Below are 87,586 nucleotides of genomic sequence, written 5' to 3'. Positions count from 1 at the left end.
TGACGATGAACGCCGCGTTCTGCGGGGTGAGCAGGTGGTCGTTCGCGGGATCGCGAATCGGTTCGCTTGCCATGGTTGCCTCCAGAGACAGGACAGGAAGTGAGAGAAATCCCGAGGGTCCAGGATGGGCGGCCGCGGCGTCGGGATCGTCGTCGCGGCGGGGCGCCCGTGCTGTCGCACACGTCCGATGCGGTGCGCGCGGCGGGCGAATGCTCCAAGCTTAGTCAATCGATTCGGCACGCGAGGCACCCGTCAGGGAAAATCTACGCTCGCGTTCGCGCAATCGATCCACAACGAAGAAAGATGCTATTCGCGCAACAACCGAGCTTCCAGTCCCTTAGACTGCCGTCAGTGTTCTATGGGTGGAACAATCATGGATGACCTGAACGACCTCTACTATTTCGTGAAGGTGGTCGAGCACGGCGGCTTCACGCAGGCGGGGCGGGCGCTGGATGTCCCGAAGTCGACGCTGAGCCGGCGCATCGCCGCGCTGGAAGCGCACTACGACGTGCGGCTGCTGCAGCGGACGACGCGTCATTTCACGGTCACGGAAACCGGCCGCGAATTCTACGAACGCTGCCTCGCGGTGCTGGTCGAGGCCGACGCGGCGCGCGAGGTGATCGAGCGCCGGCACGCGGAGCCGCGCGGGATCGTCCGCGTGAGCTGCCCGACCGCGCTGCTCGAATATCGCGTGAGCGAGCTCGTCGCGCGCTTCATGGCGATCCATCCGGCGGTACACGTGCATCTCGAGGCGACGAACCGCCGGGTCGACCTGCTGAGCGAAGGCTTCGACCTGGCGCTGCGCGTGCGTTTCCCACCGCTGGAGGACAGCGACCTCGTGATGCGGATTCTCGGCGACAGCCCGCAGCGGCTGGTGGCCGCGCCGCAGTGGCTGGCCGGACGCACGGTGCCGGTCGACCCGGCCGAGCTGGCCGGCGAGCCGAGCCTAGACTGGGGGCCGCCGCGGCAGCACGTGTGGCAGCTGGTCGGGCCGAACGGCGAGCAGGCGCAGCTGCGCCATCATCCGCGCTACATCTCCGACGACATGCACGCGTTGCGCGACGCGGCGATTCATGGCGTCGGCATCGTCCAGTTGCCGTGCATGGTCATCGAGGACGACCTGCGCGACGGCACGCTGATCGACGTGCTGCCGGGGTGGGCGCCGAAGGGCGGCGTGATTCACGCGGTGTTCCCGTCCCGGCGCGGGCTCCTGCCGCGCGTGCGGCTGCTGATCGACTTCCTCGCCGAACACATCCGCAAGGACTGACGGCGGTGGGGCGCCGTCATCGGACGGCGCCTTTCGATCACGCCTTCCGCGCCGTCAGTGATGCTTGCGGATCTGCACCTGCACCTTTCCGTCGCGGATCGGCATCACATCGGGGCTGTCGTCGCCGACTTCGCTCGCGATCAGGTCGTTCAGCCGGCCGTTCATCGCGAGCAGCAGCTCGCCTTGCTGCTTGCGGTCCCGCGCGAGATTGTGCATTTCGGCCGGATCGTTCGCGACGTCGAACAGCTCGACGTCGTTGCGCGCGAACAGGTCCTCCAGCGTCGTCGGCCGGTTGAACTCGAGCGGTGAGAAATAGCGCGTGAACCGATAACGGCCGTCGTACACGCTGCGGATCGTGCCGCGCAGCCGGAAGTCGGGCTGCTGCGCGAGCGCGCGACGCAGCAGCGCGTCCTCGGGCACGCCTTTTTGCCGCAGCGCGGTCAGCTCCTTGAGCATCCATTCGCTGTCGTAGTAGAGCAGCATCGCGTAGTTGAACAGCGTGGCGTCGCGTGCCGCGTGCAGCTTCGCGTCGGCCGGCTTCGCGAGCCAGCGCGTGAGGTCGTGGCCCTTGAGCGCGTCGCCGCGGATCGACGCGGCGCGCGCGGTGTCGATGCCGGTCAGCCCGAGCAGCGTCGGCGCGATATCGATGTGCGACGTCAGCGCATCGCACTGCGTGCCGCCCGGATACGCGGGATGGCGGATCACGAGCGGCACGTGGTTCTGCGGCTGATACGCGGTCGCGCCCTTGCCGACGAGCTGGTGGGCGCCGACGTGATCGCCGTGGTCGGCCGTCATCACGACGATCGTGCGCTCTTCGAGGCCGAGCGACTGCAACGACTGCAGCAGGCGCACGACGTGCGTGTCGCAGTCGCGGATGCAATTGAAGTAGTTATCCTGGTAAATGCGCAGGCGTTCGTCGGTGAACGGATAGCGGCCGACGAGGTTCGCATGCGCGGCATTGAACATCCCGTGCGCGGCCGGTCGTCCGGGCGCGTCGTACGGCTGCCGGCGCGACGCCGCGAGCGGCACGTCGCGCCACGACGTGCGATACAGCGCGTCGTCGGGCGGTGGCGCGTTGCCGAGCATCGGATGGTTCGCGTCCTGCACGGCCGAGCCGTTCGTGTCGGTGTTCACGAACATCACGTCGTGCGGATTGACGAGGTTCACCGCGAGGAACCACGGCTTGCCTTCCTTCTCGAGCCGCGGCGCATGGTTGCGCATCCAGCTCACCGCGGCCTCGGTCGTGATGCCATCGTATTGATAGCCGCCGCGCACCATCCCGATCAGATCGCCGACGCCGAAGTAGTCGTCGAAGCCGTACGCGCGGATCGTGCGGTTGTAGTCGGCCACCGGCGCGGTGTACGGGCTCGTGGTTTCGTGCATCGTCGCGCTCAGGTGCCACTTGCCGAGATACGCGGCGTAGTAGCCGGCGTCGCGCAGCATGTGGCCGACGGTGCGCACGTCCGGCGACATGTCCTTCTGCCAGGGCATGCCCGCGTTGTCGAGCACGCCGGTGTGCTGGATGTGCTGTCCGGTGTAGACGGTGGAGCGCGACGGCGAGCACACGCACGCGGCGATCTGGTGGCGCGTGAACGTGATGCCGTCGCGGCGCAGCGCTTCGCGGCCCGGCGCGGGAAACGGCCAGCGGTCGAAGTGGCGCTCCTGGTCGGTCAGGATGAACAGGATGTTGTAGCCGGCGGGCGGCGCGGCGGGTGCCGTCGCCGCGCCGTGAAACGCCGGCGCGGGCCCGGCGTCGCCGCTTGCCGCGGCTGCCGGGGCGGCCGGCACCGCGTTGGCCGTGCGAGCGTCCGCGCCGAAACCGGCCGCCGCGACCGCCGCGCCGGCGAGCTTGAGGAACTGGCGCCGGGCCGCGGGTGCGCCGGCGGTGGGGTCCTGATCGTCTTTCACGTCGTCGTCTCCTGTTCGTGCCGGCGCGCGCCGGGGGTTTTCATGCCGACGACTATGCGGCACGATCGCGTATCGATCGATGAAAGATCGCGATCGATCGATAACCCCCGGAACATGAATGACGGAGATGTCAGTGACTTTCGCGACCCGCGGCCCGGGCGGCCGCCTTGCGCCGGACCCGCTCGCGCCGCCCGGCGCGCCGGCCCACGACCCGCGCATCGCGCAGGCGCTGCGCCGGCTGCGGCTGCGCGACCTCGAGACGCTCGACGCGCTCGCCCGCACGCGCAGCTTCGCGCGCACGGCCGAGGCCGCGTCGATCACGCAGCCGGCGCTGTCGAAGTGGCTGCGCGAACTCGAGGCGTCGCTCGGCCTGCTGCTGTTCGAGCGCACGTCGCGCCGCGTCGCGCCGACCGCGTACGGCGATGCGCTGCTCGAATGCATCGGCCGCGTGCTGACCGACTTGCGCGGCGTCGCGCCCGCGTTCGACGCGTTGCGCACCGGCGCCGGCCGCCCGGTGTCGATCGGCCTGCTGCCGAACATGGCGCCGCAACTGATTCCGGGCGTGCTCGCCTGGCTGCGCGACGCGGGGCGCGCGGTGCAGCTCAACGTTCGCGAGGACACGCTCGACCGGATGCTCGCGCAGGCGCAGCGCCACGAACTCGACCTGCTGGTGTGCCGGCTCGACGTGTCGGCGCTGCGCGCAGGGCTCGAGATCGCGCCGCTCTATCGCGACGACATGATCGTCGTGTGCGGGCCGCGCCATCCGCTGCTGCGGCGCCCGCGAGTCGGCTGGCGCGACGCGGCGGCGTTTCCGTGGATCGCGCCGCCGCTCGGCTCGCCGGCGCGCACGGCGCTCGATGCCGAGTTCGCGAAGGCGGGCCTCGCGCCGCCGGTCGTGATGATGGAATCGGTGTCATGGCAGACCAACCGCGCGGTCGCCGAACAGACGCCGTGCCTGTTCGTGCAGTCGGCCCGCGCGTTCGGCATGGCGGCGGCCGCCGGCGAGCGTGTCGGCCGCTTGCCGCTGAAGCTGTCGACGATGCCCGACACGGTCGGCGCGCTGTTCGCGGCGCCGGCGGGCGCGTCGGTGGCGGCCGCGATCGACGCGCTGAAGGCGGTCACGCGCGAGCCGCCGGGCGGGCACGCGTGAGGCGCCGCGCGCGCCAACCGTCTGATGAATCGGGCGCCGCCACGCGCGTCGCCGCGCATGCGGGGCGCGACCGCGCGTAAGCCCTGATGCACGCGGATGCGCGGGGCCGCGCGGATTGGTGTTAAATGTATTTTGGTACGCGTCGCGACGCGCGCTCTTGGGGACGCACCGGGCTCTCGTAAACCCGGAGCGATGAAAAAACGGCACGAAGAATCGCTACGAATCGGGCGCACCAGACCCGGTCGAACTGACGGCAGGATTCATCTTGAATACCGAACCGCAAAGTTCTCGCTACAGTCTCGGCCTCGCAGCGGAAGTGCTCGCATCCGAGCAAAGCGTGCTGAGGCTGATCACACGCAATACACCACTGCCGGAACTGCTCGTCGAGGTCTGCCGGCGCGCCGAGGCGCTGCTCGGCGACGGCGCGTCGTGCACGATCCTGCTGCTCGACGCGGACGGCGTGCACGTGCACGTCGGTGCCGCGCCGTCGCTGCCCGTGCAGTACAGCGCGGCGATCGACGGCGCATCGATCGGGCCCGCCGCGGGCTCGTGCGGCACGGCGATGTACGAGCGCCGGATGATCGCCGTCGAAGACATCGAAACCGATCCGCTGTGGGCCGCCTACCGTTCGTTCGCGTTGCCGCACGGCCTGCGCGCGTGCTGGTCGGTGCCGTTCCTGGACGATACGGGCACCGTGCTCGGCGCATTCGCCGTCTATCACCGTACGCCGCGGCGGCCCACCGACACCGAAACCGACCTGCTGCGCGATATCGGCAACAGCGTCGGCCTCGCGGTGCACCAGGACTGGATCGCGCGGCAGCTCGCGCGCAGCGAGGAACATCACCGCCTGGTCGTCAACAGCCTGAACGAAGGGATTCTCGTGGTGTCGCGCGACGGCATGGTGATCGCGAGCAATCCGAGCGCGAACCGGATGATGCGTGCGAAGGGCGACCTCGTCGGCCGCCGGCTGTCGACGGTGATCCTGTACAAGCTGCGCGAGGACGGCACACCGCTCGCGCCCGACGACTGGCCGAGCCGGCTCGCGTTCACCACGGCCATGCCGCAGCTCGACTACTCGGTCGGCTTCGGGCTCGCCGACGGCGACGTCATCTGGGTGCGCGGCAACGCGGTGCCGATCGTGAAACCGGGCGAGACGCAGCCCGAATCGGTGCTCGTGTCGTTTCACGACATCGGCCCCGTGCGCGAAGCGCAGCAGCAACTGCGCTACCTGGCGACGCGCGACGCGCTGACGGGCCTCTACAACCGGCGCTGGCTCTCCGAACGGATGCGCGAGCTGTTCGGCGCGCGCGAGGCGGCGGCCGGGCCTGCGCATGTCGCGATCCTGTTCCTCGATCTCGTCGGCTTCAAGAAGGTCAACGACACGGCCGGCCACGAGGCCGGCGACGCGCTCTTGCGCAGCGTCGCGGCGCGCCTCGCGGCCTGCGCGGGCGGGCGCCACGCGCTCACGCGCGTCGGCGGCGACGAGTTCGTGATCCTCGTCGACCACTGCGACGATCCCGACGAGCTGGCCGTGCTCGCGCGCGAGGTGATCGACACGATCGCGCAGCCGTTCGAGATCGCGAACAACGAATACTGGCTCGGCGTGTCGATCGGCATCAGCGTCGCGCCGCGCGACGGCGACGATTCGGTCACGCTGATGCGCAACGCCGACTCCGCGATGTACGACGCGAAGCAGCGCGGCCGCAACCACTTCACGTTCTTCACCGCGCAGCTGAACCAGCGCCTGCAGCGCCGCTTCGCGATCGAGCAGTCGCTGCGGCGCGCGTTCTCGTCGGACATGCTGCGGCTCGCGTACCAGCCGGTCGTCGACGCGCGCAGCGGCCGCACGGTCGGCGCCGAAGCGTTGCTGCGCTGGACGAGCCCCGAACTCGGGCCGATGTCGCCGGCGGAATTCATTCCGGTCGCGGAAGATACCGGGCTGATCGTCGCGATCGGCCAGTGGGTGCTCGAAACGGCCTGCCGGCAGGCCGCCGAATGGCGCCGCACGATCGCGCCCGACCTGACGCTCGCGGTCAACCTGTCGCCGCGGCAGTTCCACGAGGGGCTCGTCGAGTCGGTCTACCACTGCCTCGCGCAGACGCAGCTCGATCCGGGGGCGCTCGAACTGGAGATTACCGAAGGACTGCTGATGAACGACACGGACACCGTGCTGCCGATGCTCGAAGCGCTCACGGACATGAACGTGCGGATCTCGGTCGACGATTTCGGCACCGGCTACTCGTCGCTCGCCTACCTGAAGCGTTTCCCGCTGCACAACCTGAAGGTCGACCGTTCGTTCGTATCGGGCGTGCCCGATCATCGCGACTCGGTCGCGATCACGCAGGCCGTCGTCGCGATGGCGCATTCCCTCGGGATGAAGGTCACCGCGGAAGGCGTCGAGACCCAGGCGCAGTCGTGGTTCCTGCAGCAGATCGGCTGCGACATGCAGCAGGGCTACCTGTTCGGCCGGCCGCTCGATCCGACCGATTACGCGCGCCGGCTCGTCACCGTGTAGGCATTCAGGCGAAACCGCCGCCGGCCGGCGGAACCGGGGGCGCCGGCGGCGCGTCGATCTCGACGCGATTCTTGCCGTCGTGCTTCGCGCGATACAGCGCGCGATCGGCCGCCTCGATCAGAGCGGTGGTCGGCAGGCCGGGGGCCGGCACGATGCTCGCGCCGCCGATGCTGATCGTCACGTAGCGGCCCGTCGACGCGTGCACATGCTCGAGCCGCAGCGACTCGACCGCGAGGCGGATCTTCTCGCCGAGCAGCCGCGCGGCGCCCGGCGACGTGGCCGGCATCACGACCGCGAACTCCTCGCCACCGAAACGCGCGGCGAGATCGCCGGACTGCCCGAGACAGCGTTCGATGGTCGTCGCGACCTGCTTGAGCACGCTGTCGCCCGACACGTGGCCGTACGTGTCGTTGTACAGCTTGAAGTTGTCGACGTCGATCATCAGCAGCGACAGCTCGCTGCGCTCGCGCGTGCCGCGCCGCCATTCGGCGGCCAGGTATTCGTCGAGATAGCGGCGGTTCGACAGCCCGGTCAAGCCGTCCGAGTGCGTGAGGCGCCGCAGTTCGAGATTGGCCTCGAGCAGTTGCTGCTGCGATTGCCGCAGCGCGCGGTAGGCCTCGTCGCGCTGCAGCAGGTTCATGTACGAGCGCGAGTGATAGCGGATCCGCGCGACCAGTTCGATGCGGTCGGGCAGTTTCACGAGATAGTCGTTCGCGCCGGCCGCGAACGCGGCGCTCTTGATCACCGGCTCTTCCTGCGTCGACAGCACGATGATCGGCACGTCACGCGTCGCCGGATTCGCGCGGTATGCCTTCACGAGGCTCAGCCCGTCGATGCCGGGCATCACGAGATCCTGCAGGATCACGGTCGGCCGCGTCTCGATCGCGGTCGCCAGCGCGTCGTCCGAGCGCGGGCAGTAGTGGAAGTCGATGCCGTCCTCGTCGACGAGCGCGCGCCGGATGGCTTCCGCGACGATCGTCTGGTCGTCGACGAGCAGGACCATCGCGGGGGTGTCGGCGTGCGGCGTGGGCGGCACGTGCAAGGCGTCGAACGCCGCCTGCAGGCTGCCGGGCGGGCGGGTGAGGTCGCTGGTCATGATTGATGCAGGGTCGCGCCATGGCTGCGACGGGTGGGACAGGGTTTCATTGGGTTCAGATTCGCGCGAGTGCCGCCAGCTCGCCCGCGATGCGCTCGAGCGGCAGGATCGCGCGGGCCGCGCCGAGCGTCGCGGCCGCCTTCGGCATGCCGTAGACGGCGCTGGTCGCCTCGTCCTGCGCGATCGTGTGATAGCCCTTCATCCGCAGGGCCTTCAGGCCGATCGCGCCGTCGCGTCCCATGCCGGTCAGCAGCACGCCGATCACGCGGCCCGGCCAGTGCTCGGTCAGGCTGTTGAAGAACACGTCGACCGACGGCCGGTACGGCGTGGCGGCCGGTTCGCGCGTGTATTCGAGCGTGCCGGTGCGCGTGATGCGCAGGTGATCGTCGGTCGCCGCGAGCAGCGCGACGCCCGGCTGCGGGCGGTCACCTTCGTGCGCGACGCGCACGGTCAGCGGCGTCTGGCCGTCGAGCCATTGCGCCATGCCTTCGGCGAACGCGCGATCGACGTGCTGGACGATCACGATCGGCGCGCTGAAGTCGGCCGGCAGGCTGCCGAGGATCGACGCGAGCGCGCCGGGGCCGCCGGCGGACGCGCCGATCGCGATCAGCGGGCCGCCGCCCGTGCGCGAGGCCGTGCCGGCCGCGCGGACACCGCCGGGCGCGTCGAGCAGGCGGCCGATCTGGTCTATCTTGGCGAGCAGCAGCCGCGCGGTGTCGCCGGCCGCGTCCTCGCCGAGGCGAGGCGTATCGACCGCGTCGAGCGCGCCGGCACCCATCGCTTCGAACACGCGCCATGCGTTCGCGCCGATGCAGCTCGTCACGATCAGGATCGCGCACGGGCGGGCGGAACGCATGATGCGCCGCGTCGCCTCGATCCCGTCGCACTTCGGCATGACCAGGTCCATCAGCACGACGTCGGGCGGTTGCGCGGCGCACAGTTCGACGGCTTGCGCGCCGTCGGTCGCGACCCACAGCACGCGATGCTCGGGCCGGCGCGCGAGCGCGCGGCGCATCGCCTCGACGGCAAGCGGGAGGTCGTTGACGATGCCGATATTCACAAGCGGGATGCTCCGGTCGGTTCGTAGTGTTGGGTATGGGCCGGGTTCATGAAAGGCAGTGCCGGTTCGGCGCCGCCGAACGGCATCGGCGGGCGCGCGGCACGGGATTCTTTTCGATTGGCGACGTCCGCATGCTGTCATGCGGCGCGAGCGGCGGCAATCGAAAAAATTGCGCATTGCGTCGTTTCAGACCCTTTTCTCTATTCCGGGGCGACATTTTTTGCCGCCCGCGAAGGCGGACGGCGATCTGCGGGACGATGCGGCAGTGCGGAAACCCGTTGCCGGCGCGTTCGTTTCGGCGGGAAACGGGCGGGCGCATGCGCGGGCATCGGCGAGCCGGCCGCGCAGGCCGGCGCACCGCGCCCGGGGCGCGTTCAGTCGATCAATGGCTGCGCGCGTACCCCTGGATCAGCGCGCGCATCATCCCTTCGACGGTTGCGTCGAGCAGGTCGGCCTCCTGCTCCGATTCCTCGACGAGCGCGGCATAGGCGGTCGCGAGCGTCACGCGGTCGACTTCGTGGCGTTGTTCCATCAGCGTCACCATCCCGTCCTTCGCCAGATGAGCGGAGAACGCGCGGCTGCCGATGGTCTGGAATACGTCAATCATGGCGGCTCTCCCGAACGTTGCCGATGCCTTCCAGTTTAGTCGGCGCACCGGCGCTCCGCCATGCGCGGCGGGCGCGCGGGCCGCCCGCGGTTCGCGCGGCGCAAGCGTGCATGCCGCGCGCGCCGCCGTTGCCGCCCGCTGCCGACCGCTCGGGCCGCACACGGTCGAAACGCCGCTGACACACTTCTGGCACACGGCTGACATACGGCAGGCACAAGGCCGGCGCACGGTAGTACCGGTTTCAACGTTTGGCCGAAGCCTTAAATTGTCGACTTTTTATCGATAAAATCTGGTGTTGGATTTTGCGGCCTGAACCCGGTCGAAACCGGGCGGACAGCACGTCGTCACGGCGCCGCGCATCCAACACAAGGAGGAGCAATGCTGGTGCTGATTGGCGTGCCGATCGTCGTGATCGGTTTCGCGCTGCGCTTCAACGCGCTGCTGGTGGCGACGATCGCGGGCCTGGCGATGGGGCTGGCGGGCGGGATGCGATTCTCGGCGCGATCGGGATGCTGAGCGGCTTCTGCGGTACGCTGATGACGCCGATGGCCGCGAACTTCAACATCGTGCCGGCCGCGCGGCTCGAACTGAAGGACAAGAACGGCGTGATCGAGGCGCAGTGGCCGACCGCCGTGCTGCTGCTGGCCGTCAACACGCTGCTGATGTACGCGTTCGTATTCCGCTTCTGACGAGATGCCCATGACCGACCGACTGACCCCCGAACTCGCCTCGAAATTCGCGTCGCTCGCGCTCGCGCACCTGACCCGCGAATATCCGAACAGGCTCACCCATTCGCTCGAAGGCCCGCACGACGTGCAGGGGCCGCGCGCATTGCACCCGATCTTCTACGGCAGCTACGACTGGCATTCGTGCGTGCACGGCTACTGGCTCGTGCTGCGCGTGCTCGAACGCTATCCGGCGTTGGCGGAAGCCGAGCGGATCATCGCCGTCGTCGACGCGCATTTCACCGACGCGAACGTCGCCGGCGAACGCGCGTATCTCGCGCTGCCGCACAACAGCGGCTTCGAGCGGCCGTACGGATGGGCGTGGCTGCTGGCGCTGTCCGCGCAGCTGGAGCGGCTCGCGCTGAAGGGCGTGGTGCCGCAGGCCGCCCGCTGGGCGAAGACGATCGCGCCGCTCGCCGACCTGTTCGTCGCGCGCTTCGAGACCTTCCTGCCGAAGGCGACCTATCCGCTACGGGTCGGCACGCACTTCAACACCGCGTTCGCACTGGCGCTCGCACTCGACTTCGCGCGCGCGACGCAGCGCGACGGGCTCGCGGCGCTGATCGTCGATACCGCGAGACGCTGGCACCTGAACGATGTCGCGTGCCAGGCGTGGGAGCCGTCGGGCGACGAGTTCCTGTCGCCCGCGCTGATGGAGGCGGAGCTGATGCGGCGCGTGCTGCCGGCGGCCGAATTCGACGGCTGGTTCGCGCGTTTCCTGCCGGATCTCGCGCGCGGCGAGCCCGCGACGCTGTTCGTGCCGGCGACGGTCAGCGACCGCAGCGACGGCAAGATCGCGCATCTGGACGGCTTGAACCTGAGCCGCGCGTGGTGCCAGCGCGCGCTGGCCGGCGCGCTTCCGGAAGGCGATGCGCGACGCGCGAGGCTGCTCGATGCGGCCGACCGGCATCTCGCGAGCGCGCTCGCGCACGTGGCCGGCGATTACATGGGCGAGCACTGGCTCGCGACGTTCGCGCTGCTGGCGATCGAAGGCTCCGTGTACTGAATCTGTCAGGTTTTCGTGGGGGCCGATGGCTTTGCATCCGGCGCAATACCACTTTCCACCGGCCGACCGGCTCGACCCGGCGGCAGACTCGATACACTGCCGTACCGGTTGCACGGGCCCCGGCATTCAGGCCCCGACGAAGGAGACAAGACAGATGGACACCCAACGCGCAGCGGTCGTGACGTACCGCGGCAAGGCGATCGAGAACAAACACGTCGCCGACGTGGCGGTGGTGGATGCCGGCGGCAAGCTGCTGTTCCGGCTCGGCGATCCGTACCGGATGACGCTCGCGCGCTCGGCGGCGAAGCCGGCCCAGGCGCTGTCCGTGATCGAGACGGGCGCGCCCGAGCGGTTCGGTTTCGACGACGCGGACATCGCGTTGATGTGCGCGTCGCACAGCAGCGAGGAGCGGCACATCGCGCGCACGCGGGCGATGCTGGAGAAGGTCGACGCGCAGGAGTCGGATCTGCGGTGCGGCGGGCATGCGCCGCTGTCGGACGCGGTGTACCGGTCGTGGATCAAGCGCGACTACACGCCGACCGGCGTCTGCAGCAACTGTTCGGGCAAGCATGTCGGGATGCTGGCCGGCGCGCGGGCGATCGGCGCCGCGATCGCCGACTACCATCTGCCGGAGCATCCGATGCAGGTGCGCGTGAAGCAGGTGGTCGCCAACGCGTGCGGCCTGCGCGACGACGAGGTCGACTGGGCGATCGACGGCTGCAACCTGCCGACGCCGGCGTTCCCGCTCGATCGCCTCGCGCGTCTTTACGCATCGCTGGCCGACGGCGCGGATACGGTGGCAGCCGGCGGCGCCGCGGCGACCGGTCGCGTGCGCGCGCTGGCGCGCATTCATCATGCGATGACGGCCCATCCGGAGCTGGTCGCCGGGGAAGGGCGCTACTGCACGGTGCTGATGGATGCGTTCGACGGGCAGGTCGTCGGCAAGCTCGGTGCGGATGCGTGCTACGGGATCGGCGTACGCGCATCGGCGCGCACGCGGGCGCTCGGCGCCGACGGCGCGCTCGGCCTCTCGGTGAAGATCGAGGACGGCAACATCGACGTGCTGTACATGATGGTCAGCGAACTGCTCGAGCGACTGCAGATCGGCACGGACGCGCAGCGCGCGCGGCTCGCCGCGTTCCACCGGCCGCGGATGCTGAACACGCAGGGTGTCGAGATCGGGCACGCGACGTTCCCGTTCGAATTGCAGCCGGCCTGACGGGCGTCGGCGCACCGATGCCGAGGGCCGCGGTGCGCAGCGGCGCCGCGTTGCCGGCCGGCGCGACGGCAGCCGCTACGCGCCCGCGTCGCGAATCTTCGCCAGCTCGACTTCCGACAGCTCGCCGATGTGCGCGAGATGCTCCATGAGGAAGTCCTTCAGCACGCGCAGCTTCGCCGAGCTGCGCCGGTTCGACAGATACGCGATGTAGATGTAGTCGCCCGTCAGCTTGTTCTGCAGCCGGTAGCGCGGCAGCACGGCTTCGAGCCGACCGCTCGCGAGCAGGTCGCGCACCAGCCAGATCTCGAATTCGGCGATGCCGAGCCCCGCGCAGGTCGCATCCAGCAGCAGTTCCGAATGATCGGTGACGAGGTTGCCGGCCGGCAGCACGCTGTGCCGCGCGTCGCCGCGCACGAGCTCCCAGCGCGGATCGCCTTCCGGGTGCACGTAGCGCAGGCAGTTGTGATGCCGCAGGTCGTCCGGCGTCGCGGGGCGCCCGCAGCGGTCGAGATAGCCGGGCGTCGCGCACAGGATGCTGTCGTTGCGCGACAGCCGGTGGACGACCAGGTTGTCCAGGTAGTTCTCGCCCTCGTGAATGTCGAGGTCGAAGCCGCCGGCGACGAGGTCGTTGTGGTTGTCGGTGAGCCGCACGTCGAGCTGGATCGTCGGGTAGCGTGCGAGAAACGGCGCGATCAGCGGCGCGAGGTGGCGGCGGCCGAACCCGACCGGCGCGGTGAGCTTCAGCGGGCCGCTCGGCTGCGAATTGAGCTCGGCGACGACGCGCAGCGTGTCGTCGAGATCGGCGATCAGCGTGACCGCGCGTTCCAGGTAGATGTGGCCGGCCTCGGTCAGCGTCACGCTGTGCGTCGAGCGATGCAGCAGCGCGACGCCGAGCGCGTCCTCGATCGCCGTGATCTTGCGCGCGACGGTGGACGTCGACACGTGCATCTCCTTCGCGACCGCGGAAAAACTCCCCATTTCGACGACCCGCACGAACGCGCGCATCGCGCCGAGGTGATCGATGCCGGTGTCTCTTGCCATTGTTTTCATTCGTCTCTCGCTGTTGCGTCCCACGCAAAACCGCTTTCGATAATACAGAGGCGAGCTTCTTTATGCAAAGGCATAGAATGCGATCCCGTCGCACGGGGAAGCGGTGAACGCAGCCGCCTGGCCGCGGCGGCACGAGACATTTCAGGAGGGGCACCCATGACGGAAAACGGCTTCCGCGTCGAAGCGGATCTCTTAGGGAAACGAAGCATTCCGGATTCGGCGTACTACGGCGTCCATACGCTGCGCGCGAAGGAGAACTTCGACATTTCGGGGCGCACGATCGCGTCGCTGCCGTACCTCGTCATGGCGCTCGCGGCGGTGAAGGAAGCCGCGGCCGACGCGAACTGCGAGCTCGGGCTGCTGCCGCACGCGTATCGCGACGCGATCGCCGCCGCCTGTGTCGAGATCCGCGAAGGTCGCCTGCACGACCAGTTCGTGGTCGACATCATCCAGGGCGGGGCCGGCACGTCGACCAACATGAACGCCAACGAGGTGATCTGCAACCGCGCGCTCGAGATCATGGGGCACGCACGCGGGCAGTACGAATACCTGCATCCCAACGAGCACGTCAACCTCGCGCAGAGCACGAACGACGTCTACCCGACCGCGATCCGGATCGCGACCTGCTTCGCGGTCGAGCATCTGCTCGACGCGATGGCGCGCCTGCGCGATGCGTTCGCGGAGAAGGCCGACGCGTTCTCGGATCTGTTGAAGCTCGGCCGCACGCAGTTGCAGGACGCCGTGCCGATGACGCTCGGCCAGGAGTTCTCGACCTACGCGGTGATGGTGACGGAAGACATCGCGCGCCTGCAGGAAGCCGGCTTGCTGATGCGCGAGATCAATCTCGGCGCGACCGCGATCGGCACCGGCATCACCGCGCATCCGCAGTACGCGGAGAAGGCGCTGGCCGCGCTGCGCCGCATCACCGGCCTGGACCTGAGCACCGCGCCGAACCTGATCGAGGCGACGCAGGACTGCGGCGCGTTCGTGCAGGTCTCCGGCGTGCTGAAGCGGATCGCGGTCAAGCTGTCGAAGATCTGCAACGACCTGCGGCTGCTGTCGAGCGGCCCGCGTGCCGGCTTCGGCGAAATCAACCTGCCGCCGGTGCAGGCCGGCTCGTCGATCATGCCGGGCAAGGTGAACCCGGTGATTCCGGAAGTCGTGAACCAGGTTGCGTTCGAAGTGTTCGGCAACGACCTGACGGTGACCTTCGCCGCCGAGGCCGGCCAGCTTCAGCTCAACGCGTTCGAGCCGGTGATCGCGAGCGCGCTGTTCCGCAGCTTCGGCCATCTGACGGCCGCCTGCACGACGCTCGCGGACCGCTGCGTGAGCGGAATCACCGCGAACCCCGAGCGGTTGCGCGAAACGATGGAGCGGTCGGTCGCGCTCGCGACCGCGCTGAACCCGTACATCGGCTACAAGCGCGCGACCGCCGTGGCCGCCGAGGCGCACGCGAGCGGCAAGTCGATCCGCGAAGTCGTGCTCGATCGCCAGCTGATGACCGCCGCGCAACTGGACGAGGCGCTGCAGCCCGAAGCGCTGATCCGTCCGCGCGCGTACTGACTCCGGCCGCGCGGCGCCGGCGCCTGCCGCCGGCGGCCCGCGCGCGGCCGTTCCCGAGCGCCCGTCGACGGGCGCAACACATCAAGAAACGGAGACACACCATGAAGCACGCCAGCGAGCGCGCGGCCGACCCGGCCGGCGGCGCGGACCCCCGTCACGCCGATCGCGATGCGATGTTCGCGTCGCACGAAGCCGGCTATGCGCAGCACCTGAAGCCCCGACACGTGCAGATGATCGCGATGGGCGGTGCGATCGGCACCGGCCTCTTTCTCGGCGCGGGCGGCCGCCTGCAGAGCGCGGGGCCCGCGCTGGCCGTCGTGTATCTCGTGTGCGGCGCATTCGCCTTCCTGATCATGCGCGCACTCGGCGAGCTCGTGATGCACCGGCCGACCAGCGGCTCGTTCGTGTCGTACGCACGGGAGTTCATGGGCGAGCGCGCGTCGTTCGTCGCGGGCTGGATGTACTACCTGAACTGGGCGACCACCGGCATCGTCGACATCACCGCGGTGGCGATCTACATGAAGTACTGGGCCGTGTTCACCGACGTGCCGCAGTGGGTGTTCGCGCTCGGCGCGCTGGGGATCGTGTCGGTGATGAACATGATCGGCGTGAAGGTGTTCGGCGAGATGGAGTTCTGGTTCTCGATCGTCAAGGTGGGGACGCTCGCGCTGTTCCTCGCGGTCGGCGCCGTGTTTCTCGCGAGCGGCCATCCGGTTGCCGGGCAGATGCCGGGGCTGCACCTGATCGCGGATCACGGCGGGATCTTCCCGCACGGGATCCTGCCGGCGGTGCTGATCGTGCAGGGCGTCGTGTTCGCGTATGCGAGCATCGAGCTCGTCGGCGTCGCGGCGGGCGAGACCGCCGATGCGCGCAAGGTGCTGCCGAAGGCGATCAACAGCGTGATGTGGCGCATCGCGCTGTTCTACGTCGGCTCCGTCGTGCTGCTGACGATGCTGCTGCCGTGGACCGCATACAGCGCGCACGAAAGCCCGTTCGTCACGTTCTTCAGCAGGCTCGGCGTGCCGTACGTCGGCACGGTGATGAACGTCGTGGTGCTGACCGCCGCGCTGTCGAGCCTGAACTCCGGCCTCTATTCGACCGGGCGCGTGCTGCGTTCGCTCGCGATGGGCGGCTCGGCGCCGCGCTTCGTGTCGCGGATGAACGCGCGCGGCGTGCCGTACGGCGGGATCCTGGTCACGGTCGCGGTCAACGCGATCGGCGTGCCGCTGAATTACATCGTGCCGGCGCAGGCGTTCGAGATCGTGCTGAACATGGCGTCGCTCGGGATCATCACGACCTGGGGCTTCATCGTGATGTGCCAGATCCTGTTCCGCCGCGCGGTCAATCGCGGCGAGCTGAGCCCCGTGTCGTTCCGGATGCCCGGCGCGCCGTTCACGTCGTGGCTCACGCTCGGGTTCCTGGTCAGCGTGCTGGTGCTGATGGCGTTCGATTACCCGGGCGGCACGTGGACCGTCGCGATGATTCCCGTGGTCGTGCTCGCGCTGGTGGTCGGCTGGAAGCTGGCCAAGCGCGGTGCCGCGCGAGAGGCTGCTGCCGAGGCTGGCGTGCCGATCGTTGCCGATCCGGCGAGCAACGTCTGACGGCAGGCCCGGGCGGGCGACCGCCCGGTGCGATCAATTCAACCCGGCGCGTGCGCCGACCCAGCGGCTGAAGTCGCCGGCCATCTGCGCGGTCAGCTCGTGGCCGGCGTCATAGAGCTGCGTGTCGTGCGCGACGCCGAGCGCCGTCAGCTTCGCGTCGGCCGTGTTCGCCCACGCGACCGGCAGCTTGTCGTCGAAGCGGCCGTGCATCACCAGCGCGTGCAGCGGGCTCAATGCATCGCGCGACGCGATCAGCGGATCGATCTCCGGCAGGATGCGCCCGCACAGCACCGCGAACGCGGCGACGTCGGCCGGCGAGGTGAGACCGACGCTCGCGCTCATGATGCCGCCCTGGCTGAAGCCGGCGATCACGGTCGGCAAGGCGGCGGGTTCGTTCCCGGTGTCCCGCGCGCGCAACGCGCGCAGCAGCGCGATCAACTGCACACGGCTCTCCTCCGCGCGGGCCGCATCGATTTCCGGGCCGTTCGGGCCGAAGCGCACCGGAAACCACGCGTGCTGGCCGGGGCCGAACGTCAGCGGCCCGCGCACGAACGCGATTTCGACGCGCGGATCGATCGTGGCGGCCAGGTTCAGCAGGTTGGTTTCGTTGCCGCCGACGCCGTGCAGCAGCAACAGGCGGCCCGCGGGGCGGCCGGCGGCCGGGCGCAGCCGGTAGTGGAGGCCGGATTCGGGGTCGGTGGTCAGCGGCAGGACATCGGTCATTGCGTGGGTCCGGTGGGGGAGTGATCCGATAGTCTAGAACGCGCGGACGGGGAGATGAATCGCCGGATGGTGATTGATTGTTTCCTGTTGGGAATGAATGTGGAGCCAGAACGTCCGATATTGGGTACGGCTACGTGTGTCCCGTCGCGAGCAAATTTCCCGAGAGGCGACCGTTCATCACCAATATGTCGACCGCACGACTCGCCGCCGCGACCCACAGTCGGCAAAATATCCACGTTTTGTCGATGCATGGAGTGTCGAGATGGAGACCGCCAAGATTTTCGAGCATGATGGATCGCAGGCTGTTTGCTTGCCGAAGGATTTCCGCTTCGATACCACGGAGGTCCGGATTCGGCGGCACGGCGCGTCTGTCATCCTCGAGCCCGTGCCGCAAGGCTGGGCGTGGTTGACGCCACTGATCGGCCCGGTTGATGCCGATTTCGAGGAAGCTGCGACAACCGAGCCCGCCGCTCATGAATGCTCCGGGCCGGACGTGTTCGAATGAAGTTTCTGCTGGATATCACCGCAACCGGATCACCGTCGACTTCAACTCCGTGTACTTCTCCAGCGCGTGCAATGAGTTGTCGCGCCCGTTGCCCGATTCCTTGAAGCCGCCGAACGGGAAGTTCATGTCGTCGGTTTCCTCGTAGCCGTTCACCCACACCGTGCCGGCCCGCAGCCGCCGCGCGGTTTCGTGCGCGGTCGTCAGGTTCGCGGTCCACACCGACGCCGCGAGCCCATAACGCGTGTCGTTCGCGAGCGCGACAGCCGTATCGAGATCGTCGAACGCCGTCACCGCCAGCACCGGCCCGAAAATCTCCTCGCGCACGATCCGCGCATCGGCCCGCGGACAGTCGAACACGGTCGGCTCGACGTACTGGCCGCCGCTCGCGGCGCGCGCGCGCCGGCCGCCCGCGAGCAGCGTCGCCTCGTCACGGCCGGCATCGACGTAGCCGAGCACGCGCTCGACCTGGGCGGCGTCGATCAGGCTGCCCATCCGCGTGTCGGGCGACAGCGGATCGCCGGGCGCATACTCGGGCGCGATCGCGAGCACGCGCGCGACCAGTTCGTCGCGGATCGCGCGATGGACGAGCAGGCGCGAACCCGCCGTGCACATCTGCCCGGTGTTGTAGAACACCGCATGCGCGACGGTGCGCGCCGCGCGTTCGAGATCGGGGCAATCGGGCAGCACGATCTGTGGCGACTTGCCGCCGAGTTCGAGCCATACGCGCTTCAGGTTCGAATCGGCCGCGCAGCGCGCGACTTTATGGCCGACCGCGGTCGAGCCGGTAAACGCGATGCAGTCAACGTCCGGATGCCGCGCGAGCGCTTCACCTGCATCGCCGAACCCCGGCAGCACGTTCAGCACGCCGGCCGGCAGCCCGGCCTGCACGGCCAGCGCGGCGAGCCGCAGCGCGCTCAGCGGTGACTTCTCGGACGGCTTGAGCACGACGCTGTTGCCCGCCGCGAGCGCGGGCGCGCATTTCCACATCGCGATCATCGCGGGGAAATTCCACGGCACGACAGCCGCGACCACGCCGATCGGCTCGCGCGTGACGAGCCCGACGAGATGCGCGTCGGCCGGCGCGACCTCGCCGCCGGTCTTGTCGATCGCCTCGGCGAACCACTCGGCGCAATACGCGGTGGACGGGATGTCGATCGTGGTCGTATCGCCGATCGGCTTGCCGGTGTCGAGCGTTTCGAGCAGCGCGAGATCGTCCGCGTGCTCGCGGATCAACGCGGCCCAGCGCAGCAGCACGCGCTTGCGTTCGCGCGGCGATGCGTCGCGCCAGATGCCGCTTTCGAACGCGCGCCGCGCGGCGGCGACCGCGAGGTCGGCGTCGGCCGCGCGGCAATGCGCGACCGGCGCGAGCACGCGGCCGTCGATCGGGCTCGTGCATGTGAAGGTGGCGCCGTCGTGCGCGTCGCGGAACGTGCCGTCCACGAACGCGCGGGAAGCGATGTCGAGCTGGCCAGCGCGGCTGCGCCAGGCGTCGTGCGTCTGCATGGGAAAACTCCGTCGTGGTTCGGCTTGGTCAGCGGGAAGTGGAAGCAGCGGAAGCAGCAGGGGCCGCGCGGCGGATCGCGATCGCACGGCCCGCGTGCGGCTCGCGCGGCGCGCGCGCATGCTCGGCGTGAATCGCGTCGAGATGCCGGCGGATCGCGTCCGGAAACGGCGCCGAGCGTTTCGCGCGCATGTCCACGTGCGTGAGCAGCTGTTCGCCGGTCGCGAGTTGCGCGCCGGTCGTCGCGTGATGCATCGAATGGAACACGTGCAGCCGGCGATCGTCCAGGTCGAGCAGCCGCACCGTGAGCCGCAGCGGCTCGCCGAGCATCGCTTCGCGCAGGTGGCGGATGTGCGTTTCCGCGGAATAGATCGAGCAGCCGGCGTCGCGATAGTCGTCGTCGATGCCGAAGTAGCGGAAGAACGCATCGCTGCTGTCGCCGAACACGAGCAGGTAGCACGACTCGCTCATGTGGCCGTTGTAGTCGACCCACTCGGGCTGCACGATGCAGCGATGCAGTTCGAGCGGCGTCGCGATCGGCGCGGCCGGGTCGTACGGGCGCGACTTCTGTCCTTCGTAGGCCGAGCGCAGGCGCGGCTCGGCGGCGGGGCTGAGGGTGGTCGTCATCCAGTGCACTCCGAGGTTCGGAACGGGCCCGCACGTCATCCGCGGGGCTGCCGGTCGATGTTATGACGGGTTGAACGTTTTTTCAATAATGAAATCGCCGATGGGTGTAAACACCGGTGCATCCGTTCTCGTCAATCGATTGAACATTCATTCAGCAAAACCTATACTCGCCAGCGCCGCGGTGCCGAAGCGAAGCAGGCGGGCGGCGTTCACGCACAACGAAAATCGAGCCGCCGCGCGCGGCAACCGGAGACACCGAAAATGAAGAAGCGCTTCCTGCTGGCCGGCATGATGTCGGTGATGGTCCACGGCTACGCCCATGCCCAGAGCAGCGTGTCGCTGTACGGGATCATCGACGGCGGCATCACCTACGTGAACAACACGGGCGGCGCGCATGCGTACCTGTTCGACGACGGCGTGTCGTACGGCAACCGCGTCGGCCTGATGGGCACCGAGGATCTCGGCGGCGGCAACAAGGCGGTGTTCAAGCTCGAGAGCGGCTTCCGGCTCGGCACCGGCAGGCTGAACCAGGGTGGCGCGATGTTCGGGCGGCAGGCGTACGTCGGGCTCGGCAACGACTGGGGCACGCTGACGTTCGGTAATCAGTACGACTTCGCATTCGACTTCACGGCCGCGTACAACGTCAGCGCGTTCGGTAGCGGCTACGGCGTGCATCTCGGCGATTTCGACCGCCAGAGCGGGGACCGGCTGCAGAACGCGGTGAAATTCGTCAGCAACAGCTTCCACGGGCTCGTGGTCGGCGGCATGTATTCGTTCAGCAACGACGCGGGCAGCTTCCATGACGGGAGCGCATGGAGCGTGGGCGCGAGCTACACGCACGGCGATTTCTCGGCGGGCGGCAACTACACGCGGCTCAACGCGCCACGCCGGCTTGCCGCGCTCGATCCGTATGCGCAGATGGGCGTGCGGACGATGCTCGGGCAGACGGTCGCGACGGTCGACCCGGCGACGGGCGCCGTCACCGACCTGCACGATTCGACGCCGTTCTCGATCGATTCGCAATCGATCTTCGGTGTCGGCGCGTCGTACACGTTCGGCAAGCTGACGCTGAACGCGGACTTCAGCAACACGACGTTCAAGGGCTACGGACAATCGTCGACGATGCGCGTGTACGAAGCGGGCGGCCTGTACCAGGCAACCGTGCCGCTGTCGCTCGTCGCGGGCTATCAGTACACGACGTTCGAAGGTCATCACTGGCACGAAGTCGCGCTCGGCGCGCATTACGCGCTGTCGAAGCGCACCGACGTGTATGCGGCGGTCGACTGGATGCGTGCATCGAACGGCGTCGACGCGGTGATCGGCTACAGCTTCACGCCGTCGACGAGCCGCACGCAGGCCGCCGCGCGCATCGGCATGCGGCACAATTTCTGATCCTCACTCGCTCCCGGGCCGGGTTCGGCCGGCCCCGTCGATCATGTCCGATCCTTCCTTGAACGGCGACGTCGTCGCCGCGCTGCGCGACGCACTCGGCGCCGATTGCGTCAGCGTGGGCGACGCCATCGGCGCGCGTCATTTCACGAACTACGGCGAAGCGGCCGGCCCGCGGCCGCGTGCGTTGGTGCGGCCGCGCAGCGTCGACGATGTGAGCCGCGCGCTCGCGATCTGCACCGCGCATCGTCAGACGGTCGTGCCGCAGGGCGGAATGACGGGGCTCGCGGCCGGCGCCGGGCCCGGTGCGCAGGACGTCGTGCTGTCGCTCGAACGCATGAAGGGCGTCGTCGAGATCGATGCGGACGCGGCCACCGTCACCACATGGGCCGGCACGACGCTGCAGGAGCTGCAGCAGGCAGTGGACGACGCGGGATTCGCGCTCGGCATCGATCTCGGCGCGCGCGGCTCGTGCCAGATCGGTGGCAACGTCGCGACCAATGCGGGCGGCAATCGCGTGATCCGCTACGGTACGACGCGCGAGCAGGTACTCGGCCTCGAGGTCGTGCTGACCGACGGCACCGTGCTGAGTTCGCTGAACAAGATGCTGAAGAACAACGCGGGTTACGACCTGCGGCAGATTTTCGTTGGGAGCGAAGGCACGCTCGGCGTCATCACGCGCGTCGTGCTGCGGCTGCATCCGCGGCTCGCCGCGCCATCCACCGCGTTGTGCGCGGTGCGCGATACGGCGGCGGCGCTCGCGCTGCTGCGCGACGCGCGTGCCGCATGCGCGGACTTGCTGAGCTTCGAGGCGATGTGGCCGGCGTTCTACGGCTACGTGTGCGCGCATACGCCCGGCACGCACGCGCCGCTGCCGGCGGACGGCGGCGTCAAGGTGCTGATCGAATGCGCGAGCGGCGATGCCGCGCAGACGGCCGAACGGTTCGAAGCGGTGCTGGCCGACTGGCTCGAACGCGGGCTGATCGACGATGCGGCGCTCGCGCAGACCGCGGCCGATGCGCAGGCCTTCTGGACGGTGCGCGAAGGGCTCGCGATCGACGATCTCCCCGGCGTCGTCAATTTCGACGTCGGCATTCCGCCGCGCGCGACGGAGAAGTTCATCGACGCGTGCGAGCGCGCGCTGAACGCACGCTGGTCCGGGGCGCACGTGTTCTTCTTCGGCCACCTCGGCGACAGCAACCTGCATGTGTGCGTTTCCGCGCCGTATGCGACGGGCGAGGGCGCGCACGACGTCGACGCGGTGTTGTATCCGCTCGTGCGCGATGCGGGCGGCTCGGTGTCGGCCGAGCACGGGATTGGCCGCTACAAGCGCGACTGGCTCGGTTGTTCGCGCAGCGACGTCGAGATCGCCGCGATGCGACGTCTCAAGCATGCATTCGATCCGTTCGGACTTCTGAATCCCGGCAAGGTGATCTGAACGGCGGAGCGTTCTTCGCTTTCGACGGACGGCTCGGCAATCAGGCAGCGGCCCGCTCGCGCATCACGCAAGCGGGCCGCCGCGTTTCAGGCCGGCATCACGCGTCGAGCCGCACCAGCGCATCGACGGCCACCGCACCGCGTTCCATCACCAGCAGCGGATTGACGTCGAGTTCGACGAGTGTGTCGGCATGCGCCTGTGCGAAGCGTGCGATCGCCATCACGTTCGCGACGACCGCATCGAGATCGGCCTTCGGCCGCCCGCGATAGCCGGTCAGCAGCGGGCCGAGCTTCAACCCGAGCAGTGCGTCGCGCACGTCGCTTTCGCGCACCGGCAGCAGCAGCGTCGCGGTGTCGCGGATCAGTTCGACCAGCACGCCGCCGGTGCCGAGCACCAGCGCGAGACCGAAATTCGGCTCGCGCTTCACGCCGACGATCAGCTCGAGCAGCGGCGCGTCGGCCATCTTCTCGACGAGGATGCGTTCGACGTGCACATCCGGCGCATGACGCGCGACCTGTTCGGTCATTCGCACGACGGTCGCGGCGACGGCTTCGGGCGAGCCGAGCTTCAGCGCGACCGCGCCGGCCTCGGTCTTGTGCGGCAGGCGATCGCTGACCACTTTCACGCAGACCGGAAAGCCGAGCCGCTGCGCGGCGGCCGGCGCATCGGCGGGCGCGACGCATTCGGCCGGCGGCACGTCGAGCCCGTGCGCAGCCAGCATCCGCTTGCTCGCCCATTCGTCGTGCAGCGTCGCGGTGCCGTGGCCGCCGTCGCCCGCGCGCAGCACCGGCAGCGCGTTCAGCGCGTCGGCGTCGAGCACGCGGCGGCGCGTGTCGCCGTAGGCCATCGCCGCGCCGATCGCAGCGATCCCGTCGGCCAGCCCCTGCAGCGGCGCGACGCCGGCGGCGGCCATGCGGGCCGCGTGATCGGGCGGCGTCAGGTCCGGAAACACCGAAATCACGGCGCCGACCACGCCGTGCTGGCGTGCGGACGCCGCGAACGCGTCCGCGGCGATATCGCACAGCGGCCGCTCGCCGGTCGCTTCCTGCGGATAGTCGAGGATCATCGCGGCGGCGCCCGGGCGATCGGCGAGCAGCGCGTCGCAGCACGCGCGCATCTTGTCGGGGTCGCCCCACGGCGTGGTCGTGAAGTCGAGCGGGTTCGCGATCGTCGCGTACGCGGGCAGCACGTTGCCGAGCGCGTCGCGGCCGGCATCGCCGACCGGCGGAAAAGCGATGCCGCGCGCTTCGCCGAGATCGGCGACGAGCCCCGCATCGCCGCCGGACGTCGCCAGCGCGGCGAGCGTGCGGCGCTCGGGCACGCCTGCGATCGCGAGCAGCTTCAACGTCTCGACGAGGCCGACCGGGTCCTTCACGCGAATCACGCCGAGCCGCCGGAACAGCGCGTCGTACAGCGCGTCCGAGCCCGCGAGCGAACTCGTGTGGCTCATCGCGAGCTGCGCGCCGAGCGTCGACGTGCCGCTCTTCAGCGCGACGATCGGCACGCCGCGCGCGAGCGCGCGGGCCGCGGCCTCGCTGAACGCGCGCACGTCCTTCAGCCCTTCGAGGTGCACGCCGATCGCGCGGATGCGCGGATCGTCGACGAACGCATCGACGAGGCGCGCGATGTCGACCGACGCCTGGTTGCCGACGCTCGCGAGATACGCGAACGGCACCGAGCGCGCGCTCATCGACAGGTTGTATGCGAGGTTGCCGCTCTGAGTGATCACCGCGACGCCCGATTCGACGCGCGGCGCGCAATGCGCGACCGGCCACAGCGCGCTGCCGTTCAGCCCGTTGATCAGGCCGTAGCAATTCGGGCCGAGCACGGCCATGTCGCCGGCCGCGTCGACCAGCGCCTGCTGCAGCGCGGCGCCGTCGGCGCCCGTTTCGGAGAAACCCGACGCGTAGACGATCGCGCCGCCGGCGCCGCGTGCGGCGAGCGCGCGCACGACGTCGATCGCCTGGCGCGCGGGCACCGCGACGAACACGGCGTCCGGCGCGGCGGGCAGGTCGGCGACGCTCGCATGGCAGCGCACGCCGTCGATCTCCGCATGATTCGGATTGACGAGCCGGATGTCGCCGGTATAGCCGTAATCGCGACAGCGCTGCACGGCGCCCGCGATGCCGCGTCCGCCGACGAACGCGATGCTGGCCGGGTCGAGCAGCCGGCGCAGATTGGTCGCCGCGGCCGCGCGGTGATCCCTGACTGCGGGAGAGGAAGTCATGAAAGGTCCTTTCGGAAGTCGCGCCGGACGCGCCGGCGCGACGATTCACGTCAGCTGTAGCGTCGGAGGATTTCCTTGGACAGGATATGGCGCTGGATCTCGGACGTGCCTTCCCAGATGCGCTCGATGCGCGCATCGCGCCAGAAGCGCTCGATCGGAAGTTCGTCCATCAGCCCCATGCCGCCGTAGATCTGCACCGCGTGATCGGTCACGCGGCCGAGCGTCTCGGTCGCGAGCAGCTTCGCGAGTGCGGCGTCGCCGTCGGTCATCGTGCCCTGGTCGAGTTTCTGCGCGGTGTACAGCGTGACGAGTTCCGCCGCGCGGATCTCGGTCTGCATGTCCGCGAGCTTGAACGACGTGCCCTGGAAGTCGCCGATGCGCTTGCCGAACTGATGACGCGTCGCGGCCCATTCGGCGGCCATCTCGAACGCACGCTGCGCGCGGCCGATGTTGTTCGCGGCGACCATCACGCGGCCGGCCGTCAGCCAGTCGTTCGCGAGCTCGAAGCCGCGATGCTCTTCGCCGAGGATCTGCGCGGCGCTCACGCGGCAGTCGGAGAGGAAGATCTCCGACTGGTGATAGCCGCGCAGGCTCGTGCAGTGCGGGCCGCGCCGCACGGTCATGCCCGGCGTGTCCTTGTCGATCAGGAAGCAGGTCACGCGCTTGCGCTTCTGGCCGCGCACTTCCTCCTCGCCGGTGACGGCGAACAGGATCACGAAGTCGGCCGTGTCCGCATGACTGATGAAGTGCTTGCTGCCGTTGATCACGTAGTCGTCACCGTCGCGCACCGCGCGCGTGCGGATGCCCATCGCGTCGGAGCCGGCGCCCGGCTCGGTCAGCGCGAAGCAGTCGACGCGCTCGCCGCGCACGGCCGGCTTCAGGTAGCGCTCGACCTGGTCGCCCTTGCACGCCATCAGGATCTTGCTCGGCCGCGCGACGAACACGTGCAGCGCCCAGCTCGTGCGGCCGAGCTCGCGTTCGACGAGCGCCTGCGTCACGTAGTCGAGCCCCGGGCCGCCGGCGCTCTCGGGCATGTTGAACGCATAGAAGCCGAGCTCGAGCGACTTGCGGCGGATCGAGTCGGCGAGTTCGGGCGGCACGTCGTCCGCGCGATCGACCGCGAATTCATGAGGCTGCAGTTCCTTCTCGACGAACTGACGCAGGGACGTCACCAGCATTTCCTGCTCTTGGGTCAGCGAAAAATCCATCGATCATCTCCCGACAAAATGAGGTGCGCGACCTTCGACCGACGCGCGAAGCGCTTCCTGGCCGTCCTCGCTGTGACCGCACGCGACGCCGGCCGCCAGCTCGCCGCGCAGTTGCTCGGCGAGGGTGTGCGTGAGCGATTGCGCGAGCAGCGCTTTGGTATGGCCGAACGCGACGCTCGGCCCTTGCGCCAGACGCGCGGCGAACGCGGCGACGTGCGTTGCGAAATCGTCGGCGTCGACGACTTCGGACACGAGCCCCGCGGCAAGCGCGTCCTGCGCGTTCCAGCGTTCGTTCAGAAAGATGAAGCGGCGTGCGACGTCGGGGCGCGCGATGCGCGGCAGGAACCAGCTTCCGCCCATGTCGGGGCTGTAGCCCATGCCCGTATACCCGCAGCGCAGCGTCGCAGCGGTGCTCGCGATGCGGAAGTCGCACGCGAAGCCGATGTCGGTGCCGGCGCCGACCGTCGAACCGTTCAGCGCGGCGATCGTCGGACGCGGAAATGCGGCGAGCGTCTGCACGAAACGGTGCGCACGCTCGGTCCAGCCGTAGGTGTCGAGTTCGCCGTTGCGCTCGGCCTCGGCCCATTCGTCGACGTCCGCGCCCGCGCAGAACGCGCTGCCGGTGCCGGTCAGTACGACGCAGCGCACGGCCGGATCGTTCGCGAGCGCGTCGAGCGTCTCGCGAAGAAAGTCGAGATGCGGCCGCGCGAGCGAATTGCGTTTCGCCGGGCGGTTCAGGCGAAGGGTCACGACGCCGTCGTGCCGTTCGATTCGAATGTCCTCGATGCTCATGCTGATCACTGTCTCCTGGTTGTTGTGTGTCGGGGTGGTGTCAGAGCCGGCAAGGGTCGCCGCTACTTGCGGACCGCATTTCGGCATAGTATAAGTTCTGTTAAATGAACGTTCAACCCAATTGTGAGTCGACCAGGAGACACACGATGAGCGTGGTGATGGAGACGTCGGCAGGTGTGGAGGACGGCAGGACCGGGGCGCATGCGGCACGCGCGGCGGCGCAGCATGCGGCGAGCGGCGCGGGCCTGCAGATCGATCGCGTGTCGAAGCGCTACGGCAGCGTGCATGCGCTGCGCGAAACGACGATCGACATTCCGCGCGGCGAATTCCTGACGATCCTCGGGCCGTCGGGTTCGGGCAAGACGACGCTGCTGACGATCGTCGCGGGCTTCGAGCATCCGAGCAGCGGGGACCTGCGCGTCGGCGGCCGCAGCATCGTCGCGGTGCCGCCCGAGAAGCGCAACTTCGGGATGGTGTTCCAGGGCTATGCGCTGTTTCCGCACATGACGGTCGAACAGAACGTCGCGTATCCGCTGATGGTGCGCAAGCGGAAAGGGCCCGACGCGGTGAAGCGCGTGAAGGCCGCGCTCGATCTCGTGCGGCTCGGCCATCTTGCCGATCGCCTGCCGCGCCAGTTGTCGGGTGGCCAGCAGCAGCGCGTCGCGATCGCGCGCGCGCTGGTGTTCGATCCCGATCTCGTGCTGCTCGACGAGCCGCTCGGCGCGCTCGACCGCAAGCTGCGCGGCGAGGTGCAGGTCGAGCTGAAGGCGCTGCACGAGCGGCTCGGCGCGACGTTCCTGTTCGTCACGCACGACCAGGAGGAAGCGCTGTCGATGTCGGACCGGATCGCGATCATGCGCGACGGCCGGCTCGAACAGATCGGCACGCCGGACGGGCTCTACGAGCAGCCGGCCAACCGCTTCGTCGCGGACTTCCTCGGCAAGAGCAATTTCATCGAAGGTGTCGCGCTCGGCGGCGATGCTTCGACGACGCATTACCGCGTCGGCGATGCGCGCTTCGTCGCGCCGGCGTGCGGTGCGCGGCCCGACGAGCCGCTGCTGTTCGCGCTGCGCCCGGAGAAGGTCGCGGTGTCGGCGACGTCGTGCGGCGGTGCGCACAACGAAGTCGCGGGTCGCATTCGCCACTGGAGCTATTTCGGTTCGTCGTACCGCTTCGAGATCGAGACGCCGGCGCTCGGCTGCGTGACGGCCGACGTGCCCGCATGGCGCGGGCTCGCGTCACCACGCTGCGGCATGGACGTGTTCGTGCAGTGGGAGCGCGACGCGACGTGCCGGATCGCGGCCGACTGACGCGGCGCACGTTGCATCCCGCGCGAAGCGGCACGAGCCGCCGTCGCCGCCGACTCACCGACTGACGGATTCACCGATTCACCGATGCCCGAAAACGACGAGACGCGTGCGGGCGCTGACCAGCCTGGAGGAGACACCATGACGAACCGCCATCTGCAGGACCTGCTCGACCAAGCACGCGAACTTCAACCGGCGATGTCGCAGCGCCGCCGCGATTTTCTGCGGTTGTGCGCGGCGGCCGGCATCGCGCCGACGCTGCTGTCGCTCGGCGCGAAGGACGCACTCGCGTCGAACCCGAAGGAAATCGTGCTCAGCGCATGGGGCGGCGAAGCGCGTTCGGCGTTCCGCTCCGCGTACATGGACCCGTTCACGAAGTCGAGCGGCATCCGGATGGGCTACGACTCGTCGCCGGAGGACGGCAAGATCAAGGCGATGGTCGAGAACCGGAACGTGATCTGGGACGTGATGGATCTCGACGGCTTCGCGGCGATCAAGCTCGGCAAGCAGGGCTTCCTGCGGCCGATCGACTATTCGGTCGTCGGCCGCAACACGCTGCCGGGGCTCGCATCGGACTTCGGCGTGCCGTCGTACCTGCTGAGTTACGTGCTCGTCTACGACGCGCGCAAGTTCGGCGCGAACCCGCCGAAGAACTGGGCCGATTTCTGGAACGTCGGCAAGTTTCCGGGCAAGCGCGGGCTGTGGAAATGGATGGGCGGCGCGCTCGAAGCCGCGCTGATGGCCGACGGCGTCGACAAGGACAAGGTCTATCCGATCGACGTGCCGCGCGCGCTGAAAAAGCTGAAGGAACTGCGCTCGAACGTGCTGCTGTGGGATTCGGGCGCGGACAGCCTGCAGCTGCTGCGCAACGGCGAAGTCAGCATGGCGTGCATCTGGCATACGCGCGCGAACGTGATCCAGCGCGAGAGCAATGGCCGGTTCCGCTATACGTGGGAGCAGGGGCTCGCGTCGTGCGACGTGTGGGGCGTGCCGAAGAACAATCCGTCGGGCGATGCCGTCTGGCAGTTCATCAAGTTCGTGCAGGGCGTCGAGCCGCAGGTGCGCCTGCTGTCGCTGCTCGGCAACGGGCCGGTGACGCCAGCCGCGACCGCCGCGGTGCCGCAGGCGCTACGCGCCGACAACCCGGGCACGCCGGAGAACTGGGCAAAGCAGTGCAAGGTGAATCCCGAGTGGTGGGCGCAGCACTACGAAGCGACGCTCGCGCAGTACACCGACCTGATGTCGTCCTGAGCCGCCTCGCGAGCGTGACGCCATGAATACCCTGTCTACTCCCGTCGCGGGCGCGGTCCCGCTCGGCCGCGCGAAGGCCGATCGTTACTGGCTGCTCGTCGTGCCGCTGCTCGCGGTGCTGATCGTGCTGTACGTGTATCCGCTCGTGCGTGTGCTGTGGCTCGGCTTCACGGTGCCGGAGCCGGGCCTGCACAACTATGCGCGGCTGCTCGGCAATCACGGCGTGCATCGCGTGCTGTGGACCACGCTGCGCGTGTGCGCGGTCACGACCGTGTGTTCGGTCGCGCTCGGCTATGCGATTGCGTATGCGATGGCGCACGTCGGCCCGCGGCAACGGATGGCGCTGATGTTCGGGCTGCTCGTGCCGTTCTGGGCGTCGGTGCTGGTGCGCGCGTTCTCGTGGCTGTTCCTGCTCGGCGAGCAGGGGCTCGTCAACACGCTGCTGCTGCGCATCGGGCTGATCGACGCGCCGCTGCCGCTGATGCGCAACGAGGTCGGCGTCGTGATCGGGATGATCCACTTCATGATTCCGTACGCGGTGCTGCCGCTGTACGCGAACATGAAGGGCATCGATCCGCAGCTCGCGCGTGCCTCGCAGGGGCTCGGCGCGGGCGCGTTCGTCACGTTCCGCAAGGTGTATTTCCCGCAGACGCGACCGGGCATCGTCGGCGCGGCGATCCTCGTGTTCATCTTCTCGCTCGGCTTCTACGTGACGCCGGTGATACTCGGCGGCGGCCGCACCGTGATGATCGCCGAATACATCAGCACGCAGATCCTGCAGCTCGTGAACTGGGGCAGCGGGGCGGCGCTCGCGTCGCTGCTGCTGGCGTCGATCCTGGCCGCGCTCGCGCTGCTCGCGCGTTTCGTCGACCTGCGCGAGCTGTTCGGCGCGCGCTGACCCGAACGGAGGAGGTTCCGATGAACACCCGAATGACCGCAGGACGCGCGCTCGTGGTCGGTATCGCGTGGGCCGCGATCTTGTTCCTGATGCTGCCGCTGCTCGTGTCGGTGCCCGTCTCGCTGACGCCGAGCGACTACCTGTCGATGCCGGACGGCGCGCTGTCGCTGCGGCACTACCGCGTGCTGCTCGACGACGACGGCTGGGTGTCGAGCTTTCTGCAAAGCGGGCTGATCGCGCTGGTGTCGTCGGCGATCTCGGTCGCGCTCGGCACGCTGTGCGCGATCGGGCTGTGGAAAGTCGCGTCGCGGCGCGGCGAGTTCGTGCGCGGCGTGATCCTGTTCCCGCTGATCGTGCCGCCGATCGTGTCGGCGCTCGCGTTCTACCGGCTGTGGGGCGAACTCGGGATGCTCGACAGCTATCCCGCCGCGATCCTGTCGCACGTCGTGCTGTCGGTGCCCTACGTCGTGGTGGCGGTTTCGGCATCGCTCGCGACCGTCGGGCTGCGCATCGAGCAGGCATCGCGCAGCCTCGGTGCGAACGTCGCGCAGACGCTGCGCTACGTGATCCTGCCGTCGATCCGGCCGGGCGTGCTGTCGGCCGCGGTGTTCGCGTTCATCCTGTCGTGGGACGAGCTCGTCGTCACGCTGTTCATCTCGAGCCGGAACGTCTATACGCTGCCGCGCCGCATGTGGGACGGGATGCGCGAGAACGTCGATCCGGCGATCGCGTCGGTATCCACGCTTTTGCTCGTCGCGACCTGCGTCGCGATCGGCCTGTCGCTGCTGCGCAAGCGTGCGGCCGGATCCGTCTGAATCCAGCAGTTCAACGTTACGTCGCGGAGAAAACTCGCACCATGAAAGTCCTGATCGTTCACGCCCATCCCGAACCGCAGTCGTTCACGACGTCGATGCTGCACCGCGCGGTGAGCACGCTCGAAGCGCAGGGGCATACCGTGACGGTGTCCGACCTGTACGCGATGCAGTGGAATCCGGTCGCGAGCGCGGCCGATTTCGGCGTGCGCAAGAACCCCGACTATCTCGTCTACGCGCTGGAGCAGCGCGAGAACGTCGCCGCGCACGCGATCGCGCCGGACATTGCCGCGGAACTCGACAAGCTTGCCGCGTGCGACCTGCTGATCCTGAGCTTTCCGCTGTTCTGGTGCTCGGTGCCGGCGATCATGAAAGGCTGGATCGACCGCGTGCTCGTGTCGGGCAAGGTGTACGGCGGCGTGCGCTTCTACGATCGCGGCGGGATGCGCGGCAAGCGCGCGCTGCTTGCCTATACGTGCGGCGGCCGAGACTACATGTTCGGTGCGGACGGCGTGCACGGCGAAATGGACCTGATGCTGCGCCACGTGTTGCGCGGCACGCTCGGCTACGCGGGCTTCGACGTGCTGCCGTCGTTCGTCGGCTATCACGTGCCGTACATCGGCGACGCGGAGCGCGCGGCCGTGCTGGAACGCTACGACGCCTATCTCGCAGAAATCGACCGGCACGAACCGATGGCGTTTCCGACGCTCGACGATTTCGATGGCGACATGCGGCCGCGCGAACGCGCGCCGCAGGACGCCACGCAGGATTGATCACGCCCGGCCGCGTCGCCACCGCGCCGCTTATCCACCCGACCGCATGTGAGTTCGAGCGATGACCCTGACGTCGAGCGACGTGCTGCTGTTCCTGACCGGGCTCCTGACGCTGTTCTGTCCGCCCGTCGCGATCCCGATGTATGCGGCCGTCACCGGGCATTTTCCCGACGTGACACAGCGGCAGATCGCGTTCAGGCTGTTCGCGTGGATCGCGGCGCTGATGATCGGCGCGGTGTGGGGCGGCCAGTTCCTGTTGCGCATGCTCGGTCTCACGCTCGGTGCGCTGACGCTGACGGGCGGCCTCGTGCTGTGCCTGTGGTCGATTCCGATGATGCGCGGCACGGCGAACGACGAGCGCAGCGGCGGCGACACGCGGCTAGAGTATGCGCAATGGCGCAGCTACATCGCGGTGCCGCTGATCTTCCCGCTGTCGATCGGCAGCGCGGTGATGTCGCTCGTGATCACGACCGCGACGCGCTTTCATACGCCGGCCGACCTGCTGGCGCTGAGCGCGGCGTGCGTGCTGCACGCGGGCGTGATCGGGCTCACGTATGCGTGCTCGGCGTCGTGGTGCCGGCGGCTCGGCGAGATCGGCAGGACGCTGGTCGAGCGGCTGTCGGGCATCGTGCTGACCGCGATCGCGTTCCAGATGCTCGCGCAGGGCGTGCGCGAACTGTTGCCGGGGCTCGCGCATTGACGGCCTCACGGGGCCGCGCGCGATCCACCTCCTTACCCTGAACGATGGAAATCACATGAAAACAGTAGGCATGTACCTGGTCGACCTTCTCGCCGCCTACGGCGTCGACACGGTGTTCGGCATTCCCGGCGTGCATACGATCGAGCTGTACCGCGGGCTCGCCGGCAGCGCGCTGCGCCACGTGAGTGCGCGCCACGAGCAGGGCCTCGGCTTCATGGCGGACGGCTATGCGCGCGCGACCGGCAAGCCCGGCGTGTGTTTCGTGATCACCGGCCCCGGGATGACGAACATCGCGACGTCGATGGCGCAGGCGTATGCGGATTCGATTCCGATGCTGGTGATTTCGAGCGTCAACGCGTCCGGCGACATCGGCTCCGGCAACGGCCATCTGCACGAACTGCCGGACCAGCATGCGTTCGCGCAGAACATCGCCGCGTTCAGCTACACGGTGCCGCGCGCCGACGCGCTGCCGCAGGCGATCGCGCGCGCGTTCGCGGTGTTCTCGGGCGGCCGGCCGCGCCCCGTGCATCTGCAGATTCCGCTCGACGTGCTCGCGGCGCCGGCCGATGCATTGCCGCCGGTGACGGCCGTGCCGCCGCGCATCACGCCCGGCCCCGCATCGGCCGACGGCATCGACGCACTGCGTGCGAAGGCCGCCGCCGCGCGCGCGCCATTGATTCTCGCGGGCGGCGGCGCGCTCGACGCGGCCGCCGACGTGCGCTGGCTCGCGGAGACGCTCGACGCGCCGGTCGTGATGACGATCAACGGGCGCGGCGTGTTGCCGAGCGCGCATCCGCTTGGCGTGTCGTGGTCGGCGTCGGGCGACGCGGTGCGCGCGCTGATGCGCGACAGCGACCTGATCGTCGCGCTCGGCACCGAGCTCGGCCCGACCGATTACGACCTGTATGCGACGCGCAGCTTCTCGATGCCCGCGCCGCTCGTGCGGATCGACATCGATCCGCAGCAGCTGTGCCGCAATGCGGTGCCCGCGCTGCCGCTGCTCGGCGACGTCGGCGAAACGCTGCGCGCGCTGCGGCGCGTGTGGCCGGCCGATGAGCGGGCGCGCAGCGAAGGCCACGGCGATGGCGATGGCGTCGAGCGGGCGGCGGTGTGCCGTGCGGCGGCGCGGCAGGAACTCAACGACGAAATGCGGCGCGATCTCGCGCTGCTCGACAGTGTGCGCGACGCGCTGCCCGATGCGGCGCTCGTCGGCGATTCGACGCGGATCGTCTATGCGGGCAACGTCGGCTTCGCGGCGTCGCGTCCGCGCAGCTGGTTCAACGCGTCGGTCGGCTTCGGCTCGCTGGGCTACGGGCTGCCGGCCGCGGTCGGCGCGAGCCTCGGCGATGCATCGCGGCCGGTGGTCTGCCTCGCCGGCGACGGCGGGTTCCAGTACACGCTCGCCGAACTCGGCACCGCGGTGCAGCATCGCGCGCGCGTGATCGTCGTACTGCTGAACAACGGCGGTTACGGAGAGATCAAGCGTGCGATGGTCGACGGCGGCGTCGAGCCGGTCGGCGTGGATCTGCATACGCCCGATTTCGTCGCGCTCGCGCGCGCGTATGGATGGGGTGCGCAGCGAGTCGAAGAGGGTGCGTCGCTGGCCGGTGCGCTCGGCGAAGCGGCCGCGCACGACGCGCCGTACCTGATCGAGATTCGCGCGGCCTGAAAATGCGAACGGCCTCGCGATGCGAGGCCGTCGTGCCGGTTGCGGCGCGAGTGCGGCGCGAGTGCGCCGGCTTGCCGGCGAGGCGCGTTGCGTGCGTTACGCGCGCTTGCGCGCCGTCTTCGGCGGCGGCAGGAACGAATCGACGACGCGCAGGCAGCTCGTCAGCGCGTCTTCCGCGGTGAACGACGTGGGGTCGCGCGCGAGTTCGAGCCAGAAGCCGTCGATCACCGCCGTCACCGTCAGCGCGGCGAGCTCGCTGTCGACGGTGCCGCCGCGCACTTCCGCGATCTGGTCGAACAACTTCTTCAACGCCTGCCGGTAGCCGGCATACAGCTCCTTGTGCGCCTTGCGGATCACCGGATCGCTGTGCGCGACGCTCCAGAAGCCGAGCCAGACCTTCACGTTCTTCGGCGCGAACACCGGCGCGGCGAAACACACCTTGATGATCGCGTCGAGCTTGTCCTCGGGGCCCGTCGCGTTCGCGGCGGCCGCGCGCGACACGTCGAGCAGGTCGGCCGCGAGCCGCTTGTAGGTCTGCGCCATCAGCTCGTCTTTCGACTGGAAGTGATGGTTGATCAGCCCGCGCGACACCTTCGCTTCCGCGCAGATGCGGTCGATCGTGGTTTCCGAATAGCTGTAGCGCGCGATGCAGCGCATCGTCGCGTCGATGATCGATTGCTGCCGCACCGCGGGTGTTTCTCGGATGCCGCGGCTGCGGGTCTGAACCGGTGCGCTGCCAGAAGTCTTTTTCACGGGGTGACCTTACGGAATCGTCATGGCACCGATTATAGGGGAGTGTCGGACGCTTGTTCAATTACAGCGATGGAACCCGCGAAAACCCTTGCTTCCGGATTATTGAAATCTGTTGAACCCTTGTTCAACAGAGCCTATACTCGACTCCACATGAGGTTGGTCGGCCATTCAACAAGACGCCGCGATCCCGCGCGGGACGGGCGTGAGAATTCGACACAGGAGACAGCATGTTGGCGCGGGCGGAGAGCGTGAAGACGGCGGTCGAGGAGCGCGTGCAGGTGACGGACCTGCACAAGCGGTTCGGCGAGCTGGAGGTGTTGAAGGGCGTGTCGCTGAGCGCGCGCGAAGGCGAAGTGATCTCGCTGATCGGCGCGAGCGGCTCGGGCAAGAGCACGCTGCTTCGCTGCATCAACCTGCTCGAGACGCCGACCCGCGGGCGCATCGTCGTCGATGGCGAGGAGATCGGGCTGAAGCTCGACCGCAAGGGCCGCACCGTGCCGACCGATCCGCGCCAGGTCGAACGCATTCGCACGCGGCTCGGCATGGTGTTCCAGAGCTTCAATCTGTGGGCGCACCGCACGGTGCTCGAGAACGTGATCGAGATGCCCGTGCACGTGCTGCGCGAACCGCGCGCCGAAGCGCTCGCGCGCGCCGAGCAGCTGCTCGAACGCGTCGGCCTCGCCGACAAGCGCAACGTCTATCCGGCGTTCCTGTCCGGCGGCCAGCAGCAGCGTGTCGCGATCGCGCGCGCGCTCGCGATGCGGCCGAAAGTGATGCTGTTCGACGAGCCGACTTCCGCGCTCGATCCCGAACGCGTCGGCGAAGTGCTGAAGGTGATCCGCGATCTCGCGTGCGAAGGCCGCACGATGATCCTCGTCACGCACGAGATGGCATTCGCGCGCGACGTGTCGAACAAGGTGCTGTTCCTGCACGAGGGACGCGTCGAGGAGAGCGGCGCGCCGGCCGAGATCTTCGATGCGCCGCAGAGCGAACGCTGCCGCCAGTTCGTCAACGCGCACCGGCAACGTCACTGAACCGATGGCACGGCCCGCGCCTGCCTGCCTGCGCGGCCGGCCGCACCGATGCCGGCCACACCGATACCGGCCGTACCGATTTCGTATCTTTCCAGCCAGGAGTCCGACCATGAAGCGTGTCGTTCGCAGTCTGCTGTGCCTGTTGAGTCTCGTTCTCGCGGCGCTTGCGCCGTTCGGTTCCGCGCACGCGTCGCCGGGCGTGCTGCGCTTCGGCGTCGCCGCCGAGCCGTATCCGCCGTTCCTGATGAAAAGCCCGACCGGGCAGTGGAGCGGCTTCGAGGCCGACCTGATCCGCGCTGTGTGCGAGCAGATGAAGGCGAAGTGCGAGATCAAGGAAGTCGCGTGGGACGGCATCATCCCGGCGCTGCTCAGCGACAAGATCGACGTGATCTTCAACTCGATGTCGATCACGCCGGAACGCCAGAAGGTGATTGCGTTCTCGCGGCCGTACTACGAGACGCCGGGCACCTTCGTCGGCGCGAAGAACCAGAAGCTCACGCTGACGCCGGACGGCCTGAAGGGCAAGGTGATCGGCGTGCAGGGTTCGACCGCGAACGCCGAGTTCATCAAGATGGCGTACGGCAAGACGGCGACGGTGCGGCTCTACAACACGCAGGACGATTGCAACTCGGACCTCGTCGCGGGCCGCATCGACACGATGTATCTCGACCAGCTCGGCATTCTCGACTTCCTGAAGTCGAAGGACGGTGCGACGTTCGAGCTGAAAGGCCCCGGCAGCGTGAAGATGGATCCGGCGATCTTCGGCTACGGCGTCGGCGCGGGAATGCGCAAGGCCGATGCGCCGCTCAAGCAGCAGATGGACCAGGCGCTCGAGCAGCTGCATGCGTCGGGCAAGTACGCGCAGATCGCGAAGAAGTATTTCCCGATCGACCTCTGGCCGCACTGATCGCACGATTTCGCGCCGACGGGCGCCACGCACGGACGGAGGAGGCGGCATGGACGGTTGGGGATGGGTGAGCTACCTGGGCATGGACCCGGACGGCTGGGGCGTCGCGCTGCTGCAGGGCGCGGGCGTGACGCTCGAGATTTCGCTCGGCGCGTTCGTCGTCGGCATCGTGCTCGGGCTCCTGGGCGCGGTCGCGAAGCTGTCCGGCGTGCGCGCGTTCGAGCGGCTCGCGCAGGGCTACACGACGCTGTGCCGCGCGGTGCCCGAACTGCTGCTGATCCTGCTGCTCTACTACGCTGGCACCGACGCGATCAACCTGCTGATGACGGCGATCGGCGTCGGGCCGGTCGCGGTCAACGGCTTCGCGGCCGCGGTGATCGTGCTCGGCATCGTGCAGGGCGCGTATGCGGCCGAGATCATCCGCGGTGCGATCCTCGCGATCCCGTACGGGCAGATCGAAGCCGCGCGCGCGTTCGGCGCGCCGCCGGCGCTCGTGTTCCGCCGCGTGACGCTGCCCGCGATGGCACCGTATGCACTGGCCGGCTTCACGAACCTGTGGCTGATCCTCGTGAAGGACAGCGCGCTGATCAGCGTGGTCGGCTACAGCGAGCTGCTCTACACCGCGAAGCAGGCGGCCGGTTCGACGCGCGAGTACCTGCACTACTACCTGATGGTCGCGGCCGTGTATTTCGCGATCACGTCGCTGTCGGGCATGCTGTTCCGCGAGATCGAGCGGCGCTTCGGCCGCTGGATGCCCGCATCGTGACCCACGTCCCGCCTTTCCACGCATCTTTCGACCGAACCGGATCAATGTCATGGATCTGAGCGTACTGTCTTCCTACGGAGCGCTGCTGCTGCTCGGCGTGCTGACCACCGTCAAGCTGCTCGTCGTGTCGGCCGTATTCGGCTTCGGGCTCGCGATCGCCGTCGCGTTCGCGCGGCTGTCGGGCAATGCAGTCGTCGCGCGCGTGAGCAAGGCGTTCACCGAAGTGATCCGCGGCACGCCGCTGCTCGTGCAGATCTACCTGATCTACTATGGTGTCGGCTCGCTGTTCGCCGGCTGGCCCGCGCTGCGCGACAGCGTGCTGTGGCCGTTCCTGCGCGACGGCTTCTGGTATGTCGCGTTCGCGCTGGTGATCAGCGTCGGCGCGTACGTCGGCGAAGTGCTGCGCGCCGGGCTGCGCGGTGTGCCGAAGGGCGAGATCGAGGCCGCGCGCGCGATGGGGATGCGCCCGTCGATGATCGCGCGGCGCGTGTGGCTGCCGCGCGCGATCCAGATCCTGCTGCCGACGCTCGCGGGCGAGACGGTGATGCTGCTGAAATCGACCGCGCTCGCGTCGACGGTCGCGGTGATGGACGTGCTCGGCGCCGCGAACTACATCCGCGCGCAGACCTTGCGGACCTACGAGCCGCTGCTGGCGATCGCGGTGATCTACGTCGTGCTCGCGTTCGCGATCGAGCGCGCGTTCGGCCGGCTCGAGCGGCGTGTGCCGGTGCGCATGCCGCGTTGAACGAACCCTTGATGGCGCGGCGGCCGGGCGGGCGCCGCGCGCCGGAGAACACATGAACTATTCGAAGCTGGTCGAGCGCCTGCAGGGCAAGCGCACGACCGCCTGGGACATTCATTACGCGGCGCAGGCGGCCGTCGCGGCCGGCGAGCCGGCGATCGTGCTGAGCGTCGGCGATCCGGATTTCCCGACCCCCGACGTGATCGTCGAACGCGCGGTGACCGCGCTGCGCGGCGGCGATACGCACTACAGCGAAGTGCGCGGGCGCGCCGAGCTGCGCGCGGCGATCGCGCGCGAGCATGCGAAGGCGTGCGGGCAGGCGGTCGGCGCCGAGCACGTGATCGTGACGGCCGGCGCGCAGAACGCGCTGTTCGCGATGGCGCTGTGCCTGTGCGAGGCTGGCGACGAGGTGCTCGTGCCGGAGCCGATGTACCTCACGTACGAAGCCAGCGTGCGCGCGTCGGGCGCGACGCTCGTGCCGGTGCCGGTCGATGCGGCTCGCGGTTTTCATCTCGACGTCGACGCGCTCGCAGCGGCCGTGACGCCGCGCACGAAGGCGATCTTCTTCGCGACGCCGTGCAATCCGACCGGCGTCGTGATGCCGCGCGCCGATCTCGAACGGATCGCGCGGCTCGCATGCGAGCGCGACCTGTGGGTCGTGTCCGACGAGGTCTACGCGGAGCTGACGTTCGAGCGCGACATGGTCAGCATCGCGTCGCTCCCGGGGATGGCCGAGCGCACGGTGACGATCGGCAGCCTGTCGAAATCGCATGCGATGCCGGGCTGGCGGGTCGGCTGGGCGATCGGCCCGATCGAGCTGATCGAGCATGCGGAACGGCTCGCGCTGTGCATGCTGTACGGACTGCCCGGCTTCGTCCAGCAGGCGGCCGTGACCGCGCTCGACAACAAGGCCACGATCGTCGCCGACATGCGCGAGCTGTATCGGCGCCGCCGCGACCTCGCGTACGCGCGCCTGCGCGACGTCCCGGGGCTGCGCTGCCTGCTGCCGGAAGCCGGGATGTTCATGATGGTCGACGTGCGCGGCACGGGGCTGGATGCGAACGCTTTCACGTGGGGGCTGTTCCGCGCAAAGCAGGTCGCGCTGCTCGATGCGAGCGCGTTCGGCGAAACGGCGTCGGGCTTCGTGCGCTTCGGCTTCGTCGTCGACGATGCGAAGCTCGCCGACGCGTGCGAGCGCATCGCGGCATTCGTCGCAAGCCTCGGCGGGAACGCGCGCGGCGTCGTGATGCATATCCGGAACCGGAAGGAGGAGCGACGATGATCGAAACGCTGACGTGGCAGGTGCCGGGCGACGGCGGCCAGCCGCTCGCGATCCGCGCGTGGCGGCTGTCGGGCGGCGACGGGCCGCGCGTACTCCTGCAGGCCGGCGTGCATGCGGACGAGATCGCCGGCATGCTCGTGCTGCACCGGTTGCTGCCGCAACTTTGTGCGGCCCACGATCGCGGCGCGCTGCGCGGCACGGTGACGGTCGTGCCGCAGGCGAATCCGCTCGGGCTCGCGCAGTTCCGGCAAGGGCGGCTGCTCGGCCGCTTCCACGACGCGACGCACCGCAATTTCAACCGGCACTTTCACGAATCGGCTGCGGCGCGCCGGCCCGCGACGACGTTCGCCGCGTGGCAGCGCACGGTGTTCGACGCCGCGTGCGACGCCGACATTGTGCTCGATCTGCATACCGATTCCGAGGCGCTGCCGTACGTATACCTGCATCGCGATCTGTGGCCGGCCGGCCGCGATCTCGCGGCCGCGCTCGGCGTGGACGTCGCGATCCTGTGGGACGAGGACGACGACGGCGCGTTCGAAGGCGCGATTGCCGCGCACTGGGCGCGCAACGGCGGTTTGCGCGAGCGACTCGTCGCGACGATCGAACTGCGCGGCCAATCCGACGTGTCCGACACGCTCGCAGAACGCGATGCCGACGGCATCCTTGCGTTCCTGCGCGGCCGCGGCGTGATCGCGGAACCGGCCGGCGTGCGCGACTGGCATGGCGACGCCGTGCCGATCGCGCACATGGAAACCGTGCTCGCGCCGGTGTCGGGCGTGCTCGTGTACGAACGCGAACTCGGCGCGACGGTCGAGGCCGGCGAGCGCATCGCGCGGATCGTCGCGCTGCCGGGCGTGCCCGGCAGCGAGCACGTGCTGGTGGCGCCGCAAGCCGGGCGCATCGTCACGCGCAATCGCGAGCGGCTGGTCGCGCAGGGCGACGTCGCGTTGAAGCTGACCGGGTCGCGGCCGTCGGCAGGCTGGTCGGGCGGTGCGCTCGACCCGTGAGCGGCAATGATGCGGCCCGCCGGTCCGGCTCGCGCATGATCTCCGTTATCGCGCGTGAATGACTGCCCGAGCGATTCGATTCACGGATAATGCGCAAACGTTTCACCGGTATTCGGCCGGATTGAATTGCCGAATCGAGAATCGAAGAATAAATTTCCGGATGCGATTATTCCGCGCTGCCCGGCAAGCGGCCAGAGCCCAGATGCGCCGAAGGTTAACGGCTCATTCGCGGAAAACTTTAGGATTTTCCCGTCGCAATTAATCATTGCGATTTCCTCAACGGCCGATTGATTTTCAGTCATCGGACGGTCATACACCATCCCCGATAATTCGCCGCTCACATTCTTTCAATAGGCCAGAGCGCGATCGAAGCCGGATCGCTGCGGGGAGCTGTACTCATGACCATCCGTCATCGCATTACGCTGCTAGTCGTCCTGACGTTTTTCGCGTTGTCCGCGATCGGCGTGTACGCCGTGTACCAGACGCGCAAGAGCGCGTCCGAGGTGCGTCAGGTTACCCAGGGAATCGTGCCGAGCGCGCTCGCGTCGGCGGATCTCGTCGCCGACGTGAAGAACATCCAGATCGCGACGATGACGCTGGTGTACGCGCCCGACGCGAACACCGCCGCGCAGGCGCGCGACGAACTGAAGGCGAAGCAGGGTGCGCTGCGCGCCGCGCTCGACGCCCAGGCGAAATCGGCGGTCGGCCGCGCGCAGGAAGGCCTCGTCGCGCAGGCGAAGGACAGCGCCGCGAACTACTTCGCCGCGATCGACGACACCGTGAAGATGAAGACCGACGGCAAGCCCGAGATGGCGCAGGCGTACCTGTTCGCGAACGTCGCGCAGTATCGCGACGAACTCGAAAGCATCGTCGACACGCTGCGCGTCGAGAAGAACCGCCAGAAGGACGACGCGATCCGTGCGCTGAACGGCATGCTCGCGACGACGGCCACCGCGATCGCGGGGGTGGCGGGCACGGTGGTCGTGCTGCTGACCGCGCTCGGCTTCGTGCTGTATCGCCAGATCACGCGTCCGCTGATCGGGATGCAGACGGCGATGAGCGAGATCGCGACGAGCCAGGACTTCACGCGCCGCGTGCCGGTGGGCCGGATGGACGAGATCGGCCATTCGATCGTCGCGTTCAACGGGATGATCGAGAAGATCCAGGAGAACGCCGCGCAACTGAAGCAGAAGACGGCCGACATCCAGGCGATGCTGCAGAACATGCAGCAGGGGATCCTGACCGTCGTCGAAGGCGGGGTCGTGCATGCGGAGTATTCGGCTTACCTCGAAACCATCTTCGAAACGCACGACATCGCCGGCCGCGACCTGATGGCACTCGTGTTCGACGATTCGGGCATCGGTTCCGACGCGCGCTCGCAGGTCGACGCGGCCGTGCATGCGTGCCTCGGCGAGGACAGCATGAACTTCGCGTTCAACGAGCACCTGCTCGTCAACGAAGTCGCGAAGCGGATGCCGGACGGCCGCGAGAAATGGCTCGACCTGAGCTGGTCGGCGATCACCGACGAGACCGACACGGTCGTGCGGCTGATGCTGTGCGTGCGCGACGTGACGGAGATTCGCGAGCTGACCGCGCAGGCCGGCGAGCAGCAGCGCCGCCTCGAGATGATCGGCGAGATCCTGTCGATCAGCCAGGACAAGTTCCACGACTTCGTGCACAGCGCGAAGGGTTTCCTCAGCGAGAACGAGCGGATGATCCGCCAGCACGAACGCGCGGATCACTCGATCGTCGCGGCGCTGTTTCACAACATGCACACGATCAAGGGCAATGCGCGCACGTATAGCCTGCAGCACCTGACCAACATCGTGCACGAAGCGGAGCAGGCGTACGAATCGCTGCGCCGCGCCGACGGCGGCCCCGAGTGGAACCGCGATGCGCTGATGGACGACCTCGCCCGCGTGCGCGAGGCGGTCGACCGCTACGCGACGATCAACGCGGTCACGCTCGGCCGCCACGGCGAGGCGGCGCAGCATGGCGGCGCCGACTACCTGATGGTCGAGCGCGCGCATATCAGCGAGAGCCTGCGCATGCTCGACGGCGCCGACCCGGCGAACGCGGGCGACTGGCACGCGGCGCGCGATTCGGTGCGCCGCCTGTTGAGCCAGTTCGGCACGCAGGGCATCGGCGATGCGCTGGGCGGCGTGATCGAATCGCTGCCGTCGCTCGCGGCCGAACTCGGCAAGCCGGCGCCCGTCGTGCATATCGACAGCAACGGCCATCGCGTGCGCAGCGAGATCGGCGCGACGCTGACGAACGTGTTCATGCACCTGCTGCGCAACGCGATCGACCACGGCATCGAAACGTCCGACGAGCGTCGCGCGGCCGGCAAGGCGCCGGCCGGCAAGATCGACATCGCGGTCGACGTCGACGGCGAGGCACTGCGCTTCGTGCTCGCCGACGACGGCCGCGGCCTCGCGCTCGACCGGATTCGCGGGATCGCGCGCGAGCGCGGCTGGATCGACGCCGGCAACGAAGCCGGGTTGACCGACGAAGCCGTGGCCGAACTGATCTTCCGCCCGGGCTTCTCGACCGCGCGCGCGGTGACCGAGGTATCGGGGCGCGGCGTCGGGATGGACGCGGTGCGCAACTTCCTGAAGCGCGACGGCGGCGATATCGCGCTGCGCTTTACCGACGATCGCGTCGGCGCGTCGTATCGCGCGTTCGAGACGATCGTGTCGCTGCCGGCGCGTTTCGCGGCGGACGGTGCGGTCAACGGCGTGGCCAACGCTGCGGTGCGCGAAATCGGGCAGCCGGTGCACGCCGTGAACGTCGACGCAACGGAGTGATCGTGCAAGCGTGGATGATCCCGATCGGTGCCGCGCTGGCGGGCGGCCTCGTGGTCGCGGCGATCGCCGCGTTCGCGTGGCGCATCGCACGCGCGCGGCACGTTGCCGCGCTGACGCGCGAAGCGGACGCGTTGCGCGCCGCGCTCGGCGCGGCCGATGCGCGGGCCGACGAAGCCGCGGCCGCACATGCGGAAGCCGCACGGGCATGGACGCGCCGCGAAACGGAACTCGAGGAAACGCGGGCGCGCGAGGCGGCCGGCACCGGCGAGCAGCGCGACGCGCTGCAGGCGCTCGCGGCCGAGCGCGCCGCGCTGTCGCAGCACGCGGCGAAGCTCGCCGAAGAGGCCGCGCGCCTGCGCGGGCTGGCCGGCACGTTCGAGCGCTGGCACGAGCAGATGATCTCGCTGACCACGCAGAACCAGGACATGCGCACGAAGAACCAGGAGCTGTCGGCGATCGTCGCGCACGTGTCGATCGTCTCGCTGAACGCATCGATCGAGGCCGCGCGCGCGGGCGCCGCGGGACGCGGCTTCTCGATCGTCGCGAGCGAGGTGCGCGGGCTTGCCGCGCGCTCGCAGCAACTGTCGAACAGCTATCGCGACAGCCTGAACCGCAACGATCTCGTGACGGCCGCGACGTTCCAGGACATCCAGGCCGGCGGCAAGATGATCACGGCCGCGCTCGCGACGGTCGAGACGCTGGCGGGGCAGCTGCATGCGCGGCTCGAAGGAGCGGCGGCGTGATCAGCGCGCAGGCCCGCGCCGGTTTCGAGCGGATCTTCTTCGATGCGGCGCGCACGCGGCTCGCGTCCGGCGGCGCGTGCGAGATCCGGCCGGCTGCCGACGACGCACATGGTGCGTCACATGACCCATCCCGCACGAAGTCGCGCGCGATGCCGAAGATCGCGGAACACGTCGCAGTGCTGACGATCTCGGCGCTGCATTTCCGGCTGCTGCTCGCGCTGCGTTTTCGGGACGACGAACCGACGCGCCGCCATTTCGCTGCGGCGGCGCCCGGCGCGAGCGCGCAGCGGCCGCTGCCCGAAGCGTTCATGGAAGTCGCGAACCTGTGCTGCGGCGCGATCAACCAGGCGCTGACCGTGCCGTTCCCCGATCTCGGGATGTCGACGCCTTACCTGCTGAGCGGCGCGAGCATCGACTACCTGCAGGCGCTGAATCCCGGCCACGTGGCCGCGTACGACGTGACGCTCGACGGCGACGTGCGGATCGGCGCGACGCTGTGCGTGTGCGCGAACGCGCCGGTCGATTTCCACGTGTCGGAAGCGGCGAGCGTGGACACGGGCGGCGAGCTCGAACTGTTTTGACCGATTGCGAGGACTCCGCGACATGACCGTAGACCAACCCGTCAGCAAGGTGCTCGTGCTCGACGACAGCCGCGCGCATGCGGCGACGCTCAAGCGCTTCTGCGACGAGCACAACCTGGTCGGCCTGACCGTGCGGCGCAACCGGCTGCTGAAGGTGCTGCGCTCGAACATCGATCTCGGCGCGATCCTGCTCGCCGAGGACTACGGCGGCTCGCCGGACGAAAGCGCGATCGTCGCGACGCAGATCGATGCGCTGCGCCCCGAGCTGCCGATCATCCTGCGCCGCATGTCGAATGCAGGGGACGCGTCGCGCGACGGGCTGCCCGATGCGCTCGCACGCGTCGCGTGCGCGGCCTACGTCGCCGACGACCTGACGCCGCTCAAGCGCGCGATCGACGAGTACCTGTTCGGCCGCGACTACCCGAACGCACTGGTGCGCGGCATCGCGGAGATCACCGAGGCGCGGCTCGACAGCCTGTTCCCGGGCATGACGATCGAGCGCGACACGCCGTGCATCGTGCGCGACCAGATCATCTTCGGCGAGGTGTTCAGCCTGATCGCGCTGGAAAGCGCATGGTGCCGCGGCTACATGCTGCTGCAGACGAGCGAGCAGCCGCTGCTCGACATGATCGGCGGCACGCGCGACGACGGCCGGGCACCCGATTTCCGCGACGTGAACAGCGTGCTCGGCGAGCTGACCAACCTCGTGTGGGGCGCGTTCAAGAACCGCTATCTCGGCGACGCGGAGGCCCTTGCGCGCCATCCGGTGCAGGTGCCGCTCGTCGTCAATCACAAGCAGAAGTTCATTTCGTTCGGCGGCGACTGTCCGCAGCTCTGTTTCAAGTACCGGATGACCGACCCCGCATCGGGGCGGTCGGTGCGGCTCGACCAGCGTTTCGTGTTCAGCCTGAGCTGGTCGCCGGAGGATTTCCGCGAATCTGTGCAGGACGTGGGGCCAATGGTGGAAGCGGGCGAACTCGAACTGTTTTGAATGTTGAAGTCGGCAACGACGAAAGGGGAAGACGGCATGGCAAAGATTCTGGTGGTCGACGATTCGGGCACGGTGCGCGACGAAGTCGCGGGTTTCCTGCGCAATCACGGGCTCGACGTCGCGACGGCGGTGGACGGCAAGGACGGGCTCGCGAAGCTCAAGGCGACACCCGGCGTGCGTCTCGTGATCAGCGACGTGAACATGCCGAACATGGATGGCCTGACGATGGTCGAGAAGATCCGCGGCGAGCTGGCGAACACGTCGGTCAACGTGGTGATGCTGACGACCGAAAGCAGCCCGGCGATGAAGGAGCGCGGCAAGGCCGCCGGCGTGAAGGGCTGGATCGTGAAGCCGTTCAAGGGCGATGCGGTGCTCGACGCGCTGAAGAAGCTCGCGGGCTGAGCCGATATTCGGCGGGAGCGGGCCCGATACCGGTTGCGTGTTCGAGTTTGCGATTCGGGACGCGCGACCGCTGCGTCGCCGGTTGCAACGGGATGTTCGCAGGCGAGCATGCCGGGTACGCGCAGGGCGGTGCGATCTGCATTCAGGGCGGCGCGACGGTCGAAATTCGCGATGTGCGCTCCTGCACGCGGCCCTGACCACGCACGCGAGTGGCGCGCCGCCCGATTCCCGCGAACGTCTGCTGCGCCGGCGGTCCGTCCGCTTCGCTGGACGTCGCGCGCAAACTGGAGGACGATTCGTGATCATGTCGATCGCGAATCCGGACGCGTGTTGCCCGTGCCGCCGGTTCGCGTCCGATCGAACCCCATCGAGCGGAGCATCATGGAACCCATTCACGAGACAGCCGAGCCGATCCTGCTGAGCGAGGCCCACGACGGCGTCGTCACGCTGCGGCTGAACCGGCCGCAACAGTTCAACGCGTTGTCGGAGGCGATGCTGGCGAGCCTGCAGGACGCGTTCGATTCGCTGGCCGCCGATCCGCACGTGCGCTGTGTCGTGCTCGCCGCGCAGGGCAAGGCATTCTGCGCGGGCCACGACCTGCGGCAGATGCGCGGCAAGCCCGAACTCGATTATTACCGCACACTGTTCGCGCAATGCAGCCGCGTGATGCTCGCGATGCGCGCGCTGCCGGTGCCGGTGATCGCGCGCGTGCAGGGCATCGCGACGGCGGCCGGCTGCCAGCTCGTCGCCGCGTGCGACCTCGCCGTGGCGGCCGACACCGCGCGCTTCGCGGTGTCGGGTATCAACGTCGGGCTGTTCTGTTCGACGCCCGCCGTTGCGTTGAGCCGCAACGTGTCGGCGAAGCGCGCGTTCGACATGCTCGTCACCGGGCGTTTCATCGATGCGGCGACGGCCGCCGCGTGGGGGCTCGTCAACGAGGCCGTGCCCGAGGATGCGCTCGACGCGGCCGTCGCGCGCAAGGTCGCGGAGATCGTCGCGAAGAGCCCGGCGGCGGTGCGCTACGGCAAGCAGATGTTCTACCGGCAGCGAGAACTGCCGCTGGACGACGCATACGCTTTTGCGGGCGACGTGATGGCGCGCAACATGATGGAAGAGGACGCCGGCGAGGGGATCGATGCGTTCCTCGAGAAGCGCAAGCCGACGTGGCGTGAGTAGTTCGTAGTTCGTAGTGTGTGGCGCCCGTGGACCGGTTGCGCGCTGCGTCCCGCCTGTGCTTCGCCGTCGGTACATGCGGCAAAAGCAGGCCGCAAAAGCAGACCGCACAAAACAAGCGGACCGCCCGACGCGGCCCGCAAGCGGATTCCGAGCGTCCGGATGCGCAGCGACCCGCGAGCGTGCCGCCGCATCCGCGCCCCGGTTATCGCCCGTAGCTGCCCGTGCGCGGCGCCGGCTGCACCGTCGACGCGCCGGACGGCACGACCACGACCGGCACGCGGCGCGCGAGCGCGCACATCAGCTCGTAGCCGATCGTGCCGCTGGCTTCCGCGACGTCGTCGACCTTCACCTGATCGCCCCACAGCTCGACGCTCGAGCCGATGCCCGCGTCCGGGCACGGCGTCAGATCGACGGTCAGCATGTCCATCGACACGCGGCCGACGACGCGCGTCATCACGCCGTCCACCGCGATCGGCGTGCCGGTCGGCGCGTGGCGCGGATAGCCGTCCGCATAGCCGCACGCGACGACGCCGATCCGCATCGCCTGGTCGGCGGTGAAGCGGCGGCCGTAGCCGACCGTTTCTTCCGGCGCGAGCGTCTGCACGCCGATGATCTTGCTGGTCAGCGTCATCGCGGCCATCAGCGGCGTGTCGGCGATATGCCGCGACGCGCCGGTCGGTGACGCGCCATACAGGATCGTGCCAGGCCGAACCCAGTCGCGATGCGCGCGCGGATGCCACAGCACGGCCGCCGAATTCGATGTCGAGCGCTCGCCCGGAATCCCGGCGGTGGCCGCATCGAACTGCTCGAGCTGCCAGTCGACTTCGCCTTCGTCGGCGTTTGCGAAATGCATCATCAGCGTGATCTTGCCGATCGACGGCGCGGCCGCGGCGCGCTCCCACGCGGCACGGAATGCGTGGGGCCGGTAGCCGAGCCGGTTCATCCCGGAGTTCATCTTCAGCTGGATGTCGATCGGTTGCCGAGGCTTCGCGGCGATCAGCAGGTCGAGCTGCGCGTCGCAGTGCACGGCCACCGTCAGCCGGTAACGATCGGCCAGTTCGACGTCGGCCGGCTCGAAGATGCCTTCGAGTAGCAGCACCGGCTTGTCCCAGCCGAGTTCCCGCACACGCACGGCTTCGTCGAGATCGAGCAGCGCGATGCCGTCGGCGGCCGCGAGGCCCGGGTAGATCCGCTCGATCCCGTGACCGTAGGCGTTGGCCTTGATCACGGCCCATACGCGCGATTGCGCGGCGGTGCGGCGGATGAAGTCGAGGTTGTGGCGGACGGCGTCGGGACGGATATGGGCGACGATGGGACGGGGCATGGGCGGGCTCGGGTCGAAAGTCGTTCGGTACGCGCGCGGGGGCGCGGGTCAGCGGCCGGTGCGTTGCGCACCCAGCCAGTGTTGAGCGCTATCTTATTGGTGTTCGACCAGTTTTAATTAACGTATTTGTCGGCGATTTGGTGGAATTTTTTGTGCCGGACCCATGTCGACACGGCCTTCGCCAGCCTGCCTTGCCGAGTCTCCCCTCCAGAAAACCGGTGCGCGAACGGCGCGGCGCAGTGCCAAGCGCTACGTGCCCCTGTCATTGATCGATGTGCTGTTCTTCGCGAAGCCGTGACGCCGCAACGGACTGCCGACACGCGCGCCGGCATCCGGATGCGGGCGCGCTACGCACCGCCCGCGTCGCGCGCGTGACTGTCGTTGGATGCGGGTGCAACGATCTTCGCGCGCTGGAGCGGCGGGGCATCGGCTTCGCGGCGCAGGAACGCGATCAACGGATCGAGCAACCGGTGCCGTGCCGACGGATTGCGGCGCAGCACGAAGCGCCACGACGCATCGCGCTCGAGGCCCGGCACCAGCGGCACCAGGCGGCCGCTGCGCAGTTCGGGCTCGATCAGCGGCACACGGCCGAGCGCAATGCCCGCGCCGCCCACCGCCGCGCCGATCACCTGGCTGAAACTGCTGTAACGGACGATCTTCGTCTCGAAGTCGTCCGGCAGGCCGAAGTGCACGGCCCAGTTGCGCCAGTCGATCTCGGGGCTGTCCTCGTGCATCTCCTGCAGCAGCCGCGAGCGGCACACGTACCCGGATGCGTACGGGAACAGCTCGGGGCTGCACACCGGGAACACGGTTTCCCGCATCAGGATGTCGTCGTCGGCGCGCAGCCGGTGCGCGGGCACGTGCACGATCGCGAGATCGACGCCGCTGCGCGCGAAATCCGGTTCGTCGTCGACCACGATGGCATGCAGCGGCGTGTCGGGATGAAGCGACGAAAATTCCGCGAGACGGCGCGCGAGCCACATCGACGAAAACGGCGCGTTGGCGGACACCGTCAGCCGTTGCGCGGTGGTGCCGCGAATCTCGGCGCACGCGTCGGTCAGCTTCGACAGCGCATCGCTGACGGCCGGCAGCAGGCGGGCGCCCGCTTGCGTGAGGCCGATGCCGCCGAGCCCCGTGCTGCGTTCGAGCAGGCGGGCACCCAGCGATTCCTCGAGCGCGCGGATCTGGTGACTGATCGCGCTCGTCGACACGTTCAGCTCGGCCGCCGCGCGCGCGAACCCGCCGAGGCGGACGGCCGCCTCGAAAGCACGCAGCGCGCTGAGGGGAGGGAGGTGCGACATGCGGGGTATTGTAGTTGACTCAACACCCGTTGAAAAATCATCTTTTGCCGCGCGTCGGGGGGGCGGGTAGCCTTGGTCCGGTCAATCGAATCGCAACGAAAAACCGACCGGAGGGCTTCATGTATTTCGACCGACGACTATGGGCGATGATGGCGGGATTGCGCTGGCGGGTCGCCGCCGCGGTCGCGCTCGGGCTGCTCGCGATGGGTGTCGGCATCCTGCGGTTCGTGTTTCTCGGCCGCGTGCTCGCGCTCGTCTTTGCCGGCGCGCCGGCGCGCGATATCGCCGAAACCGCCGTTGCAACCGCGGCCTGCGTGCTGCTGCGCGCATGGCTCGACCATCGTCGCACGGTGCTCGCGCAGCACACGGCCGGGCGCGTACAGTCCACGCTGCGCGCGCGGCTGTTCGACCGGATCGCGGCGCTCGGCCCCGCATGGTTCAGCGGCGAGCGCACGGGCGGCGTGATGCTGGCCGTCGTCGACGGCGTCGAGCAGCTGCAGACCTTCTTCGGCGTCTACCTGCCGCAGCTCGTGATCGCCGCGTGCGCGCCGGTGATGATCTTCGCGGTGCTCGCATGGTGGGACGTGCCGACGGCCGCGATCCTGCTGGTCGCGGCGCTCGTCACGCTCGCGCTGCCGCAACTCGTGCATCGCGCCGACCGGCGCGCGGCGCTCGCCCGCTCGGCCGCGTTCAAGGCGTTCGGCGAGGAGTTTCTCGACGCGGTGCAGGGCCTGCCGACGCTGAAGGCGTTCGGGCAGAGCGGCGCGTTCGGCGCGAAGCTGGCGGCGAAGGCGCGCGCATTGTCCGACAGCACGTTCTGGGTGCTCGCGCTCGGGCTGCTGACGCGGCTCTTCACCGATCTCGGCACGGGCCTCGGCGCGGCGGCGGCGATCGCGGTCGGCGCATGGCGCGTGCGCCACGGCGACATGAGCCTCGAGGCGCTGCTGATCGTGCTGATGGCCGGCAGCGAAATCTTCCGGCCGCTGCGCGACCTGCGCGGCGTGCTGCACCAGGGGATGATCGGCCAGTCGGCGGCGAACGCGATTCACGCGCTGCTCGATGCGGGCAGCGACACGCCGGCCGCCGCGGCGCCGCGCGTGCCGCACCTGCGGCCGGAGATCGTGTTCGACGGCGTCAGCTTCGCGTATCCGGGGCGTCGCGCGGATGCGCATGCGGCGCTGGGCTTCACGGTGCGCGAAGGCGAGACGGTCGCGATCGTCGGCCCGAGCGGCGCGGGCAAGTCGACCATCGTGCGCCTGCTGCTGCGCCAGCACGATGCGCAGGGCGGCACGATCCGCATCGGCGGGCACGACGTGCGCACGCTCGACGCCGATCAGGTGCGCGAGATGATCGCGGTGGTCGCGCAGGACGCGACGCTGTTCGACGGCAGCGTCGCCGACAACCTGCGGCTCGGCCGTCCCGACGCGAGCGACGCGGACATGATCGCGGCCGCGCGAGCCGCCAACGCGCACGATTTCATCTCGGCGCTGCCCGACGGCTATGCGACGCGCATCGGCGAACGCGGGCTGATGCTGTCGGGCGGCCAGCGCCAGCGAATCGCGATCGCGCGCGCACTGTTGCGCGATGCGCCGATCCTGCTGCTCGACGAGGCGCTGTCGTCGGTCGATGCGGAGAACGAAGCGCTGATCCAGCAGGCGCTCGACCGGCTCACGCGCGGGCGTACGACGCTCGTGCTCGCGCACCGGCTGTCCAGCGTGATCGGCGCCGATCGCATCCTGGTGCTCGACCAGGGGCGGGTGGTCGACGCGGGCACGCACGCGGAACTGATCGCGCGCGACGGCCCGTATCGCCAGCTGATGGGGCCGCAGCTGGAGGCAGCCGCCGAAGCCGTCGGCACGGCCGCGATGGCCGGCGGCGCGGGCGCGCGTGCTGCATCGGGCCCGCAGGTCAGGCCGCTGAACGACGACGCGGCGACGATCGGCTGGCCCGAAACGCTGCGCGCGCTGCTGCGCTTCGTCGGTCCGTGGAAGGGCAAGGTCGTGTTGACCGTGCTGTTCGGGATCGGCCGCGTGCTCGCGTTCATCGGCGTCGGCGTGATCGGTGCGCGGGTGGTCGGCGGCGTGTCGGACGGGCACGCGAACGGCGCGCTCGTCGCGGCGCTGCTGGTCGTCGCGCCGGTCGCGGCGGTGCTGCACTGGCTCGAATCGTGGCTCGCGCACGACATCGCGTACCGGCTGCTCGCCGAGATGCGCATCGCGCTGTTCGCGACGCTCGAACGGCTCGCGCCGGCCGGTTTGCTGCGGCGCCGTTCCGGCGATCTGGTCGCGCTCGCGACGCAGGACGTCGAGACCGTCGAATACTTCTATGCGCATACGCTCGCGCCGGCGTTCGTCGCGGTGCTGGTGCCGGCCGGCGTGCTGGTGCTGCTCGCGTCGGTCGCCTGGCCGCTCGCGCTGGTGTTGCTGCCGTTCCTGCTGTGGGCCGGGCTGGCGCCCGTGCTGGCGCGGCGCGACGTCGACCGGCTCGGCACCGGCGCACGCGAGGCGCTCGGCCTGCTCGGCGCGCACCTGACCGAAACGATCCAGGGGCTCGCGGAACTGACTGCGTTCCAGGCACTCGCGCGTCGGCGTGCCGCGTTCGTCGCGCAAGCCGACGCGTACCGGCAGCAGCGCGCGAAGCTGCTCGACGATCTGTCGGCGCAGAGCGCCGCGCTCGAAGTCGCGAGCGGGCTCGGCGGGCTGGCCGTCGCGGCGCTCGGTGCGCTGCTGTGCGCGCGCGGCTGGTTCGCGCACGAAGCGTTGCCGCTGCTGGTGCTGGTCGCGGTGGCCGCCTTCATGCCGGTGGCCGAGATCGGCCAGGTCGCGCGGCAGCTGGCCGACACGATTGCATCGACGCGGCGCTTGCGCGCGCTCGAGAAGGAGCCGGTGACGGTCGTCGACGGCGCGCATGCGCTGTCCGGCGACGCGACCGTGCGGTTCGAGAACGCGGGCTTCACGTACCCGGGCCGCGGCGTGCCGGCGATCGATCGCGTGAGTTTCGAGGTGCCGCCCGGCAGCACGGTCGCGCTGGTGGGCGCATCGGGCGCCGGCAAGTCGACCGTCGCGAGCCTGCTGCTGCGCTTCTGGGATCCGCAGCACGGGCGCGTGACGCTGGGCGGCGTCGACCTGCGCGATCTGCGGCTCGACGATCTGCGCCGGCACATCGCGCTGGTTGCGCAGGATACCTATCTGTTCAACGACACGCTCGAGGCGAACATCCGCCTCGCAGCGCACGATGCATCGGACGAGGACGTCCGGCGCGCGATCGACCACGCGGCGCTGGGCGCATTCGTCGCGCGGCTGCCCGACGGGCTCGAGACGCGGGTCGGCGAGCGCGGCGTGCAGCTGTCCGGCGGACAGCGCCAGCGCGTCGCGATCGCCCGTGCGTTCCTGAAGGATGCGCCGGTGCTGATCCTCGACGAAGCGACGTCCCACCTCGACACGATCAGCGAGCAGCAGATCCGCGCGGCGCTGGAGGATCTGATGGCGCAGCGGACGTCGATCATCATCGCGCACCGGCTGTCGACCGTGCGCAACGCGGACACGATCCTCGTGCTCGAGCACGGCAGGATCATCGAGGCGGGAACGCATGCGGCGCTGATCGCGCGGCAGGGTGCGTATGCGCGGCTGGTTTCGCATCAGGCGAGCGGGGTGGCGGCGTAACGTCGCGTTGAAGTCATGCCGGGCGGCGTTGCCGCTCGCGGTTCATTCCGTTCGTTGAGCGGCGGCGGTTGCCGGCAAATACCGCTCGCCCGCCTCATCCCCGAGTCCAGGGCCCGCCGCGCGCTCCCGCCGTCATTCCCCCGCCTTTTCCTCTGACCAATCCCGCCCGTCCCGCGCGGGTTTGTCTCGATGCAATTACTTGTTGCGCGTTTTTTTGTTGTCGTAGTATCCGTGTTGACAACACTTGTTGCACTAAGGTCTAATTCAACATCGCATGTTGCGGTGCGGCTTGATGTCGTCGTTCCCCGGCCAGCCGGCCGGTTACATCGCTCAACCATGCGGAGAAAAGCCATGAGTCGTCGTTCCTTCCTGAAAGCCGTCGCGGTGGTCGCCGCGCTCGGCGCCAGCATCGCGCACGCGGATACCAAGACGCTCGTCGTCGGGACCGATACGTCGTTCATGCCGTTCGAGTTCAAGCAGGGCGACAAGTACGTCGGCTTCGATCTCGACCTGTGGGCGGAGATCGCGAAGGACCAGGGCTGGAAATACACGATCCAGCCGATGGATTTCGCGGGCCTGATCCCGGCGCTGCAGACGCAGAACATCGACGTCGCGCTGTCGGGGATGACCATCAAGGAAGAGCGCAAGAAGGCGATCGACTTCTCCGCGCCGTACTACGACAGCGGGCTCGCGGCGATGGTGCAGGCCGACAATACGTCGATCAAGTCGATCGACGACCTGAACGGCAAGGTGATCGCCGCGAAGACGGGCACCGCGACGATCGACTGGATCAAGGCGCACCTGAAGCCGAAGGAGATCCGCCAGTTCCCGAACATCGACCAGGCGTACCTCGCGCTCGAGGCCGGCCGCGTCGACGCGGCGATGCACGACACGCCGAACGTGCTGTTCTTCGTGAACAACGAAGGCAAGGGCAAGGTGAAGGTCGCGGGCCAGCCGGTGAGCGGCGACAAGTACGGGATCGGCTTCCCGAAGGGCAGCCCGCTCGTGCCGAAGGTCAACGCGTCGCTCGTGAAGATCAAGTCCGACGGCCGCTACGCGCAGATCTACAAGAAGTGGTTCGGCGCCGAGCCGCCGAAGCTGTGAGCGTGACGGCGCAACAGGGCGCGGCCGGGCGGCCGCGCCGGTCTTGAATCGAACGGGGAGCGACACGTGAATTTCGATTGGTCGGCGATCTGGGCGGCGTTGCCGGACCTGATGGACGGGGTCCGGTTGACGGTGTTCATCGCATTTTTCGGGCTGGTGGGCGGGTTCGTCGTCGGGATGATCGCGGGCATGTTCCGCGCATACGGACCGAAGGCGATGAACGTGCTCGCACAGGTTTATATTGAACTGATCCGCGGTACGCCGATCGTCGTGCAGGTGATGTTCCTGTACTTCGCGCTGCCGCTGCTCGCGCATATCCGCATCGACGGACTGACGGCCGCGATCATCGCGATCACGGTGAATTCCGGCGCGTATCTCGCGGAAGTGGTGCGCGGCGCGCTGCTGTCGATCCCGAAGGGGCTGACGGAAGCGGGGCTCGCGATGGGCCTGTCGATGCCGCGCGTGCTGCTGAAGGTGGTCGGGCCGCTCGCGTTCCGCCGGCTGATTCCGCCGCTCGGCAACCAGTGCATCGTGAGCCTGAAGGACACGTCGCTGTTCATCGTGATCGGCGTCGGCGAACTGACGCGCAAGGGACAGGAAATCATTGCCGGCAATTTCCAGGCCGTCGAAATCTGGACCGCGGTGGCCATCATCTACCTGATGCTGACCGGCGCGATGACGCTGACGCTGCGGCTCGTCGAAAAGCGCATGAGGATCCTATGAGCATGATCGAATTCCAGAACGTGTCGAAGAGCTTCGGCCATGTGCCGGTGCTCAAGCATATCGACCTGAAGATCGACGCGGGCGAAGTCGTGGTCGTGATCGGTCCGTCGGGCTCGGGCAAGTCGACGATGTTGCGCTGTATCAACGCGCTCGAGAAAATCACCGGCGGCGAGCTGCTGGTCGACGGCCAGAGCGTGCGCGGCAACGCATCGACGATTCGCAACATCCGGCTCGAGGCCGGCATGGTGTTCCAGCAGTTCAACCTGTTTCCGCAGATGACCGCGCTCGAGAACGTGATGTTCGGGCCGATCCAGGTGCGCGGCGCGTCGCGCGCCGACGCGCGCGACCAGGCGATGGCGCTGCTCGACAAGGTGGGCCTCGAATCGCGCGCGAATCATTACCCGTCGGAGCTGTCGGGCGGCCAGCAGCAGCGTGTCGCGATCGCGCGTGCGCTCGCGATCCGGCCGCGGCTGATGCTGTTCGACGAGCCCACCTCCGCGCTCGATCCGGAATTGCGCCACGAAGTGCTGAAAGTGATGCAGGATCTCGCAACCGAAGGGATGACGATGATCGTCGTCACGCACGAGATCGGCTTCGCGAAGCGGGTCGGCACGCGGCTCCTGTTCATGGATCAGGGCGGCATCGCCGAGGACGGCCATCCGGTCGACCTGATCGACCGGCCGCCGACACCGCGCCTCAAGGAATTCCTGAAACACGTGTCCTGAACGAAACCGAATTGCCCGACATGCCGCTTTCCCTTTCTCCCGTCATCGCCGGCACGCCATTCGACATCGGCGTGCGTCTCGGCGAGCTTGCCCGCCCCGTGTTCGATGCGTACATGCAGCAGAGCAGCGCATGGCAGGCCGTGCGCCGCTGGCGCGGCCATCCGTTCGTCGCCGCGCTGCGGCAGGCCGCGCTGGCCGCGTACCCCGACCTCGTCGCGGAACTGGACGGGATCGCGGCGGGCGTCGGCTGGCCGGCGGAGGACATCTTCCTGTGGAACTGCCGCGGCGAACTGATCCATAACGCGCCGGACGGCTGCACGACGCTCGCCGGGCGCGACGCGCACGGCACGCGCTGGATCGCGCACAACGAGGACGGCGATCCGTACCTGCGCGAGCGCTGCCTGCTGGTCGACGTGCAGCCGCAGGGCAAGCCGGGCTTCATCAGCTTCTATTACCCGGGCTCGCTGCCCGGCCATACGTTCGCCGCGAACCGCGCGGGCATCGCGCAGGCGATCAACAACCTGCGGATCCGCACGCCCGCGGCCGGCGTGCCGCGGATGATCCTCGCGCGTGCGGTGCTCGATGCGACGTCGCTCGACGCAGCCGCCGACGCGCTGCGCACCCATGCGCGCGCGAGCGGCTTTCACCACACGCTCGGCGCGACCGGCGATACGCGGCTCCTGAGCATCGAGGCGAGCGTCGCGCGCTGTTCGGTCGTCGACGTTTCGCAACTCAGCGGCCACGCGAATCATCTCGTGCATCCGGGCTGCGAGGCAGAAGCGCAGATCGTCACGCAATCGTCCGGCGATCGCCAGCGGCGCGTCGATGCGCTGACGCCGGCCATCGATGCGATCGACGAAGCCGCGCTGCTGCGCGTGCTCGGCGATCGCGCACCGGAAGGGCTGCCGATCTATCGCGACGATCCGGCCGATCCCGACGACGAAAACACGCTGGCGACCGCCGTGTTCGCGATTCGCGACACCGCGATCGACTTCACCGTTCATCAACACGGCACGCAGCGCTTCGCGACGCGCATCGTGCCGTCCGCGCACGCGCCCCGCGCGTCCTGACCATGAGGCAACGCATGACGACCGTTTTCCATCGCGCTCCGCGCGCCACCTTGCCCGTCGCCGTCGCAGGCGACGGCATCGAGATCATCGATTCGACCGGCAAACGCTATATCGACGCATGCGGCGGCGCGGCCGTGTCGTGCCTCGGGCACAGCAACCAGCGCGTGATCGATGCGATCAAGCGGCAGGCGCAGCAACTGCCGTATGCGCATACGTCGTTCTTCACGACCGAGGTGGCCGAGGAGCTGGCCGACCGGCTCGTCGAGGCCGCGCCGGCCGGCCTCGAACACGTGTATTTTGTGTCGGGCGGATCGGAGGCGGTCGAAGCCGCATTGAAGCTTGCGCGCCAGTATTTCGTCGAAAAGGGCGAGCCGCAACGCCGCCATTTCATCGCACGCCGCCAGAGCTATCACGGCAACACGCTCGGCGCACTCGCGATCGGCGGCAACGCATGGCGGCGCGAGCCGTTCCTGCCGCTGCTGATCGAAGCGCACCACGTGAGCCCGTGCTATGCGTATCGCGACCAGCAGGCGGGAGAAACCGACGAAGCGTATGCGCAGCGCCTGGCCGACGAACTGGAGCAGAAGATCGTCGAACTCGGCGCGGAAAACGTCGCGGCGTTCGTCGCGGAGACGGTGGTCGGCGCGACGGCCGGCGCGGTGCCGCCGGTGCGTACCTACCTGAAGAAGATCCGCGCGGTGTGCGACAAGTACGGCGTGCTGCTGATTCTCGATGAAATCATGTCGGGGATGGGGCGTACCGGTTACCTGTTCGCATGCGACGAAGACGGAGTCGCGCCCGACCTGCTGACGATCGCGAAAGGGCTCGGCGCGGGTTACCAGCCGATCGGCGCGACACTGGTAAGCGATCGCATCTACCGGACGATCGTCGACGGCTCGGGCTTCTTCCAGCACGGCCACACGTATCTCGGCCACGCAACCGCCTGTGCGGCCGCGCTCGAAGTGCAGCGCGTGATCGCCGAAGAGAAGCTGCTCGACAACGTGCAGGCGCGCGGCGAGCAACTGCGGGCGTCGCTGCGCGAGCAGTACGGTGCGCATCCGCATGTCGGCGACGTGCGCGGCCGCGGGCTGTTCGTCGGCGTCGAGCTCGTGCGCGATCGCGACAGCAAGGCGACGTTCGATCCCGCGCTGAAGCTGCATGCGGCGGTCAAGCGCGAGGCGATGCAGCGCGGCCTGATGGTGTATCCGATGGGCGGCACGATCGACGGCGTGCACGGCGATCACATCCTGGTCGCGCCGCCGTTCGTCTGCACCGCGCAGCAGATCGACACGATCGTCGAGCGGCTGTCCGGCGCGATCGACGCGGCACTCGCGTCGGCCGGCGCGTGAATCACGACCTCACCGAACCCTCGCCATGACTGACAGACTGCCTCCCTTCGATCCCGCATCGGCCACCGACGAGCAGAAGGCCGTGCTCGCGGACATTCTCAGCGGCCCGCGCGGCAACCTGAACGGGCCGTTCCTCGGCTGGATCGCGAGCCCCGAGCTTGCGCAGCACGCGCAGCGGCTCGGCGCGTTCTGCCGCTATCGCACGGGTTTGCCGCTGCGGCTGTCGGAACTCGCGATTCTCGTGACGGCCGCGCGCTGGCGCTCGCAGGCCGAGTGGCACATCCACCATCCGATCGCGCTCGATGCCGGCGTGCCGGCCGCGACGGCCGAAGCGATCCGCCGTGGCGTCGAGCCGACATTCGAATCGGACGACGATGCGCTGATCCATGCGTTCGCGACCGAGCTGTACGACACGCGGCGCGTGAGCGACGCGACGTTCGCGCGCGCGCAGGCGCGATTCGGCCACGAGACCGTGGTGAACCTCGTCGCGCTGCTCGGCTATTACGCGCTCGTGGCGATGACGCTCAACACGTTCGGTATGCGCGCTGACGGACAAACTGAGTTACCGTTTCCGGAATAATCGCCGCATGCACGCGGGTCGGCAGCATGCCGCGCGCGCAATCCGGTTGCGTCGAAAAGCCCGTCGGCACGGGCTTTTCGGTGTGCCGGCCTGATTCGATCGGCAACCTCTGCGCGTCTTGCCGACGCACCTCGCACCGCCTGCGCTTCAGCGCAGGAAATTTTCCCCGTACCTAGAATTCCGTAAAACAACTTACGGGGGAAATATCGATGCGCTGGGTCCTGTTGATCGTGTTCATTGCGTGTGTCGTCCATACGCACCGGCGCGGCAAGGTTCGGCACAGGTTGTTCAGGCAACTATCCGATCACTCGACCTTCACCGCGCCGCTGAACTGCTTTTCCTACGCGTTCTCGTCGGTGCCGACCACGCCGTTTCTCGACACGCGGCACTTTCCGGAACTCGCCGTGCTGCAGCGCGAATGGCGGACCTTCCGCGAGGAGGCGCTCGCGTTGCGCGATGCCAGCCGGATCAAGGCGTCGGGCGAGTACAACGACATCGGCTTCAATTCGTTCTTTCGCAACGGCTGGAAGCGCTTCTATCTGAAGTGGTACGACGCGCCGCATCCGTCCGCGCAGGCGCTGTGTCCGCGCACGGTCGAGATTCTGTCGCGGATTCCGTCGATCAAGGCCGCGATGTTCGCGCAGTTGCCGCCGGGCGGCAAGCTCGGCCTGCATCGCGATCCGTATGCGGGCTCGCTGCGCTACCACCTCGGGCTGGACACGCCGAACGACGACGCGTGCCGGATCGTCGTCGACGGCGAGTCGTATGCATGGCGCGACGGCGAGGCCGTGATGTTCGACGAGACCTATCTGCACTGGGCCGAGAATCGCACCGCGCACGATCGCGTGATCCTGTTCTGCGACATCGACCGCCCGATGAAATATCGTTGGGCGCAGCGCATCAACGATGCGTTCGGGCACCTGCTGATGCGCGCGGCCGCGTCGCCGAACGAAACGGGCGACCGCACGGGCGGGCTCAATCATGCATTCAAGTACCTGTATGCGATTCGCCGCGCCGGCAAGCGGCTGAAGGCGTGGAATCGCACCGTGTACTACGTCGTCAAGTGGGCGCTGTTCGGCGGGATCGCGGTCGCGATCTTCTGCATCTGATGGCGAAAGGCAGACGGTGCCGAACCGTCAGACGATAGGGCGCGCAGCATCATACGGCCTCCGCGCTCTTGGGGTCGACGTCAATGCAACCAATTGTATTCGTGCGGGATCATGCGCGAACGCACGCGTATCATGGCTTGTTCACGTCGATTTGGATCGGTGAGCAAGCATGACTCGTACCCGTAAGACATTGATGATCGCCGGCGGTCTGCTGGTTGCCGCGGCAGGCAGCGGCTACGTGATGCTCCTGCGTGCGGACCACCGCGCGATCGCGGAAGCCGGCATCGGCGATGCCGCAGCACCTGCCGCCGCCGTGACCGCGGCGAACGACGGTCACACCGCACAAGGCACGATCGCGCCGCCCGCGCCCGTCGCCGTCCCGTCCGCGCATGTGGACGAGGCGGTGCCGCAACCAGCGGCCGTAGCGCCGCCTGCCGCGGCCGCTGCGCGTACGAATGCGGCACCGGCCTCCGCCGCCGTCGCGCCGGTCATCGCCGCACCGGCGAAACCGGCAAAACCGGCGAAGCCGAGTGCGCCGCCACCGACCGTCCATGTCGTGACGGTCGAGCCGGAGGATGCGACCCCGCCTAAGGCCAAGCCCGCGCAACCTGTACAAGCGCCGGTACAAGCAGCGCAACCGGCCCAGCCGGCGCAATCTGCGCAATCGGCACCGCCGGCCCAGGCTGCGCAGGCAGCCCGGCCGAGCCAGCAGGCGGCGTATCAGCCTCCGCAGCACGCCGCGCGCAAGCGCGACGGGCTCGAGCGGCACGCGGCAGCACCGTCCGCCAGGAAATCCGAAACCCCTGAAACCGCTGCGCTCGTGCGTGAATCGGCGAAGCTTGATCCGTCGTTGCCGGCGCCGCAATACGTGGCGACGCCGAGCGGCGATCGGCAGCACACGTCGGCGGGGGCGAATTCGGTCGCTGCCGCGATGACCGACCAGCTGGTCAGGCAGTCGAGCAATATCAAGGCGCCTGCACCGGCGAACGCCGGGCCCGGCGCGACCCAGTGAGCAGGGCGCCGCAGCGCGCGCGCCGTGCTGCTCCGCACCGGATGAAAAAGAGCCCCGCACGCCGACCAGGGCATGCGGGGCCAAGAGAGACGAACCTGTGCGGTGCGTCGCGCGTTACGCGGCGATCGCTTCTTCGGCCTGCGGCGCGTCGGCCGTAGCCGGCGTCGCGTCCTGCCGGATCAGGTGATCGAACGCGCCGAGCGATGCCTTCGCGCCTTCGCCCACCGCGATCACGATCTGCTTGAACGGCACCGTCGTCACGTCGCCGGCGGCAAACACGCCCGGCACCGACGTCGCACCGCGCGCATCGACGACGATCTCGCCGTGCTTCGACAGTTCGACCGTGCCCTTCAGCCATTCGGTGTTCGGCACGAGGCCGATCTGCACGAACACGCCTTCGAGATCGACCCGCTTCGTTTCGCCCGAACGCAGATCCTTGTAGACGAGCCCGTTCAGCTTGCTGCCGTCGCCGGTCAGCTCGGTCGTCTGCGCCTGCGTGACGATCGTCACGTTCGGCAGGCTGCGCAGCTTGCGCTGCAGCACTTCGTCCGCGCGCAGTTGCGCACCGAATTCGATCAGCGTGACGGCTTTCACGATGCCGGCCAGGTCGATCGCGGCCTCGACGCCCGAGTTGCCGCCGCCGACCACCGCGACGCGCTTGCCCTTGAACAGCGGGCCGTCGCAGTGCGGGCAGTACGCGACTCCGCGGTTGCGGTATTCGCGCTCGCCCGGCACGTTGATTTCGCGCCAGCGCGCGCCGGTCGCGAGGACGATCGTCTTCGCCTTCAGCACCGCGCCGTTCGCCAGGCGGATCTGATGCACGTCGCCCGGAATCAGCGCGTCGGCGCGCTGCACGTCCATGATGTCGACGTCGTACTGCTTCACGTGCTGCTCGAGCGCCGCGGCGAACTTCGGCCCTTCGGTTTCCTGCACCGACACGAAGTTCTCGATCGCCATCGTGTCGAGCACCTGGCCGCCGAAACGCTCGGCGACGACGCCCGTCGCGATGCCCTTGCGCGCCGAGTAGATTGCCGCGGCCGCACCGGCCGGGCCGCCGCCGACGATCAGCGTGTCGAATACCGGCTTGTTCTCGAGCGACTTCGCGGCGCGCTCGCCCGCGCCCGTGTCGAGCTTCGCGAGGATTTCCTTCACGCTGCTGCGGCCCTGGCCGAACGATTCGCCGTTCAGGAACATCGTGGGCACGGCCATGATCTGGCGTGCGTCGACTTCGTTCTGGAACAGCGCGCCGTCGATCGCGACGTGGCGGATGCGCGGGTTGATCAGCGACATCACGTTCAGCGCCTGCACGACCTCCGGGCAGTTCTGGCACGACAGCGAGAAATACGTCTCGAACGCGTAGTCGCCGTCGAGCGCGCGGATCTGTTCGATCACGTCGTCGTCGAGCTTGACCGGATGGCCGCCCGTCTGCAGCAACGCGAGCACGAGCGACGTGAATTCATGGCCCATCGGGATGCCGGCGAAGCGGATGCCGGCCGGCTTGCCGGGTTCGCCGATCGAGAACGACGGCTTGCGCTCGGCATCGTCGCGGCGTTCGGTCACGGTCACGCGCGACGTCAGCGATGCAATCTCGTTCAGCAGCGCAAGCAGTTCCTGCGATTTCGCGCTGTCGTCGAGCGACGCGACGAGTTCGATCGGGCGCGTGATCTTTTCGAGGTACGCTTTCAGTTGGTTCTTGAGATTGGCGTCGAGCATGGCGTTTCGGATTCCGTATTGATTTGGCTGCTCGGGCACGTCGTGCCGGAGGAGAGGGCGGGCCGCGCGAGGCGGCGGCCCGGCTGGGTGCTCGTTGGGCGCCTCGAGCGAGGCGCGCCGGGCGACCCTTAGATCTTGCCGATCAGGTCGAGCGACGGGGTCAGCGTTTCCGCACCCGGCGTCCACTTGGCCGGGCACACTTCACCCGGGTGTGCCGCGATGTATTGCGCAGCCTGCACCTTGCGCAGCAGTTCGCCGGCGTCGCGGCCGATGCCGTTGTCGTGGATTTCGCACAGCTTGATCTCGCCTTCCGGGTTGATCACGAACGTGCCGCGCAGCGCCATCCCTTCTTCTTCGATCAGCACGTCGAAGTTGCGCGACAGCGTGAGCGTCGGGTCGCCGATCATCGGGTACTTGATCTTGCCGATCGTGTCCGACGTGTCGTGCCATGCCTTGTGCGTGAAGTGCGTATCGGTCGACACGCCGTAGATTTCGACACCCAGCTTCTGGAATTCCGCGTAGCGGTCGGCGAGGTCGCCCAGCTCGGTCGGGCAGACGAACGTGAAGTCGGCCGGGTAGAACACGACGACGGACCATTTGCCCTTGAAGTTCTCTTCGGTCACGGGCACGAAATCGCCGTTGTGGTATGCGGTTGCCTTGAACGGTTTGATTTGGGTGTTGATGATCGGCATCTTGCGAGTTCCTTTGCTTGGGTGTTGATGAAGTGTTGCCAGTATCCGGGTTCACCCTTGGTTTGTGAAATTGCTTGTTTCAATCCGCGGCATCGGGAATTTCTATCTGCGTCCGGCCCCGTCGCGGCGGCCCGTCCGGGCGGCCCGTGTCATCCGGGCCGGGCCTTCCGGCGGATTTCGGCCCGCCGGCGCTTCTGACACATTGGGGGTGCGGGAGGGCGCGGCGCCGGGAAAGGGTGCCGCGCCCCGCGCCAGGGTCCGGCGCCCGTTCTGCACGAACGGCCGCGCGGTCGTTCGATACTCCCCGTCCCACTGCCGCCATGAACCTCTTTTCCGGATGCGCCGCGTGCGCGCTGCTTGCCTGGTTCCGCGAGTTCGTCTCCGAGCGGCGATGCCTGCATCGGCTCTTGCGCCGTGCGGCCTGCGTACTCGTGACCGTGTCGTGCGCCGCGCCGGCGCTGGCCCTCGATGAGTCCGCGCCGGCGGCGCCCGCAGCGGTGACGGCACCCGCCACCACGGCGACCGGGCTCGTGCAGATGCCCGACGGCCGGCTGCTCGCGCCGGAGTTCGCCCGCATCGTCACGCGCGGGACGCTCGTCGTCGCGGTGCTCGGCGTCGATCAGCCGCCGTTCTTCATGTCGCGCAACGGCGCATTGGCGGGCGTCGACATCGACCTCGCCGACGAGCTCGCCAAAAAGCTCGGCGTGCCGGTGCAGTTCGACCGCGATGCGCGCACGTTCGACGACGTCGTGCATCTGCTCGCGACCGGGCAGGCCGACGTCGCGATCAGCAAGCTGTCGCGTACGTTGCCGCGGGCGCAGGTGGTGCGCTTCAGCACGCCGTACATCAGCCTGCGGCGCGCGCTGCTGATCAACCGCGTCGGCTTCGCCGAACTCGCGAAAGGGCGGCCGCTGCCTGAAGTTGTGCGCGACTATCGCGGCACGATCGGCGTCGTCGCGGGGTCGGCCTACGCCGAATACGCGCGCAACGATTTCCCGGCCGCGCGGGTGCGCACCTATCCGAGCTGGCCGGCGACGCTCGACGCGCTGAACGCCGGCGCGGTCACGGCCGTGTATCGCGACGAGCTCGCGATCAAGCTCGTGATGCAGGACGACCCGACCGCGCCGATCCGGCTGCGCGTCGCGACCTTCGACGACCTCACCGACGCGCTTGCCGTCGGCGTGCCGGTGTCCATGCCGACGCTGCTTGCGTTCGTCAACCAGTTCCTGGCCGAGCGCAACAAGCGGCTCGACGTGAAATCCCTGCTCGATGCGATGGGTCACTGACATGAACATGAACGAGAACATCAGGATCACACCGCGCATCGAGCGGCTGCATGCGCTCGCGATCCATCCGTTGACGGTCTTTGGCAGCCTCGCGCTCGGAATCGTGGCGGGCGTGTTGTGGCCGGCGGCCGCGCCGCAATTCGACTACGTGGGCCAGGTGTACGTCGGCCTGCTCAAGATGACGGCGCTGCCGTTTATGACGGCCGCGGTGATCTTCAGCCTGCAGCGGCTGCTGCGCGACGGCAACGCGTCGGATCTCGTGCTGCGCGTGATCACGATCTTCAGCTGCGTGTCGGTATTCGTCGTCGCGGTCGGCGCGGTCGTGCTGGTCGCGATGCGGCCGGGCGAGCACCTGTCGACCGCGACGCTGAAGGCGTTCGGCGCGCTGGTCGGCAGCGACGGCGCGGCGAGCGATACCGTGATGACGCTGTACGGCAGCGATCCCGCGGAGAAGTCGTCGGGCCTCGCCGACATGCTGATCGCGCTGGTGCCCGGCAACTTCTTCGCGGCGCTCGCGAGCGGCGACACGCTGAAGGCGCTGGTGTTCTCGCTGTTCTTCGGGTTCGCGTCGGGGCGCGTGCCGCCCAGCATCTCGGCGGCGCTGAGCCAGACGCTGGAGACCGTCTATTGCACGTGCCAGAAGATCATGCACTGGCTCGCGTATCCGACGCCGATCGTGCTGTTCTGCGGCGGCGCCGCGCAGATCGGCACGTCGGGGTTCGGGCCGCTCGAGGCGATGGTCCGCTTCGTCGCCGCGTTCGCCGTCGTCGCGCTCGTGCTGATCGCGGCGGCGATCGTCGTGATCTGGAAGCGCTCGGGCGCGACGCTGGGCGGGACGCTCGCCGGCTTGCGCACGCCGTTCGCGATGGCACTCGCCACGCGCAGCAGCGTGGCCTGCATGCCGAGCATGATCGAGTGTCTGGCCGACGGCTTCGGCTTTGCCCGCGCGCGCGTCGAGCTGGTCGTGCCGCTCGCCGTGTCGCTGCTGCGCGTCGGGCCGATGGTCTATTACGCGAGTGCGACGCTGTTCGTCGCGCAACTCTACGAACGGTCGCTAGGCCCCGGCGAGCTGTGCGTCGTGCTGGTCGCGTCGGTGCTGGCCGGGTTCGCGTCGACGGGCACGTCGGGCGTCGTGACGGTGTCGCTCGCCGGCATGGTGTGCGCGGCGCTGCACCTGCCGTTCGAGGCCGCGTTCGTGCTGTTCGTGGCGGTCGATCCGTTCTGCGAGATGTTGCGGACGCTGTTGCTGGTGATCGGCAACTCGGCCGTCGTATCCGCGATCTGCGCGCGGCCGCCGCGCGCGTGAAGGAGACGTCATGGCACTCGTCGGCGTACTGGGCGGAATGGGGCCGCTGGCCACGGTCGACTTCATGCATCGCGTGATGCGCCTGACGCGTGCGCGCTGCGACCAGGAGCACTTGCCGATGGTCGTCGCGAACCTGACGCAGACGCCCGATCGTTCGCGCGCGATCATCGACGGCGGGCCCGATCCGCTGCCGGCGCTGCTCGATGGCGTCGCGCTGCTGAACCGCTGCGGTGTCGACGTGATTGCGATCCCGTGCAATTCGGCGCATCACTGGTATGCGCCGCTGCGCGAACGCAGCGCGGCGCCGATCCTGCATATCGTCGATGCGTCGGTGGCCGCGTTGCCGGCCGGCGTGCGGCGCGTCGCCGTGCTCGCCACGGGCGGCACGCTGGTGTCGGGCTTCTACCAGGCGGCGCTGCGTGCGCGCGGCTTCGAACCCGTAATGCCGGACGTGGCCGCGCAGCGCGACATCGCCGCGTGCATCGCGGCGGTCAAGGCGGGGAAGATCGATGCGTCGGTGCGGTGCCTGTCGCGCGCGCTCGCGACGCTGGCGCGACGGGACGTGGGCGTCGCGGTGATGGGCTGCACGGAAATCCCGATCGCCGCGCGGGCGGTGCGCGATGCGCCGTTTGCATTGGTCGACAGCACGAACGAGCTGGCGCGCGCGACGGTCGCCTATGCGGCCGAGCGCGGATGGGGGCGGGCGGTGTGACACGCGGCGACGGCGGGACGCGCGGCTGTCCGCCACGCATGACGGACGCCGCTCGCGCTAGATCGGATACGGCGCGCGGACGCCCGGTTCGGTGACCGGAAAATCCTTCGTGTTGCGCGACACGAGCAACAGGCCGTTCACTTGCGCCGATGCCCAGACGATCGCATCGGGCAGACGAATGCGACGTTCCTTGCGAATCGTTACGGCGCGGTTCGCCACCATGCTGTCGAGCGGGATGATGTCGAACGACGAAAGCCATGCGCGAATCGCCGCATCGTCGCTGGCCGTCGCGCCGACCATGACTTCCATCCAGGTCACGATGCTGATCGCCCGGTAGTCGTAGCGGGCCAGCTCCGCGCGCGCGGACTCCGCGCCGCCGAGATAGTCGATCAGGATGTTGGTATCGAAGAGGGCTCTTACCATTCCGCGCGCAATGCCTCCTGCCAGGCGAGCCCGTCGAGCGCACGCGCTTTCCAGAGACCGAACACGGCGTGGGCATGGGGCGGCCGTTGCTGCACCTGCACGAGGCAGGCCTCGGCCGGAAGCGCGCGGCCCGCATACCCGGCCGCGCTTTGAGTGTCGATGTGTGCTTTTACCATTCCGAACGCAATGCCTCCTGATAGGTGAGCCCGTCGACCGCGCGATCCTTCCACAGGCCGAATACGTGATCGGCATGCGCGCGCTTGTGTTGCGCGATATACGCGTCGATCGCGTCGCGAATGATCGCGGCGCGAGGGCGTTGCTCAGTCTCGACGATGGCGGCCAGTTCGTCGAGCTGGCCATTCGACAGATCGATCAGGATACGGCTCATCGCAACCTCCGATATATGATATGCATATCATATATACGCATGCGGACGTCCGCAAGTCACCGGCTTGCCCGGCAAGCGCGCCGTTGCGCCGGCAGGCGGCGCAACGGCGGCTCAGGCGGCGATCTTCCTCAGCCAGTCGGCGAGCCGTCTCGCCCCGTCCGGCATGTCCGCATCCTCGCGCGTGCACAGGTAGTAGTCGCGCCCGTCGTCGAGCGCGTGGTCGAACAGCTTCACGAGTTCGCCGCTGGCCAGTTCGCGCTCGACCAGCGGCGCGCGCAGCAGCGCCGCGCCGAGATCCGCGCGCGCCGCGCTCAGCGTCAGTTGCCCGTCCTCGAACATCGGCCCCACCGCATGCGACACGTGCCGCACGCCGGCGCCCTGCAGCCAGTTGACCCAGGTGCTGCGATCCTCGTCGTGCACGAGCGGCGCCTGCGCGAGATCGGCCGGCGTGCGGAACGGCCCGTGGCGCTTCAGGAACGACGGGCTGCACATCGGCACCATCGCGCCCGGCAGCAGCCGCTCGCAACGGTAGCCGGGCCAGTCGCCGGTGCCGAAGCGGATCGACAGGTCGGACGCGTCGCTTCGATAGTTGCGGTGATGCGCGTACAGCACGGTCACGTCGACGTCGGTGTTCTCGGCGAGGAACGCATGCAGCCGCGGGATGAACCAGCCGATGCCGAGCAGCGGAATCAGGCTGATCGTGATCTGCCGCAGCGACGACCGGTCGCGCACGAAGCGCGTCGCGCTGCGCAGCACCGAGAACGCGGCGCTGATCGAGCGGTAGTAGTCGCGCCCCTCGTCGGTGAGCGCGAGCAGCCGGCCTTCGCGCACGGTCAGCGGCGTCTGGATGAACGCCTCGAGCAGCTGCAACTGGTGGCTGACCGCGGACGGCGTGATGTCGAGCTCGTGCGCGGCCGCGGTGACCGACCCGAGACGCGCGAATGCCTCGAACGCGCGGACGGCGCGTAACGGCGGATCGTGCGGCAATTGTTCGATATTTTTCATGTGTCGAATTTTATCGAAAAATCAGGGTAAGCGACAATGTAAAAATATCCTTTATTTACAGGCTATTGCGATATTGTGTCGGGAATGGCATAAGCATCCAACAATTGAATATTTGGGGTGAGAGTGCTGAATATTTAATATTTTTCATGTTTTGATTCGAATCCCCGAGCCCCGCACATGAAAATCGCCTTTCTTCCCGCCAGCTTCGCATTCTCCGCGGCCGCGCTGATCGCCGCCGTTCCCGCCTTCGCGCAGTCCGCGCCGCAGACGATCCTGATCGGTCTCGCCGCGCCGCTCACCGGCCCGTCCGCGCGGATCGGCAAGGATCTGCAAAACGGCGCGCAACTCGCGATCGACGACGCGAACGCGAAACATCCGAGCATCGGCGGCAAGCCGGTCGTCTACAAGCTCGTCGCGGCCGACGATCAATCCGACCCGCGCACGGCCGTCGCGGTCGCGCAGCAGCTCGTCGACCAGCACGTGATCGGCGTCGTCGGCCACTGGAACACGGGTTGCAGCGTGCCGGCGTCGCGCGTCTACCGCGATGCGGGCATTGCGCAGATCGCGCCGGCGTCCACCGGCCACCAATACACGCAGCAGGGCTACGCGACGGCGTTCCGCATCATGGGTCACGACGATGCGGGCGGCAATTTCACCGGCGCCTACGCGGTGAAGACGCTGAAGGCGAAGCGCATCGCGGTGATCGACGATCGCACGTCGTTCGGTGCAGGCCTCGCCGACCAGTTCATCAAGGGCGTGCAGGCGAACGGCGGCACGATCGTCGATCGCCAGTACGTGAACGACAAGACGACCGACTTCAGCGGCGTGCTGACCGCGGTCAAGGGCAAGCGCGCGGATCTCGTGTTCTTCGGCGGGCTCGACGCGCAGGCCGCGCCGATCGCGCGCCGGATGCGCCAGCTCGGTGTGAACGCGCCGCTGCTCGGCGCCGGCGGCTTCGTGAGCCAGACCTTCCTGTCGCTCGCGGGCAAGGACGGCGACGGCGTGACGGCGCTCGAACCGGGCCTGCCGCTCGACCGGATGCCGGGCGGCAAGGCGTTCGACGCCGAGTACCGCGCCCGCTTCAACGCGCCGATCGAACTGCATGCGCCGTTCGCGTACGACGCGGCGGCCACGCTGATCGCGGCCGCGCAAAAGGCCGGCACGACGCAGCCGGCGAAGCTGGTCGCGGCCGTGCGCGCGATCGACCGGCCCGGCGTGACCGGCCGGGTCGCGTTCGACGGCGAAGGCAACCTGAAGGACCCGGCATTCACGATCTACCAGGTGCGCGGCGGCAAGTGGACCGTCGTCGACGTGCTCGGCGGCGCGCACCCGGCAACGAAATAACGACGGAGACGAACCCCATGACCGACACCACCCACGCATCCGCGGCGGCACCCGAGGACACGCGCCTCGGCATCCTCGCGCGGCGCCGCATCGAAGCGGAAATCATCAAGCCGATCTACGAGATCATGAAGCGCGAATTCGGCACCGAGCGCGCGCAGGCCGTGATCGCGGAGGCCGTGCGCGGCGCGGCCGTCGACGCGGGCCGCACGTTCGCCGCGCAGGAGCCCGACGGCACGAGCGTGCAGTCGTTCATCGCGCTGCAGGTGCTGTGGGAGAAGGACGATGCGCTCGACGTCGAGGTGCGCCGCGCGGACGACACGCACTACGACTACGACGTGCATCGCTGCAGCTACGCGGAGATGTATCACGCGATGGGGCTCGGCGAGATCGGCCACCTGCTGAGCTGCGCGCGCGACAGCTACTTCATCGAGGGTTACGACCCGCGCATCGCGCTGACGCGCACGAGCACGATCATGCAGGGCGGCAAGCGCTGCGATTTCCGCTATGCGCTGCAGGCGGCGCCGCGCGACGACACCCCGGAGGCCGGCAATGCGTGACGACCTCGCGACCGCACCGCGCGTCGACGGCGCGCGCCTGTGGGCATCGCTCGAACGCATGGCGCAGATCGGGGCGACGCCGAAGGGCGGCGTCTGCCGTCTCGCGCTGACCGACCTCGACCGCGAGTCGCGCGACCTGTTCGTGCAGTGGGCGCGCGATGCCGGCTGCACGGTGCGGGTGGACCGGATGGGCAACGTGTTCGCGCGCCGCGCGGGCCGCAATCCCGACGCCGCGCCGGTGATGACCGGCTCGCACGCCGATTCGCAGCCGACGGGCGGCCGTTACGACGGCATCTACGGCGTGCTCGGCGGCCTCGAGGTCGTGCGCGCGCTGAACGACGCGGGCATCGAGACCGAGCGCCCGATCGACGTCGTGATCTGGACCAACGAAGAAGGTTCGCGCTTCGCGCCGGCGATGATCTCGGCCGGCGTGTTCTCGGGCGTCTATTCGCTCGAATACGGGCTGTCGCGCATCGACGGCGCGGGCAGGACGATCGGCGAGGAACTCGCGCGGATCGGCTACGCGGGCGCCGAACCCGTCGGCGGCTATCCGGTGCATGCCGCGTACGAACTGCATATCGAGCAGGGTGCGATTCTCGAACGCGCGGGCAGGACGATCGGCGTCGTGACGGCCGGGCAGGGGCAGCGCTGGTACGAGGTGACGCTCACGGGCGTCGACGCGCACGCGGGCACGACGCCGATGGAATTCCGGCGCGACACGCTGGTGGGTGCCGCGCGAATGATCGAATTCGTCGATGCGCTCGGCCGCCGCCATGCGCCGCACGCGCGCGCGACGGTCGGGATGATCGAGGCGCGGCCGAATTCGCGCAACACGGTGCCGGGCGGCTGTTTCTTCACGGTCGAGTTTCGCCATCCGGACGATGCGGTGCTCGACGAACTCGACGCGGCGCTGCGTGCGGAACTGGCGCGCGTCGCGGCCGACGCCGGGCTCGGCGCGCAGATCGAGCAGATCTTCACGTACCCGCCGGTGCCGTTCGCGCCGCGCTGCATCGACGCGGTGCGCGATGCGGCGCAGGCGCTCGGGCTGTCGCACATGGACATCGTGTCCGGCGCGGGCCACGACGCGTGCTACGTCGCACGCGTCGCGCCGACCGGCATGATCTTCGTGCCGTGCGTCGACGGGCTGAGCCACAACGAAGCCGAGGCGATCACGCCGGAATGGTCGGCGGCGGGCGCCGACGTGCTGCTGCGTGCGGTGCTGCAAAGCGCGCAGGAACCGGGCGCGTGACGCGCACCTGACGGGCGCGGCTTACTTGCCGGCCTTGCGCCGCGCCATGTACGCGAGGTACGCGACGATCTGGTCGAGTTCCCGGTCGCTCAACTGATCGGGCGGGAACGCCGGCATCGCGCGGCCCGGCCAGTCGCGCACCGCCGCCGGGTTGCGGATGTAGCGGCGCAGCGCGGCCGGCTGGAAGTAGTCGACCGGATTCATCGGTGCGTTCAGGTCGGGGCCGGCCTGGCTGCTGCCCGCGCCGTCGAGGCGGTGGCACGCGAGGCATTGCGTGACGAACAGCCGCTGGCCCGCCCGGGCCGCATCGTTCGCCGGCAACGCCGGATCGACGGCGAGCGACGGCCAGCGCGCGAGCGGCGACGATTGGATCGTGATGCGCACGATCTGATATGGCCACTGCTCGCCGCGCACCGACGACGCGTCCGGCCCGAGCCACACGAGATAGAACGGCCCCGCGCTGACCTGCTTGCCCGGCAGCTTCGGCCACGGGTGCGCGGGGTCCTCGATCGCGAGCCACGCGACGGCGCCGGCCGGCGCACGGCGGCGCGCGAGATCCAGCGGCAGTTGCGCGGCGAAACCGTCGGCCGCGCGCGTTTCGAGCACGCCGTCCGCCGGCAGCGGCGTGTCGCCGAGCAGGGCGGCGAACGGTACCGCGCGGAACGTCATCGGCCGGCCGTACGCGATGTCGCGCGGCACGCGGATGTCCGTCGCGTCGGCGCGCGCGAGCAGCGCCTGGCGCGTCAGGACGCGAGGCGTGCCGTCGGTTTCGAGTTCGAGCGCGCCCTGGGCGGACGCGCGCGTCGCGATCAGGCACACCGTCACCAGCAACAGCGAAAACCACCGGCGCTTCAGCATTCGTTCTCCGTGGGGGCGTTCCGGCGGCGGCAGAAAGGCGAGCGCCGCGGCCGAGGGATGGAATCGGGCGACAGTCTATCCGGTACGGGCGGCGCTGGCGACTTCGGCGCGGGAGCGGGGGCGGCACGAGGAAGCGGGCCCGGCTGCCGCTGCAAGTCCGACTACCGGGCGACTACCGGGCGACTACCGGGCGACTACCGGGCGCGGCCGATGCGCGCGTGGGATCGAACTGCCCGATTCGGGCAAAGGCGCGAACGCCTCGATCGAGCGCGTCGGGCCGGATCGACGTGCCGGGTTGCCGTCAATGCGTCGAACACTGCGCGTCGGCCTTCGGCAACGGCGTTTCCCGCGTCGTGTCGAAATCCGCCTCGCGTGTCCCGGACGGCGTCAGCGACACGAAATGCATCGTCCCGCCGCGTGCCGGGAACCCGGCGACGCCGGTCGAGCCCCACGGAATCGGCGAACGCTGCACGCCGCTCACCGACATGCCCGTCGGCGAAAGCGCCAGGGTCAGCAGCCGCCCGTCGCGGGTCGGCACATAGGCATGCGTGCCGTCGACACCGATCCCGGCCTCGCGCACCGACGCCGGCAGGCAGTCGAGCGTGGCCAGACGACGGCCGTCCGGGTCGATCAGCATCGCGACGCCGCGATTGTCCGCCGTCGTCGTGACGACGACGAAGCGGTCGACCGCCGGCACATACGCGGACGAATAGACGTAGTACTGGATCGTGCCGTTCAGCGGCCCGAGCATGTCGAGTTTCGCCGTGACCGGATCGAACATCGCGTATTCGAGCGTCGCGTCCGTGCTGCCCTCGATGTATTTTTGCCAGACCAGCAGCGCGCGCCGCGGCGAACCCGCGACCACGGGCCACCATTCGCGGCGGTGCGGCGCGACCGGCACATGGTTCACCACGCGTCCTTCGGCATCGTAGGTTTTCACGTAGACGCCGTTGCCGGTGCCGAGGTTGTCGACGCCGCCGCCGTCGATCCAGTCGGCGGAATAGAACACGACGAAGCTTTCGCCCACCGCGGCGACGTGGCCCGAGTGGCCGCCTGCTTCGACGTCGTTCGGGTAGGGCTTGACCGGCTTCAGGTCGCGCCGATAGACGCCGTATCGCTGGCTGACCACCTGCGGCGTGTTCCAGCCGTCCTCGAACGTGACGAAGATGTCGCCGCGCGGGTTCTGCGCGATCGACACGGGCTCCTGCGCTTCCGGGCGGCTGATGAACGTATGGACGCGCAGCAGGCGCGGCTTGCCCGGCAGCCATTCGCCGACGTACACATCATGCGGCCAGTCGCCGTTGCGCAGCGCGCCGCGCGGCACGATGCCCGAGCTGCTGAAGAACACCCAGCGCCGGCCGTCGCCTGCGTCGGCCACGCCGATCCCGTGCATGAAGCGCCGCGGGTCGCCGCGCTCCTGCGGCGACTGAGGTGACGCCGGCGCCTCCACGGTGACGGTGTGCACGACCGGCGCGCCGGCAAACGCGTGCGACGGCGCGGCGAACGCGCAGCACGCGCCGCAGAGCACGGTCGCGACGCGCCACGCGGCGGCGCGCCCGAACGCATGCGGGCGCGCGGTGGCGACTTGGGCCGCGACCGGCCGCCGCATCATTCGACGGTGACCGATTTCGCGAGATTGCGCGGCTTGTCGACGTCGGCGCCGCGCGCGCAGCCGACGTGATACGCGAGCAGCTGCAACGGGATCACGTTGACGATCGGCGACAGCGCGTCGCCCGATTCGCGCACGCGGATCAGGTGCGTGTCGCGGTCGGCGTCGATCTCGAGATGATGGCCGGCGAGCACGTACAGCCGGCCACCGCGCGCGCGCACCTCGGCCATGTTGGACTTCAGCTTCTGGAACAGGCGGTCGTCCGGCGCGATCGTGACGACCGGCATCGCGCTCGTGACGAGCGCGAGCGGGCCATGCTTCAGTTCGCCGGCCGGATAGCCCTCCGCATGGATGTACGACACTTCCTTGAGCTTCAGTGCGCCTTCGAGCGCGATCGGATAGTGAATGCCGCGCCCGAGGAACAGCGCGTTCTCGGTGCGCGCGAACTTCGCGGCCCAGCCCATGATCTGCGTTTCCAGCGCGAGTGCGTGACCGATGCGCTCCGGCAGTTCGTGCAACTGCTTCAGGTGCGTCGCGACCTGCGCGGCGTCGAGCCGGCCGCGCTGCTGCGCGAGCGCGAGCGTCAGCAGGAACAGCGCGACGAGCTGGGTCGTGAACGCCTTGGTCGACGCGACGCCGAGCTCGATGCCGGCGCGTGTCAGGAAGCTGAGCGGCGCGCTGCGCGCGATCGAACTCGTCGCCACGTTGCAGATTGCCATCGACATGTCCTGGCCCATCGCGCGCGCGCGCTCGATCGCGCCGATCGTGTCGGCGGTCTCGCCGGACTGCGAAATGCCGACGACGAGCGTGCGCGGATCGGGCACGGTATCGCGATAGCGGTATTCGCTCGCGATCTCGACCTGCGCCGGGATGCCCGCGATGCCCTCGAGCCAGTATTTCGCGGTCAGGCCCGCGTAGTAGCTGGTGCCGCAGCCGAGCAGCAGCACGCTTCGGGTCTTCGACAGCAGCGCACGCGTGCTGTCGCTGCCGCCGAACAGCGCGGGCGAGACCGTGTCGATGCCGTCGATCGTGGCGGCGATCGCCTTCGGCTGTTCGAAGATCTCCTTCTGCATGAAGTGCTGGTACGGGCCGAGGGCGGCGTCGTCGTCGCGCGCCTTGACGAGGCACAGCGGACGCTGTGCTTCGCTCCCGACCGAGTCGACCACGGCGATCCGCTCCGGCGTGATCAGCGCGACGTCACCGTCTTCCAGGTAGACGAAACGGTCGGTCAGGTCGCCGAGTGCCGCGCAATCGGACGCGAGATAGTTCTGGTCCGCGCCGATGCCGATCACGAGCGGCGAGCCCGCGCGCGCGGCGACGAGCCGCTGCGGCTCGCGCGCGCTCAGCACGGCGATCGCGTACGCGCCGTGCAGCCGCTTGACCGCGCGAATCACCGCGTCGAACAGGTCGTCGCGATACATGCTGTGGATCAGGTGCGCGATCACTTCGGTGTCGGTCTCGCCGCGAAACGTATAGCCGCGCTCCCGCAGTTCGGCGCGCAGCGCATCGTGGTTTTCGATGATGCCGTTGTGCACGACCGCGATCGTGTCGCCCGACATGATCGGGTGCGCGTTCATTTCCGACGGTGCGCCGTGCGTCGCCCAGCGCGTGTGCGCGATGCACGTCTGCGCTTCGAGACCGAGCGTCAGCACGCGGTCCTGCAAGTCTGCCACGCGCCGCAACGTGCGTTCGCTGCGCAGGCAGCCGTCACGCAGCACGGCGATGCCGCACGAATCGTAGCCGCGATATTCGAGCCGGCTCAGTGCATTGACCAGTTGCGGGACCTGATTTTTCAGGCCGCTTGCTCCGACGATTCCGCACATGATTCACCTCGTCTACAGGAAGTTTTTCGGCCGGCGCGCGACGCGCGCCAGGACGATTTCAGGAGCGCCGTCGCGTCATGCGGCGTGCGCCGTGCGTCGTGCGCAGTGCGTTGCGGCACGGCGCCGGTGACCTACTCGCGGGGCTGCGGTCCCGCATGCGCGATCCATTCGATGCCCGAGATCGAGCCGTTCGCGTCGTGCGACGCGACGAGAATGCGCGTCGTGCGCCGCGCGCCGCGCCGGCGGGCGCCCGCGAGCGCGGTCGGCGGCACCGAGCGCATCTTCACGCTGGCCGAGCGCCGCAGCATCTTCGACACGCGCAACCGGTACGCGAGCGGATGCACGACGCGTCCCGCGATCAGCCACGTGACGATCGTGCCGGCGATCAGCGCGATGCTCGTCACGTAGAACACGATCTGCTCGATCGGCATCTCGGCCTCGTTGAACGGCAGCAGGTAGCGGTACGTGTAGATGCAGATCGATGCCCATACTCCTCCGACCAGCGCGGGCCGCACGAGGCGGAACCATGCGACGAGCACGGGCCCGATGACGACGCCGCGCTCGGCGATCATTTCGCGCGGCGCGCGCAGGGAAAGGTCAATAATCGGCGCGTTCTTCATGTTGAATGCCTCGGTCGGGACTGACCCAGACGGCGCGCTTGCCGCGGCCCCGCAGTACGACGGCGGGCAGGGCGACGACGGTGGTGATCATGCTGATCAGCCAGAACGCGACGGGGTACCAGACGGTGTCAAGGAAATACATCAGGAGTTTTTCGTCGTAACGACGATCGATCATGCTGCCGATGATCAGCTGCAGGATGCAGGTCGCGACCAGCAGCATCCCGTGCCAGTGCGGCACCACGGACACATGCCAGTCGGGCGGAAGCGGGTAGACGACGTCGACGAGCGCGAGCAGCAGGATGAACGACATCGAGTAGGCCCACGTGATGCCGATCAGGTACTCGACGAACAGCGGCCACATCATCATCTGGGTCGGCCGCGCGAGCGTGCCCGCGTACTTGATCAGCACCTGGATGCCGCCTTTCGCCCAGCGCAATCGCTGCCGGTAGAGACCCTTCAGCGTCTCGGGCATCAGGATCCAGCTGAGCGCGTGCGGCTCGTACACGACGCGCCAGTCGCGGCACTGCAGCTTCCAGCTGATGTCGATGTCCTCGGTCAGCATGTCCGAGCTCCAGTAGCCGACGTCGGCGAGCGCGGTCTTGCGGAACATCGTGATCACGCCCGACACCGTGAAGATGCGGCCGTACACTTGCTGCGTGCGCTTGATCAGGCCGACGATCGACGAGAATTCGCCGACCTGCATGCGTCCCAGCAGCGACGTGCGCGTGCGGATGCGCGGGTTGCCGGTGACCGCGCCGACGCCCGGGTCGGTCAGGAAGTGCTCGAGCATCCAGCCGATCGCGTCATGCGCGAGCAGCGCATCGCCGTCGATGCAGAGCAGATATTCCGCGTTCGATACCGCCGCCGCGGTGGTGAGCCCGACCGCCTTGCCTTCGTTGCGCGCGTGATGGATGACGAGCAGCCGCGGGATCTCGACGGCCAGTTCGTTGAGGATGTCGCCCGTGCGGTCCCGGCTGCCGTCGTTGACCGCGATGATGTCGTAGTTCGGGTAGTCCATCGCGTTGAGGTGGCGGATCACGCTGCGTGCGTTGGCGGCCTCGTTGAAGCACGGCACGACGATCGAGATCTTCGGGATGCCGCTCGCGGCGATCGTGCGCGTCGACAGCTCGCGGCCTTCCTCGAGCAGGAAATAATGGACGACGCCGCCGATCATCCACAGATACGACATGAAGAACGGATAGTAGAAGACGAAGTCCTGCAGGCGCTGGATGATGCCGTGGGTGGTCATGGCGTCTTGGTCCCCTGTGCATGCTGCATCTGCATCAGCGCGTTGATGGAGGTCGGATCGAGGCGCGACTTCAGCGACATCACGTCGCGCATCGCGTCGAGTTCCGGCTGGCCGTTCAGGAAGTTGTCCGGGTAGTAGCCGAAATTCACGGCGCCCTCGCTGCGCAGTCGTCGCATCTGCGCAAGCAGCGTGCCGGCCGGCACCTGCTTCTGCGCGCGCCAGTCGTACGACTGCAGTTCGAACACGGTGCGCTGCAGCCCGCGCTGCTTGGCGCGGACGGCCCGCACGAGCTGGTCCAGCCAGCCCTCGGGATCCTTCGCCTGCTCCATGTACGGCATCGCCATCAGCGCGACGTAGTCGTAGGTGGCGAGGAAATCGTCGTAGTTCTGCGCGTACCACGCTTCCGATTCGGGCTTGAGCACCGGCAGCGCGTAGATGTTGCGCGCGGTCAGCACGTCGCCCACGTTCTGGTGGGCCAGCACGATCTGTTCGAGCTGGCGGGTCAGGTCGATCAGGTAGCGCGACTTCTGGCGCGTCCAGCGTTTCAACAGGTCGGGATTTTCGCGGATCTTGCCGACGTCGGCCGGCAGCCCCCACTGCGAATAGGTGCGCAGCGCATGCCGGCCCGCATCCTCGTAGTCGTCGAGCACGGCGTCGTCGCTGAACAGGATGCCGCTGAACGACGCGTGCTTGCTGAGATCCTCGTAGATCTGCTGGATCATCAGCCGCGCCTCCGGATCGAACGGGCTCAGCCGGAACACGCGCGTGCCGTTTTCGCGGGCCGGCGCGCCGCCGAATGCGCTGACGGCCTCGAGCCCGCGCTGCTTGTCCGGCGGCGGCCGGAACGCGAGCACCGGCATCCACGCGTACACCTGCACGTTGGAGCGCGTGTTGAGCTGCCACGCGGCGCGCGAGAACAGGTCGGCGCGCATCGGCAGGTGCCGGTTCGGGAAATACACCGCTTCGGCCACGCCCGTGCCTTTCGGATCGGCATACGCCTGCAGGTACACCGATTTCGGCTGCATCCGGTAGATGCGTTCGATCAGCTTGCCGAGATTCGCTTCCTGCCGCGCGGGATCCGGATCGTAGACCTGGTCGAGATCGACCTGCACGGTGCGCTCGGGCACGTCGACGTCGCCGCGGTTGGAGGCCGGCTCGCGCATCGAGCGTTCGAACCCGCCGATGTCGACGTCGTACATCATCAGGATCCGTCTCAGCCGGTCCAGCGGCACGTCCGGCGTATTCGGGCCGGCATCGAGGCTGAACTGGATGTCCATGCCGAGCGACGTCGATATCTGGCGCACGGGCTGGTTTTCCGCGCCGTATGGCCACACCATCGAGCGAGCAACGATGCCCGTGTGTTCGCGGATCTGGCGCACGCACGTCTGCAGGTCGTCGTGCACGCGTGCGTGGAATTCGGCGTCGGTTTCATAGCGTTTCTGGTCTTGCAGGTAGAGGTGCGACGTGGTCGCCGGCAACTCGTTGCCTTGCGGATTCGCGATCGCGCCGTGATGGAGGTTGTGGGTATGGCAACCGAGCTCGACGAGGTCCGACTGGCCGAGCTTCTTCACCTCGTCCCACGACAGGAAGTAGTCGCGCGGCACCTGGACCTTGTCGCTGATGCGGATCGGCACGTTCGGCGGTGCATCGATCCACGCGGTGACGATGCCCATCACGGCCGGATACTTGAAGCGCTCGAGCAGCGGCAGCACTTTCGTGTAGTGGCTGCGAAAGCCGTCGTCGAACGTGAGCAGCACGGAACGCGGCGGCAGCGGCTTGCCGCCGTGCCGGGACGCCTCGATCTGCTTGACCGTGATGGTGTGGTAGTTGTTGGTCTGCAGCCACGAGAAGATCGCGGTCAGCGTGCCGGTATCGACCGCGAACGGATCGACCAGCGCCGACGGGGGCTTGAACGACTCCATCAGGTTGTCGCGCACGTCATGCAGGCAGATGACGCGAAACGTCTTGCCGTCGGCCGGATCGGATGGCGGCAGCAGGTCGATCATCTTGGCGTTCGTCACGCCCGGGAACAGCGAACAGGCGGTGAACGTGCCGAGGCATCCGCACATGAAGGTCCGTCTGGTTTGCATTGCGCGATCTCCTTGCTAGAACGGCAGATTGAGCGACAGGAAGCCGGTTTCGGAGCGCTCGCGCTGGCCGTCGTACGCGTGGCTGCTGACCTCGACGCCATAGCTCAGCGTGATGTCGTGCTTGAACGTCCACGCGTGCTCGAGACGCGCGCTCCACAGCGGGCTGCTGCCGAAGCCGCGCTCGTTGTACACGCCGCCCGACGCCGAGACGCGCTGCTGCAGCGACATGTCGCCCTTCTTCCACAGCGTCAGCTGGTGCATGACGGTCGCCGCGGCCGCATAGTCGCGGCGCGGACTGAAGTAGGGCGCGTCGTTGCGCGTGTTGCTGTCGGTGCCGAGATCCAGCGAGACGTTGACGAGCTGCCTGGCGGACGTGTACACACGCTGCGTGGCGGTTGCCGTGATTTCCTGGTGCAGGTTCGAATCGCTGTAGCGGCTCACGCCGTAGCTCAGCTTCACCTCGCGGCGGTCGTTCTGGCGATACACGACCGAGGCGTTCGCGGAGCGGCCCCAGATATGCGCGGCATACGCCTTCCACGGCAACGAGTTGTCGTTGCTGTCGAGGCCGGCGCTGACCGTCCAGTAGTCGTTCAGCGCGTACGCGATCGACCCGCGGCCGCCGGTTCGGCCGTCCGAGCCGAACGAGCGCGTGACTTCGCCCAGCACGGTGAGCGGCCCGTGCCGGTAGTCGCCGCCGACGCCCGTGCGCGTGCGGCTGACGCTGCCGGAATCGGTTTGCGCATGGCCGAAGAACGTATGCGAGAAGACGCGCCAGTTGTCTCCGAATGGTTGCGAATACACGTAGCTGTCCGACGTGAAGCTGTTGTCGGCCAGCGCGCTGTTGCCGTGCTCGAAGCTCAGGTCGGTCGTGAACACGGGGCTGCGGTATGCCTTGTAGTCGCGCTTGAAGATGCGCACGGCGCCGCTGTCCGGGAACGTGTTGTCGAGGGTCTGCTCGACGTTCTTCGCGGTTGCGTAGTCGTCTGCCGTCAGCGCCGCGCGGCCGAGGCCGGCGAGCATCTCGACGCTGTCCGGGTGGTCGGTCAGCGAGGCGCGATACATCGCGATCGCCTGGCGGGGATGCGACTGGCCGGATACCGCGTCGGCGTGCGCGGCACGGATCTCCGCGTTGAACGGGACCTCCTTCTCGAGCTGTTCCAGCGCGGCGATCCCCTCGTCGGTGTGACCCGTGAAGATCAGGTATTGCGCGCGCAGCCGGTAATAGCGCAGATAGTCGCTTTCTTCCGGACCGACGTTGCGCACTTCGTTGACGGGCGGCAGGGACTTGCCCATGTCGTCGAGCACCTGCTTCGCGTCCGCCGCGCGTGCCTGGTCGACATACGACCAGAACAGCCCTTCGCGAAGTTCGATCGGACGCGTGCGTGCGCCGTACTGGAAGCCGCGGGTCGCACGGTCCGTAGGCGACGCGGTCGCCTGGTTCAGCGCACGCTGGTACACGCCGTTCGCCTTGCCCGGTTCGCTCAGGTACAGGTAGGCGTCGCCGACCGCCGCCAGCGCGTCGATCGAGATCTCCGCATTGGACGGGATCGTCTCGAACGTCTCGACGGCCGGCTTCATGTCGCCGCGCGCCGCGAGGGCGACCGTGCGGTCGCCCGCGAGCGCCGTCCTGACCGGCGCATAGTCGGGCGTGGCCGGCATCCGCTTGTCGAGGTCGTCGGCCGCGCGCAGCGCGTTGTCGATCCCGTCGAAGCGGTCCGGACTCGTCATCGAGCGCGACTTGTCGCGTCCGCCGCGCACCTGCTGGCGTATCGACAGTTCTTCCAGCTGCGCGATGTCGACGGCCGAGAACGCATCGGGCCGTGCCTTCGCTTCCTCGAGCGCCTGGATCGCGCCGCCGCTCGCCGCGAGGCCGAACACGTCGTTGCGCACGGTCGCGACATCGGCGGTACGGAGATTCGGTATCTGGGCATTCGGTGTCTGGACGTCGGGGCCTTGCGATCGCTGGATCGATTCGCCAGGTAGCTGGGCGCCGGGCGTCTGCGAATTCGGTGCCTGCGAGGACGGCGGCTGAGCGCCGGGCGTCTGGGTCACCGGCGCAGGCGAGGTCGGCATGGGGGTGCCGGATGCCTGCGCGGTTTGCGTCGGTGTCGTCGCTGTCGTCGCAGCATTCGGCGATGCGGCGGCAGCGGCCGGTGCGGGCTGGGTCGGCGCGTCCGATGCATGCGCAGCCGGAGCCGATGTATTCGGTGGCGCGGTGTCCGGCGCCTGGGTAAGCGGCATTGGAGCATCCGACGATTGCGCGGCTGGAGCCGATGTATTCGGCGGCGCGGTGTCGGGTGCCTGGGCAAGCGGGATTGAAGCATCCGACGATTGCGCGGCTGGAGCCGATGTGTTCGGCGGCGCGGTGTCGGGTGCCTGGGCAAGCGGGATTGAAGTATCCGACGATTGCGCGGCCGGAGCCGATGTGTTCGGCTGCACGGTGTCGGGTGCCTGGGCAAGCTGGATTGAAGCGTCCGACGATTGCGCGGCTGGCGCTGACATATTCGGCGACGCGATGTCGGGCGCCTGGGCAAGCTGCTGCGTCTGCGCATCCGATGATCGCGCGTCCGGCGCCGGTTCACTCGGCTGCGCCGCGTCCGGCTCCACCACGACCGTGGTCGGCATCGCCTGCGGCTGCGGGTTCGACGCCTGCGCGATCTGCATCGATGCGTCCGATGCCTGCGCGATCGGCGTCGGCGCATGCGGGGGCAGGGCGTCCGGGCCCTGGGCGAGCCGCATCGACGCCTCCGTCGGCTGCATGCCGGGCGGCAGCGCATCCGGCGCGCCGTGGGTGCCTGCGACTTCCCTCGCGCTGCCCGGTTCCGCGTCGCCTTCGGCGGCAAGACAGGAGCCGGACGCGATGAGCAGCAACAGCAAGGGCGCGTGCAGGAGGATCCGCCGGTTGGGCGGAGCGACGGTGGTGCATTGTTGTTGACGATTGTTAGCCACGATGTCTCCTCACTCTGAAACGATCACATCGGTTGCACGCCCGACGACGCGCGTCGCCGGTCGTCGTGCTGCCGGGCAGTGAGGCCCGGCAGCGTCCGGCCGCTTCACAGGCGGTTGCGGATCGCTTGTCCAAGCAGCGCGCGCGATTCGCTGTTCTTCGGGTCGATGGCGAGGGCCCGGCTCGCGTTGTGCTCGACGCAGGTCCATTCGTCGATCCGTGCGCACCAGCGCGCCCTGGCGAGGGCGCGGGCGCCTTCCATCTCGTCGCGCGTGACGCTGGTGGTCTGCATGTGCGTCGTGTCGGCGATATCCGATTGCGGTTGCCGTGTCGGCGTGGGCTCGGGGTGTTGTCTCGTGCGTGCCAGCGCCTGCGAACGCGACGTCCGGTGCGTGTCAGCGGGGCGTGCCGCGCGAGCGCTCGCCGATGCGGCGTGTGCACCGGCCGCGAGCGTCGTGGTCGGCACATGCGCGGGGCGCGGGTGTTTCGCGGCGGGGCGGGCGGTCGGTGGTGGCGGCACGGCCGGGGCGGTCGCGGCCGATCCTGCAGGCATCGCCGACGCAAACGGCGTACCCGGTGCGGAAGGCGTCACCGGCTCGGCCTGCCCGGCCGTCGACGCCGCGCGGGAGGCGTCGGCCGTCGCGGCCACGATGGCCTGGCGATACTTCCCGACGGTGGTGCCGATCAAGCCGGCGATGTCGTGCGTCACGGTTGCATGGCTGCCCCCCACGTCTCGCTCGACGTAGGCGAAGGCGCCGAAGATCGCGGCAAATGCAACGATGCTGAGCGCCGCATTCTTTCCCGGTCCCCAGGAGGGCTTCGGCTGACGGACGGGCGCGCCGTCCGGTCGCTCTGCACGAGTCATTCGATTCTCCTGTCGATGGATTGCAGTGCATGACGCGGGTGCGCGCCCTCGGCGCGCGGATTCGACTGACGTTCACCACCGCAACTGCGTGGTGAGTGCGCCGGTTTCGACCACCGCGAACTGGGTCGCTCCCTGATAGGTCCCTTCGACCCGGTAACTTGCATCGGGCACGCTGAACAGACAGCGCGAACCCGTCGCGTTGAATTCGACGAGGACGCGTCCATGCCGTCGCAGCCGAACCTGCACGTTCGACAGCGGTTGCCCGGTGGCGCCCGATACGAACGACACACCGAGGTTGTACGGCCGGCCATCGGGGGGAAGCGGCGCCGTACCGTCGATTCGCGCGTCGCCGCAGACGTACGAAATCACGTATCGCCCGGAGCCGGTATCGGACGAGGGTGTCGGGGCCTGGTTCGGAGTTTGGGCCGCGGCATGAATGCAGAGCGCGGATACGACAATGCCGAGGAGCCGGCGACCATGCTGTTCAAACGAGGAAGACATTGCAACCTCCATCCGGAATCGCTGGCAATGCACTTATTCCGATTTGAAAATTAGCGACGCTATTTCGTTTTGCGACAACGCTATTGATACACGATGGGTTTCGAACAAACAATCATGTGTGGCCCGAATGGGACAAGCTTTAAAGGTCTTATTTAAATAGGATTGGTAATAATTCGACGAAATGGATCAGCTCTGAACAAAGGCGATATTGCCGAATATGAAATTTGCTCATCGGTAGCGATGACCATTTTGCAAATTTCCGACGTAAGTGGTACCGACGTTTGTACCGAAAAATAACGACTGATAAAAGGAAGACTTTCCTCTTTCATCGAAGCATTACGGTGAATTTCGGAGTGCAGGTCAGGGAATCGAAAGAGGGGATGTGGCCTTATGGATGAAAAATGCTATTGCATGAAAAGAGAAACTTTTAATTTGTTCTGTAACAGGTTATTTCTGTCGTATGAATCGGAAATTTATTCGGGGTCGATGTTTTCGATGTAAATTAAATGCGATTCGGCTCGCAAACGTTTGCCTGTTTTTACGGGTTTAATCGAGGTACGGAACGCATATCGAAGACGGAGCAGGAGCGGAAAATGCTCCGCGATTGCGCACGTCGAATAACCGCGCGCCGGGCGGATTGCATCCGCGCGGCGCGCTGGCGAGTCGGGCGACGAGGGACGGTGAAGGGCGCTACCGGCTGCCGCCGGCGCTGCGGCGCGCGATGCGCATGGCCGGCGCGATCGATTCCTCGGCCGCGCGCGCGCTGTCGGCCGCGGTGCGCGGCCGGTTCATGATGTAGGTCCACAGCTGCTCGGCCGCGAGCCCGCGCTTGCGCGCGGACCGGTACAGGCGAATCTCGAGTTCGGTGATCCAGTCCGCCGAGCCCGCGCGGACGAGCGAGCCCTCCGCGAGTTCCTTCGCCACGCAGCTCTCGGGCAGCCAGCCGATCCCGTGCCCGGCCACGACCATCCCCTTCAGCGCCTCGGACATGTGCGTCTCGAAGCACCGGTGCAGCGCGTACGGTTCGGCCGCGTTCAGCAGCAGCATCTCGACCACGTTCCCGAGGAACGCGCCCGACGAATACGCGAGCAGCGGCAGCGGCGCGTCCGGCGTGCCCGGCAGTTCGAATACCGGTTTGCCGCGCGCGTCGGGCGTCGATACCGGCAGGATCCGTTCGACGCCGAGCGTGACGAACGGGAAGTGGTTCGGATCGAGCACGATCGGCAGTTGCGGATGGTGATAGCCGAGCAGCAGGTCGCATTCACCTTCGACGAGCTGCTGCACGCCTTCGGGCACGTTCACCGCGTTGACGCGCGCGGTCACGTGGCCGACTTCGCCGTTCAGCTGCTTGAGCCATTCGGGGAACAGCGTGAACACGAGCGTATGCGCGACCGCGAAGCGCACCACCTGGTCGCTTGCCGCGAACTGGTCATAGCCGTTCACGAGGTTGCGTGCCGCATACATGCTGCGCAGGATGTCCGCGGCCAGCCCGCGGAACATCTGTCCGGCCGGCGTCAGCGCGATCGGGTTGATGCTGCGGTCGACCAGCTTCGCGTCCATCCACGTTTCGAGCGCGGCGATGCGCCGGCTGAACGCCGACTGCGTGAGGTGCCGATGACGCGCGGCCCGGGAAAAGCTCTTGGTATCCGCAAGGCTCAGGAAATCTTCCAGCCACTTTGCTTCCATGTTGATCTTCGCTGTTTATAGTCGGCGCCGGGAGGAGCGGCACCATTTCACTGAACCGGTTTGGTAGCGTACCGCGCCTCGCGCATGGGGGCCGATGTTTTTTTTCGATCGGTGTCAGTCGAAATATGCATGGGCGTTGTCGGCGGGATTACGGCTGCATAAGTTCGAGGTGCCGGACCCGGCTAACCGGTTAGTTCACCGCGTCGAACTGCCCGACCTGCCGCAGACGGTACTTCCCCCAGGGCCGGCCTCGTGCCGGCCCGCCTTTCCGCCATTCCGCCCGGTAACCGAAGGATGCGGCGCCATTCCCGTCCGCGGTGCAGGACGGGCCGCCGCGACGGGCCGCCGCCGCCGCGGCGCGGTTCGCTGCGATGCGGCAAGACCGGCCGAGGAGGTGGCGGGACGCGGTCGAGTGCACGGCGGCGGGAAGCCGTGCCGGTACGGGCTCGGAGCTGCTGCCGGCGGGCAGCGCGGCAACGGGCAGGCGTGCGGGCAGGGGGAGGTATTGGTGCAGTGCAGCTTGCACAGTCGTGACACGCAGGGGAACTATGTTTCACAGACGCGGCGCAGCAGCGGCCGTGCACGGGCACGGCACGCCGCTGGCGCGTCCCGCGCCGTGCGTCGCACCATCATGGTGCGGCATGCTGCGGGGGCGTGCCGGCCGCGCGACAAAAAGGGGGACCTGAGGGGTTATCGCAAGGCACGTTCCTTGCAAGGCAGTTAGTACGCCGGTCCGGCATGCGCAATGCCGGGGAAAACGATCGATGGAGAAAAAGATCGATGAAGCCATTCGATGAAATGCTGCAATCCGGCGATATGGTGAGGGCGCCCTACGCGCGCCTCAAGCAGTGGCTCGACACGCAGAACCCTGCAAGCCTCGCCCAGAAAGCCCACGACGCGGAAGGCGTGTTCCGCAGGACGGGCAT

The 87,586-nt window shown here is 68.3% G+C and carries 75 protein-coding genes and 4 pseudogenes; 47 read left to right on the top strand and 32 right to left on the bottom strand.

From position 1 onward, the window contains the following. Window positions 1-73 (bottom strand): annotated as a pseudogene (locus DID98_RS27395) (hydrolase); the annotation flags it as partial. Between the two features lie 300 nt (window positions 74-373). Here DID98_RS27395 and DID98_RS27390 point away from each other — a divergent pair. Next, window positions 374-1,267, top strand: coding sequence for a LysR substrate-binding domain-containing protein (locus DID98_RS27390; RefSeq protein WP_124523821.1), 894 nt, complete (start codon window positions 374-376; stop codon window positions 1,265-1,267). Window positions 1,268-1,321: 54 nt separating this feature from the next. On the opposite strand, the gene DID98_RS27385 is transcribed toward DID98_RS27390, so the two are convergent. Beyond that, window positions 1,322-3,175, bottom strand: a complete 1,854-nt coding sequence (locus tag DID98_RS27385) for a sulfatase-like hydrolase/transferase (protein ID WP_124523819.1) — start codon at window positions 3,173-3,175, stop codon at window positions 1,322-1,324. Window positions 3,176-3,302: 127 nt separating this feature from the next. Here DID98_RS27385 and DID98_RS27380 point away from each other — a divergent pair, with 127 nt between their 5' ends. Both DID98_RS27380 and DID98_RS27375 read left to right on the top strand, forming a co-directional pair. After that, complete coding sequence (locus DID98_RS27380) at window positions 3,303-4,325, top strand: LysR family transcriptional regulator (protein ID WP_260426300.1); 1,023 nt, start codon at window positions 3,303-3,305, stop codon at window positions 4,323-4,325. A 265-nt stretch (window positions 4,326-4,590) separates the two neighbouring features. Next, window positions 4,591-6,840 carry a bifunctional diguanylate cyclase/phosphodiesterase gene (locus tag DID98_RS27375; protein ID WP_124522980.1) on the top strand — a complete coding sequence of 750 codons (2,250 nt, stop codon included), beginning with the start codon at window positions 4,591-4,593 and terminating at the stop codon, window positions 6,838-6,840. Between the two features lie 4 nt (window positions 6,841-6,844). Here DID98_RS27375 and DID98_RS27370 read toward each other — a convergent pair whose 3' ends face one another. The 3 genes from DID98_RS27370 to DID98_RS27360 all read right to left on the bottom strand — a co-directional run bounded on the left by DID98_RS27370 (window position 6,845) and on the right by DID98_RS27360 (window position 9,603). Further along, entirely contained in the window at window positions 6,845-7,936 is a 1,092-nt protein-coding gene (locus tag DID98_RS27370; protein ID WP_124488875.1) for a diguanylate cyclase domain-containing protein, read from the bottom strand. 55 nt (window positions 7,937-7,991) lie between these two features. Beyond that, window positions 7,992-8,996 (bottom strand): chemotaxis response regulator protein-glutamate methylesterase, encoded by a 1,005-nt coding sequence (locus DID98_RS27365; RefSeq protein WP_044843909.1) that lies wholly within the window; start codon window positions 8,994-8,996, stop codon window positions 7,992-7,994. A gap of 382 nt (window positions 8,997-9,378) precedes the next feature. Continuing rightward, window positions 9,379-9,603 carry a hypothetical protein gene (locus DID98_RS27360; protein WP_039357299.1) on the bottom strand — a complete coding sequence of 75 codons (225 nt, stop codon included), beginning with the start codon at window positions 9,601-9,603 and terminating at the stop codon, window positions 9,379-9,381. Between the two features lie 378 nt (window positions 9,604-9,981). On the opposite strand from DID98_RS27360, the pseudogene DID98_RS27355 reads away from it, so the two are divergent. The 4 genes and pseudogenes from DID98_RS27355 to DID98_RS27340 form a co-directional block, all read left to right on the top strand. Then, a pseudogene (locus DID98_RS27355) lies at window positions 9,982-10,098 on the top strand (5-oxoproline transporter, DUF969 family subunit); the annotation flags it as partial. Then, window positions 10,083-10,292 (top strand): annotated as a pseudogene (locus tag DID98_RS27350) (5-oxoproline transporter, DUF979 family subunit); the annotation flags it as partial. The pseudogenes DID98_RS27355 and DID98_RS27350, both read left to right, overlap by 16 nt. 10 nt (window positions 10,293-10,302) lie before the next feature. Beyond that, a complete protein-coding gene (locus DID98_RS27345) occupies window positions 10,303-11,334 on the top strand; it encodes a DUF2891 domain-containing protein (protein WP_124523815.1) in 1,032 nt (343 codons plus the stop codon). A 154-nt stretch (window positions 11,335-11,488) separates the two neighbouring features. Further along, the gene (locus DID98_RS27340) at window positions 11,489-12,553 is read left to right on the top strand and encodes an asparaginase (RefSeq protein WP_124488872.1); all 1,065 of its coding nucleotides are present in this window, start codon (window positions 11,489-11,491) and stop codon (window positions 12,551-12,553) included. Between the two features lie 75 nt (window positions 12,554-12,628). On the opposite strand, the gene DID98_RS27335 is transcribed toward DID98_RS27340, so the two are convergent. Further along, a complete protein-coding gene (locus DID98_RS27335) occupies window positions 12,629-13,603 on the bottom strand; it encodes a LysR family transcriptional regulator (RefSeq protein WP_044843913.1) in 975 nt (324 codons plus the stop codon). Between the two features lie 156 nt (window positions 13,604-13,759). Here DID98_RS27335 and aspA point away from each other — a divergent pair, with 156 nt between their 5' ends. After that, entirely contained in the window at window positions 13,760-15,166 is a 1,407-nt protein-coding gene (gene aspA, locus DID98_RS27330) for an aspartate ammonia-lyase (RefSeq protein ID WP_124488871.1), read from the top strand. 101 nt (window positions 15,167-15,267) lie between these two features. After that, on the top strand, window positions 15,268-16,767 hold the full coding sequence (locus DID98_RS27325) for an amino acid permease (protein WP_124522976.1): 1,500 nt from the start codon (window positions 15,268-15,270) through the stop codon (window positions 16,765-16,767). A gap of 33 nt (window positions 16,768-16,800) precedes the next feature. On the opposite strand, the gene DID98_RS27320 is transcribed toward DID98_RS27325, so the two are convergent. Continuing rightward, entirely contained in the window at window positions 16,801-17,490 is a 690-nt protein-coding gene (locus tag DID98_RS27320) for an alpha/beta hydrolase (protein ID WP_124523813.1), read from the bottom strand. Window positions 17,491-17,752: 262 nt separating this feature from the next. Between DID98_RS27320 and DID98_RS27315 the strand changes: the two genes are divergently transcribed. Then, window positions 17,753-17,995: an antitoxin gene (locus DID98_RS27315; RefSeq protein ID WP_124522972.1), complete on the top strand. Its 243-nt coding sequence runs from the start codon at window positions 17,753-17,755 to the stop codon at window positions 17,993-17,995. A gap of 15 nt (window positions 17,996-18,010) precedes the next feature. On the opposite strand, the gene DID98_RS27310 is transcribed toward DID98_RS27315, so the two are convergent. Both DID98_RS27310 and DID98_RS27305 read right to left on the bottom strand, forming a co-directional pair. Then, window positions 18,011-19,498, bottom strand: a complete 1,488-nt coding sequence (locus tag DID98_RS27310; RefSeq protein ID WP_124522970.1) for an aldehyde dehydrogenase — start codon at window positions 19,496-19,498, stop codon at window positions 18,011-18,013. A 28-nt stretch (window positions 19,499-19,526) separates the two neighbouring features. Next, window positions 19,527-20,123 (bottom strand): thioesterase family protein, encoded by a 597-nt coding sequence (locus DID98_RS27305; RefSeq protein WP_124522968.1) that lies wholly within the window; start codon window positions 20,121-20,123, stop codon window positions 19,527-19,529. Window positions 20,124-20,384: 261 nt separating this feature from the next. On the opposite strand from DID98_RS27305, the gene DID98_RS27300 reads away from it, so the two are divergent. After that, window positions 20,385-21,515: a porin gene (locus DID98_RS27300; RefSeq protein WP_124522966.1), complete on the top strand. Its 1,131-nt coding sequence runs from the start codon at window positions 20,385-20,387 to the stop codon at window positions 21,513-21,515. A gap of 43 nt (window positions 21,516-21,558) precedes the next feature. Then, window positions 21,559-22,950, top strand: coding sequence for an FAD-binding oxidoreductase (locus tag DID98_RS27295; protein ID WP_124523810.1), 1,392 nt, complete (start codon window positions 21,559-21,561; stop codon window positions 22,948-22,950). 97 nt (window positions 22,951-23,047) lie between these two features. Here DID98_RS27295 and DID98_RS27290 read toward each other — a convergent pair whose 3' ends face one another. The 3 genes from DID98_RS27290 to DID98_RS27280 are packed head-to-tail and all read right to left on the bottom strand — an operon-like array spanning window position 23,048 to window position 27,177. Next, complete coding sequence (locus DID98_RS27290) at window positions 23,048-25,177, bottom strand: acetate--CoA ligase family protein (protein WP_124523808.1); 2,130 nt, start codon at window positions 25,175-25,177, stop codon at window positions 23,048-23,050. Between the two features lie 50 nt (window positions 25,178-25,227). Beyond that, window positions 25,228-26,385 carry an acyl-CoA dehydrogenase family protein gene (locus tag DID98_RS27285; protein WP_044843923.1) on the bottom strand — a complete coding sequence of 386 codons (1,158 nt, stop codon included), beginning with the start codon at window positions 26,383-26,385 and terminating at the stop codon, window positions 25,228-25,230. Window positions 26,386-26,388: 3 nt separating this feature from the next. Further along, on the bottom strand, window positions 26,389-27,177 hold the full coding sequence (locus DID98_RS27280) for an enoyl-CoA hydratase/isomerase family protein (protein ID WP_044843924.1): 789 nt from the start codon (window positions 27,175-27,177) through the stop codon (window positions 26,389-26,391). Between the two features lie 146 nt (window positions 27,178-27,323). Between DID98_RS27280 and DID98_RS27275 the strand changes: the two genes are divergently transcribed. The 7 genes from DID98_RS27275 (at window position 27,324) to DID98_RS27245 (ending at window position 34,587) form a co-directional block, all read left to right on the top strand. Beyond that, entirely contained in the window at window positions 27,324-28,487 is a 1,164-nt protein-coding gene (locus DID98_RS27275; RefSeq protein WP_124523806.1) for an ABC transporter ATP-binding protein, read from the top strand. A 138-nt stretch (window positions 28,488-28,625) separates the two neighbouring features. Further along, window positions 28,626-29,735, top strand: a complete 1,110-nt coding sequence (locus DID98_RS27270; protein WP_124523804.1) for an ABC transporter substrate-binding protein — start codon at window positions 28,626-28,628, stop codon at window positions 29,733-29,735. 22 nt (window positions 29,736-29,757) lie between these two features. Next, entirely contained in the window at window positions 29,758-30,633 is an 876-nt protein-coding gene (locus DID98_RS27265) for an ABC transporter permease (protein ID WP_124488860.1), read from the top strand. 20 nt (window positions 30,634-30,653) lie between these two features. Next, complete coding sequence (locus DID98_RS27260; RefSeq protein WP_124488859.1) at window positions 30,654-31,448, top strand: ABC transporter permease; 795 nt, start codon at window positions 30,654-30,656, stop codon at window positions 31,446-31,448. A 41-nt stretch (window positions 31,449-31,489) separates the two neighbouring features. Continuing rightward, the gene (locus DID98_RS27255; RefSeq protein WP_124523802.1) at window positions 31,490-32,218 is read left to right on the top strand and encodes an NAD(P)H-dependent oxidoreductase; all 729 of its coding nucleotides are present in this window, start codon (window positions 31,490-31,492) and stop codon (window positions 32,216-32,218) included. Window positions 32,219-32,279: 61 nt separating this feature from the next. Then, the gene (locus DID98_RS27250; protein ID WP_124523801.1) at window positions 32,280-32,918 is read left to right on the top strand and encodes a MarC family protein; all 639 of its coding nucleotides are present in this window, start codon (window positions 32,280-32,282) and stop codon (window positions 32,916-32,918) included. 55 nt (window positions 32,919-32,973) lie between these two features. Beyond that, entirely contained in the window at window positions 32,974-34,587 is a 1,614-nt protein-coding gene (locus tag DID98_RS27245; RefSeq protein ID WP_124523800.1) for a 5-guanidino-2-oxopentanoate decarboxylase, read from the top strand. Window positions 34,588-34,683: 96 nt separating this feature from the next. Here the strand turns inward: DID98_RS27245 and DID98_RS27240 are convergent, their stop codons facing one another. Then, a complete protein-coding gene (locus DID98_RS27240; RefSeq protein ID WP_260426299.1) occupies window positions 34,684-35,340 on the bottom strand; it encodes a TetR family transcriptional regulator C-terminal domain-containing protein in 657 nt (218 codons plus the stop codon). A gap of 248 nt (window positions 35,341-35,588) precedes the next feature. On the opposite strand from DID98_RS27240, the gene DID98_RS27235 reads away from it, so the two are divergent. The 6 genes from DID98_RS27235 (at window position 35,589) to DID98_RS27210 (ending at window position 41,078) form a co-directional block, all read left to right on the top strand. Continuing rightward, on the top strand, window positions 35,589-36,374 hold the full coding sequence (locus DID98_RS27235; protein ID WP_409333460.1) for an ABC transporter ATP-binding protein: 786 nt from the start codon (window positions 35,589-35,591) through the stop codon (window positions 36,372-36,374). Window positions 36,375-36,483: 109 nt separating this feature from the next. Then, the gene (locus DID98_RS27230) at window positions 36,484-37,281 is read left to right on the top strand and encodes a transporter substrate-binding domain-containing protein (protein WP_124488854.1); all 798 of its coding nucleotides are present in this window, start codon (window positions 36,484-36,486) and stop codon (window positions 37,279-37,281) included. 49 nt (window positions 37,282-37,330) lie between these two features. Beyond that, complete coding sequence (locus DID98_RS27225) at window positions 37,331-38,047, top strand: ABC transporter permease (RefSeq protein WP_044843934.1); 717 nt, start codon at window positions 37,331-37,333, stop codon at window positions 38,045-38,047. Window positions 38,048-38,096: 49 nt separating this feature from the next. Continuing rightward, window positions 38,097-38,792: an ABC transporter permease gene (locus tag DID98_RS27220; RefSeq protein WP_124523798.1), complete on the top strand. Its 696-nt coding sequence runs from the start codon at window positions 38,097-38,099 to the stop codon at window positions 38,790-38,792. Window positions 38,793-38,844: 52 nt separating this feature from the next. Continuing rightward, entirely contained in the window at window positions 38,845-40,071 is a 1,227-nt protein-coding gene (locus tag DID98_RS27215; RefSeq protein WP_124523797.1) for a pyridoxal phosphate-dependent aminotransferase, read from the top strand. Then, on the top strand, window positions 40,068-41,078 hold the full coding sequence (locus tag DID98_RS27210; RefSeq protein WP_124523796.1) for a succinylglutamate desuccinylase/aspartoacylase family protein: 1,011 nt from the start codon (window positions 40,068-40,070) through the stop codon (window positions 41,076-41,078). Before DID98_RS27215 ends, DID98_RS27210 begins: the two co-directional genes overlap by 4 nt. An 80-nt stretch (window positions 41,079-41,158) precedes the next feature. Here the strand turns inward: DID98_RS27210 and DID98_RS27205 are convergent, their stop codons facing one another. Next, window positions 41,159-41,380: a hypothetical protein gene (locus tag DID98_RS27205; protein ID WP_124522942.1), complete on the bottom strand. Its 222-nt coding sequence runs from the start codon at window positions 41,378-41,380 to the stop codon at window positions 41,159-41,161. 96 nt (window positions 41,381-41,476) lie between these two features. Here DID98_RS27205 and DID98_RS27200 point away from each other — a divergent pair, with 96 nt between their 5' ends. From DID98_RS27200 to DID98_RS27175, 6 genes are all read left to right on the top strand, one after another. After that, on the top strand, window positions 41,477-43,885 hold the full coding sequence (locus tag DID98_RS27200; RefSeq protein WP_124523794.1) for an ATP-binding protein: 2,409 nt from the start codon (window positions 41,477-41,479) through the stop codon (window positions 43,883-43,885). A gap of 2 nt (window positions 43,886-43,887) precedes the next feature. Further along, window positions 43,888-44,628: a methyl-accepting chemotaxis protein gene (locus DID98_RS27195; protein ID WP_124522938.1), complete on the top strand. Its 741-nt coding sequence runs from the start codon at window positions 43,888-43,890 to the stop codon at window positions 44,626-44,628. Continuing rightward, complete coding sequence (locus DID98_RS27190) at window positions 44,625-45,209, top strand: hypothetical protein (RefSeq protein WP_124522936.1); 585 nt, start codon at window positions 44,625-44,627, stop codon at window positions 45,207-45,209. The genes DID98_RS27195 and DID98_RS27190 overlap by 4 nt, the downstream gene beginning before the upstream one ends. A 22-nt stretch (window positions 45,210-45,231) precedes the next feature. Beyond that, entirely contained in the window at window positions 45,232-46,200 is a 969-nt protein-coding gene (locus tag DID98_RS27185; protein WP_044843940.1) for a chemotaxis protein CheX, read from the top strand. Between the two features lie 36 nt (window positions 46,201-46,236). Next, complete coding sequence (locus tag DID98_RS27180) at window positions 46,237-46,602, top strand: response regulator (protein WP_006765703.1); 366 nt, start codon at window positions 46,237-46,239, stop codon at window positions 46,600-46,602. A gap of 381 nt (window positions 46,603-46,983) precedes the next feature. Beyond that, window positions 46,984-47,778, top strand: a complete 795-nt coding sequence (locus DID98_RS27175) for an enoyl-CoA hydratase (protein WP_124522934.1) — start codon at window positions 46,984-46,986, stop codon at window positions 47,776-47,778. Window positions 47,779-47,980: 202 nt separating this feature from the next. Here the strand turns inward: DID98_RS27175 and alr are convergent, their stop codons facing one another. Next, entirely contained in the window at window positions 47,981-49,102 is a 1,122-nt protein-coding gene (gene alr / locus DID98_RS27170; RefSeq protein WP_124522932.1) for an alanine racemase, read from the bottom strand. 347 nt (window positions 49,103-49,449) lie between these two features. After that, window positions 49,450-50,403 carry a LysR family transcriptional regulator gene (locus DID98_RS27165; protein WP_124522930.1) on the bottom strand — a complete coding sequence of 318 codons (954 nt, stop codon included), beginning with the start codon at window positions 50,401-50,403 and terminating at the stop codon, window positions 49,450-49,452. A 119-nt stretch (window positions 50,404-50,522) separates the two neighbouring features. Here DID98_RS27165 and DID98_RS27160 point away from each other — a divergent pair, with 119 nt between their 5' ends. The 9 genes from DID98_RS27160 to DID98_RS27120 all read left to right on the top strand — a co-directional run bounded on the left by DID98_RS27160 (window position 50,523) and on the right by DID98_RS27120 (window position 61,737). Next, a complete protein-coding gene (locus DID98_RS27160) occupies window positions 50,523-54,065 on the top strand; it encodes an ABC transporter ATP-binding protein (RefSeq protein ID WP_124522928.1) in 3,543 nt (1,180 codons plus the stop codon). Between the two features lie 351 nt (window positions 54,066-54,416). Further along, window positions 54,417-55,169 (top strand): glutamine ABC transporter substrate-binding protein GlnH, encoded by a 753-nt coding sequence (gene glnH, locus DID98_RS27155; protein ID WP_044843946.1) that lies wholly within the window; start codon window positions 54,417-54,419, stop codon window positions 55,167-55,169. A gap of 66 nt (window positions 55,170-55,235) precedes the next feature. After that, the gene (gene glnP, locus DID98_RS27150) at window positions 55,236-55,892 is read left to right on the top strand and encodes a glutamine ABC transporter permease GlnP (protein WP_044843947.1); all 657 of its coding nucleotides are present in this window, start codon (window positions 55,236-55,238) and stop codon (window positions 55,890-55,892) included. After that, window positions 55,889-56,617: a glutamine ABC transporter ATP-binding protein GlnQ gene (glnQ, locus tag DID98_RS27145; RefSeq protein ID WP_014899691.1), complete on the top strand. Its 729-nt coding sequence runs from the start codon at window positions 55,889-55,891 to the stop codon at window positions 56,615-56,617. Before glnP ends, glnQ begins: the two co-directional genes overlap by 4 nt. Window positions 56,618-56,637: 20 nt before the next feature. After that, window positions 56,638-57,687, top strand: coding sequence for a C45 family peptidase (locus tag DID98_RS27140; protein WP_124522926.1), 1,050 nt, complete (start codon window positions 56,638-56,640; stop codon window positions 57,685-57,687). Window positions 57,688-57,701: 14 nt separating this feature from the next. Next, window positions 57,702-59,036, top strand: a complete 1,335-nt coding sequence (locus DID98_RS27135) for an aspartate aminotransferase family protein (protein ID WP_124488842.1) — start codon at window positions 57,702-57,704, stop codon at window positions 59,034-59,036. A 25-nt stretch (window positions 59,037-59,061) separates the two neighbouring features. Next, window positions 59,062-59,616, top strand: a complete 555-nt coding sequence (locus DID98_RS27130) for a carboxymuconolactone decarboxylase family protein (protein WP_124522924.1) — start codon at window positions 59,062-59,064, stop codon at window positions 59,614-59,616. A gap of 209 nt (window positions 59,617-59,825) precedes the next feature. Next, entirely contained in the window at window positions 59,826-60,725 is a 900-nt protein-coding gene (lpxO, locus tag DID98_RS27125; protein WP_124522922.1) for a lipid A hydroxylase LpxO, read from the top strand. 169 nt (window positions 60,726-60,894) lie between these two features. Then, on the top strand, window positions 60,895-61,737 hold the full coding sequence (locus tag DID98_RS27120; protein ID WP_124522920.1) for an extensin: 843 nt from the start codon (window positions 60,895-60,897) through the stop codon (window positions 61,735-61,737). 114 nt (window positions 61,738-61,851) lie between these two features. On the opposite strand, the gene ahpF is transcribed toward DID98_RS27120, so the two are convergent. Both ahpF and ahpC read right to left on the bottom strand, forming a co-directional pair. After that, a complete protein-coding gene (ahpF, locus tag DID98_RS27115) occupies window positions 61,852-63,450 on the bottom strand; it encodes an alkyl hydroperoxide reductase subunit F (protein WP_124522918.1) in 1,599 nt (532 codons plus the stop codon). A 128-nt stretch (window positions 63,451-63,578) separates the two neighbouring features. Beyond that, window positions 63,579-64,142 (bottom strand): alkyl hydroperoxide reductase subunit C, encoded by a 564-nt coding sequence (gene ahpC / locus DID98_RS27110; RefSeq protein ID WP_006750178.1) that lies wholly within the window; start codon window positions 64,140-64,142, stop codon window positions 63,579-63,581. Between the two features lie 320 nt (window positions 64,143-64,462). Between ahpC and DID98_RS27105 the strand changes: the two genes are divergently transcribed. Genes DID98_RS27105 through DID98_RS27095 form a run of 3 tightly spaced genes read left to right on the top strand, consistent with a single transcriptional unit; the run spans window position 64,463 to window position 67,446 of the window. Beyond that, window positions 64,463-65,428 carry an ABC transporter substrate-binding protein gene (locus DID98_RS27105; RefSeq protein WP_124522916.1) on the top strand — a complete coding sequence of 322 codons (966 nt, stop codon included), beginning with the start codon at window positions 64,463-64,465 and terminating at the stop codon, window positions 65,426-65,428. Window position 65,429: 1 nt separating this feature from the next. Next, a complete protein-coding gene (locus DID98_RS27100) occupies window positions 65,430-66,734 on the top strand; it encodes a dicarboxylate/amino acid:cation symporter (protein ID WP_124522914.1) in 1,305 nt (434 codons plus the stop codon). Between the two features lie 10 nt (window positions 66,735-66,744). Further along, a complete protein-coding gene (locus DID98_RS27095; protein WP_044843955.1) occupies window positions 66,745-67,446 on the top strand; it encodes an aspartate/glutamate racemase family protein in 702 nt (233 codons plus the stop codon). A gap of 57 nt (window positions 67,447-67,503) precedes the next feature. On the opposite strand, the gene DID98_RS27090 is transcribed toward DID98_RS27095, so the two are convergent. From DID98_RS27090 to DID98_RS27075, 4 genes are all read right to left on the bottom strand, one after another. Further along, window positions 67,504-67,869, bottom strand: coding sequence for a type II toxin-antitoxin system VapC family toxin (locus tag DID98_RS27090; RefSeq protein WP_124522912.1), 366 nt, complete (start codon window positions 67,867-67,869; stop codon window positions 67,504-67,506). Next, window positions 67,863-68,045: a hypothetical protein gene (locus DID98_RS27085; RefSeq protein ID WP_124522910.1), complete on the bottom strand. Its 183-nt coding sequence runs from the start codon at window positions 68,043-68,045 to the stop codon at window positions 67,863-67,865. The genes DID98_RS27090 and DID98_RS27085 overlap by 7 nt, the downstream gene beginning before the upstream one ends. Then, window positions 68,039-68,257 carry a ribbon-helix-helix protein, CopG family gene (locus tag DID98_RS27080; protein WP_044843958.1) on the bottom strand — a complete coding sequence of 73 codons (219 nt, stop codon included), beginning with the start codon at window positions 68,255-68,257 and terminating at the stop codon, window positions 68,039-68,041. Before DID98_RS27080 ends, DID98_RS27085 begins: the two co-directional genes overlap by 7 nt. Before the next feature lie 111 nt (window positions 68,258-68,368). Then, the gene (locus DID98_RS27075; RefSeq protein WP_044843959.1) at window positions 68,369-69,262 is read right to left on the bottom strand and encodes a LysR substrate-binding domain-containing protein; all 894 of its coding nucleotides are present in this window, start codon (window positions 69,260-69,262) and stop codon (window positions 68,369-68,371) included. Window positions 69,263-69,439: 177 nt separating this feature from the next. Here DID98_RS27075 and DID98_RS27070 point away from each other — a divergent pair, with 177 nt between their 5' ends. From DID98_RS27070 to DID98_RS27060, 3 genes are read left to right on the top strand one after another with little or no spacing between them, the layout of a single operon-like run. Further along, on the top strand, window positions 69,440-70,606 hold the full coding sequence (locus tag DID98_RS27070) for a branched-chain amino acid ABC transporter substrate-binding protein (RefSeq protein ID WP_124522908.1): 1,167 nt from the start codon (window positions 69,440-69,442) through the stop codon (window positions 70,604-70,606). A gap of 17 nt (window positions 70,607-70,623) precedes the next feature. Then, the gene (locus tag DID98_RS27065; RefSeq protein WP_044843961.1) at window positions 70,624-71,163 is read left to right on the top strand and encodes an L-2-amino-thiazoline-4-carboxylic acid hydrolase; all 540 of its coding nucleotides are present in this window, start codon (window positions 70,624-70,626) and stop codon (window positions 71,161-71,163) included. Continuing rightward, window positions 71,156-72,412 (top strand): Zn-dependent hydrolase, encoded by a 1,257-nt coding sequence (locus DID98_RS27060; RefSeq protein ID WP_124522906.1) that lies wholly within the window; start codon window positions 71,156-71,158, stop codon window positions 72,410-72,412. The genes DID98_RS27065 and DID98_RS27060 overlap by 8 nt, the downstream gene beginning before the upstream one ends. A 21-nt stretch (window positions 72,413-72,433) precedes the next feature. Here DID98_RS27060 and DID98_RS27055 read toward each other — a convergent pair whose 3' ends face one another. The 10 genes from DID98_RS27055 to DID98_RS27010 all read right to left on the bottom strand — a co-directional run bounded on the left by DID98_RS27055 (window position 72,434) and on the right by DID98_RS27010 (window position 86,660). Then, on the bottom strand, window positions 72,434-73,270 hold the full coding sequence (locus DID98_RS27055; RefSeq protein ID WP_124522904.1) for a cytochrome c: 837 nt from the start codon (window positions 73,268-73,270) through the stop codon (window positions 72,434-72,436). Window positions 73,271-73,571: 301 nt separating this feature from the next. Next, window positions 73,572-74,879, bottom strand: a complete 1,308-nt coding sequence (locus DID98_RS27050) for a hypothetical protein (protein ID WP_124522985.1) — start codon at window positions 74,877-74,879, stop codon at window positions 73,572-73,574. Beyond that, window positions 74,879-76,702, bottom strand: a complete 1,824-nt coding sequence (gene glmS, locus DID98_RS27045) for a glutamine--fructose-6-phosphate transaminase (isomerizing) (RefSeq protein ID WP_124522902.1) — start codon at window positions 76,700-76,702, stop codon at window positions 74,879-74,881. The genes DID98_RS27050 and glmS overlap by 1 nt, the downstream gene beginning before the upstream one ends. 131 nt (window positions 76,703-76,833) lie before the next feature. Then, window positions 76,834-77,322: a Biofilm PGA synthesis auxiliary protein PgaD gene (locus tag DID98_RS27040; RefSeq protein ID WP_124522900.1), complete on the bottom strand. Its 489-nt coding sequence runs from the start codon at window positions 77,320-77,322 to the stop codon at window positions 76,834-76,836. Then, window positions 77,300-78,571 (bottom strand): poly-beta-1,6-N-acetyl-D-glucosamine synthase, encoded by a 1,272-nt coding sequence (pgaC, locus tag DID98_RS27035; RefSeq protein ID WP_044843967.1) that lies wholly within the window; start codon window positions 78,569-78,571, stop codon window positions 77,300-77,302. The genes DID98_RS27040 and pgaC overlap by 23 nt, the downstream gene beginning before the upstream one ends. After that, window positions 78,568-80,661, bottom strand: a complete 2,094-nt coding sequence (gene pgaB, locus DID98_RS27030; RefSeq protein WP_124488826.1) for a poly-beta-1,6-N-acetyl-D-glucosamine N-deacetylase PgaB — start codon at window positions 80,659-80,661, stop codon at window positions 78,568-78,570. The genes pgaC and pgaB overlap by 4 nt, the downstream gene beginning before the upstream one ends. Before the next feature lie 15 nt (window positions 80,662-80,676). Further along, complete coding sequence (gene pgaA, locus DID98_RS27025) at window positions 80,677-83,610, bottom strand: poly-beta-1,6 N-acetyl-D-glucosamine export porin PgaA (protein WP_124522898.1); 2,934 nt, start codon at window positions 83,608-83,610, stop codon at window positions 80,677-80,679. Between the two features lie 104 nt (window positions 83,611-83,714). Beyond that, window positions 83,715-84,473, bottom strand: coding sequence for a hypothetical protein (locus DID98_RS27020; protein WP_124488824.1), 759 nt, complete (start codon window positions 84,471-84,473; stop codon window positions 83,715-83,717). Window positions 84,474-84,545: 72 nt separating this feature from the next. Then, the gene (locus tag DID98_RS27015) at window positions 84,546-84,974 is read right to left on the bottom strand and encodes a hypothetical protein (RefSeq protein WP_044843971.1); all 429 of its coding nucleotides are present in this window, start codon (window positions 84,972-84,974) and stop codon (window positions 84,546-84,548) included. 690 nt (window positions 84,975-85,664) lie between these two features. After that, window positions 85,665-86,660 (bottom strand): LysR substrate-binding domain-containing protein, encoded by a 996-nt coding sequence (locus tag DID98_RS27010; RefSeq protein WP_124522896.1) that lies wholly within the window; start codon window positions 86,658-86,660, stop codon window positions 85,665-85,667. Between the two features lie 738 nt (window positions 86,661-87,398). On the opposite strand from DID98_RS27010, the pseudogene DID98_RS27005 reads away from it, so the two are divergent. Then, window positions 87,399-87,586: pseudogene (locus tag DID98_RS27005) on the top strand (circularly permuted type 2 ATP-grasp protein); the annotation flags it as partial.

Origin of the sequence: Burkholderia sp. Bp8984 (assembly GCF_003853755.1) — a bacterium.
In the GTDB taxonomy this organism is placed as follows: domain Bacteria; phylum Pseudomonadota; class Gammaproteobacteria; order Burkholderiales; family Burkholderiaceae; genus Burkholderia.
Note: the sequence above shows the minus strand (reverse complement) of the source record. Positions and strands in the feature narration are given on the sequence as shown.

What these genes read in the sequence shown, in the direction of transcription:
- DID98_RS27390 (WP_124523821.1), top strand. Translation starts at nt 374, where the DNA reads ATGGATGACCTGAACGACCTCTACTATTTCGTGAAGGTGGTCGAGCAC.
- DID98_RS27380 (WP_260426300.1), top strand. Translation starts at nt 3,303, where the DNA reads ATGTCAGTGACTTTCGCGACCCGCGGCCCGGGCGGCCGCCTTGCGCCG.
- DID98_RS27370 (WP_124488875.1), bottom strand. Translation starts at nt 7,936, where the DNA reads ATGACCAGCGACCTCACCCGCCCGCCCGGCAGCCTGCAGGCGGCGTTC.
- DID98_RS27360 (WP_039357299.1), bottom strand. Translation starts at nt 9,603, where the DNA reads ATGATTGACGTATTCCAGACCATCGGCAGCCGCGCGTTCTCCGCTCAT.
- DID98_RS27345 (WP_124523815.1), top strand. Translation starts at nt 10,303, where the DNA reads ATGACCGACCGACTGACCCCCGAACTCGCCTCGAAATTCGCGTCGCTC.
- DID98_RS27340 (WP_124488872.1), top strand. Translation starts at nt 11,489, where the DNA reads ATGGACACCCAACGCGCAGCGGTCGTGACGTACCGCGGCAAGGCGATC.
- DID98_RS27335 (WP_044843913.1), bottom strand. Translation starts at nt 13,603, where the DNA reads ATGAAAACAATGGCAAGAGACACCGGCATCGATCACCTCGGCGCGATG.
- aspA (WP_124488871.1), top strand. Translation starts at nt 13,760, where the DNA reads ATGACGGAAAACGGCTTCCGCGTCGAAGCGGATCTCTTAGGGAAACGA.
- DID98_RS27325 (WP_124522976.1), top strand. Translation starts at nt 15,268, where the DNA reads ATGAAGCACGCCAGCGAGCGCGCGGCCGACCCGGCCGGCGGCGCGGAC.
- DID98_RS27320 (WP_124523813.1), bottom strand. Translation starts at nt 17,490, where the DNA reads ATGACCGATGTCCTGCCGCTGACCACCGACCCCGAATCCGGCCTCCAC.
- DID98_RS27315 (WP_124522972.1), top strand. Translation starts at nt 17,753, where the DNA reads ATGGAGACCGCCAAGATTTTCGAGCATGATGGATCGCAGGCTGTTTGC.
- DID98_RS27310 (WP_124522970.1), bottom strand. Translation starts at nt 19,498, where the DNA reads ATGCAGACGCACGACGCCTGGCGCAGCCGCGCTGGCCAGCTCGACATC.
- DID98_RS27305 (WP_124522968.1), bottom strand. Translation starts at nt 20,123, where the DNA reads ATGACGACCACCCTCAGCCCCGCCGCCGAGCCGCGCCTGCGCTCGGCC.
- DID98_RS27300 (WP_124522966.1), top strand. Translation starts at nt 20,385, where the DNA reads ATGAAGAAGCGCTTCCTGCTGGCCGGCATGATGTCGGTGATGGTCCAC.
- DID98_RS27295 (WP_124523810.1), top strand. Translation starts at nt 21,559, where the DNA reads ATGTCCGATCCTTCCTTGAACGGCGACGTCGTCGCCGCGCTGCGCGAC.
- DID98_RS27290 (WP_124523808.1), bottom strand. Translation starts at nt 25,177, where the DNA reads ATGACTTCCTCTCCCGCAGTCAGGGATCACCGCGCGGCCGCGGCGACC.
- DID98_RS27285 (WP_044843923.1), bottom strand. Translation starts at nt 26,385, where the DNA reads ATGGATTTTTCGCTGACCCAAGAGCAGGAAATGCTGGTGACGTCCCTG.
- DID98_RS27280 (WP_044843924.1), bottom strand. Translation starts at nt 27,177, where the DNA reads ATGAGCATCGAGGACATTCGAATCGAACGGCACGACGGCGTCGTGACC.
- DID98_RS27275 (WP_124523806.1), top strand. Translation starts at nt 27,324, where the DNA reads ATGAGCGTGGTGATGGAGACGTCGGCAGGTGTGGAGGACGGCAGGACC.
- DID98_RS27270 (WP_124523804.1), top strand. Translation starts at nt 28,626, where the DNA reads ATGACGAACCGCCATCTGCAGGACCTGCTCGACCAAGCACGCGAACTT.
- DID98_RS27265 (WP_124488860.1), top strand. Translation starts at nt 29,758, where the DNA reads ATGAATACCCTGTCTACTCCCGTCGCGGGCGCGGTCCCGCTCGGCCGC.
- DID98_RS27260 (WP_124488859.1), top strand. Translation starts at nt 30,654, where the DNA reads ATGAACACCCGAATGACCGCAGGACGCGCGCTCGTGGTCGGTATCGCG.
- DID98_RS27255 (WP_124523802.1), top strand. Translation starts at nt 31,490, where the DNA reads ATGAAAGTCCTGATCGTTCACGCCCATCCCGAACCGCAGTCGTTCACG.
- DID98_RS27250 (WP_124523801.1), top strand. Translation starts at nt 32,280, where the DNA reads ATGACCCTGACGTCGAGCGACGTGCTGCTGTTCCTGACCGGGCTCCTG.
- DID98_RS27245 (WP_124523800.1), top strand. Translation starts at nt 32,974, where the DNA reads ATGAAAACAGTAGGCATGTACCTGGTCGACCTTCTCGCCGCCTACGGC.
- DID98_RS27230 (WP_124488854.1), top strand. Translation starts at nt 36,484, where the DNA reads ATGAAGCGTGTCGTTCGCAGTCTGCTGTGCCTGTTGAGTCTCGTTCTC.
- DID98_RS27225 (WP_044843934.1), top strand. Translation starts at nt 37,331, where the DNA reads ATGGACGGTTGGGGATGGGTGAGCTACCTGGGCATGGACCCGGACGGC.
- DID98_RS27220 (WP_124523798.1), top strand. Translation starts at nt 38,097, where the DNA reads ATGGATCTGAGCGTACTGTCTTCCTACGGAGCGCTGCTGCTGCTCGGC.
- DID98_RS27215 (WP_124523797.1), top strand. Translation starts at nt 38,845, where the DNA reads ATGAACTATTCGAAGCTGGTCGAGCGCCTGCAGGGCAAGCGCACGACC.
- DID98_RS27210 (WP_124523796.1), top strand. Translation starts at nt 40,068, where the DNA reads ATGATCGAAACGCTGACGTGGCAGGTGCCGGGCGACGGCGGCCAGCCG.
- DID98_RS27205 (WP_124522942.1), bottom strand. Translation starts at nt 41,380, where the DNA reads ATGACTGAAAATCAATCGGCCGTTGAGGAAATCGCAATGATTAATTGC.
- DID98_RS27200 (WP_124523794.1), top strand. Translation starts at nt 41,477, where the DNA reads ATGACCATCCGTCATCGCATTACGCTGCTAGTCGTCCTGACGTTTTTC.
- DID98_RS27185 (WP_044843940.1), top strand. Translation starts at nt 45,232, where the DNA reads ATGACCGTAGACCAACCCGTCAGCAAGGTGCTCGTGCTCGACGACAGC.
- DID98_RS27180 (WP_006765703.1), top strand. Translation starts at nt 46,237, where the DNA reads ATGGCAAAGATTCTGGTGGTCGACGATTCGGGCACGGTGCGCGACGAA.
- DID98_RS27175 (WP_124522934.1), top strand. Translation starts at nt 46,984, where the DNA reads ATGGAACCCATTCACGAGACAGCCGAGCCGATCCTGCTGAGCGAGGCC.
- alr (WP_124522932.1), bottom strand. Translation starts at nt 49,102, where the DNA reads ATGCCCCGTCCCATCGTCGCCCATATCCGTCCCGACGCCGTCCGCCAC.
- DID98_RS27165 (WP_124522930.1), bottom strand. Translation starts at nt 50,403, where the DNA reads ATGTCGCACCTCCCTCCCCTCAGCGCGCTGCGTGCTTTCGAGGCGGCC.
- DID98_RS27160 (WP_124522928.1), top strand. Translation starts at nt 50,523, where the DNA reads ATGTATTTCGACCGACGACTATGGGCGATGATGGCGGGATTGCGCTGG.
- glnH (WP_044843946.1), top strand. Translation starts at nt 54,417, where the DNA reads ATGAGTCGTCGTTCCTTCCTGAAAGCCGTCGCGGTGGTCGCCGCGCTC.
- glnQ (WP_014899691.1), top strand. Translation starts at nt 55,889, where the DNA reads ATGAGCATGATCGAATTCCAGAACGTGTCGAAGAGCTTCGGCCATGTG.
- DID98_RS27140 (WP_124522926.1), top strand. Translation starts at nt 56,638, where the DNA reads ATGCCGCTTTCCCTTTCTCCCGTCATCGCCGGCACGCCATTCGACATC.
- DID98_RS27135 (WP_124488842.1), top strand. Translation starts at nt 57,702, where the DNA reads ATGACGACCGTTTTCCATCGCGCTCCGCGCGCCACCTTGCCCGTCGCC.
- DID98_RS27130 (WP_124522924.1), top strand. Translation starts at nt 59,062, where the DNA reads ATGACTGACAGACTGCCTCCCTTCGATCCCGCATCGGCCACCGACGAG.
- lpxO (WP_124522922.1), top strand. Translation starts at nt 59,826, where the DNA reads ATGCGCTGGGTCCTGTTGATCGTGTTCATTGCGTGTGTCGTCCATACG.
- DID98_RS27120 (WP_124522920.1), top strand. Translation starts at nt 60,895, where the DNA reads ATGACTCGTACCCGTAAGACATTGATGATCGCCGGCGGTCTGCTGGTT.
- ahpF (WP_124522918.1), bottom strand. Translation starts at nt 63,450, where the DNA reads ATGCTCGACGCCAATCTCAAGAACCAACTGAAAGCGTACCTCGAAAAG.
- ahpC (WP_006750178.1), bottom strand. Translation starts at nt 64,142, where the DNA reads ATGCCGATCATCAACACCCAAATCAAACCGTTCAAGGCAACCGCATAC.
- DID98_RS27105 (WP_124522916.1), top strand. Translation starts at nt 64,463, where the DNA reads ATGAACCTCTTTTCCGGATGCGCCGCGTGCGCGCTGCTTGCCTGGTTC.
- DID98_RS27100 (WP_124522914.1), top strand. Translation starts at nt 65,430, where the DNA reads ATGAACATGAACGAGAACATCAGGATCACACCGCGCATCGAGCGGCTG.
- DID98_RS27095 (WP_044843955.1), top strand. Translation starts at nt 66,745, where the DNA reads ATGGCACTCGTCGGCGTACTGGGCGGAATGGGGCCGCTGGCCACGGTC.
- DID98_RS27090 (WP_124522912.1), bottom strand. Translation starts at nt 67,869, where the DNA reads ATGGTAAGAGCCCTCTTCGATACCAACATCCTGATCGACTATCTCGGC.
- DID98_RS27085 (WP_124522910.1), bottom strand. Translation starts at nt 68,045, where the DNA reads ATGGTAAAAGCACACATCGACACTCAAAGCGCGGCCGGGTATGCGGGC.
- DID98_RS27080 (WP_044843958.1), bottom strand. Translation starts at nt 68,257, where the DNA reads ATGAGCCGTATCCTGATCGATCTGTCGAATGGCCAGCTCGACGAACTG.
- DID98_RS27075 (WP_044843959.1), bottom strand. Translation starts at nt 69,262, where the DNA reads ATGAAAAATATCGAACAATTGCCGCACGATCCGCCGTTACGCGCCGTC.
- DID98_RS27070 (WP_124522908.1), top strand. Translation starts at nt 69,440, where the DNA reads ATGAAAATCGCCTTTCTTCCCGCCAGCTTCGCATTCTCCGCGGCCGCG.
- DID98_RS27065 (WP_044843961.1), top strand. Translation starts at nt 70,624, where the DNA reads ATGACCGACACCACCCACGCATCCGCGGCGGCACCCGAGGACACGCGC.
- DID98_RS27060 (WP_124522906.1), top strand. Translation starts at nt 71,156, where the DNA reads ATGCGTGACGACCTCGCGACCGCACCGCGCGTCGACGGCGCGCGCCTG.
- DID98_RS27055 (WP_124522904.1), bottom strand. Translation starts at nt 73,270, where the DNA reads ATGCTGAAGCGCCGGTGGTTTTCGCTGTTGCTGGTGACGGTGTGCCTG.
- DID98_RS27050 (WP_124522985.1), bottom strand. Translation starts at nt 74,879, where the DNA reads ATGCGGCGGCCGGTCGCGGCCCAAGTCGCCACCGCGCGCCCGCATGCG.
- glmS (WP_124522902.1), bottom strand. Translation starts at nt 76,702, where the DNA reads ATGTGCGGAATCGTCGGAGCAAGCGGCCTGAAAAATCAGGTCCCGCAA.
- DID98_RS27040 (WP_124522900.1), bottom strand. Translation starts at nt 77,322, where the DNA reads ATGAAGAACGCGCCGATTATTGACCTTTCCCTGCGCGCGCCGCGCGAA.
- pgaC (WP_044843967.1), bottom strand. Translation starts at nt 78,571, where the DNA reads ATGACCACCCACGGCATCATCCAGCGCCTGCAGGACTTCGTCTTCTAC.
- pgaB (WP_124488826.1), bottom strand. Translation starts at nt 80,661, where the DNA reads ATGCAAACCAGACGGACCTTCATGTGCGGATGCCTCGGCACGTTCACC.
- DID98_RS27020 (WP_124488824.1), bottom strand. Translation starts at nt 84,473, where the DNA reads ATGACTCGTGCAGAGCGACCGGACGGCGCGCCCGTCCGTCAGCCGAAG.
- DID98_RS27015 (WP_044843971.1), bottom strand. Translation starts at nt 84,974, where the DNA reads ATGTCTTCCTCGTTTGAACAGCATGGTCGCCGGCTCCTCGGCATTGTC.
- DID98_RS27010 (WP_124522896.1), bottom strand. Translation starts at nt 86,660, where the DNA reads ATGGAAGCAAAGTGGCTGGAAGATTTCCTGAGCCTTGCGGATACCAAG.